Consider the following 110,185-nt stretch of genomic DNA (forward strand, 5'->3'; position numbering starts at 1 on the left):
AGCAGAGCGTTGCACGCATTGATGTCGTCAACTATATCGCCCACGGCATTTCCAAAGTGCCGGGGCATGGCGATCACTCTGAAGGTGAACAAGATATGCAGGACGACGAGGGCGGTGAGTCTTCTTCTTCAGGCAATCCGCTGGACGCTTACGCCAGCAACCTCAACGAACTCGCACGCCAGGGCCGGATCGATCCGCTGGTCGGGCGTGAAACGGAAGTCGAGCGTGTCGCGCAGATTCTCGCGCGCCGTCGCAAGAACAATCCGCTGCTGGTAGGCGAGGCTGGCGTGGGTAAAACCGCGATCGCCGAAGGCCTGGCCAAACGTATTGTCGACAACCAGGTGCCGGACCTGCTGGCCAACAGCGTCGTTTATTCCCTCGATCTGGGCGCTCTGCTCGCGGGCACCAAGTATCGCGGTGACTTCGAGAAGCGCTTCAAGGCGCTGCTCAACGAACTGAAAAAACGTCCGCAGGCGATCCTGTTCATCGACGAAATCCACACCATCATCGGTGCGGGTGCTGCGTCCGGTGGCGTCATGGATGCCTCGAACCTGCTCAAACCGCTGCTGTCGTCTGGCGACATTCGCTGCATCGGCTCGACCACGTTCCAGGAATTCCGTGGCATCTTCGAAAAAGACCGTGCCCTGGCGCGTCGCTTCCAGAAGGTCGATGTCGTCGAGCCGTCGGTGGAAGACACCATCGGTATCCTGCGCGGCCTGAAAGGGCGTTTCGAACAGCACCACAACATCGAATACAGCGATGAGTCGCTGCGCGCCGCTGCGGAACTGGCTTCGCGCTACATCAATGACCGGCACATGCCGGACAAGGCCATCGACGTGATCGACGAGGCGGGCGCCTACCAGCGTCTGCAACCGGTCGAGAAGCGTGTGAAACGCATCGAAGTGCCTGAGGTCGAGGACATCGTTGCGAAAATCGCGCGGATTCCGCCGAAGCACGTCACCAGCTCCGACAAGGAACTGCTGCGTAACCTCGAGCGTGACCTGAAGCTGACGGTGTTCGGTCAGGACGCGGCGATCGATTCGCTGTCGACTGCGATCAAGCTGTCCCGTGCCGGGCTCAAGTCGCCTGACAAGCCTGTCGGTTCGTTCCTGTTCGCAGGACCGACCGGTGTTGGTAAAACCGAAGCCGCGCGTCAATTGGCCAAGGCGTTGGGGATCGAACTGGTGCGCTTCGACATGTCCGAGTACATGGAGCGTCACACCGTATCTCGTCTGATCGGTGCGCCTCCGGGGTATGTCGGTTTCGACCAGGGCGGTCTGTTGACCGAAGCGATCACCAAGCAGCCGCATTGCGTATTGCTGCTCGATGAAATCGAGAAGGCGCATCCGGAAGTCTTCAACCTGCTGCTGCAGGTGATGGACCACGGTACGCTGACCGACAACAACGGGCGCAAGGCGGATTTCCGCAATGTGATCGTGATCATGACCACCAACGCCGGTGCTGAGACGGCGGCACGTGCTTCGATCGGTTTCACCCATCAGGACCACTCGTCTGATGCGATGGAAGTGATCAAGAAGAGCTTTACGCCGGAATTCCGCAACCGTCTGGATACCATCATTCAGTTTGGTCGCCTCAGTCATGAGGTCATCAAAAGTGTGGTGGACAAGTTCCTCACCGAACTTCAGGCGCAGCTGGAAGACAAGCGTGTGCTTCTGGAAGTTACCGATGCGGCGCGCAGCTGGCTGGCGGCCGGTGGTTACGATTCGGCCATGGGCGCTCGTCCGATGGCGCGTCTGATCCAGGACAAGATCAAGCGTCCGCTGGCGGAGGAGATTCTGTTTGGCGAGCTGGCCGAGCATGGTGGTGTGGTTCACATCGACATCAAGGATGGTGAGTTGACGTTTGACTTCGAGACCACTGCAGAAATGGCCTGACGGCTGGTAAGTGAAAAGGCGCCTTCGGGCGCCTTTTTATTGTCTGCGGTTTTTATTTTGTGGGCATATCCGTTGCTTCGGGAGCTGCCGCTGGCGGTTTCGCCCTTACGGCGAGTCACCTTTTCCAAACGCCGAAAAGGTAACCCAAAAGGCTTCAACCCTGACGTACGGCCCTCGCTGTGGCTCGGGTTCCTTCGCTCCGGTATTGATCCGGGGGCATCGCCTACGGTTTGCTTCGCTGCACCTCCTCTCGATGCATGCGGCTGCGCCGCACGGTCGCTGCGCTCCCACCCCCGGATAAATCCCTCCACTCAGCCTTCCGATGGGGCTGGCACGTCAAAAGCGGTACTCGAGCTAACGCTCATCGTTTTGAGTGGAGAGGAGCGGGGCGTGTTCGGCTTTGGTTTTGTGGTGGGTTTACCCCTCACCCCAGCCCTCTCCCTGAGGAGAGGGAGCCGATTTGTGGGCTTTTCAAAACTTGAGTTCGACTCGGTATTGCACGTCGGCGTAGCTCTGCCATACACCTCGATCAGTTCCCTCTCCCTACGGGCGGTCCGACGTTTCGGGAGGGCTAGGGTGAGGGGCTCTTGATCTGGCTCTTGATCTGCTTTTGATCTTTAGTCCCTTCGGCAGGCCGAGCGGAGGTGTCCATCAGGGGGTAGGCGCGCAGCGCCGTGCGGCGAAGCCGCATACATCGAGAGGAGGTGCAGCGAAGCAAACCGTAGGCGATGCCCCCTGATGGACACCGTAGCGAGGGAACACTGAGCCTAAGCGAAGTGCCGTACGCCGGGGCGTAGACTTTTTGGTTACTTTTGAGGCGTTTGTCAAAAGTGACTCGCTGTAAGAGCGAAACCGCCAGGGGCAGCTCCCGAAGCAACGGATATACACCCAAAACTCAAGCACAAACCCAAAACCCAGACAAACAAAAACGCCCGGCAAATGCCGGGCGTCTTGTATTGACTTGATTAGCGAGCGCGGTAAGTAATACGCCCTTTGCTCAAGTCATAGGGCGTCAGCTCGACGCGCACTTTGTCACCGGTAAGAATACGAATGTAGTTCTTGCGCATCTTGCCGGAAATATGCGCGGTTACGACGTGCCCATTTTCCAACTCCACACGAAACATGGTGTTGGGCAGGGTGTCGACGACAGTGCCTTCCATTTCGAAGCTGTCTTCTTTCGACATGCAGTAAAGCCCTCGGTATCCAATGAATGGCCCGGTGCAACTGCGCCAGGCAAAAGCGGCGTGCATTGTGCCCGAAAAATGGGGTTTACGCCAAGGGGTTTAGGGTTTGCGTTTAGTTCAGGACGACCCAGCGCTGATTGATCAGCAGTTCGATAGGCCGATATTGGGTCTTGTAGTTCATCTTTTTGCAGTTTTTGATCCAGTAACCCAGGTACACCGCCTCAAGCCCCAGCCGCTGGGCTTCGGCGATTTGCCAGAGGATTGCGTAACGGCCCAGGCTGCGGCGTTCCTCCGTCGGCTCGTAAAAGGTGTAGACCGCCGACAGGCCGTTGGGCAGCAGATCGGTGACGGCGACGGCCAGTAACCGTCCGTCGAGCCGGAATTCGTAAAAGCGTGAGAAGGGCAGGTCGCGTACCAGAAAAGTCGAGAATTGATCACGGCTCGGCGGGTACATGTCGCCATCCGCGTGGCGCTGTTCGATGTAGCGCTGATAGAGGTCGAAGTACTCTTCGCTGAACGTCGGCTTGACCGGGCGCACCTGCAAATCGATGTTGCGCTTGAAGATGCGTTTCTGCTGACGGTTGGGGTTGAACTGAGCGACAGGAATGCGCGCAGGCACGCAGGCATTGCAGTTCTGGCAATGCGGGCGGTACAGATGGTCGCCGCTGCGACGAAAGCCCATTTCTGACAGGTCTGCGTAGACATGCACATCCATGGGCTGGCTCGGGTCGAGAAACAGGGTCGTCGCCTGTTCCTCGGGCAGATAACTGCAAGAGTGAGGCTGAGTGGCATAAAACTTCAACCGCGCCAACTCGGTCATGATCAACCCTCAAGGGTAAGCTGGTGAATTAAGTGTAAGCCACGCGCGCAAAAGTCGCTCAGCAAACCCAGGTCGCATGATTGGGTTGATCGAGGTGTCGGGCCAGATAGTCGGCGAATGCAGAACGGGAAATTGCCCGGGCGCCAAGGCTTTGCAGATGATCGGTAGGCATCTGGCAGTCAATCAATACGAAACCCGCCTGTTTCAGATGTTGCACCAGCGTCGCAAAACCGTACTTGGACGCGTTGTCCGCGCGGCTGAACATCGACTCGCCGAAGAACAGCTGCCCCATCGCCAGGCCGTACAGGCCGCCGACCAGTTCGCCCTCATCCCAGACTTCCACCGAGTGAGCAAAACCGCGCCGATGCAATTCGATATAGGCGTCCTGCATCGCCTCGGTGATCCAGGTGCCGTCGGCGTATTCCCTGGGAGCGGCGCAGGCGTGGATCACGGCGTCGAAATCCTGATCGAAGGTCACTTGATAACGCTGTTGGCGCATCAATTTGCCGAGGCTGCGCGAGACGTGCAGTTCGTCGGGAAAAAGCACGGTACGCGGATCCGGCGACCACCAGAGAATCGGCTGGCCTTCGGAAAACCATGGAAAGCAGCCGTGACGATAAGCCTGGATCAAACGATCGGCGGACAGGTCGCCACCGGCCGCCAGCAATCCGTTGGGATCGCGCATGGCCTTTTCCAGTGGCGGGAAAGTCAGTGAATTGCGTTGTAACCAAGTCAGCATGGCGTCCAGGCTTGCAGAAGGGGAGGGCGGTGGGCGCTGGGCCCGAGGTAAAGTGTGCCGGGAAATGACGCGAATGTCCTCCACTGAGGTGCTGTGTTTTGACCTCTGCAACTTGAGCATCCGAATGCGGTCGTAATCGGGCGTTGCACCGGTGCGGGCAAGGTTGCCGATGCCAATGTGTTGCACTCAGGGGAAATGAGGCGCGAATGCTTCGCTACGTTCATCAAATACACCTCATAAGCCTTTGTCACAAAAGGTAATGCATGCTCAAATTGAACGCCGGGTGTTGTGCGTTTGGCTATGCTTGAACCTGGGGCCTGGAAGCATGGCATCGAACGCGCAAACCCGTACAATGCCGGGCTGTTACAGAATATTCGCCGCGTGCCGTGTTTATAAAAGGCGGGGCGCAGTGTTAAAAGTAGTCTCCGTTGCGCCCGTCAATTTTTTTACCTGCCTGGATTGGGCAGTTTTTTATCGTCATTCAATAGATGGACGCGCCTCTGGCGCAGGAAAAGAAGCGTTTTGAAGAAATCCACGGAAGCACCAAAAACAGTCGTTCCGCTCTGGCGTCAACAGTTGCACTACCGGCTCAAGGAAGGTGCATTGATTGCCATCGGTGCCTTGTGCCTGTTCCTGATGATGGCGTTGCTGACCTACGGCAAGGATGATCCGGGCTGGAGCCACAACAGCAAGATCGACGACGTGCAGAACTTCGGCGGTCCGGCCGGTTCCTACAGCGCCGACATCCTGTTCATGGTGCTGGGTTATTTCGCCTACATCTTCCCGTTGCTGCTGGCGATCAAGGCGTATCAGATCTTCCGTCAGCGTCACGAGCCGTGGCAGTGGAGCGGCTGGCTGTTCTCCTGGCGCCTGATCGGCCTGGTGTTTCTGGTGTTGTCCGGCGCTGCGCTGGCACACATTCATTTCCATGCCGCCACCGGTCTGCCGGCTGGTGCCGGTGGTGCGCTGGGCGAAAGCCTTGGTGATCTGGCCCGTAATGCCCTGAACATTCAGGGCAGCACGTTGTTGTTCATCGCGCTGTTCCTGTTCGGCCTGACGGTGTTCACCGACCTGTCGTGGTTCAAGGTGATGGACATCACCGGCAAGATCACCCTCGACCTGTTCGAACTGTTCCAGGGCGCGGTCAACCGCTGGTGGTCGGCGCGCACCGAGCGCAAGCAACTGGTCGCGCAACTGCGTGAAGTCGACGATCGCGTGCACGACGTGGTTGCACCGACAGTCACCGACAAGCGCGAGCAGGCCAAGGTCAAGGAGCGTCTGATCGAGCGCGAACAGGCTCTGAGCAAGCACATGTCCGAGCGCGAGAAACAGGTTCCGCCGGTCATCGCCCCGGCTCCGGTCAAGGCGCCGGAGCCAAGCAAGCGCGTGCAGAAAGAGAAGCAGGTGCCGTTGTTCGTCGACAGCGCCGTGGAAGGCACCTTGCCGCCGATCTCGATCCTCGATCCTGCGGAAAAGAAACAACTCAATTATTCGCCCGAATCCCTGGCGGCGGTCGGCCACTTGCTGGAGATCAAGCTCAAGGAGTTCGGCGTCGAAGTCACCGTGGATTCGATTCACCCCGGTCCGGTCATTACCCGTTACGAAATCCAGCCTGCTGCGGGCGTGAAGGTCAGCCGTATCGCCAACCTGGCGAAAGACCTTGCACGTTCGCTGGCCGTGACCAGTGTGCGGGTGGTGGAAGTGATTCCGGGCAAGACCACGGTCGGTATCGAAATTCCTAACGAAGACCGGCAGATCGTGCGCTTCTCCGAAGTGCTGTCGACGCCTGAGTACGACAACTTCAAATCGCCTGTCACCCTGGCTCTGGGCCACGACATCGGCGGCAAGCCGGTCATCACTGACCTGGCGAAGATGCCGCACCTGTTGGTGGCCGGTACCACCGGTTCCGGTAAGTCGGTGGGCGTGAACGCGATGATCCTGTCGATCCTGTTCAAGTCCGGCCCGGACGACGCCAAGCTGATCATGATCGACCCGAAAATGCTCGAGCTGTCGATCTACGAAGGCATTCCGCACCTGCTGTGCCCGGTCGTGACCGACATGAAGGACGCCGCCAACGCCCTGCGCTGGAGCGTGGCCGAGATGGAGCGTCGCTACAAGCTGATGGCGAAGATGGGCGTGCGAAACCTGTCCGGCTTCAACGCCAAGGTCAAGGAAGCCCAGGACGCCGGCGAGCCCCTGAGCGATCCGCTGTACAAACGCGAAAGCATCCACGATGAAGCGCCGCTGCTGCAGAAGCTGCCGACCATCGTCGTGGTCGTGGACGAATTCGCCGACATGATGATGATCGTCGGCAAGAAGGTAGAAGAACTGATCGCCCGTATCGCCCAGAAGGCGCGTGCGGCCGGTATTCACCTGATTCTTGCGACTCAACGACCTTCGGTGGACGTGATCACCGGTCTGATCAAGGCCAACATCCCGACACGGATGGCGTTCCAGGTATCGAGCAAGATCGACTCCCGGACCATCATCGACCAGGGCGGCGCCGAGCAACTGCTCGGCCACGGTGACATGCTCTACATGCCGCCGGGCACCAGCCTGCCGATCCGGGTTCACGGCGCATTTGTGTCCGACGATGAAGTTCACCGGGTGGTGGAAGCCTGGAAACTGCGCGGTGCGCCGGAATACAACGACGACATCCTCAACGGTGTCGAAGAGGCGGGCAGTGGTTTCGAAGGCAGCAGCGGCGGTGGCGACGGCGACGATCCGGAAGCCGACGCGCTGTACGACGAGGCCGTGCAATTCGTGCTGGAAAGCCGTCGTGCCTCCATCTCCGCTGTACAGCGCAAGCTGAAGATCGGTTACAACCGTGCCGCACGCATGATCGAAGCCATGGAAATGGCCGGGGTCGTGACGTCGATGAACACCAACGGTTCCCGCGAAGTCCTGGCCCCTGGCCCGGTACGCGACTGATTCGATACCCTGATCCAAACGCAATGGACGGTGCATGAAGCGCCGTCCACTTTCCCACGAGTATTCAAGAGGACTCCCATGCGTCTAATCCGCATGTTGCTGCCGGTACTGGCTCTGACCACCCTCACGGCTCACGCCGATGACAAGGATGTGGCTCGCCTGACCCAATTGCTCGAAACATCCAAGACCCTGACTGCCAACTTCTCCCAGCTGACCCTCGACGGCAGCGGCACCCAGTTGCAGGAAACCACCGGCGACATGACCCTGCAGCGTCCGGGCCTGTTCTACTGGCACACCAATGCGCCGGCTGAGCAGACCATGGTCTCCGACGGCAAGAAAGTCACCCTGTGGGACCCGGACCTGGAGCAGGCCACTATCAAGAAACTCGATGAGCGTCTGACCCAGACTCCAGCTCTGTTGCTGTCCGGCGACGTTTCGAAGATCAGCCAGAGCTTCGACATCAGCGCGAAAGAGGCGGGCGGCGTGATCGACTTCACCCTGAAGCCGAAAACCAAGGACACCCTGTTCGACAGCCTGCGCCTGTCGTTCCGCAACGGTCTGGTCAATGACATGCAACTGATCGACAGCGTCGGCCAGCGCACCAACATTCTGTTTACCGGTGTGAAGGCCAACGAAGCGGTCCCGGCATCGAAGTTCAAGTTCGACATCCCGAAGGGTGCCGACGTGATCCAGGAATAAACACAGAGGTTTCAACGGTACGTGATGGATCTGTTTCGCAGTGCACCGATTGCCCAGCCACTGGCCGCCCGTTTGCGGGCGACCAATCTGGATGAGTACGTCGGTCAGGAACACGTGCTCGCTCGCGGCAAGCCTTTGCGCGAAGCGCTGGAGCAGGGTGCCCTGCACTCGATGATCTTCTGGGGCCCGCCGGGCGTGGGCAAAACCACCCTGGCGCGGTTGCTGGCGGAAGTCTCGGATGCGCACTTCGAAACGGTCTCGGCCGTCTTGGCCGGGGTCAAGGAGATCCGTCAGGCGGTGGAAATCGCCAAGCAGCAGGCCGGCCAGTACGGCAAGCGCACGATCCTGTTTGTCGATGAGGTTCACCGCTTCAACAAGTCTCAACAGGATGCGTTTCTACCGTACGTTGAGGACGGTACGCTGATCTTCATTGGCGCCACCACTGAAAACCCTTCTTTCGAACTGAACAACGCATTGCTGTCGCGGGCGCGGGTCTACGTACTCAAGAGCCTCGACGAAGCGGCGTTGCGCAAACTGGTGCACCGCGCGCTCACCGAAGAGCGTGGTCTGGGCAAGCGTCATCTGACCCTCAGCGATGAAGGCTTCCAGATGCTGCTGTCCGCCGCCGACGGTGATGGCCGGCGCCTGCTGAACCTGCTGGAAAACGCCTCGGACCTGGCCGAAGACAACAGCGAGATGGGCACCGAGCTGCTGCAAAGCCTGCTCGGCGATACTCGCCGGCGTTTCGACAAGGGCGGCGAAGCGTTCTACGACCAGATTTCCGCGCTGCACAAATCGGTGCGCGGCTCCAATCCGGACGGCGCGCTGTACTGGTTTGCGCGAATGATCGACGGCGGCTGCGATCCGCTGTACCTGGCTCGGCGCGTGGTGCGCATGGCCAGTGAAGACATCGGCAACGCCGACCCGCGCGCACTGAGCCTGTGCCTGGCCGCGTGGGAAGTGCAGGAACGTCTCGGCAGCCCGGAAGGTGAGTTGGCAGTGGCGCAGGCCATCACCTATCTGGCGTGTGCGCCGAAAAGCAACGCGGTGTACATGGGCTTCAAGACCGCACTGCGAGCCGCCGCCGAACACGGCTCGCTGGAGGTGCCGCTGCACCTGCGCAATGCGCCGACCAAATTGATGAAGCAATTGGGCTACGGCGACGAATACCGTTACGCCCACGACGAACCGGACGCCTACGCGGCCGGCGAAGACTATTTCCCGGAAGAACTCGACCCGATTCCGTTCTACCAACCGGTGCCGCGCGGCCTGGAGTTGAAGATCGGCGAAAAGCTCAACCACCTCGCCCAACTTGATCGTTTAAGCCCCCGGCAGCGGAGAAAATAGTGGTTCCATTGATCGTTGCAGTCTCCGTTGGCGGGATTGCCGGCACCTTGTTGCGCTTCGCCACCGGCAATTGGGTCAACGCCAATTGGCCGCGGCACTTCTATACCGCGACGCTGGCCGTTAATATCGTGGGCTGTCTGCTGATTGGCGTGCTGTACGGCCTGTTTTTGATACGCCCGGAAGTACCGATCGAGGTGCGTGCCGGGTTGATGGTCGGCTTCCTCGGGGGGCTGACGACTTTTTCATCCTTTTCACTGGATACGGTGCGCCTGCTGGAAAGCGGGCAAGTGCCGCTGGCCTTGGGCTATGCGGCCATCAGCGTATTCGGCGGGCTGCTCGCGACTTGGGCCGGCCTGTCCCTGACCAAACTTTGATAACGAGAAACCGACATGCTCGATTCCAAACTGTTACGTAGCAACCTTCAGGACGTAGCGGACCGCCTGGCTTCCCGTGGCTTTGCCCTGGATGTCGCGCGCATCGAAGCGCTGGAAGAACAGCGCAAGACCGTCCAGACCCGCACCGAAGCACTGCAGGCTGAGCGTAACGCGCGTTCCAAATCCATCGGTCAGGCCAAGCAGCGCGGCGAAGACATCGCGCCGTTGATGGCGGACGTCGAGCGCATGGCGGGCGAACTGAGCGCCGGTAAAGTCGAGCTGGACGCGATCCAGACCGAACTGGACTCGATCCTGCTGGGCATCCCGAACCTGCCGCACGAATCGGTACCGGTCGGCGAAGACGAGGACGGCAACGTCGAAGTCCGCCGCTGGGGCACGCCGACCGCGTTCGATTTCCCGGTTCAGGATCACGTGGCCCTGGGCGAGAAGTTCGGCTGGCTCGACTTCGAAACTGCCGCCAAGCTGTCCGGCGCACGTTTCGCCCTGCTGCGTGGCCCGATTGCCCGTCTGCACCGCGCACTGGCGCAGTTCATGATCAACCTGCACGTCACCGAGCACGGCTACGAAGAGGCCTACACGCCTTATCTGGTTCAGGCCCCGGCGCTGCAAGGCACCGGTCAACTGCCGAAGTTCGAAGAAGACCTGTTCAAGATCGCTCGCGAAGGTGAAGCCGATCTGTACCTGATCCCGACCGCCGAAGTGTCGCTGACCAACATCGTGGCCGGTGAGATCGTCGATTCGAAGCAGCTGCCGATCAAGTTCGTTGCCCACACTCCGTGCTTCCGCAGCGAAGCCGGCGCGTCGGGTCGTGACACTCGCGGCATGATCCGTCAGCACCAGTTCGACAAGGTCGAGATGGTCCAGATCGTCGAGCCGTCGAAATCGATGGAGGCGCTGGAAAGCCTGACCGCCAACGCCGAGAAAGTCCTGCAACTGCTGGAGCTGCCTTACCGCACCCTGGCGCTGTGCACTGGCGACATGGGCTTCAGCGCGGTCAAGACGTACGACCTGGAAGTGTGGATTCCGAGCCAGGACAAATACCGCGAAATCTCGTCGTGCTCCAACTGCGGCGACTTCCAGGCCCGCCGCATGCAGGCGCGTTTCCGCAACCCGGAAACCGGCAAGCCTGAACTGGTACACACCCTGAACGGTTCCGGCCTGGCGGTCGGTCGTACCCTGGTGGCCGTGCTGGAAAACTACCAGCAGGCCGACGGTTCGATCCGTGTGCCGGACGTGCTGAAGCCATACATGGGTGGCCTTGAGGTCATCGGCTAAATGAAATATCTGCCGCTGTTTCACAACCTGCGCGGCAGTCGTGTGTTGGTTGTCGGTGGGGGGGAGATTGCCTTGCGCAAGTCCCGCCTGCTGGCCGATGCCGGTGCGCTGCTGCGGGTGGTCGCACCTGAAATCGAAGCGCAACTGCGCGAACTGGTTGCCGCCAGCGGTGGCGAATGCCTGCTGCGTGGCTACGCCGAAGCGGATCTGGACGGTTGCGGGCTGATCATTGCCGCCACCGACGACGAAGCGTTGAACGCGCAAGTTTCCGCCGATGCTCATCGGCGCTGCGTGCCGGTCAACGTGGTCGATGCGCCGGCGCTGTGCAGCGTGATCTTCCCGGCAATCGTCGATCGTTCACCGCTGATCATCGCGGTCTCCAGCGGCGGCGATGCGCCGGTGCTGGCCCGGCTGATCCGCGCCAAGATCGAAACCTGGATTCCTTCGACCTACGGCCATCTGGCCGGTCTGGCCGCGCGGTTTCGTGATCAGGTCAAAGGCCTGTTTCCTGATGTGCAGCAGCGTCGCGGTTTTTGGGAAGACGTGTTTCAGGGGCCGATTGCCGACCGGCAGCTGGCAGGACAGGGCGCCGAAGCCGAACGTTTGCTGCAAGCCAAGATTGACGGCGAAGCCATGGTCACGACCGGTGAGGTGTATCTGGTTGGGGCGGGACCTGGTGATCCGGATCTGCTGACCTTCCGCGCCTTGCGTCTGATGCAGCAAGCCGACGTGGTGCTGTACGACCGCTTGGTGGCTCCGGCGATTCTTGAGCTGTGCCGTCGCGATGCCGAGCGGGTCTACGTCGGCAAGCGTCGCGCCGATCACGCCGTGCCGCAGGATCAGATCAACCAGCAACTGGTGGATCTGGCCAAGGCCGGCAAGCGTGTGGTGCGGTTGAAGGGCGGGGATCCGTTCATCTTCGGCCGTGGCGGCGAAGAGATCGAGGAACTGGCGGCCCATGGCATCCCGTTTCAGGTGGTGCCGGGCATCACGGCGGCCAGCGGTTGCGCGGCATATGCCGGGATTCCGCTGACTCATCGCGATTACGCGCAGTCGGTGCGCTTCGTCACCGGGCACTTGAAGGACGGTTCCACCGATCTGCCGTGGGCCGACCTTGTCGCGCCGGCGCAGACGCTGGTGTTCTACATGGGGCTGGTGGGGTTGCCGGTCATCTGCGGGCAGTTGATCAAGCATGGTCGCGCGGCCGATACCCCGGCAGCGCTGATCCAGCAGGGCACCACGGTCAATCAGCGGGTCTTTACCGGCACGCTGGCTGACCTGCCGCGTCTGGTGGCGGAGCATGAAGTGCATGCGCCGACGCTGGTGATCGTCGGCGAAGTGGTGCAACTGCGCGAGAAACTGGCGTGGTTCGAGGGCGCTCAGGGTCAAATCTGACGACTCTGAAGGGATCGTTCCCACGCGGTGGGAACGATCCTGCTTTCAACCTCTGCGCCAAACCCCTTTCCCGCCCAACCGGTCCCGGTCATGGGCAACAGTGAAATCCTGCTTCGGCCCCTTCGGCACAACCCCGGTCGGGTTGATGGTCTTGTGGCTGCCGTAGTAGTGATTCTTGATGTGCTGGAAATCCACGGTCTCGGCAACGCCCGGCCACTGGTACATCTCCCGCAGCCAGTTCGACAGGTTCGGATAATCGCTGATCCGCCGCAGATTGCATTTGAAGTGCCCGTGGTACACCGCGTCGAAACGAATCAGCGTGGTGAACAAGCGCACGTCCGCCTCGGTCAGGTATTCGCCCGTCAGATAACGGTTGGCGTCCAGCACTTGCTCCAGATGATCCAGTTCGGCAAACACATCATCGAAGGCTTCTTCATAGGCATTTTGCGAGGTGGCGAACCCGGCGCGATACACGCCGTTGTTCACGGCAGGGTAGATCCGCTCGTTCAGCGCATCGATTTCGCTGCGTAACGGTGCCGGGTAGAAGTCCAGATCGTTGCCGGTCAAGTCATCGAACGCACTGTTGAACATGCGGATGATCTCCGCCGATTCGTTGCTGACGATGCGCTTGAGCTTCTTGTCCCACAGCACCGGCACGGTGACGCGGCCGGTGTAGTCGGCGGTGTCGGCGGTGTAGCGCTGGTGCATGAAGTCGAAGTGGTCGAGTTTGTCGCCGGTCGAACCGAGGTTCTGATCGAAGGTCCAGCCGTTTTCCAGCATCAGCCAGCTGACGACGGAAACGTCGATCAGGCTTTCCAGGCCCTTGAGCTTGCGCAGAATCAGCGTGCGATGCGCCCACGGACAGGCGAGAGAGACATAAAGGTGGTAACGCCCGGCTTCGGCAGCAAAACCACCTTCACCACTCGGGCCCGGCTCGCCGTTGCGAGTGACCCAGTTGCGGCGCTGCGCCTGTTCGCGCTGGAACGCGCCGTCCTTGCTGCTTTCGTACCACTTGTCCTGCCAGCGGCCGTCGACGAGTAAACCCATGATCAAGACTCCAGAAACCAATATTCGTTGGAGTCGAGTCTATTCCGATGAGTTCGAACAAAAAGCGCAAAGATCGGGCGTTAATGATCGGTTAAATCGATTTGTCCCGCGCGGCCCAGTATTGCTCGGCGGTTTCGAAAGCCTGTTCACGGCTCTGGCCGAGGCCGCGCAGCGCCAACGCCATGGTCGAGATCAGCGCCATTTGCGGATAGCTGTCGACCACATCGCCACGCCAGACGGCCTTCAAATGCTCGATATCCAGCGAACCCGGTTTGACATGACGTTGCGCCGACAACTGCGGCCATTCCTCGTCCCAGCTCTCGCCGCCAGTGGTGCCGTACAGATGGCTGTCGGCATCCGGGTTGATCTCGATTTCGCCGCCGTCGCCCTTGATCACGATCGCCGTGTCGCCGAGCAGACCGCTGGCATCGCGGTGCACCGCTTGATAGCCGGGGTGGAAAATACTCTGCAAACCGCAACGTGCGCCCAATGGATTGAGAATCCGCGCCAGCGAGTGGATCGGCGAGCGCAGGCCGAGGGTGTTGCGCAGATCGATCATCCGTTGCAGCTGCGGCGCCCAGTCCACCAGCGGCATGAATGCCAGGCCACCGTTGTCCAGCGCTGTGCCGACCTGTTGCCAGTTGCGGCACAGCGGAATGTTCAGCTCACCGAGCAATTGTTCGGAGTACAAGCGCCCGGCGGTGTGCGCGCCACCGCCGTGCATGAAAATACGCACGCCGTTCTGTGCCAGGCACTTGGCCGCCAGCAGATACCACGGCAGATGACGTTTCTTGCCGGCATAGGTCGGCCAGTCCAGATCGACGTTCAGTGCCGGCGCCTGTAAGCGTTGGCGCAAGGCTTCGGTGAAACCGGCCATCTCCTCGGCGCTTTCTTCCTTGTGCCGCAGCAGCATCAGGAAGGCGCCGAGCTGGGTTTCCTCGACCGCTTCGTCGAGCACCATGCCCATGGCTTCCCGGGCTTCCTCGCGGGTCAGGTCGCGGGCGCCGCGCTTGCCCTTGCCGAGGATGCGCACGAACTGGGCGAACGGGTGCTCGGCGGGCGTTTCGAGGGTCAGCGCTGGATAGTCGGTCATAGGCAATTCGTCGGTTTGGGCAGGCCCGCCAGTTTCGCGGCGAGTTTGGCAGGGGTGCCTTTGAACAGTCGGTTCAGGTGCAGGCTGTTACCTTTCTCCGCGCCGAGCTTGAGCGCGGTGTACTTGATCAGCGGCCGGGTGGCCGGGGACAACTGGAATTCGGCGTAGAAGCTGCGTAGCAGCTCAAGGACTTCCCAGTGCTCCGGGCTCAGTTCGATGTCTTCGGCAGCGGCGAGGGCGCTGGCGACTTCGGTCGACCAATCGTTGAGGTCGACCAGGAAGCCGTCCTTGTCCAGTTCGATGGCGCGGGCGCCGACGGTCAACGCATTCATAGCCAGCTGTTGACCTTGTCGTGGTGGATCGACAGCTCGACAAAGGCCGGGTAGTCGATGACTTCGGCCCAGTCCGGAATCTGCACGGCACGGGCTTGCGCGTCTTCGGCCAGCACGAACAATTTCACCTTGCGTGATTCCAGCGCACTGAACGGCGCAGTGCCGGGTTGCAGCGCATAAACGGCATCGCCAGACAGCAACAGCGCATCGGCAGAACCGAGCAGTCGCAGGCAACTGGTCAGGCGTTCGTCGCCGAACGGGGAATGGGACAACACATGCAGAGTCGACATCAGAGGGTGATCACCTGGTCGTAACGGTCAATGAGGGCGGTGATTTGCTCAGCGGACAAGGGCTGCGCCTCGTCCAGCGAACGATCGCCGAGGCCGCGAACATTGGCGCTGTCGGCGCAATAGAACAGCTCTTCGACGCCGAACATCGGCAACGCTTGCAGGTTGGCGCTCAGGTCTTTCTGTTGCAGGGCCTTGGCGTTTTGCCCGGCGGCCAGTTGCAACACGCCGTCGTCGAGAAACAGCAGACCGATCGGCAGATCGAAGGCGCCACCGGCCAGCACGATGTCCAGCGCCTCGCGGGCGCCGGGGCCGGACCACGGCGATTGACGGCTGATAATCAGAAGGGATTTGGCCATGTCATGCGCCTCCGAAACAGATCAGGCGGTCGGCGTCCTGCACCGCGTCATGCAACTGGCCGAGGCCGGACAATTCCCACGGTGCGCTGACGGCCACGGCATCACGCTGATAACGCCCGGCTTCCTCGGCATTCAACACGCCACGGCGCAGGGCCGCGGCGATGCACACCACGCCGTCGAGGTTTTGTTCGGTGATAAAGTTTCGCCACTGCTTGGGCAGGTCCAGCTCGTCCTGCGGCGTGACCACGGCGTCAGACGCGTTGTGGACCCCGTCCTGATAGAAAAACAGCCGGACAATCTCATGCCCGCCGGCCAGCGCGGCTTGGGCGAACAGCAGGGCGCGGCGCGAGGAGGGCGCATGGGCGGCGGAAAACAGCGCAATGGCGAACTTCATGACGGACTCGATCAGCAAAACTGCGGCCATGATAAAGCTTTCTCGGCGGGGCGGCGAAGCGGATGTTTCCCGCGCCCGTCTCGATGCGAGCAGGTGTCCTTCAGCGTGGCATGTAGCCCAGTTGCCAGCGCCGCGGAATTTTCAGGGTCAGCAGCCCCAGTACGGCAGCGAACAGACCGCTGACCAACATCGCCTTGAGTCCCAGATGATGTTCCAGCACCGCCCCGAGAATGGCGCCGACCAGCATCCCGCTCCACGGCACCAGTTGCACCCGCCAGCCGCTTCGCCGTTCGCCAAGCACCCACCGGCCCAATCCTCGACCGAATCGGGACAGGGCGCCGGTGACGTACGTCAGCCCGACCGGCAGACCGTTCACTTCTTCCACCGCTGCGTTGAGCATGCCCATCGCAATGATCGCCGCCAGCAGGGCCGGCAGTTGCGTGTCAAAGGGCCAGGCTGCCAAACAGAGCAGGGCGGCGATGGACAACAACAGTGGCAGCGCCCGTCTACCGCCCAAACGGCTGACCACGACCCCGAGGGCATTGCCGACAATGAACGTGGCGACCAGCAGGATCAGCCTTAATGTCAGTGCGCTGTCGCCATCACTGATCGCCACCGCCAGTCGCGTGGTGTTGCCGCTCATGAAGGAAACGAAATCGCCGCTGGCCATGAAGCCGATGGCGTCGGTCATGCCGGCCAGTACCGACAGGCTGGCAACCAGCGCCAGGCCTACACGGCCGCGCCATTTCTGTATATGAAGATGTCCGGGGCTGGCGCGGTGAGTCGAGGTGGAAGGCAGCATCGAGGCAGCGTCCTTGAGCGGGGTTTACGGTTCTATGCCATACAGATCGCAGTACTCCAGCCAGTCCATCCCGGCCATTTCCGCCACTTCGCGATGCACTTCCAGGCGTTGCGCCTGATAGTCCTCAGGCGTCGCGGCGGTGAGTTGCAGCGTCAGTTCCCAGGCGAACAGACCCTGGCTTTCGGCCTCGGCTTCGAAGGCTTCGTGCAGACGTTCTTCGCGGTACTGCGCCTGGGTTTCGCCCTTGGCCTGGGTCAGAAGCGGGTTGAGGTGGTCAAGGGCTTCGCGCAGTTCCGGGCGCGCATCGAGAAACAGTTTCAGGGCCTGTTCGTGTCGCTGGTCAGTAGGCGCCATGGGCTTTCCTTGTAAGGCTGATGACCGTTAATGTGCCGCAGCGGCCGGCATGTGTCGCGCTCTAAATGCAGTAAAGCAGAACGATTTTTGGCGTTGCGGTGATACAGTCCGCTTTTTTCCGAATGAGCGAATGCAATGCGAATGCTGATGGTAGCGCTGGCGGCAACCCTGCTGGCCGGTTGCGCGGGTTCGGCGATGGAAGACGCCCGCACGCAAACCCCTTACAAGACCTTGAATTCGGACAAGCCCGAAAAAGTCGTGGCCCAGTGCGTGCAATTCGCCTGGCAGGACGAAGCGGTGTTCGGCGTGGACGCGGCGGCTTATCTGCAACCGGGCAAGAAGGGCGGTTCCACGGTCTACACGCGCTCGGCGGAGTCGTTTGTCGACTTGACCACGGATGCGTCCGGCACGGTTTTGAATTACTACGCGCAGAAGGATGATTTTGTGGCCCAGCGCCGCTTGGCGGCGCTGGCGACCTGTCTGTAACGGGCGGCTGAATGCGTTGACGCTACGCGACCCTCGCCAGCCTGCGGGCGAGGGTCGCTGAATTCAATCAATCAAACGCTTCTGGAAGAAGTGCCGCTTGTGCCCCAGCGGATAATCCACAATCTCGCCACACTCGGTATACCCCAGTTTTTTGTAGAACCCGGGCGCCTGAAAATCAAAGGTATCGAGCCAGATCCCCACGCAGTCTTTTTCCCGAGCGAATTCCTCGACCATGTTCATCAGCTTCGAGCCGATGCCCTGTCCCCGGCCTTCTTCCGGCACCGCCAGCAACTCGATAAACAGCCACCGATAGAACGTGTGCCCATAAAGGCCACCAAGGATCGCGTCGTTATCGTCGCGCACCAGCAACGCGACCGGTTCGTACAGCGAAGGCCCGGCTTTGGCGATGTTGTGGGCACGCAGGGGCGCCAGGATGGCTGCGCGCTGTTCTTCGGTGGGGTCCTGTGACAGCTCGATCCGCAACGTCATGTTGTCTTCCTTGTAGTAATGAATCGGCAGCCTAGCGCGCCGCAGCCGATTGAAGCAATCGCTTGGAACCGTCGCTGCTGCGCCGGGGTCTAGCCCTTCAGGGCGTCCATCCGGTACGCGTTTGCCTGGGAGATTCCATGAACATTTTCGAAGCCCTGCGTGAAAGCCACGATCGTCAGCGGACCTACGCGAAATCGTTGATCAAGACCAGCGGTGACACCCCGGAAAGGGTAGAGGCCTACAAGCAGCTGAAGGCTGAGCTTCAGGCCCACGAAACCGCCGAAGAGCGCCACTTCTATATTCCGTTGATGGAGATCGACAAGGGTGTCGACCTCAGTCGCCATGCCATTGCCGAACACCATGAAATGGACGAGATGATGGAAGAGCTCGACGAGACCGACATGTCCAGCCCAGCCTGGCTGGCGATGGCAAAAAAGCTCTCGGATAAGGTCCATCACCACTTGCAGGAGGAAGAGCAGAAATTCTTCCAGATGGCCGGCAAGCTGCTCGACGAAAAACAAAAGGAACAGCTCGCCGGGCAGTATGAAAAGGAGTTCAAGGCGCAGCTTCCCTGAGCCGGTGAATGCAGGTTTTTGTAATGACGCGGTGTAGTCTTTTTGCCATGCGACGGGTGAGCGTTGTCGCAATGCACTGTGTTTATATACAGTATTTTCGGCGTTTTTCGAGTTTCGTCGAGGCAGACTGCGACAAAACCGCCGATGGACAAAAAATCCCCCTCCGTTAGCTTGAAGGCCTCTCCTCGGACAGGAGAGTTCTTAAATCAACGGAGTGAAAAACATGAACCAACCACAAGCTCAAACCCAACTGCGACACGGTCGCGTCATTTCCCCTGCAAGCCGCGGCGCGGTGGCCATCGAGCAAGGATTGCTCGGCGGCTGGCAGGTCAATGAAATGGAAGGCGGCAAGAACTTCCCGGCACTCGCGGCCGGTCCGTTCCCGGCGCCCTTCGAAAGCGACAACCCGAGCGTCGTGCCGCCGGCTGACGGCTATATTCTCAGTGGCGGCAAGAACGACGCACGTGACTGCGTGAACTTCACCGCAGAAGAAATGAGCAAGAAACTCGGGCGTCCGTTCTCCTGGCCGCTGCTCAATGTCACCCCTGGCCAGACCCTTGAGGTCAAATGGGAGTACACCGCGCCGCACACCACCCGCGGTTATCGCTGGCTGATCACCAAGGATGGCTGGGACCCGAAACAACGCATCACCCGAGCGCAACTGGAAGCGCAACCCTTCGCCGAGGATTTCTATCCGCAAGTGCCGTACTACAGTCATTCGGCGGAATTGAAAGCCAAGGTCAACCACGCCGTGAAACTTCCGGACAACAAGCAGGGTCATCACGTCATCGTCCTGATGTGGATCGTTGCCAACACCGGCAACGCCTTCTATCAGGCCTTCGATGTGGACTTCAAATAAGCCCGCAACGTCAAACCCACACGTTCTGAAGGATTAGAACATGTCAAACATCGACTTCACCCTAATGAAAAACCAGGCCAGCGACGCGGCGTCGTTGATGCCAAGCCTTGCCGGCAAGAAGATCCTCATGGGCTTCTGGCACAACTGGCCGGCCGGCCCGAGCGACGGTTACCAGCGCGGTCAGTTCGCCAACATCGCCCTGGAAAACGTGCCGAAGGAATACAACGTGGTCGCGGTGGCCTTCATGAAGGGCAGCGGGATACCGACCTTCATGCCGTTCAACGTTTCCGATGCCGAGTTCCGTCGTCAGGTCGGCGTGCTCAACAGTCAGGGACGGGCCGTGCTGATTTCCCTGGGCGGTGCCGATGCGCACATCGAGTTGCGCGCCGGCCAAGAGCAACCGCTGGCCAATGAAATCATCCGTCTGGTGGAAACCTACGGCTTCGATGGTCTGGACATCGATCTTGAACAGAGCGCGATTGATTTCGCTGCCAACAAGACCGTCCTGCCGGCCGCGCTGAAACTGGTCAAGGATCACTACGCCGGCCAGGGCAAGCATTTCATCATCAGCATGGCGCCGGAGTTTCCGTACCTGACCACCTCCGGCAAATACGTCGGTTACCTGCAGGCGCTGGAAGGCTACTACGACTTCATCGCTCCGCAGTTCTACAACCAGGGTGGCGACGGGGTCTGGGTGCCGGAAGCCAATAACGGCAACGGGGCGTGGATCGCCCAGAACAACGACGCGATGAAAGAGGACTTCCTCTATTACCTGACCGAGAGCCTGGTGACCGGCACTCGCGGGTTCACGAAGATCCCGGCGGACAAGTTCGTCATCGGCCTGCCGGCCAACGTCGATGCCGCCGCCACCGGTTACGTGATCGACAAGACCGTGGTCGGCAACGCGATGAAACGCCTGGCGGTCAAAGGGCATCCGATCAAGGGCCTGATGACCTGGTCGGTGAACTGGGACAACGGCACCAGCAAGGATCGCGTGCCGTACAACTGGGAATTCAGTCGGCGTTATGGACCACTGATTCACGGGGCGCCGTCAGCGGCGCAGGGCACTGATGCCGCAACGGTGAACGTCGCTCATCAGTAGTCAGTGAAGGAAAAGCCCGGTAGCGCTGCCGGGCTTTTTTTTCGTCGGCGGTTCGCAGCATTTCACCTACCATGGCCATCTTCCGATGACAAAAAAGGATCAGGCGTCATGTCCAATACAGCCGAGCGGGTCAACATCGTCGATACCCAGGTGTTGTCCCACGACTGGTATCTGCTGAAGAAAATCACCTTCGACTATCACCGTAACAACGGTGACTGGCAGCGTCAGACGCGCGAGGTCTACGACCGTGGCAATGGCGCGGCGATCCTGCTGTTCAACCGCGAGCAACGCACCGTGGTGCTGACCCGGCAGTTCCGCCTGCCGGTGTTCGTCAACGGTCACGACGGTTTGCTGATTGAAGTGGCGGCCGGACTGCTCGAAGGCGCGGCGCCGGAGCAGCGCATACGCGACGAGGCGGAGGAGGAAACCGGTTATCGCGTGCATGACGTGAAGAAGGTGTTCGAGGCTTACATGAGTCCGGGTTCGGTGACCGAGAAGTTGCACTTTTTCATTGCCGAGTACGATGCTTCGTCAAAGGTCAGTGAAGGGGGCGGTCTGGAAGAGGAAACAGAAGAACTTGAAGTGCTGGAGTGGCGTTTCGACGACGCGCTGGCGGCGTTCCAGCGGGGTGAAATCTGCGATGCCAAGACCATCATGCTGTTGCAGTATGCGGCGATGAATAACCTGTTTGGCGGTTAGAACAAGTCACCGGTTTTACCGATGTCTGACCACTGGCCACCTTCCAGGGTCAGCAGACGCTCCTTGGCTTCCAGGCCTCCGGCAAAACCGGTCAGTTTGCCTGAGGCGCCGATGACCCGATGGCACGGCGCAATGATCGAGATCGGATTGCGCCCGTTCGCCGCGCCGACGGCGCGCACCGCACTCGGGTGGCCGATCTGTTCGGCGATCTGGCTGTAGGTGCGGGTTTCGCCAAACGGAATGGTCAGCAGCGCGGCCCAGACCTTTTTCTGGAACTCGGTGCCGGCAAAGTCCAGCTCCAGATCGAACGCGTTTCGCGTTCCTGCAAAATATTCTTCCAGCTGTCGCGCGGTTTTCATCAACACCGGATTGTCCGGTGCTTCGCTCATCGGTCCCAGTCGCACTCGGTTCGGTTTGTCGTTTTCCCAGAGGATGGCGGCCAGACGTGAGCCGTTCGCGACCAGCTTCAACTCGCCGACGGGCGAGGGCAGGGTGATGAACGTATAGGCCATGGGAAAAACTCCGGGACGGGGGTGAAAACTGCGCCCAGCATACTGCCGGATCAGGGAGGCGCAAACCGTAATCGCGACCATACTGGCTGATGCTCTTGAAGCGCTTTCCTACCTTATAAAAAGAAGAGACCGACTCATGAAGTACGAACCTTTTGCCAAATCGCTGATTGCGACCTCATTGGCGCTCAGCTGCCTCATGGCCCACGCCGCCTCGGTTGCCCCGGTCGCCGCCGAAAACGGCATGGTGGTCACCGCCCAGCACCTGGCCACTCACGTGGGTGTCGACGTGTTGAAAAGTGGCGGCAACGCGGTGGATGCGGCGGTCGCCGTGGGCTATGCACTGGCGGTGGTTTACCCGGCGGCGGGCAACCTCGGTGGTGGTGGTTTCATGACCATTCAACTGGCGGACGGGCGCAAGACCTTCCTCGACTTCCGCGAAAAAGCCCCGCTGGCCGCGACGGCCAACATGTACCTCGACAAGGACGGCAACGTCATTCCGGACCTGAGTACCCGTGGCCACCTCGCGGTCGGCGTTCCGGGCACTGTGTCCGGCATGGAGCTGGCGCTGAGCAAGTACGGCACCAAACCGCGCAAGGAAATGATCGCCCCTGCCATCAAACTGGCCGAAGACGGGTTCGAACTGGAGCAGGGCGACGTCGAGCTGCTGGAATACGCCACTGACGTGTTCAAGAAGGACATCAAGGATTCCGGTGCGATCTTCCTGAGCAACGGTGAGCCGATGCAAGTCGGGCAGAAACTGGTGCAGAAGGACCTGGGCAAAACCCTGCGCACCATTTCCGAAAAAGGCGCCGACGGTTTCTATAAAGGCTGGGTGGCCGACGCCATCGTCACGTCCAGTCAGGCCAACAAGGGCATCATCACCCAGGCCGATCTCGACAAGTACAAGACCCGCGAACTGGCCCCGGTGGAGTGCGACTATCGCGGCTATCACGTCGTATCGGCACCGCCGCCAAGCTCCGGCGGGGTGGTGATCTGTCAGATCATGAACATCCTCGAAGGCTATCCGATGAAGGATCTGGGTTTCCATTCGGCCCAGGGCATGCACTACCAGATCGAGGCAATGCGCCATGCGTACGTGGATCGCAACAGCTATCTGGGCGACCCGGATTTCGTGAAAAACCCGATCGAACACCTGCTGGACAAGAATTACGCGACCAAGCTGCGTAACGCGATCCAGCCGCAGAAGGCCGGTGTGTCGGCGGAACTCAAACCCGGCGTCGCGCCCCATGAAGGTAGCAACACCACGCACTATTCGATCGTCGACAAGTGGGGCAACGCTGTATCGGTCACCTACACCCTCAACGACTGGTTCGGCGCGGGCGTGATGGCGAGCAAGACCGGGGTGATCCTCAACGATGAAATGGACGACTTCACCTCCAAGGTCGGCGTGCCGAACATGTACGGCCTGGTGCAGGGCGAAGCCAACGCCATTGCTCCGGGCAAGGCGCCGCTGTCTTCGATGAGCCCGACCATCGTCACCAAGGACGGCAAGGTGGTGATGGTGGTCGGTACGCCGGGTGGCAGTCGCATCATCACCGCGACCCTGCTGACCATGCTCAACGTCATCGACTACGGCATGGGCCTGCAGGAAGCGGTCGATGCGCCGCGCTTCCACCAGCAGTGGATGCCGGAGGAAACCAACCTCGAAGACTTCGCCGCCAGCCCCGACACGAAGAAGATTCTCGAGAGCTGGGGCCACAAGTTTGCGGGCCCGCAGGACGCCAACCACATCGCCGCGATTCTGGTCGGTGCACCGTCGTTGGGTGGCAAACCGGTCGGCAAGAACCGCTTCTACGGCGCCAACGATCCACGGCGCAACACCGGGTTGTCATTGGGTTACTGAGCAGAGTAAAAAGGGGGCGGGCACACGTCCGCCCCTGTCTCAAGGACCGATCAAGGAAGGCTCACCATGACCACCGCATTGCTGATCATCGATGTCCAGCGCGCCCTGTGCACAGGCGAATACGAGTGCCACGACGCAAAACGGGTAATCGACACCATCAACGGCCTCAGCGCCCGCGCTCGCAAGTCGGGCATTCCGGTGGTGCTGATCCAGCACAACGAAAAGGATAGCCCGTTCGCTCACGGTGCCGAAGGCTGGCAGCTGGCTGACGGCCTGGTCACCGCGCCCGGCGATCTGCGCGTCGACAAGACCGCCAACGACTCGTTCTACCAGACCAATCTGCAGAAACTGATCCCCCGGGAAGACTTCGACCGCCTGGTGATCTGTGGCATGCAAACCGATTACTGCGTCAACGCCACCGTGCGCCAGGCCCATCAACTTGGCTACGACGTGGAGCTGGCGGCCGACGCCCATACGACGGTCGACAACGGCAACATGAGCGCCGAAGACATCATCGCCGAACACAACAAGGACTGGGCGCACCTGACCGGTTCCGTGGCGAGGATCGATGTGAAGCCGGCGGCCGGGATCACATTCTGATGCTTGCTTGCACAAGAGCCCGGTTGCCCGCGAGCAACCAGTGAAAAATCCAGAGCATCGATAGCCCGGGCCCGGCATACTGCCGCCGCCTCAGGAATGGAATCTGTCGATGCTCGTTTTCAATCTCCGTCACGCTTTGCTGCTGACGTCTTTCGTATTTGCTACCGCCTCCCACGCTGCCAGTTTTGACTGTGCTGGCGCTTCCAGCCCGGTTGAAAAAGCCGTTTGTGCGGATCCGTATACCTCGAGTCTCGATGAGAAACTCGGGGCGCTCTGGCGGACAACGTTGGCGCAGGTGGCTGACCCGCAAGCGCTCAAGGCCGATCAAAGAGCATGGTTGAAGAACCGCAGCCTTTGTGGCGCTGACCCGGCGTGCTTGGCTCGTGAATATCTGATGCGCCTGACTGAGCTGAAATATGCACCCAGAACGTTCTCATGGGATGCCACCTGGCAGTTGATTCCTCACGGGGTGAACTCGGCATCCGAAGTGATCATCAAGCGTCAGGACGCCACACACGTCCGCTTTGGAATTTCAGCACAGGAGGGCGCCAACTCTGGTGAACTGGAAGGTGTTGCTGTGTTGAACGGTGATGAAGCCCGTTTCGAAGAGGGTAGTTGCACGCTTGTTTTTCGAGCGATCAATGGTGTACTGGACGTCACACAGAATGGCGATGACGTTGATTGCAGTGCCGGTATGGGTGTCTTTTACTCAGGTCGTTATGTGGCGGCTGACAAACCACTTTCGATGAATTACAACCTGTTGAGCCTTGGACTTGCTCGTACGCAGCAAGAGGATCAGGCGATGCATAAACTGCTCAACGGTGATTATCAGACGCTGGTGGACCGTACGAGTACCATGACCGTCGGCGACCCGGCGGTTGACGTGCCTGATGCAGAGGTCATCGAGATGTGGGTGCGCGGACTGGGCAATATGAACGCGGCCATTCTGATGCGTGCGGCCAGTCACCGTTTCTGGGTGCTGATGTTGGTATCTGATAAAGAGGGCCGCACGCGAGCCCGTTACTACGCCAATGTACCGGAATGGAAAAAGCGCCTGCCTGCTCAGTTCCAGGCATGGTACGAGCGGATGGAAGGCGACCGCGCACTGCCGCTGGATTTCATGCCCTGACGCTTCAAGTCGTAAACAGCACGCCGCGGATTTCCTCCGCCCGCGGCGCCGCCACCCCCTCCAATACCAACCGTGTAATCGTCTCCGCCGCCACCGCATAATCCTCATCCTGCGGCACCTCCCGTCCGGTGATACGCCCCATCTGCCAGCCAATGTTGGTGTAGGTGCGCGTCGCCGACCAGATGAACAGCATCAGATGCTCGGGATCCACCGGCGCCAGCAGCCCGCGGTCGATCCAGCTGCGCAGGCACTCGACATTGCGCCGGGCTTCGCCGTGCAGCAGGTCGCGGCATTCGTCGGGCAACTGGCGGCCGCCGAGCAGCAACTCACCACTGAAAACCTTGGCGATTTCCGGATGCTCGCGGGCGATGCGGATGCGGGCGGCAACGTAGGCGCGCAGGCCAATCAGTGGGTCGTCGCTTTCGCGCAGCACCGCCGAGGCTTCCAGCAACGGTTCGACGAAGCCGAGCAGCACTTTGCCGTAGAGGTTTTCCTTGCTCTGGAAGTAGTAATAAAGATTGGCCTTGGGCACACCGGCGCGGGCGGCGATGTCGCGGGTCTGGGTCGCGTCGAAGCCGTTGGCGGCGAATTCTTCACTGGCGGCGGCCAGGATCAGTTGCTGGTTGCGTTCGCGGATGCTGCTCATGGACGGCATGGAGGGTCTGGCCATTTCGGCTTCGCAATATACAAAACTATATAGCGATTAGACCAGCGAACTCGCTCCTCAGCGCTATGCTGGTTTCAATTTCAGTGACATCAGGAAAATCACAATGACCCTTCAGGCATTGCGCGCCACGACGATTCACCTCGAAGCGGTGGCGAAGCTGTTCGACGCCTATCGCGGTTTTTACGGCCAGTCTTCGAATCTCGAGCAATCCCGGGCCTTTATCGCCGAACGCATGGCCGGCAATGAATCGGCGATTTTTCTGGTTGAGGACGAAAGCGGTGAGGCGCTTGGATTCGTCCAGCTATACCCGACGTTTTCTTCGATAGACGCCCATCGCACCTGGCTGCTCAGCGATCTGTTCACTACGCCAGCCGCCCGGGGCCGTGGAGTGGGGCGATTATTGATGAACACCGCCCGCGACTTTTCCATCGAAACCGGCGCCAAGGGCCTGGTGCTGGAAACCGCCACCGACAATTTCACAGCCCAGGGTTTGTACGAATCACTCGGTTGGATACGTGACACTGGCTATTACACCTACCTGCTGGACTTGCGGCAGGGGTGATCCGGTCTCAGCCGACCTGAGCCAGCAACCGCTCGATCTGCGCCAGCTCCCAGGTGCTGAGCAGGCTGACCGGGTCGGTGCCGAAACGCTGAGTCGTGTCGAGTCGCCACACCCGATCTTCCGGGCAGCGGCATTGCAGGCAGTGGTGCAGGCGCTGACCGTCAAAGTCGAGCAACAGCTGCCAGCCGTCGATCTCGACCGAGATCTGGCCGGGCCCGGATTCCTGCGCAATACGCTGTAGCGCGCAAACCTCCAACGCCGCATCGCGCAAGCGCTGGCAGACTTCGCGAGTGGATAGCGGTGACATGTTCAAACCCGTTGATCGATGAAGCGCGCAAGCATAGAGCGCCAACCCGTTCCTGTCAGCGATTGCTAGCCCACGCCGGTGCATTTGCGTAACATCCGCAACCCTCTTTTTCCGCGGCGCTCTTTTGCGCCAATGCATGCGGCCGCGCCTGTCGGCCGCTCTGTCAGGTAAGCCATGAAACCGATTCGTCTGCGCGCCGATGTCCTGGCCGGACTCACCACCTCGTTTGCCCTGTTGCCCGAATGCATTGCGTTTGCGCTGGTGGCCCACCTCAATCCGCTGATGGGCCTGTACGGCGCCTTCATCATTTGCACGCTGACCGCGCTGTTCGGTGGCCGGCCGGGCATGGTGTCCGGAGCGGCCGGTTCGATGGCGGTGGTGATCGTCGCGTTGGTGGTGCAACACGGTGTGCAATATCTGTTAGCGACGGTGTTGCTCGGTGGCTTGATCATGATGGCGTTCGGGCTGCTGCGGCTGGGCAAACTGGTGCGCATGGTGCCGCACCCGGTGATGCTCGGGTTCGTCAACGGTCTGGCGATCATCATCGCGCTGGCGCAACTGGAGCATTTCAAGAGCGGTGAACAGTGGCTCAGCGGCACGCCGTTGTACCTGATGACCGGGCTGGTGCTGCTGACCATGGCCATCGTCTACATCCTGCCGCGCCTGACCCGCGCCGTGCCGCCGGCACTGGTGGCGATCCTCGGCGTCGGTTTGCTGGTTTACCTGCTCGGCCTGCCGACCCGCACCCTCGGCGACATGGCGCACATCGCCGGCGGCTTGCCGACCTTCGCGCTGCCGGACATCCCGTGGACGCTGGACACCCTGCGCATCATCGCGCCCTACGCGATTCTGATGGCGCTGGTCGGCCTGCTGGAAACCCTGCTGACCCTCAACCTCACCGACGAAATCACCGAAACCCGTGGCTATCCGGATCGCGAATGCGTGGCGTTGGGTGCGGCAAACGTAGTCTCCGGTGCCTTCGGCGGCATGGGCGGTTGCGCGATGATCGGTCAGACCGTGATCAACCTCAGTTCCGGCGGGCGCGGGCGTTTGTCCGGGGTGGTGGCCGGGGTTTTGATTCTGCTGTTCATTCTGTTTCTGTCGCCGCTGATCGAGCGGATTCCGCTGGCGGCGCTGGTGGGCGTGATGTTCGTGGTGTCGCAGCAGACGTTTGCCTGGGCCTCGTTGCGGGTGCTGAACAAAGTGCCGCTCAACGATGTGCTGGTGATCATCGCGGTAACCACCATCACGGTGTTCACCGATCTGGCCACGGCAGTGCTGTGCGGGATCATTATCGCGGCGCTGAATTTTGCCTGGCAGCAAGCGCGCGAGCTGTACGCCGATGAACATCTGGAAGCGGACGGCAGCAAACTGTATCGCCTGCACGGTACGCTGTTCTTTGCCTCGACCACGCCGTTCCTCAATCAGTTCGACCCGGCCAGTGACCCGCAACGGGTGACGCTGGATTGCCGGCACCTGAGCTTTGTCGATTACTCGGCCATCGCCGCGCTGAAAACCCTGCGCGAACGCTATGCCAAGGCGGGCAAGCAGTTGCAGGTGTTTCACCTGTCCGAGCGCTGCAAGAAGTTGCTGAAACGCGCCGGGGTCGATCACGACTGAGATCGACCCCGGTCACTGGTCAGGCATCGATGGCGGGGAAGTCGATATCGGTCAGCGCCACGTTGTTCAGGTAGTTGGTGAGGGTTTGCGCGGCGACGACGGCGATCACTTCGATGATCTTCTTGTCGTCGATGCCGGCAGCGCGGGCGGCGGCAATCTGCTCATCGTTCAGATGACCACGGGTTTCGGTCAGTTGATGGGCGAGGGTGGCAAAAGCATTCAACCGACCGTGACGCGCTTCGATGATTTCTTCTGCTGCCAGCCCGGCCTTGCTGGCGAACAGGGTGTGCGCCGCCAGGCAATAGTCGCAACCGTTGACTTGCGAGGTGGCCAGATACACCGCCTCTTTTTCCTTGGCGCTCAGTGAGGTCTTGCCCAGAGTGGCGGAGATTTGCACGTAGGCATCCAGCGCGACAGGTGCGACGGCGAGGGTCTTGAACAGGTTGGGCAGGAAGCCGATTTTTTTCTGCACGCCTTCGAGTGTCGGGCGAGTGGCGTCGGTGGCGGTTTCGAGGCTGAGAGGGGCGATGCGGCTCATGGTGATTCTCCGAAATTCCGGTGCGAAGTGCGCCGGGGATGGAGTGAATGCTACGGAGCGCGGCTGGTACTTTGGGTGCAAATCGTCGAGGATATGCGACAGATCGTCCAAACCTGTCCTTGCGAGAATCAGTCATGGATCGCCTTTCCACGCTGCTCAGCCACTTCGGCGTCAATGCCGGCACCTTTCACAGCGGCACGTTCTGCGGGGTGAGCGCCTACGGCGGCGATCAGGTGTGCGGGCATGTGCACCTGTTGCAGGCGGGGGAGCTGTTGCTCAAACCCGGGAGTGATCCTGAAATTTCGCTCAACGAACCGACCCTGATCTTTTTCCCCCGTCCCATGGCCCATCGCTTGTTCGCCGATGAAGGCATGGGCACGCAACTGGTGTGCGCTTCGCTGACCTTCGACGGCGGTGCGGGCAATGCTTTGGCGGAAGCGCTGCCGGATTATCTGGTGCTGAAACTCGCCGACCTCCCGGAAATGGCCAACACCCTGGAGTGGCTGTTCAAAGAAGCTTTCGACGGACACTGCGGGCGCGAAGCGGTGATGGACCGATTGTTCGAATTGCTGGTGATTCTGTTGTTGCGCCATTTAATCAGCAGTCGCAACCAGCAGCCGGGCATGATGGCCGGGCTGGCCGATCCGAAGATTTCCCGAGCCTTGAACCTGATGCACGACCAGCCGGCCAAGGCCTGGAGCGTCGCCGAGCTGGCGAGTGCCGCCAATCTGTCCCGCGCCGGTTTCGCCGAACACTTCCGGCGGGTGGTGGGGCAGACGCCGGTGGATTATCTGGTGAGCTGGCGGATCAGCCTCGCGCAGAAACGCCTGCGTGAGGGACGGCCGATTGCGTTGATCGCCGAAGAGGTCGGTTATGAAAGTCCGTCGGCGCTGGCCCGGGCGTTTCGGCGCAAGACCGGACTCAGCCCGCGAGAATGGAAATCCGGCGCGAGCTGAAAACTATTTGGCGAATTTCTTCGCCCCGGCCACGCACAGGATCACCCCCAGCGTCACCACCAGCATGCTCACGCTGACATGTTCATGCAGCAAGGTCGCGGCCAGTGCCAGGCCGAAAAACGGCTGCAGCAATTGCAGCTGCCCGACCGCCGCAATCCCGCCCTGAGCCAGCCCGCGATACCAGAACACAAAACCGATCAGCATGCTGAACAGCGAAACGTACGCGAGGCAAACCCACGCCGACACGCTGATACCGCTGAACGAGGCGGGCGCCAGCCATACGCTCAGCACGGCCATCACCGGCAACGACAGTACCAGCGCCCAACAGATCACCTGCCAGCCGCCGAGGGTGCGCGACAGTTTTGCGCCTTCGGCGTAACCGAGGCCGCAGGCGAGGATCGCTGCCAGCATCAGCAGATCACCGGTGGGCGAGGCGGTCAGGCCTTGTGAGATAGCAAAACCGACCACCAGCGAACTGCCCAGCACCGAAAAAATCCAGAACACCGGACGCGGCCGCTCACCGCCGCGCAGCACGCCGAAAATCGCCGTCGCCAGCGGCAGCAGTCCTACAAACACAATGGAATGCGCCGACGTCACGTATTGCAGCGCCAGGGCCGTTAACAACGGGAAACCCACAACCACGCCCAGCGCGACGATCAGCAACGACAACCACTGATCCCGCGCCGGACGCCGTTCGCGAAACAGCCACAACAGGCACAACGCCAGGGCGCCGGCGATGGTCGCGCGGATGACGGTGAGAAACACCGGGTCGAATTCCAGCACCGCCAGCCGCGTGGCAGGCAGCGAGCCGCTGAAGATCACGACGCCGATAAAGCCATTGATCCAGCCGCTGGTTTTTTCCAGGGCCGGGGTGCCGAGTTGGGTGGTTCGTTCCATACGCATTGCGCTCAGTGGTGGGTTGCGTTGAAACAATCCTAGGGACGAGAATCAGCACAATCAAAGAATTGTCATGGATACAGCCCGACATGCCGCGCTCCCGTTACAAGACCCTCGTCGACACCTATGCCGCCGACATTCGCTCCGGTCGCCTTTTGCCCGGCACTCGCTTACCGACTCACCGGCAACTGGCAGCGAACGAAGGGCTGGCGCTGGTCACCGCCTCGCGCGTATACGCCGAGCTTGAGGCCATGGGCCTGGTCAGCGGCGAAGCCGGGCGCGGCACGTTTGTGCGGGAAACGTCGTTGTTGCCGGGGCAGGGCATCGACCAGAAAGACGTCGCGGTCGGCATGATCGATCTGAACTTCAACTACCCGTCATTGCCGGGGCAGGCCGAGCTGCTGCGCACCGCGTTGCGGCAACTGGCGCTGTCCGGCGACCTCGAAGCGCTGCTGCGCTATCAGCCCCACGCCGGTCGCCAGCATGAACGGGCCTCGGTGGCGCGGCACCTGCAAACACGGGGTTTGAGTGTCGACGCCGAGCAGGTGTTGATCGTCAACGGCGCCCAGCAAGGGTTGGCGGTAACGCTGATGGCGCTGCTCAAACCCGGTGATGTGATCGCCGCCGACGCCTTGACCTACTCCGGATTCAAAGTACTGGCCGAAGCGCTGCACCTGGAAGTGGTGGCGATTCCCGTCAATGAGCAGGGCCCCGATCTGGCGGCCCTCGACAAACTCTGCCGCCAACGACCGGTGCGTGCCGTGTACAGCATGCCGACCCTGCACAATCCATTGGGCTGGGTAATGCCTCTGGCACAGCGCGAGGATTTGATCGCGATTGCCCGCCGGCATGATCTGACGATCATCGAAGACGCGGCCTACGCCTTTCTGGTCGATAACCCGCCGCCCCCGTTGGCCGATCTCGCGCCGGAACGCACGGTCTACGTGTCGGGCCTGTCGAAAAACATCGCCACCGGCCTGCGTGTCGGCTTCATTGCCGCGCCGGTCGAGCAGGTGGCGGCGCTGGAGCGGATCATCCGCGCCACCACCTGGAACACCCCCGGCGTGATGACCGCCATCGCCTGCGGCTGGCTCGACGACGGCACCGTCACCTTCCTCGAAGCACAAAAGCGCAGCGACGCCCAAGCCCGGCAAGCACTGGCTGCTCAGATCCTCGAAGGTCTCCCGACCGTCAGCCATCCCTCTTCGTATTTCCTTTGGTTGCCGCTGCCGGAAGATGTGCGGGCCGACCACATCGTGGTCGAGTTGATGCACGAGCAGGTTTCCGTCACCACCGCAGAACCCTTCACCGTGTCCACCCATGTGCCGCACGCGATTCGCCTGGCGCTGGGATCGGTGGACATGCTTGTCCTGCGTCAAGCCTTGCTCAAAGTTCGTCAGGTCGTGGGCGCCTACCTGTAGCGCAACTTGCCGCGCACGATTACCCTTGGCGCCGCCGAAGATCTGGAATTCCCCGATGAAAAACGCTGCATTAACGCTCGCCCTGATCCTCAACGCAGGCCTGCTCAGCACGCCAGCACTGGCTGCCGGTGACGCCGAGGCCGGCGCCAAAATCTTCCCGCGCCTGTGCGGCGGCTGCCACCAGGTCGGCGAATCCGCCCGCCCGGGTTTCGGCCCGGAACTCAACGGCATCATCGGCCGCCCGGCGGGGACGTCGGCGAATTACGTGTATTCCGACGCGATGAAAAACTCCGGCCTGGCCTGGGATCGGGAAACGCTGACGAAGTATCTGAAGGATCCGAAGGGCGTGGTGCCGGGGACGCGGATGATCTTTTGGGGGCTGAGTGATGAAGAGAAGATCGATAATTTGTTGGCGTATCTTCAGACCTTTTCTCAGCAATGAAGCGTCTGTGCGGGAGCTGCGCAATGCAGTTCCCGTTCACTGTGAAGAACTGCCAGCAGCGATTGCCCGGTTGATGACACGGTTCTGGACCCGGTTGAAGACCAACACCTGATTCAATCGCGGGTCAGCCGAGTCCGTTAACTTCGGTGAGTGACGTCTGGCAGGCTACGCGATTACGACCCTCGGCTTTCGCCTGATACAACTGTTGATCAGCACGTTTGAGCAGTGCTGTCGGAGCGTTGTCGGCCGGGTCGGCCAGGCCGACACCGATGCTGACCGTCACCGCGCCGACCGCTGGAAAGGTCGCTGCGGCAATCGCTGATCGAATCTTTTCGGCGACGATATCGGGCGTATCGGGCTTGGCGATTTCCGGCAGCAGCACCGCAAATTCTTCGCCTCCGTAACGGGCGACAAAATCCGTGCTCCGGATGCTGATCTGGATCAGCTGCGCCAGTTGCTGCAGTACGTCGTCGCCGGCCGCATGGCCGTGAGTGTCGTTGATGTGCTTGAAGTGATCGGCATCAATCAGAAGCAAAGCAAACGGCCGCCCGGTACGACGAAACAACAGGCTGTATTCTGTGAGTTTTTCGTCGAAGCGGCGGCGGTTGTAGACACCGGTCAAGCCATCGTGAGTAGCGAGGTTCAGCAGCTCGGCGTTGGCCAGGGTCAGGGCCGCCGTGCGTTGGGCGACGGTGGCTTCGAGCGATGCGTTGGTCTCCTGCAGCTCACGTTCCTTGGCGAGCAGCGACTGAGTCATGGCATCGATCGACTGGCCGAGCTGGGCAATTTCCCGCACGGGATGCTGGAGAGGGAAGTGGGCTCCCGGTTGGTTGTTCTGCACTTTTTGGGCAGAACGCGCGAGTTGCTCAATGGGACGACTCAGGTACAGCGCCAGGTAATACGCCACGAGTCCGAATGCCACGGCGGCGAAAACCCCCAGCAACAGCAATTTATAAAACAGCAGTCGCGCCGGTTGCAGCGCAGTGTCCAGTGGTTGACGCACGGCAATCGACCACGACAGCGCAGTGCCTGTAGGCGTCGGCACAGTCACCTCGCTGGTCAGGTAGCCGTTGCCGACGACCCAGCCTGGTGACTTCGGATCCTTGGCCAGCATTTGTTGGCCAACCAGCGCTTCCGGGTACAGCACCTTGCCGTCGTGATCGATGATCAGCGCTTCTATATCCGGCTCCGCGCCCTTGTGCGACATCGCTGCCGATTCGACGATGTGCGTGACCCAGCTCCAGTGCGCATGGGCGCCGAGCACACCGATCACCTGGCCATCGGCGTTGCGGATGGGCGCGGCGAAGTCGATGAAGCGCAGTGGCTCGCCGTTGGGCAGACCCGGCAACAGTTTCGCCAACAAAACGGCTTCGTGCGGATCGCCGGTGTATTCCCCGCGCAGACCGGCCTGAAACCATGGGCGCTGTAGCACGACCTGACCTACCAGCAAACCGTTGACTGCCTGATGCACACGCCCCTGAGCATCGGTCACCCCCATCCACGCATATTCGGAGCGGGCTTCGGTGCGCAGCTGCATCGATTTGAGAATTGCCGGATTGTCCAGATCGCCGCGTTCCAGATGCGGCGCCCGGCTGAGCAGATAGACCTCCAGTTGCCGCTCGCGCAACTGCTCGCCCAGCAGTGTCGCCGCCGACCGCGCGGTACTCAGCAGCGCATTGCCGCTGGCGCGTTTCATTTGCTCAGTGGCGATATCACCGACGTAAAAGCCCACGCTCAATAGCGTCAGCAGAGACAAACCGGCAAACCAAAGGGTCAGGTGGCTGCGCAGACTGGCTTTGAGCATGGAGAAATGTCTGTTTTTATTGAAGTGGCGCCATGGTATGCGACATCGCGGACGGGCTGCCAGCAAGGCGTTTAATGAAAATCTGCCGAGGCTGATGTCAATGAGCTACTGCGTTCGGTAAAGTGTGCCCCGCCCGAGAGACGGATCCCGGGCGTTTTCCCATGGAGTCTTGAAGTGAAATACCTCAGCAAAGTCGTCGCCGCCGCCCTGATCGGTGCGGTTCTGGCAGGTTGCACCGGCACCCCGATGAACACCAGACAATACGACAGCAGCCAATACACCGTGATTGGCCACAGCGAAGCCACTGCCACCGGCCTGATGCTGTTCGGCGTGATCCCGATCCGGCAGAACAGCCGTTTCGTCCGTGCGCAAGAGGCCGCCATCCAGGCCAAGGGCGGCGATGCCATGATCAACACTCAGATTCAGGAAAACTGGTTCTGGGCATGGGTCCTGAGCGGCTACACCACCAAGGTCTCCGGTGACGTGGTCAAACTGAAAACCGTGCAATAAGCACCGGTTGGACGTGAAAAAGCCCGGCTGATCAGGCCGGGCTTTTTGTGAGCGTTACGATGTGAACACGCTCTTGTCATGAGAAAAAAGGGAATAGGGCAGGTATGGAAGCGCAAGAGTTATATTCTTTTTTACGTGATCCTCGGTTGCTCAAGTTAATTGAGTTGAACAAGATTACCGACGATATGTTTGAAGTTTTGAAGCTGTATGAAAATCAGAACTCCCGAATGTTGGAGTGGTGCATGACTCCGAATGAGGGGCATTCGCAGGGTGATGCGGTGATTAAAGATTTTCTTGAAGCTGCTCATGCCGCCAGTGATGATTGCATTCGGGATAATAAGAAGTTCTTTGCAAAGTGGACGCCCGGAAAGATACGCACAACCAGTTTTGGTGCTGCTTTTTTAACTCGTGAACTTCATATAAAGACGAACGGTGGGGCCGATAGTGGCAGGCTTGACCTGTTTCTTTTGGATCCGCTAAATAAGATATTGATAACCATTGAAAATAAAGTTAAATCTTCTTTGACCTCGGTACAGCTTGATAAATACGTGCAGGCTGTGAAGGGGGAGTTAGGAAAAAATAAAACATTTGCTGGCTATGATTTTGCTTTCGTCGTGTTGGATAAAGATCTGGATGCATATTCTGAAGCACACTTGGCTAGTCTAGGCAATCGGTGGGCACTCTTAGATTATCAATGGCTGGAAGCTTCTGCCAATAGGGCTAGGTTTCAGGTGGATCGGGGAAATGCATCGGCGCAGTTGTTGGCATCTTATTGTCAAAGTGTAACGAAGTGGGAAAGCCCGGTAAATACGGAGATTTCGGAACTGTCTTCAGATATTGTATTGGCTCATCCTAGTGTTATCGGTGCATTAAGGGAGTTGAAAGGACATTCCATTACACGTTGGGTAGCAAATTCCTTAGATGGAGTGCTTGGTGAACTAATCTTGTTTCGTGCGCAAAATAGAACGGTTTGTGAACGATTACTCAATATTCGTGGCGTAGCCAGTATGCTGCCAAGCATCATCAAAGCTATCCCTTCGCTGACGCCGGATTGTATCGAAGAGGGTAGTTACTGGATTTGTCTTATGCCGCCAAAATTTCAGTCGGTAATGAGCGGTGGAAGCTGGGCGGTTTTTCTTGAACTCTACCGCGTGACAAAAGCTTCTACAAAGTCTGCGCCGGTATTTAATGTGCGTTTGGTCTGGCGTCGGAGCGAGTTTGATAGTTCAAAATGTAGTGAGTTGGAACTGCGAACAATCTTTGATAAGGATTTTCCTGGTTTGAAGAAGTTTGCTTCTTCAGACACACGGAGAGTTTTGATTGCTAAGCATGTATCCTCTGTTGAGTCGATAAAGCACCTCGTGAGGTCGATAGAGATTTTAGAGAAGGGTATTGATCAATATCGTATGTGAGTCATAGGCACAGCCGTTGTAGCGAAACATAAAGCCCGGCTGATCAGGCCGGGCTTTATGTTTGTACAGCGGTGGAACACTTGACTCATGCGACGCGGCGTTCGATCAGACGATCAGCGCCACCTTCAGCCACGCGACGTTCGATCAAACGATCAGCGCCACCTTCAGCCACGCGACGTTCGATCAAACGATCAGCACCACCTTCAGCCACACGACGTTCGATTAAACGATCCGAACCGCCTTCGGCGATCATGGTGTGGGCGGGTTTGGCTGCAAAAGCGTTGACTGCAAGAACCGAGAAAGCGATGCCGAGAAGGATTTGGCGTTTCATGATCGTGTGCTCCAGGGGTGTTGTTTGTTTGGTATGGAGCCGATGTTACGCCGCGGATTTTTTATGAGAACTTCATTGAACTGATGGTGACTATCGACGCCAGCAATGAATGCCGTTATCGCGGCATGTGTCTGATTTCATTGGCCAGCTCGTAGGCTTGCTCACGGAGTTCGGCAAATTTTACATTCAGTTCGCCATAGCCGCGCTTCCAGGCAAATGCACCGTTGATGCTGGTTTGTCCGAGCACGACATCATTGAAGGACCCCATCCCGCCATAGGCCGAGAGCAGCCACGTGATTCCGGAATAATCGGAGTCCAGCAATCGTGCGCGAGCTTTTCGCATCCACGCGCTCCAGTGCGCTTCTCCGTCGCTTTCCAAAACACTGATTAGCTCATTCAGTACCTTGATCAGCGTTTCGGTTTTCGGGCCCATGTTCAATGAGTGCTCCTTTTGATGAGGCGTAGATACTCAACCAGTGACGGCTTCAAGACGCCGAAGAGTGAGCGTTGCGCAAAGAGCGATCAAACAAGCTGACGCTTCACGTCCAGCGCGATCGAGGCAAAGCCTTTACCTTTGCCCGGATTAGATGTCGAAGTATTTTGCATCGATGAGACGTCCTCCCAGCGATCCACGGACTCAATGTGTTCATGGGAGGCGTCCGTATCGATTTCAAATGCGATGAAACATTCGTTTTGATCCAGCAAAAGTCCGAACAGGCGAGGCATGCCGGGAAAGTCGATTTCCAGTTCCAGCACGATGGACGAAGACCAATCGATGCCTTGGGATTCTCCGTACCGAGTCAGGGCGACAGGCACACCCCGTTTGCGCCATTCACTGACGCAAAGCATCAAACGATGCGCAACGACTGCGTTTTGCTCCTGCACGTTGAGCTGTTTTTTCTTCAGTAGTCGTTCAATGTCCATGGGAAACCTGAAATTCGCAGCGTCGGACTGGGAGCTTACCCAGCAAACGCAAAAAACGCGCGCAAAGAAAAGCCCGGCTGATCAGGCCGGGCTTTTCTATATGCGCAGCTTACTTATGCAACACGACGTTCGATCAAACGATCAGCGCCACCTTCAGCCACACGGCGTTCGATCAAACGATCAGCGCCACCTTCAGCCACACGGCGTTCGATCAAACGATCAGCGCCACCTTCAGCCACACGGCGTTCGATCAAACGATCAGCGCCACCTTCAGCCACACGGCGTTCGATCAAACGATCAGCGCCACCTTCAGCCACACGGCGTTCGATCAAACGATCAGCGCCACCTTCAGCCACACGGCGTTCGATCAGACGATCCGAACCACCTTCAGCCACGCGACGTTCGATCAGACGATCAGCGCCACCTTCAGCAACACGGCGTTCGATCAAACGATCCGAACCACCCTCGGCCAAGCGACTTTCAATCAACCGATCCGAACCGCCTTCGGCGATCATGGTGTGGGCGGGTTTGGCTGCAAAAGCGTTGACTGCAAGAACCGAGAAAGCGATGCCGAGAAGGATTTGGCGTTTCATGATCGTGTGCTCCGGGGTGTTGTTTGTTTGGTATGGAGCCGATGTTACGCCGCGGATTTTTTTAGAGAACTTCATTGAGTCGATGGTGACTATCGACGCCAGCAATGAATGCCAGGACCCTTGTTCTAGGGCACCAGCGGCCGAATGCACAGCTCTCCGGTGGCGCGGGTCAGGGCCAGATCATGCAGCGCATCACGGGTCAGGCCGGTACGCGCCTTGGCCAGCCACGCCGGGCAGTTCGGATCGTGACGGTAGGGTGTGAAGTCGGCGTATTGCTGCAGCAGACGGGTTTGCAACTCGTCCAGACGCGGGCGAATCTGCTTGCCCAGATCCGGTCGCGGCGTGTCCGGCGCGGCACCGGCCGCTTGCCATTGTGCGAGCAAACCGTACTGCACCAGTTTGTTGGCCTCCATCTGCGCGGCAATCAATTGCGCGACGTCTTCCGGATCGAGCTTGCGTTCGGCAGCCAGCTTGCGGGCGTTGTCGATCACCTGCGCCTCACGGGGACTGTCCTGGATCGGCTTGCCGCTGTCCCATTTGGTCAGGGCGACGAGGTCGCCGATGTTCAGGCGTTCGTTCAGGGTGTTCACCAATCCTTGCACCACTTCGGGCGAGCGCGCGGGGCCGGCGTGGACGCTCGTCGCCAGAGCGGTCAATAAGGTGCAACTCAGCAGAAACGGGGAACGGCGCATGGGAGGGATTCACTTCCTGTCGTGATGGAGAGGCTTTGCAGATTGGTCGGGGTGCAGATTACGAAGTTTTAATGCAAACGGGTACGACCTGAACCGCATTGCATACCTTAGACTCTGTCATCAGCTCCCACCCGAGACGGACCCTCAATGCAAACCCCCGCTCAATCCCCCCTCTGGAAAACCTACCTGCTGTTCCTGGCCCCGATGGTGCTGTCGAACTTCCTGCAATCGATGTCGGGCACGGTCAACAGCATCTACATCGGCCAGATGCTCGGCACGCAGGCGCTGGCGGCGGTGTCCGGGATGTTTCCGATCATCTTTTTCTTCATTGCGCTGGTCATCGGTCTGGGCGCCGGGGCAGGGGTGCTGATCGGTCAGGCGTGGGGGGCGCGTGAGTCGCATATGGTCAAGGCGATTGCCGGTGCGACGTTGTTGCTGGGGGTGTTGATCGGGCTGGTGGCGGCGGTGCTGGGCAGTGTGTTTGCGCGTGAGGCATTGCAGGGTTTGGGCACGCCGGCGGATGTGCTGGATGATGCGGTGGCCTATGCCCGGGTGATGATGTGGACCTTGCCGGTTGTGCTGGTGTACGTGTTGTTCACCCAGTTGTTGCGCGGGGTGAGTGACACGCTGTCGCCGATGCTGGCGCTGTTGCTGTCGACCGTGGTCGGGCTCGCGCTGACCCCGGCGTTCATTCGCGGCTGGTTCGGCTTGCCGCAACTGGGGATTCAAAGCGCGGCGTTCGCCGGTCTGGCCGGTACGCTGGCGGCGATGGCGTGGCTGTCATGGAGCCTGATCCGCAAGGGCCATCCGCTGGCGCCGGATCGCGAGTTCTTCGCGGCGCTGCGACTGGACGGCGCGATTCTCGGCAAGGTGTTGCGCATCGGTCTGCCGACCGGGGTGCAGATGATCGTGCTGTCGCTGTCGGAGCTGGTGATTCTGGCGCTGGTCAACCAGCACGGCTCGCAGGCGACGGCGGCCTATGGCGCGGTGACGCAGATCGTCAACTACGTGCAGTTTCCGGCGCTGTCGATTGCGATCACCGCGTCGATCCTCGGCGCTCAGGCGATCGGTGCCGGACGGCTGGAGCGGATGGGGCCGATCCTGCGCACCGGGTTGTGGATCAATGTGTGCCTGACGGGTGGTTTGATCCTGGCGGGTTACCTGTTGTCGCACTGGTTGCTCGGGCTGTTCCTGACCGAAGACTCGACCCGGGAGATGGCCGAGCATCTGTTGCACATCATGTTGTGGAGCCTGTTGATCTTCGGTTTCCAGGCGATCATCGGCGGCATCATGCGCGCCAGCGGTACGGTGCTGGTGCCGGTGGGCGTGGCGATCATCTGTGTGCTCGGCGTGCAGTTGCCGGCGGCCTACTGGCTGGACGGGCAGTTCGGTTTGCAGGGCGTGTGGATGGCGTTCCCGATCGCGTATCTGGGGATGCTGGTGTTGCAGACGCTGTATTACACACGGGTCTGGAAGCATCAGAAGATCGAGCGGCTGGTGTGACGAAGCGTTTAGTGTCGACATTGGCGGGGCTGGCGCAAGTGACGGATGTTTGCTTAAGTCATTCGAGCCCCATCGGGCACCGGAGCATTGCATGTCGATTCGATTGTTGTTGGCGGCCGCGTCTTGCCTGACCTTCATCCCTGCTGCGAATGCGGTGGAGTACACCCGGGTCAACACCACCGCCAGCCAGATCAGTTTCACTTACAGCCAGATGGGCTCGCAGATGTACGGCACCTTCGGCAAGTTCGACGCGATGCTGGATTTCGACAGCGACAACCTGGCCAGCGCCCGCACCACGCTGCACATCGACCTCACCAGCATCGACGCCGGCAGTGAAGATGCCAACACCGAGTTAGTGAAACCGGCGTGGTTCGACACCAATAAATTCCCGGTGGCGGTGTTCGAATCGACCCGCTTCAGCCCGGCCGGCGACAACCGTTATCTGGTCGACGGCCACCTCACCCTCAAAGGCATCACCCGTGAGGTGCAGGTGCCGGTGCAACTCAAACCCGACAGCAGCATCGGCATTTTCGACGGCGAACTGGTACTCAAGCGCGACGAGTTCGGCCTTGGCGCGGGGGAGTGGGCGGACACCGTGGTGTCGAAGGACATCGACATCAAGTTCAAGGTCGTTGCCCCCGCGCAGTGAAGGGCCTCAATACGCCCGCCAATGTCCCGGCATCCAGCGCCATTGGTTGCCGGCCCAGCGGTAATGCCCGGCGACCCAGTGATAACCCGGCGCAGGCATGACCGGAACCACTTCGACGATCGGTGGTGGCCGATGCGGGCGAACCGGTTCGACGACACAGCCCGACAGGGTAATCGCCACCAGCGCGGCAGCGAGCAAGCATTTCATTGTTTTCGCGCAACGCAGAACGTTCATGGCAGCTCCTCAAGGCGTGCGTCGGAAAATGAACGCAGCTGAAAAATTGGACGCCAAATCGGCGAAAGATCCGTTCTCGGGCAGATGAAATTTTTGTCAGGCTTGCACAGGGTATTATGTCGCGGTTCGCCGGTCGCTCAACCTACCCGGCAACTTGTGTTTTACCGCCGGAGTTCCCCCGCCATGCCCCGCATCACCCACTACAAATCCCCATGCCCCGAAGGCGTCAACAGTCAGATCCTGCAGATGGTGGTCGACAACCTGACCGACATCAGTGCCATCGGTCTCGGCCCGAGCAACCTGCTGTACAACGTCTATCAGTACGCGGTCGGCTACGAGGTGCATCTGTATCTGGAGGCGTTGAACGGCGAGAAGGGCACCGAGGTGGAACTGCTGGTGGCCACCGATGACGATGACCCCGAGCAGGTGATCGGCTTCCTGTTGTACCTGCCGGTGCAGGGTGATTGGGAGGCGTGCAACGTGGCCTATCTGGCAGTGCGCGAGGGGCATCGACGTCAGGGCGTAGCCCGTTCGCTGATCGCGGACATGGTGGCGCGTTACCCCCATGCCGAGCTGACCTGCAGCGTCGGCAAGGTGCCGTATTTCGAGGCGCTGGGCTTTGAAGTACTGGGCCAACTGGAGACGCAGGTGCTGATGAGCACCCGGCACTACCGCAGCAACGGGCTGCGCGGTTTTATCGACACGACGCCGATCTACCGTTCGCTGGAAGTGCAGCAGATCCACACCTACTTGCTGCAAAAGCACGGCAAGCGCGCAATGCTCGATGCCGAGAAACAGCGCGACCGGCATCTGGATCAGGTCACCCGCCGCACCGAAGAATTTGTTCGTCAGCGCCTGACCGTTCACTGATCCCTTCTCTTTGAAACGACGAAAGCCCTTGTTGCGATCAGCGCAGCAAGGGCTTTTTTTTGTGCCGGTGATTTCAGGACAGTTTCACGTTCATGGTGATGCGCGCCGTGAACACTTTCCTGCCTTCGGCGTCGTGGACATCCACCGGTACGATCTTGTCGCCTTCGGTCTGCCAGTCCAGTCCTTCGCCGTTGGCCACGGCGGTCACGTCGGTCTTGGCCTTGGCCAGGTATTCGACGGTCATGCCTTTTGGAATCCAGCGCGCGCCGGCGGGAATCGACACGTCGGTCATCATCCCGGCCGCCAATTCGGCAGCGTTGCACAGGGCGATGGCGTGCACGGTACCGAGGTGGTTGGTGATCTCGCGGCGAAACGGCACTTGCACCTGCGCCGAACCTGCCCGCAACTCGGTCACCAGCGGATTGATGGTGCTGAAGTACGGCGCGACCTGGCAGGCCATCTGGCTGAACGCCTGGGAGCCGACGCTGTTGAACATGCTGAGAAACTGACTCATGGATGAAGCCTCGCAGTAAATGGATTTACAGAATCATGTTCCGTTACAGAATATTGTTCTGTAACGGAACGGTATTCTGTCCGCGGGAAATCTGTCAACCTGTGCGTGTTTCGATCATCGGCACGGATGTGCCCTTTACCCGGATTTTCAAGGCTCATGGACACCGCAGATCTACTCGAACGCAGCTACCCCGGCCGCCGCGCCGAACTCAAGCGCGACATCTTTCGCAAGGCCCTGCGCCTCTTCAACGAGCAGGGCATCGAGGCCACTACCATCGAAATGATCCGTGCCGAGTGCGACACCAGTGTCGGGGCGATCTACCACCATTTCGGCAACAAGGAAGGGCTGGTGGCCGCGCTGTTCTTCACCGCGCTGGAGGATCAGGCGCGCCTGCGCGACGCCTATCTGGCTGACGCGACGACCACCGAAGAGGGCGTGCAGGCGTTGGTCTACAGCTATGTGGATTGGGTCGAGAACCAACCGGAATGGGCGCGGTTCCAGTATCACGCGCGTTATGCCGTGACCCGGGGGCCGCACAAGGATGAACTGGCCGAGCGCAACAAGACCCGCAATCTGGGCCTGCGTACCTGGCTGGCCGAGTCCGGGCGCGTGGCTGAGCTCAATGAATGCCCGGCGGAACTGCTGCCATCGCTGATCGTCGGTCAGGCCGACAGCTATTGCCGCGCGTGGTTGTCCGGGCGAGTGCAGGGCAGTCCGAAGGCTTATCGCGAATTGCTGGCCCAGGCCACGTGGCGTTCGATCCGCCGCGAACCCGAACGCTGATTTTCAGAGACAAAAAAAGAGCCTCAAGACTCTTTGATGGGGAGGAAGTAGAGCCCGCGAGGCTCAAGATGCGCATGAAGCCAGGTGCGGGCTTGATTGGGGTTCAGAGCACCCGCACCTACGCAACGGCTTGGCGGACCAAGCGACTGCGTAGTTCCATCGTAGGAAGGTGGGCTGATGCGCTCAAGTACCGTCAGTCACCTGCCTGGGTAGCGCGTGCGGCGGCTCTTTCGACCATCGCAATGATGGTTGCCAACAGCTCGTCACGGGCCTGTTCGGCGCTGATTTCGCTGGTGGCCGCCGCTTGTGACAAGGCTTCGGCGGCGCCGAGCATGGCACGTAATCCTGCCTGACCGATCTCTGCGCCGTCAGCGAAAGGCGAGAGCACGCTGCGGCACTTCTCCAGAAAGATCGCCTCGTATTCGCGCTTGATCCTCTCCAAATCCGGCGTGCTCGCCAAGGCGGCAATCACTCCCGGAATCTCGTTGCCCTGGGTCAGCACGCAATCGACATACGCCGTGGCAATCACCGTCGCAGTGCCGCTCAAGGTCGCTTCGGCATTGGCCAGTGCTGCGTCCATCACCGCCGTCTGGCGTCGGTCGAAATCCTGATACAGCGCTGCGAGCAGACCGGCGCGGGTGGTGAAATGGTCGTAGACCACCGGTTTGGTCACGCCGGCCTTTTCCGCCAGATAGCCGAGGGTCAGGGCATCGGTGCCTTCTTCGCGAATCAGTTGCCAGGCCATGTCGAGCAACTGGCGCTGGCGGTCTTCCCGTGACAGGCGTCGACGGGGTTGTGCGGGTTCTGGGATTTCAGTGGTTGACATCGCTTATATACCAAACGTAACTTACTGAAGGTAACTTACTAGTAGTAGCTTACCAATCGTAGCTTTTCGCAAGGGTAAGCCCTTGGTCAGCAATCACCAACTGGAGATTTCCCCCATGCACGCATTGATTGTTGTAGATCACGATGATCCACGTTCGCTGACCCACGCGTTGGCGCAGCAGATTGCCAAAGGCCTTTCGGAAAGCGATCCATCCAACACCTTCGAAATCGCCGACCTGCACGCCGAAGAATTTGATCCGCGCTTTGGCGTGGCCGACTGGGCGGTGCATCACCGCGAATCCGCGCCACCGCAAGACGTACTGGCCGAGCAGGCACGCATCGACCGCGCCGATGCACTGGTGCTGGTCTATCCGGTGTTCTGGTGGTCGATGCCGGCGCTGCTCAAGGGCTGGATCGACCGGGTGTTCAGCAATGGCTGGGCGTACGATTTCGACGGCGACAAGACGCTGAAAAAACTCGGACGATTGCGCGTACACCTGCTCGGACTCGGCGGAGCGGATGTGCGCACTTACGAGCGCCACGGCTACGGCGCGGCGATGAAGACGCAGATCGATCACGGCATTTTCGACTACTGCGGGGCGACAGTGGCGGGCTCGGCGTTGTTGCTGGAGTCCGAGTCGAGCGATCCGGCGATGCAGTTGCAGGCAGCGCGCGAACTCGGACTTGGGTTGTTCCGCTGAGTGTCAGCGAGCACCCGGCCAGCCGGCTTTTTCCAGGGCGGCCAGCAGGGTGGCGGCATCCAGCCCCGGCACCGAATGCCCGTTGCCTTCGGTGCTCTCGCTGGCCAACAAGGCGTTGATGATCGCTTCTTCCACCGCCTCGGTTGCCGCCAGAAACAGCTCGCTGATGTGGTCGTTGTTGACCATCCGCAAGCCGTTGCAGGTCGACGCACCTTTGCCTTCGTAAGCGGCGGGCGGGATATGACCGTTGCCGGTGGCGAAGGCAATGAAGATGTCGCCGCTGTGATCCTCATTGCCGCCACCGGTGCGCGCCAGACCGAGGCTCGCCCGTTGCGCCAGTCGCGTGCATTGATGCGGCAACAGCGGTGCATCGGTGGCGAGGGCCACTACGATCGAGCCCATGCCCGGATGCGGCAACGAAGCGCGCAGGAACGGCGAATCCACCTGTTCCATATATCGCCCGACCGGGTAGCCGTCGACTCGCAACTCGCTGCGAATCCCGTGGTTGGCCTGGACGATGGCACCCACTGTCCAGCCACCCTGAGCCTTGCTCAAGCGGCGTGATGCGGTGCCGATCCCGCCCTTGAATTCATGACAGATCATGCCGCTGCCACCGCCCACCGCGCCTTCCTGCACCGGGCCGTCAACGGCATTGCTCATCGCTTCGGCCACATGCTTGGGCTTCACATGAAAGCCGTTGATGTCGTTGAGCAAGCCATCGAAGGTTTCCAGCACCACCGGCATGTTCCAGTAGAGACGACCGTCATCCGGTTGCTGCGCGCGATCCAGTTCGATCAAGGCATCGCGCACCACGCCGAGGCTGTGAGTGTTGGTGAAGGCGATCGGACTGGTCAGCAGGCCGGCTTCGCGAATCCACTCCAGTCCTGTGGCGTCACCGTTGCCGTTGAGTACGTGGACGCCGGCGAAACACGGTTGTGCGTTGGTCGAACCGGCGCGTGGTTCGATCAGGGTAACGCCACTGCAAATGTCACGACCGCTGGCGCTGCGGCCGCGCACGTTGCTGTGGCCGACCCGTACGCCGGGTACGTCGGTGATGGCGTTGAGCGGGCCGGGTTGCATTTGACCGATGCGGATATGGAGATCGCGGGCACGTGGTTTCATTGATGTTCTCTCTGTTGAAGGCAGTGATTCGAAGGGCTGTTACTGCCCGTTTTTGACCTTGCTCCACACCCGCGTACGCACCCGTTCGGTGGCTTTGGGCAAGGGTTCGAGGGTGTACAACGTGGCCATCGCCGTGGCTGACGGGTACACCGCAGGGTTGTCGCGGGTGGTCTGGGCAACCAGCGCCGTGGCGGCGCGATTGCCGTTGGGGTAGGACAGGTGATCGCTGACCGGCGCAATCACATCGGGCCGCAGCAGGTAGTCGATGAACGCGAGACCCTGAGCCGGATGCGGTGCGTCCTTGAGCAAGACCAGTGTGTCGAACCACACCGGCGCACCTTCCTTCGGCAGGCTGTACTGAATCTTCACGCCGTTGCCGGCCTGCTCGGCGGTGGTCCTGGCTTCGAGCATCGCGCCGGACCAGCCGACCGCCACGCAGATGTTGCCGTTGGACAGATCACTGATGAATTTCGAGGAGTTGAAGTAGGCAATGTGCGGGCGCAGTTTCAGCAGCAGCGCTTCGGCTTTCTGATAGTCCTCGGCGTTGGTGCTGTTCGGCGGCAGGCCGAGATAATGCAGCGCGACCGGGAGCATTTCCGACGGCGAATCGAGCATCGCCACACCGCATTCGCCGAGCTTGGCCAGGTTCTCTTCCTTGAACACCAGGTCCCACGAATCCACCGGGGCCTTGTCGCCCAGCACGGCGCGCACCTTGTCGACGTTGTAGCCGATGCCGTTGGTGCCCCACAGATAAGGTACGGCGTACTGGTTGCCGGGGTCGTTATTGGCCAGTTTGTTCAGCAGGTCGTTGTCGAGGTTCTTCCAGCCGGGCAGTTGGTCGCGGGGCAGCGGGGCGAGGGCGCCGGCCTTGATCAGGGTCGGCAGGCTGAAATTGCTCGCCACCACCACGTCGTAGCCGCTGCGGCTGGTCATCAGTTTGCCTTCCAGGACTTCGGCGCTGTCGAAGGTGTCGTAGACCGGTTCGATACCGCTGTCACGCTTGAAATCATGCAGGGTGTTCGGGCCGATGTAGTCGTACCAGTTATAGACATGCACGCTCGGCGCATCGGCTGCCTGCGCACTCAGCGCCGCGGACAAACTGCCCATCAGACCCAGGTTGATATACCCACGATGACCACGCATGATGCGGCACTCCTGGCCTGTTGGCAGGCCGGTGATGAACAGGAGTGGTCAGCCTATCGGGCGGGCCGCGCCGCACCCATTCCCATCATGGGTTACTCAAAAGGGGTAGAGCGTGGACGCGTTGCTGCAGGAATTGCCGGTGCATCAGAGCCTGTCGCGGGTGTTCGCCACGGTCGGTCAGGACGGTTTCTGGCGCGCGCTGGTCGATACGCTGCGGTCGCTGGTGCCGCTGGACAATGCGCTGGTGGCGGTGATGCAGACGGGGCGCCCGCCGCAATTGCTGATCGACTTCGACAGTCAGGGCCGCGCCGACGAGCAGGAAGAACTGGCCGGTTACTGTGCCGGCATGTACCTGCTCGATCCGTTCTATCAGGCCGCCTGCGCCGGGATCGCCGATGGTTTGCACAGCCTCGCGTCGGTTGCGCCGGACCAGTTTCTGCACAGCGAGTACTACCAGAGTTACTTCCGCTCGGTGGTCGGCGCAGATGAGCTGCAATTTCTGGTCAACCTCGACGACGGCGTGCTCGGATTGTCGATGGGCCGTTCGACGGCGTTCAGTTTGCAGGAGCAGGGGCGCCTGCTCTGCGTGCGGGATTGGGTGCTGTCAGCGATGCGTCGGCAGGTGCAGTTGATGCCGCCGCAAGGTGCGGCGGTCGAGGCGCCGGTCGGCGATATTGCGGCGCTGCTCGACCGCTTCGACGCCCGTCTGACCGCGCGCGAGATCGATACGGCGCGTCTGATTCTCCAGGGCTTTTCCAGCAAGGCCATCGCCCAGCACATGAACATTTCGCCGGAGACCGTGAAGGTGCACCGGCGCAATCTCTATCACAAGCTCAACGTCACCGGGCATGGCGAGTTGTTTGCGCTGGTGTTGCGGCCGCGCTGAGCGGGTCAGCCGATCTGCTTGAACAGCAGCGCCTTCAGACCGCTTTCAGGGTCGATATCCGGAAACTCCGGCGGGTTTTCCAGCCGTTGTTCGAAGCGCAGGCTCGGCGCTTCCTGGGTCACGCCATCGATCAGGAAGTCCGAACCGAACGAAGGGTCGTTCATGCAGGCCAGCACCGTGCCCTGCGCCGTCAGCAATTCCGGCAGACGACGCAGCACGCGCTGGTAATCCTTGGTCAGCAGAAAACTGCCTTTCTGGAACGACGGCGGGTCGATGATCACCAGATCATAAGGGCCGCTGTTGATTACCTTGCCCCAGGATTTGAACAGGTCGTGGCCGAGGAAACTCACCTTGCTCAGGTCATGCCCGTTCAGCCGGTGATTGTCGCGGCCCCGGCTCAACGCGGCGCGGGACATGTCGAGGTTGACCACATGGCTGGCGCCGCCCTCGATGGCCGCCACCGAAAAGCCGCAGGTGTAGGCGAACAGGTTCAGTACCCGTTTGCCCGCCGCCTGTTCGCGCACCCAGTTGCGGCCGTAGCGCATGTCGAGGAACAGCCCGGTGTTTTGTTTGCGTCCCAGATCCACCCGATATTTGAGTTCGCCCTCGACGATGGTCATTTCGTCGATTTCTTCACCGAGCAGCCATTCGGCGGTGCTTTGCGGCAGGTAACGGTGCTGGATCAGCAAAGTGTGGGCGCCGGACTGCTGCCATGGCGCCGAACCGGTGATTTCAAGCAACAGACGCTTGAGGTCTTCCAGCTGCGAAGCCTCGGGCTCCTTGAACAGCGACACCAGCACCACGCCTTGCAGCCAGTCCACGGTGACTTGCTCCAGCCCCGGCCAGCAACGCCCGCGCCCATGGAACAGGCGCCGGGTTTCGGCCGGGGCCGACGTCAGCGCGTTGAGCAAGTGGGTATGGAGAACGGCGAGGGCTTGAGGGTTCATCAATCAGGATCGGCCAGCAAAAGGGCGCGCATTTTAACCGCAATTACGCGGCGGCGACTGCCCTTTGACCCAGTGTTATCGAAAAGACCTGTATCAAAAATGAATTTCTGTAGAAGGTGCTGCTCATACCTGATAAGCAGCGGATTCAAGCCGCTAAATCGTTCATGCAATTCAGGGAGTGCCAGTTCATGTGTCCAATTTCCACGTCGAGCGCGCACCTTCCTGGCGGATTGATTCTGGTAGTCGAGGACGATCCGTTGATTCTGGAGTTTCTGTGCGAAATTCTTCAGGAGGAAGGTTTCAAGGTCGAACCGCAGACCAGTGCCGATGCGGCCTCGCAATACCTGGAAGAGCACGCGCCCGAAGTCGCGCTGCTGCTCACCGACATCACCATGCCCGGCACCCTCAACGGGGCGGACCTGGCCAATCTGGTCGGCGAGCGCTGGCCGGACAAACCGGTGATGGTCATGTCCGGTTATGAAACGCCGGAAACCTCGGGCGTGAAGCATCCGGTGGCGTTCATCAAGAAGCCGTGGGCCATCGGCCAGTTGCTCGACTGTGTTGACGGTGCGTTCAAGTCGAAGGCGCCGCGTCTGCACTGAAGCGTCCCGCAAGTGCTACATTGCCGGGCATCGTTGCCCGGCCCCTTGCGAGGAAGTGATCTTTTGTCTGCTCACGATGCTGTTTTCAACCGCGCGTTCGGCGCGTTCCTGTTCGACATGGACGGCACCGTCCTCAACTCCATCGCCGCCGCCGAGCGGATCTGGTCCGCCTGGGCCGTGCGCCACGGGGTGAACGTCGAAACGTTCCTGCCGACCATCCACGGCGTGCGCGCCATCGACACCATCACGCGTTTGAACCTGCCGGGCGTGGACGCCGAAGCGCAAGCGGCGTTCATCACCGAGGCGGAAATCGAAGACGTCGAAGGCATCGTCGAGATCCCCGGCGCGGCAGCGTTTCTCAAATCGTTGCCGGCGGATCGCTGGGCCATGGTGACCTCGGCGCCACGGGATCTGGCATTGCGGCGGATGGCGGCGGCGGGTATTCCGGAGCCTGCGGTGATGATCACCGCTGAAGACGTGACCGCCGGCAAACCGGATCCGGCCGGTTATCGACTGGCCGCCAAACGCTTGGGCCTGGAACCGGCGGACTGCCTGATTTTCGAAGACGCCACCGTCGGTATTCAGGCCGCTGAGGCCGCCGGTGCGCCGTTGATGATCATCACCACGACTCACCAGCATCCTCTGGAAACCGTACACGCGACCATCGCCAGTTACCGCGACATTGCGCTGAGCATCGACAGCGACGGCCAGTTGCGCCTGCAACGTCAATAAACTCCGGGCACCAAGCGCCAGCTGCGGGCGCAATAGGCGTCGTATTCGGCACCGAACTGCGTGCGCAGCAGGGCCTCTTCGGAGTGGATGCGGGCGATCAGCGGGATCAGCGTCAGCGCCGCGAGCAACAGGCCGACCACCGAGCGAAACGCCAGCGCCCAACCGATCGCATTGATCACCAGCCCCAGATAACTGGGGTTGCGCAGATGCCGGTAGATGCCTTCGGTGACCAACCGGTGCCCCGGCTGAATCGCCACCAACCCGCTGAACCGATGGCCCAACACAAACACCGGCCACAAGCGCAACCCGCCACCGACGATAAACAGCAACGCGCCCAGCCAACGGGTACCTTCGCGGCCGATGGTCCAGAAACCGATGCGGTCGCAGTAAGCCGGCAGAAAGGCACTGACCAGTCCGATCACGGCAAACGCCGGAATCACCCAGCGATTGGCCCGGTCCTCGCGTTCGCCGGTACTCAGGTTCACTTCCGTAAAGAGCGAAGCCACCACCATGGCCAGCGTGGCCAGTGCCACCACGACCAAAGCGCCGTGAGAAAAGAACACCGCCACGCCACCGATGCCCCACATCGCCAGGCCCAGATAGGCGAGGGTGGCGAGCACTGCGACCACGGTCATTTGCGCAGACATTTTCATAGGCACCTCACGGCTGTTCCGTTCAGTGTAGATCCCGGCACGATCCCCGGCGTTTAGCTGGTGGCAGGGGCGTGGACTAAACTTCAGGCAGAGACGTTCCGATCATCCGAGCCGCCGCTTCGGGAGTCCGCCATGCTGCACATCCGCACGCCGCTGATCCTCCATCCGACCCTGTCGACCGCTTCCCGGCGCATCTGGCTGAAGCTGGAAAACCTGCAACCGTGCGGCTCGTTCAAGCTGCGTGGCATGGGCTTGTTGTGCAGTCAGGCAGCGGCGCAGGGCAAGCGCAAGGTCGTGTGTCCGTCCGGCGGCAATGCCGGACTGGCCACGGCGGTGGCCGCCGTCAGCCTGGGCCTGCAAGCCTGCATCGTGGTGCCGCACACCACACCGGAAGCGACCCGCGCGCGTATTCGCCGCACCGGCGCGGAGGTTATCGTCCACGGCAAAGTCTGGGACGAGGCCAACCAGCGAGCGCGGGAACTGGCCAGCGCGGCAGACACCGAATACGTGCCGGCCTTCGACCACCCGGTACTGTGGGAAGGGCACAGCACGATGGTCGACGAAATCCTCGACGACTGCCCGCAGGTCGATACTGTGGTCACGTCGGTCGGCGGCGGTGGTTTGCTGGCGGGAATTCTCACCGGGCTGCTACGGCATGATCGCCGAGACTGCCGCATCATCACCTGCGAAACTACAGGCGCTGCCTCGTTCGCTGCGGCCGTCAAGGCTGGTCATCCGGTGCGCCTGAGCCGCATCGACACCGTCGCCACCTCCCTCGGAGCTGCTCAGGTGGCGGCTTGGCCGGTAGAGCATATCGGCGAGTTCGATCATGAATGTCTGGTGCTGTCGGATGACGACGCGATCATGGGCGTGGTGCGTTATGCCAGTGATCTGCGGCAATTGGTGGAACCGGCGTGCGGAGTTTCGCTGGCGGTGGCGTATCTCGACCATCCGACGCTGGCGGGGGCGCATGATGTGGTGGTCATAGTTTGTGGCGGGGTGAGTATCAGTGCGCAGCTGGTGGCGGGGTGGGCGCGGTTGGGGGCTTGAATGTCTGCGGATCTAGCGTCGACCGCCTGGCCCTCACCCCAGCCCTCTCCCGGAGGGAGAGGGGGCCGACCGAGGTGTCTCGAGGGATACATCGACCTGAAATAACGAGTCGATTATGGATTCCTAACATTGACCTGAGGTACAGATTCGTTTATGGATTCAAAACATTTCGCTCACGTCGGCGGATCTCTCCAATATCCCCCAATCGGCTCCCTCTCCCTCCGGGAGAGGGCTGGGGTGAGGGCGCTTTTCGGATTAGGATCGCGATCTCAAACTCTCCGCAACCCGCACAATCTGCTCCAACACATCCCCCATCTGCCGAATCACCTCCAGATTGCTGAACCGCACCACCTCAATCCCCAGCCGCTGAAGATAAACCGTCCGCCGACGGTCATGAGTTAATCCCGCCTCCTCAAAATGCTGCCCCCCATCCAGCTCCACCGCCAGCTTCAATTCCACACAATAGAAATCCAGCACAAATGGCGGAACCGGCACCTGCCGGCGAAATTTCAGCCCCGCCACCTGCCGCGCCCGCAGCTTCTGCCAGAGCAGTTGTTCGCAGTCGGTCTGGGAGGTGCGCAAGTGGCGGGCGAACTGGCGTTGGGCGAAAGTAGGGCGATTTTGCATGCTTCACGTCCTTGTGAAGGGGATGGAGATTTCACTGTAGACCCGACCAATAGTCAGCACCACCGCCATTCCCGCGAGAGAGGTCTATCCTAGGCGGAGCCCTTTTTCGTGCCTACGGTGACCCGCGATGATCAATCTGGCCACGGCCCATCTGCTCACGGACTACAAGACCTGGGCCAATCAGCGTCTGTTCGACAGCCTGCAAGCGCTGCCGGCGGGGGAGACGACGAGGGAGCGCAAGACGGTTTTCAAGAACATGATCGGTACGCTGAACCACATCTACGTGGTCGACCGGATCTGGCAAGCGCACCTCGAAGGGCGCGAGCACGGTTTCACGACGTCCCATGATCTGGTGCACGCCGATCTCGGCGAGTTGCGTCAGGCCCAGCAGGAAGTCGACGGCTGGTATCGCACCTGGAGCGCGCAGCAGACCGAAGCCTCGCTGAACCGCCCGATCGATTTCAAATTCGTGTCCGGCGATGGCGGCACCATGAATGCCGGGGCGATCCTGATGCACGTGATCAACCACAACAACTACCACCGTGGCTGGGTGGTGCAGATGTATTTCGAGATCCCGCAGATGCCGCCGATGACCGACCTGCCGGTGTACCTGCGCGAGGTCGATCCGGGGTTCAAGCCGATCAGTGCGCCTGTGGCGGAAGAGGCGCCGACATGTGATGGGCAATCAGCGAGCGCAGCCAGCGTTCCGCCGGATCGTTGTCGTTGACCCCGTTCCAGACCATCGACAGCTCCGACGGCACGATGTCGAACGGCGGGTCGTCGGCACGCAACACGCTGCTGCCTTCGACCAATGCGCAGGCGGCGAAGTCCGGCACGGTGGCGAGCATGTCGGTGCCGGCCAGAATCGCCCGCAGCGGAGCGAATTGCGGCACCGCCAGCACCACGCGCCGGGCGCGGTTGATTCGCGCCAGATCGTTGTCGATAGCGCCGCCCAGATCCCCGGAAAACGACACCAGCGCATGGGGTCGTTCGCAGTATTCGTCGAGGGTCAGTGCGCCGGGACGATCATCGCCGCGCAGGATCTTGCAGCGCAGGTCCCGCAGCTTTTTGCGTTTGGCATTGGCCGGCAATTCGGTGGTGTAACTGACGCCGACGGAAATTTCCCCGGACGCCAGCATCGACGACATCAGCAGGAAATTCACCCGGCGGATCACCACCACCACGTCCGGTGCTTCTTCGCGCAATTGCTTGAGCAGCGGCGGCAGCAGGCCGAACTCGGCGTCGTCCGACAGACCGATGCGAAACACGTCGCGGCTGCTCAGCGGGTCGAAATCCTTGGCCCGGCTGACCGCCCCGGAGATGGTGTCCATCGCCGGCTGCAATTCCTTGAGAATCGCCAGCGCCCGCTGGGTTGGTTCCAGCACGCGGCCATTGCGCACCAGCAACGGGTCGTCGAACAGGTCGCGCAGTTTCGCCAGTGAAGCACTGACGGCGGGCTGGCCGAGGAACAGCTTTTCCCCGGCGCGGGTCAGGTTCTTTTCGAACATCAGGGTTTCGAAAATCACCAACAGGTTCATGTCCACGCGACGCAGGTCATTGCGGTTCATGCCGGAAGACTCGCTGGTTTTTTGAGTCTTCTCAGTAAAGCAGCAAAGTCTCGCGCTGTCGGGTCACTGGGCGGGATCGACCCCGGTCAAAACCTTGCGAAACGTTTCCACCAGCGGCCGCAGGTTGATCCGGTGCCACGCCGCCCACAACGGCGTGGTGAACGCCAGCCACGGCACTTCCCGCAGCACCACGCCCGGCGGTGCGTTATGGCTCAGGCCTTTCTGGATCATCGCGATCCCCAGCCCCGAAGCGACCAGCCCCAACGCGGTAAACGGCTCGGTGGCCTGCATCCGTACATCCGGGGTGAAACCTGCGCGGATGCAGGCGCTGACGAACTCATCGTCAGCGCCTTGGCGTGGCTGCACGCCGATCCATTCCTGATCGGCCAGATCCGCCGGGGTCAGCGATGGCAACTGGTTCAGCGGGTGATGTTCGGGCAGCGCCAGCAGCATCGGGTCGTCCAGTACCTGAAAGTCCAGCAGATCCGGGTCGTCGATCGTCGGCGGTTCACTGACCAGCGCGATATCGAGGCTACGCTGACGCAGGCCTTCCAGTTGCTCGGCAGAACTCAGGTTGTACAGCGCGACATGCACGTTCGGCCGGTCGACCCGCAGAACGCGCAAGGCATTGGGCAAGACCCCGGCGTGCATCGCGTTCTCGATGTAGCCGATGCACAGGCCGCCTTCTTCGCCACGGCCCAGGCGTTTGCCGAGGGATTCCAGGCGGTTGGCGTGGGTCAGCAGGGCGCGGGTTTCGGCGAGAAAGGTCTGGCCGTCGCGGGTCAGGCGAATGCGCTGTTGGCTGCGTTCGAACAGGGTCAGGCCCAGACGTTCTTCGAGCTGGGCTATCTGCCGGCTCAGGGGCGACTGGGAAATGTGCAGGCGCTCGGCGGCGCGGCCGACGTGTTCTTCCTCGGCGACGGCGACGAAGTAGCGCAATTGGCGGATGTCGATCATGTCAGACCTTCAGGGACTCAAGTGCTGCGGATTATGTCTTGGACGGTCTGAGTGGCGCAATCTAGGATCTGCTCAACGGTCAACACCGACCACGAACTACGAGGACAGCATCATGAGCTTGAAAGACAAACTTCCCGGCCAACTCGGCTTCGGCACCGCGCCGCTGGGCAACATGTTCCGCGCCATTCCTGAGGAAGAAGCCCAGGCCACCGTGCACGCGGCGTGGGATGCCGACGTGCGTTACTTCGACACCGCGCCGTTCTACGGCTCGGGCCTGTCGGAAATCCGCCTCGGCGAAGCACTGTCCCGCTACAAGCGCGACGACTATGTGCTCAGCACCAAGGTTGGCCGGGTGATTCTCGATGAAGTCGAAGACGCTGCCGCCCGGGATCTGGGCGAGAAAAGCGGGGTGTTCGAACACGGTCGCCCGAACAAGATCGTCAACGACTACAGCGCCGACGCCACGCTGCGTTCGATCGAAGACAGCCTCAAGCGTCTGAAAACCGATCGCCTCGACATCGTCTGGGTCCACGACATCGCTCAGGATTTCTACGGTGATCAATGGCTCGAGTACTTCAATCAGGCCCGCACCGGCGCCTTCAAAGTCCTGACCCGCCTGCGTGAAGAAGGCGTGATCAAGGGCTGGGGCCTGGGCGTGAACAAGGTCGAGCCGTGCGAGTTGACGCTGGACCTGACCGAGGCGCAGCCTGACGGCTTCCTGCTGGCCGGCCGCTACACCTTGCTCGATCACGACCGCGCCCTGCAGCGTTTGATGGATTCGGCCCGGGCGCAGAACGTTGAAATCGTTGTCGGAGGTCCATACAGCTCGGGGATCCTGGCCGGCGGTGCGCACTTCGAATACCAGAAGGCCAGTCCTGAAATCGTTGCCAAGGTCGAGCAGATCAAACGCATCGCCGCGACACACGGCGTCGATGTCAAAGCGGCTGCACTACAATTCTCGCTGGCCAATCCGGCCGTGGCGGCCGTGATTCCCGGCGCGAGCAAACCGGGGCGCATCGCTGAAGATGTAGCGGCGCTGTCGGCGGTCATTCCGGCCGGTTTCTGGCAGGCCATGCGTGAAGCGAAACTGGTGTCCGAACGTGCACCATTACCCATCGACGAGGTGAAAGCATGAAGATCGATCTGAGCGGAAAACTGGCGATTGTCAGCGGCAGCACGGCGGGCATCGGTTTGGGCATCAGCCAGTCGCTGGCCGAGGCGGGCGCCACGGTGGTGGTGATCGGTCGCGACGCGGCCAAGGTCGAACAGGCGCTGGCGAGCATTCGCGACAAGGTGCCGGGCGCGCAACTGCGCGGTCTGACGGCGGATCTGGGCACGGCCGAAGGCGCGCAGAAACTGTTCGCCGCCGAACCGAAAGCCGACATCCTGGTGAACAATCTCGGCATCTACAACGCCGTGGATTTCTTCGACGCGCCGGACGATGAGTGGACGCGCTTTTATGAAATCAACGTGATCTCCGGCGTGCGCCTGTCGCGGCATTACGTGCCGGCGATGGTCGAGCAGGGCTGGGGCCGGGTGATCTTCCTGTCTTCGGAATCCGGCGTGGCCACCCCGGCCGACATGATCAACTACGGCGTGACCAAAAGCGCCAACCTTGCGGTGTCCCATGGCCTGGCCAAACGCCTGGCGGGCACCGGGGTTACGGTCAATGCGATCCTGCCGGGGCCGACCTTCACCGACGGTGTCGAGGAAATGCTCAAGGATGCCGCCGCCGAGTCTGGCCGCAGCCTGCGGGACGAAGCCGACGCCTTTGTGCGCCGGGCCCGTCCGAGCTCGATCATCCAGCGCGTGGCGGATGTCGAAGAGGTCGCGCACCTGGTCACCTACATCGCTTCACCGCTGTCTTCGGCCACCACCGGCGCCGCTTTGCGGGTCGACGGCGGCGTGGTCGACAGCCTGACTATCTGAATTCATCGAGAGAGACTTTTTATTTATGGCAACAGCATCAGCAACGATCGACATCCCGGCTTCGGCCGATCAGGTCTGGCAATTGATTGGCGGCTTCAACACCTTGCCGGACTGGCTGCCGTTCATTCCCAACAGCGAACTGAGCGAAGGCGGGCGTGTGCGCACCCTGCAAACCGCTGACGGTGGCGTGGTGGTCGAGCGTCTGGAAACGTTCGATAACGCGGGCAAAACCTACAGCTATTCGATTCTGCAGGCACCGTTTCCGGCCACCGATTATCTGGCGACGATTCGTGTTGAGGCCCAAGGGCAGGGCGCGAAGGTGACGTGGTCGGGACGCTTCACGGCCAAGGGCGTGAGCGATGAGGAAGTGGTGGCGCTGTTTAGCGGCATCTATCAGGGCGGGCTTGAGGCACTGCGCGCCAACTACCCCGCCTGAGTTTGTTCACTGATCGTTCCCACGTCGAGGCGTCGAACCGTCCGCGTGGGAATGCAGCCCGGGACGCTCCGCGTCCCTTCCAGAGCTGGAACGCGGAGCGTCCCTTGAGGCATTCCCACGCAGAGCGTGGGAACGATCTATCTCAAGACTGTGAAATCAGGCTCTGCCGACAATCCAGCACCAGCTTCGCCCCGCCCAGATCACTGCGTCCCACCTCAAGACTGAACCCATGCAGGTTGACGATCGCCGCGACGATCGACAGTCCCAGACCAAAGCCGTTCTGCAATTGCCCGCCCTCGGCGCGGTAGAACCGCTGGAACACCGCCTCCCGTTCCGACTCGGGAATGCCGGGGCCGGAGTCATGCACTTCGATCCGCGTATGCCCCGCATCATTGACCCCGCGCAACACCACCGTGCCACCGGCCGGGGTGAACTTGATCGAGTTGCTCAACAGGTTCGCCAGCGCTTCAAACAGCAACGCCCGATCGCCGTTCAGCATCGGCAGAGTTTCCGGCATGTTCAGCTCGAAGTGCAGCTCGTCGTCTTCGGCCAGCGGCAGATAGAACTCGTGCAGTTCCTGCAGCAACAACACCGGATCAAGCTCGACAAAACCCGAGCGCCGCTGACGATCCTCCAGTTCGGAAATCCTCAATAAACCGCGAAACCGCGCCATCAGCGTATCGGCCTCGGCCAGCACCAGATCCAGTTGCGCCGCTTCCGACGAGCCTTCGCCGGCCTGCTGCTGCATGCGATACAACTGCGCGCGCAAGCGGGTCAGCGGGGTGCGCAGGTCATGGGCGATGTTGTCGCACACGCCTTTGACTTCGTTCATCAAGCGCTCGATGCGATCGAGCATGGCATTGACGATGGCGGCGAGCATGTCCAGCTCATCTCGGCGATTGGACAGTGGCAAACGGTGGGTCAGATCGCCGGCGACAATCGACTGGGCGCTGGCCTGGATCGCCCGGATCCGTCGCAGTGGCCGACGACGCAGCAAATGCCAGCCGATGATCCCCGGCACAATCGTCAGCGACACGCCCCAGAGCAGCGCATGCAGAATGATCTTCGTCACCGCGAACAGCGAGCCGTTGTCACGCAGCAGCACCAGCCAGCGACCGTCGCGGGTCGGGGTGGCTACCGCGTCGCAGCTGTCGGCGGGCAGGGTCGGGTCGTCGGAGTCGGCGCATTCGCTGAGCATGTGGATCTTGCCGTCCAGCGGCAGGCCCTCGGGGATCCTCTGCAACGCGCCACCCAGGTAACGGTGCTGAGCGTCGAACAGACCGTAGGCGTCGATGCCACGAATGTCGAAGGTCATGCTGGCGGCGAGCGCGTCTTCCAGCTGATCGCCGCGAAAATGCGAAAACAGATGCTGACGTTGCATCAGCGAATGCTTGGCCAAATTGTCGAGATAACCGGAAACCTCGAAGTACATGACCCCCATGAGGATCGCGCTCCAGGCCACGAACAACGAACTGTACAGCGCCAGCAAGCGGCTGCTGGAGGAGCGCCAACCGTCAGACGGGTTCGGCAATGACATAACCCGAGCCTCGCACCGTGCGGATCAGCGGGACATTGCCCGGCGGGTCGATCTTCTTGCGCAGGCGGCCGATGTGCACGTCGATCAGGTTGGTGCCGGGGTCGAAGTGATAGCCCCAGACCTCTTCGAAAATCATCATCCGCGACAGAATCTGGCCGCTGTTGCGCATCAGGAATTCCAGCAATTTGTACTCGGTCGGCAGCAGCGTCAGCACCTGTTCGGCGCGGCGGGCTTCGTGGCTGATCAGATCGAGTTGCAGATCCGCCACCTGCAACGTGGTCGGCTGGGCGCCATTGCTGTTCTGGCGACGCAGCAATACTTCGACCCGGGCGGCCATTTCATCGGTGGCGAACGGTTTGGTCAGGTAGTCATCGCCGCCGGCGCGCAAGCCGCGCACGCGCTCGTCGACATCGGAGAGGGCGCTGATCATCAGGATCGGCGTGGCCACGCCCATGGTGCGCAGGGTGGTGACGATGGCCAGGCCATCAAGCTCCGGCAGCATGCGGTCGAGGGTGATCAGGTCGTAGTTGCCGCTGACGGCGCGGTCCAGGCCTTCACGGCCGTTGTCGACCCAGTCCACGTCGAGGCCGTGGCTGCTCAGTTCGGCGACAATTTCCCGGGCGGTCACGGCGTCGTCTTCGATGGTGAGGATGCGAGTCATGGTGGGCCTGCTGGTCTGTTCAAACGCAATGGCAGCATTTTGCCAAGATTTTGCGCCGGCGCTTTAAATTAACTTTCATGTTTTAGCGGATACAAACGCCACGGCCGGGCTTTTGTGCCAATGCATAAAACCCGCTGTTATCGACCCGTTGTTGCAATTTGCATGGTCTTAGGAAGTTCAGACTTTTTAAGCTATTGAATTCAAACGATTTATTTAATGTGGGCGACTGGCACGGTCACTGCAATTCCTCTGATGACGAGTTGTAACACCATTTTTCATGCCTGGAGCACTACAACAATGAATAGATCCTCTGATGGGTTTTATCCTGCCTACGAAGGAGAGTCGAGCAACGTCTCGGGGGTGTCCTGGGGCGCGATCTTCGCAGGGGCTGCCGCTGCGGCGGCACTGTCGCTGATTCTCGTGCTGCTGGGCTTCGGTCTGGGCTTCTCCGCCGTTTCACCGTGGGCCGGGGAGGGCGTCAGCGCCAAGGGCCTGGGCATTTCCACCATTATCTGGCTGGCGGCCACGCAAATCATCGCTTCGGGGCTCGGCGGCTACATTGCTGGTCGCTTGCGAGTGAAGTGGGCCAACATGCACGGTGACGAGGTGTATTTCCGCGACACCGCCCATGGCTTCCTTTCCTGGTGTGTCGCGACGCTGGTCACCGCAACGCTGGTGGTCGGCTCGGTCAGCAGCATCGTCAGCGGTGGCGTGCAGGCCGGTGCGAGTGTTGTCGGCGGCGCTGCCGGTGCCATGACGCAAGCGGCCGGCACAGCGGCCGGCAAAACCGATAGTGACCAGTACGGCTACTTCGTCGACAGCCTGTTCCGCGACGATCGTCCCGCCGCCGTCAGCGATGACGCCGCCCGTGGCACCGTAACCCGGATCTTCGCCCAAAGCCTGGCCAACGGTCAGCTCAGCGCCGAAGACCGTACCTACCTCGCACAACTGGTCGCTCAGCGTACCAACCTGACCCAGGCCGACGCCGAACGTCGGGTCGATGAAATCTACGCCCGTACCCAGAAAGCCATCGCCGACGCCAAGCTGAAAGCGCAACAAGCCGCCGACACCGCCGCCAAAGTCGCTGCCTGGACCACGCTGTGGATGTTCATCGCACTGTTGGCCGGTGCGTTCTTCGCCAGCCTCTCGGCCACCTTCGGCGGTCGTCGCCGGGATGCGGTCGAGTACGTCGAAGTCGAAACCTACACCACGACCACGCTGCCGCCAGTCCGTTAATCAAGGAGAACCACCATGCGCTCACTACTGCTGTTTTTCCTCGGTGTTCCAATCCCGATCATCATCCTGATCGCCCTGTTCGTGCACTGATTCCTTGAGGCACATGCCTTGGCCGCTTCCACCTTCGGGTTGAAGCGGCTTTTTGCTTTCTGCGCGGGGCCGAAGGCGCAGAACCGACCAGTCATTTCCATGGCCTGGATCAATATTCGTCGGCGCAATATCCCCTACCGTGAAATTTCCAGGCCCTTGCCGCTGGATCGACTACATTGCTTGCGCGCACTTTGCTGCGCGAGCGGAACCAACCTGCCGGCCCGATAGAGAGATAACACCCGACGTGCCGGCGAGGTGTAGTGCAGCAAGGAGCTGTTTCAACCTCACCTGAACCTTTCACGGATGATCATTGCAATGCACTGCCTAGAAAGAACCTTCGATATCCAGCCTTTGGCGCAGGCGGATATGACTGTCCACATCAACGGCCAGCCGGTCACCGCCGCCATCGGCGAGACCGTGCTCAGCGTCATTCAGTCCCTCGGCGTGCGCCAGGTCGCGCGCAACGATCACAACCAGATCAGCGGTGCCTATTGCGGCATGGGCGTGTGCCAGTGCTGCCTGGTGAAAATCAACGGCCGGCACAAGCGCCGCGCCTGCCAGACCGTGGTGCGCGAGGGCATGTTGATCGAAACCCAGGTCAACCGTATTCACGGGCAGGAGGTGGTATGAGCCTGCATCCGGTGATCGTCGGCGGTGGCCCGGCGGGAATGGCCGCGGCCATCGAACTGGCCCTGCACGGGGTGCGCTGCACTTTGCTTGAAGAGGCTTCGCGCCTGGGTGGCGTGGTCTATCGCGGGCCGCTGCGGGACGGCGTGCAGCTGGATTACCTGGGGCCGCGCTATTCCGAGGCGTTGGGCAAACTGCACGGTGATTTTCAGGAGCAGTCCGGGCTGATCGACGTGCGCCTCAACCACCGCGTGGTCGGCGCCGAAGGCACGCGCTCGCTGGTGGTGCTGGACGGCGACGAGCGACTGCACGAAATCGAATACCCGCAGTTGCTGCTGGCCGCCGGTTGCCATGAACGCAGCGTGCCGTTTCCAGGCTGGACGCTGCCCGGCGTGATCATGCTCGGCGGCCTGCAATTGCAGATCAAAAGCGGCGTGGTCAAACCGCAGGGGCCGGTGGTGATCGCCGGTACCGGGCCGCTGTTGCCGCTGGTGGCGACTCAGTTGCATGCGTCGGGTGTGAGCGTGGCCGGGGTCTACGAGGCCTGCGCGTTCGGCAAGATCGCCAAGGAAAGTCTGGCACTGCTGAACAAGCCGCAACTGTTCCTCGATGGCTTGAGCATGCTCGCTTATCTGAAACTGCATGGCATCCCGATGAACTACGGCTGGGGCGTGGTCGAAGCGCACGGCGAAGGCGAACTGAAAAGCGTCAGCGTGGCGCCGTACTCGGCAACGTGGGAGCCGGACATGAGTCGCGTCGAACGCTTCGAGGCGAAGACACTCGCGGTCGGCTACGGCTTCATTCCGCGCACGCAACTGAGTCAGCAAATGGGCCTGGATCACGGCTTCAGCGACGACGGTTACCTGCGCGCCAACGCCAACATCTGGCAGCAAAGCAGCGAGCCCCACGTGCATCTGGCCGGTGACATGGGCGGGATTCGCGGCGGTGAAGCGGCGATGCTGGCCGGCAAGATCGCGGCGACCTCGATCCTGCTGCAACGCGGTGTGCTCGAAGAGGAACTGGCGCGCGTCCGTCGCGACCGTTATCTGGGCAAACTCAAAGCCATCGTGCGCTTCCGCGCGGCGGTGGATCGCTACACCGAACGCGGCGTCGGGCAGACCGCATTGCCGGCTGCCGACACGGTGATCTGCCGCTGCGAACACGCGACCCGCGCCGACATCGACCGCGCGCTGGAGCAGGGCGTGCAAGACATCGCCAGCCTGAAAATGCGCACCCGCGTAAGCATGGGCGACTGTCAGGGGCGGATGTGCGTCGGCTATTGCAGCGACCGCTTGCGTCAGTCCACCGGGCGCAAGGATGTCGGCTGGCTGCGGCCGCGCTTCCCCATCGATCCGATTCCTTTTTCCGCGTTCCAGTCCCTCGGCACGGAGGCCGTTTCCCATGAGTAAGTTCTATGACGTGGTCATCGCCGGCGGCGGTGTGATCGGCGCGTCCATCGCCTACCAATTGTCCAAGCGCAAAGGCCTCAAGGTTGCGCTGATCGACGCCAAGCGCCCGGGCAACGCGACCCGCGCTTCGGCCGGTGGTTTGTGGGCGATTGGCGAGTCGGTGGGATTGGGTTGCGGGGTGATTTTCTTCCGCATGATGTCGGCCAACCGCAAGCGCGAAACCCAGGGCGCGGCGGTGGCGGTTGACTCCAGCACACCGCACATCCTGCCGCCGTCGTTTTTCGATTTCGCCTTGCAGTCCAACGCGCTGTACCCGGCGCTGCACCGCGAGCTGCGTGACAATCACGGGATGGATTTCAAGTTCGAAAAGACCGGGCTCAAATTCGTGATCTATGACGATGAAGACCGGTTGTACGCCGAGCACATCGTCGGCTGCATTCCGCACCTGGCCGATCAGGTGCGCTGGCTGGATCAGGCGGCATTGCGCGAGTCAGAGCCGAGCGTCAGCCATGAAGCGCGCGGGGCGCTGGAGTTTCTCTGCGACCACCAGGTCAGCCCGTTCCGCCTGGCCGACGCCTACACCGAAGGTGCCCGGCAGAATGGCGTGGACATGTACGTCAACACCAACATAACCGGCGTGCTGCATCACGGCTCGCGGGTGACTGGCGTACAGACGGCCGAAGCCGGGGTGTTTCACTGCAAGACCCTGATCAACGCCGCTGGCGCTTGGGCGGCGGATTTGAGCGAGTGGGCCACGGGCATTCGCATTCCGGTGAAACCGGTGAAAGGCCAGATCCTGCTGACCGAGCGCCTGCCGAAAATCCTCAACGGTTGCCTGACCACCAGCGATTGCTACATGGCGCAGAAGGACAACGGCGAAATCCTGATCGGCAGCACCACCGAGGATAAGGGCTTCGACGTCACCACCACCTGGCCGGAAATCGCCGGGCTGGTGCAGGGCGCGGTGCGTTGTTTGCCGGAACTGGCGGACATCAACCTCAAACGCACCTGGGCCGGGTTGCGGCCGGGCTCGCCGGACGAATTGCCGATTCTCGGGCCGATGGCCGGGGTGGAGGGGTATCTCAACGCCTGCGGGCATTTCCGCACCGGGGTGCTGACGTCGGCGATCACCGGGGTGTTGCTGGACAAACTGGTCAACGATGAACCGCTGCCGCTGGACATCACGCCGTTTCTGGCGGACCGGTTTGAAGTGGCGCCGGCCAAAGAAGAGAGGGAGCTGGAGATAGCCTGAGCCTGCTGGCTGTGATCGTTCCCACGTCGAACCGTCCGCGTGGGAATGCAGCCCGGGACGCTCCGCGTCCCTTCCAGAGCTGGAACGCGGAGCGTCCCTTGAGGCATTCCCACGCAGAGCGTGGGAACGATCATCAACTCTGAAAACGTCAGGACTTGCCCGATTGCTCTTCCAGTTGATCCGACTCGAACAACCGGGCCAGTTCCGCCCGCGCTTCCTGCGCGGTCTGCAGCACTTTGGCCGCGTCGTCGTACACCGCGTGTTGAGCCTCGAGTACCTGTTCGTCATGGTGCTTGAAGCGCTTGATCCGCGCATCGGCCTGGGCCTGGGTCAAGCCAAGGCCAACCAGGGTGCGGCGGCTCATTTCCAGGCTTGAGTAATAGGTCTCCCGGATCGGATCGGCCCCGACATCCACCAGCCGATGCACATGCTGCCGGTTACGCGCCCGGGCGATGATCTTCATGTCTGGATAGAGCTTGCGCACGATCTCAGCGGTCTTGATGTTGGTTTCCGGATCATCCGTGGCAATCACGAAGTACTCCGCTTCACCGACCTTGGCCGCGCTGAGGATTTCCGGCCGCATCGGGTCACCGTAGAACACCGGCACACCACCAAAACTGCGCGACAGTTCGATGGTTTCCACCGAGGTGTCCAGCGCGACGAACTTGATGTTCTGCGCCCGCAGGATCCGCGCCACGATCTGACCCATCCGGCCCATGCCGGCAATCACCACCCGTGGGGTTTCGGTTTCGATCTGGCGGAATTTCTCGGGGACTTCCACCGGTTGCACTTTCGGGCTGACCAGCCGTGCGCAAATCAACAGCAACAGCGGCGTGACCGCCATCGACAGGGTGATGGTCAGCACCAGCAGATCGTACAGTTGCGGTTCGAACAGCCCCTGATCGAGACCGATCTTGAACACCACAAACGCAAACTCACCGCCTGCCGCCAGCACGATGCCGAGGCGAATTGCGCTGACCTTGTTCAATCCACCCGCCAGACGCCCGACCACAAACAGCAGCGGCAACTTCAGGGCGATCAGCAGCAGCGTCAGCCCAAGCACCGTGATCGGCGCGCTGAGCAGCAGACTGAGGTTGGCGCCCATGCCGACGCTGATGAAAAACAACCCGAGCAGCAGGCCCTTGAACGGCTCGATCTGCGCTTCCAGCTCATGGCGATATTCCGAATCCGCCAACAGCAACCCGGCAAGAAACGCGCCCAACGCCATCGACACACCAACCATGTCCATCAGCCACGCGGTGCCGATCACCACCAGCAACGCGGTGGCGGTGGAGACTTCCGGCAGACCGGTTTTCGCCACGATGCGGAACACCGGACGCAGCAGATAACGTCCGCCGATCACCACCACGGCAATACCGCCAAGCACCTGCAAACTGTGGCGCACGTCGTCGGCGGTGCTGGTGTGGTGATCGACCCCCGCGAGCATCGGCACCAGCGCGATCAGCGGGATCGCGGCGATGTCCTGGAACAGCAGAATCGCAAACGCCAGCCGACCGTGGGGGCTGGTCAGTTCCTTTCGCTCAGCGAGGCTTTGCAACCCGAACGCGGTGGACGACAGCGCCAGACCCAGGCCCAAGACAATCGCGCTGTTCAACGGCTGACCGAACACCGACAACGCCAGCACCCCGATCACCGAGCCGGTCAGCAGCACCTGCGCCAGACCCACGCCGAATACCGATTTGCGCATCACCCATAAACGTCGCGGCGACAACTCCAGACCGATGATGAACAACAGCAACACCACGCCCAGTTCCGAGATATGGCTGACGCTTTGCGGATTGCCGATCAGGCCCAGCACCGACGGGCCGATGATCACCCCGGCGAACAGATAACCGAGCACCGCGCCCAGTTGCAGACGCTTGGCCAGGGGAACGGTGAGCACGGCGGCGAAGAGAAAGACGACGGCGGCTTGTAACAGATTGCCTTCATGGGGCATGAGCGGAACTCCAGTAACGCGGTACGGCGGGGGGCGACAAGGATAAAGGTTGCAACGATTCAAGATCCACCGCAGATCCTGATGGGGGAGCGGGCTTGCTCGCGAAGGCGGTGTGTCATTCCGCAGATCAGTTGCCTGACACGGCCTCTTCGCGAGCAAGCCCGCTCCCACAAGGGAGACCGAGATGATCCCAGACTATGGGAACACTCCAGGGCAGCACATGCTTGAGCAGATGTGCTTCTGTAATAATTTGCATCAATTGGTTACATTTATAACCTCAACGAATCAATTCTTTCGAGTCTTTCATGGCCATCAACTTCGACCTCAACGACCTGCAAGCCTTTCGTGCCGTGGTCGAGCAGGGCAGTTTCCGCAAGGCTGCCGACACCGTGCGCCTGTCGCAACCGGCCCTGAGCCGGCGCATCGAAAAGCTCGAAGACGCCCTCGGCGTGAAGCTGTTCGAGCGCACCACACGCAAGGTCAGCCTGACTCAGGCCGGACGCGGTTTCATGCCCAGCGTCGAACGCTTGCTCGACGATCTGGACGTCGCGTTGCTCGGCATCAGTGAAGTCGCCTCGAATCGGCAGGGCCACGTAACCGTCGCTTGCGTGCCGTCGGCGGCGTACTACTTCATGCCGAGCGTGGTCGCCCGTTATCACCAGCAGTTTCCGCGAATCAAAGTCAAAGTCCTCGATTCCAGCGCCCACGACGTGCTGAGCGCGGTGGTCAATGGCGAGGCGGATTTCGGTCTGAGCTTCATGGGCACCCAGGAGGCGGGCGTGGATTTCGAGCCGCTGGTACAGGAAAGCTATGTGGTTGCCTGTCGCCGCGATCATCCGCTGGCCGGGCGCAGCAGCGTGACCTGGGACGAGTTCTACCGGCAGGATTACATCTCGCTCGACAAGACCTCGGGCAACCGTTTTCTGCTGGATCAGGCGCTGGCCAAAGTGGTGCCGCAGCGCCCGAGCATCTGCGATACGAGGCATGTGACGACCATGATCGGTCTGGTGGAAGCGGGATTGGGTGTGGCGGCGGTGCCGCTGATGGCGATGCCGGCGGCGGATCATCCGATCCTGACGCGGGTGCCGCTGACCGATCCGCAAGTGATGCGCAGTGTCGGCATCATCAAACGCCGGGGTCGAACGCTGACCCCGGCGGCATTGGAACTGGAGCGGCTGGTGGTGGAAATGAAAGTCCAGCCGCCGACGGTCAGCGCTTGACCGAATCCAGACCGGTGGCCTGCACGTCAGGCTGGGCGGCGGGTGCGGCCAGATAAGCGAGCAACGCCTTGGCTTCCTGCGGATGCTGCGCACCTACCGGAATCCCTGCTGCAAATCGTGTTACCGACTGCACCGATTCAGGAATCTTCGCCACAAAACTCACCCCCGGCACCGGCAGCAATTCGCTGACCTGCTGGAAGCCCAGTTGATAGTCGCCAGTGGCGACCACCGAGCCCACCGGGATTTTCGGGATCATCTTCGCCTTCGGTTTCAGCTGATCTTCAATGCCGAGTTTCTTGAACAACTGCTGCTCGATGTACACGCCGCTGGCGCTGTCGGAGTAGGCCACCGATTTTGCATCCAGCAGGGTCTTCTTCAGGGCGTCGACGTTGCTGATGTCCGGTTTCGGCGCGCCTTCGCGCACCACCAGGCCGATCCGCGAATCCGCCAGCTCCACACGCGAAGCCGGGTCGACCTTGCCTTGCTTGATCAGATCATCGAGGGCGTAGCCGACCATGATCACCACGTCGGCCTTTTCACCACGGGCGAGGCGATTGGGGATTGCCTCCGGCGCCTTGCCCATCGACGGGCCGAGTTGGGTGTCCAGCGTGTTGCCGGTGGCGGCGGCGAATTTCGGCCCGAGGATCTTGTAGGCGGCGGTGAAACCGCCGGAAGTCATGACCCGCAGTTCTTCGGCCTGGGCCGCAACGTTGAACGCAAGACCGGCGAGCAGGGCGGTAACGGTAAACAGTTTTTTCATGGTGATGTTCTCAGGCAGTAACAGGTTGCAGACGACCGCCGGCCCGGCGATACAGATAAAGCGTCGCGCACAATGCGCAGAGCGCGCCGATGCTCATCCAGTAACCCGGTGCGGCTTTGTCGCCGGTGTACTGGATCAGGAAGGTCGACATCGCTGGAGTGAATCCGCCGAACACGGCAGTGGCGAGGCTGTAAGCCAGGGAGAAACCGGCCACCCGCACTTCCACCGGCATGATTTCGGTCAGCGCCGGAATCATTGCGCCGTTGTACAGGCCGTAGATAAACGACAGCCACAACAGCGACAGCAGCATGTGGCTGAAGCTCGGCGCCTGCACCAGATACGACAGCGCCGGATAAGTGGTGGCCAGCGCCAGCAGCGCCATGGCGATCAGCACCGGACGGCGGCCGACGCGATCGGACAACGCGCCGCCAATCGGCAGCCAGAAGAAGTTGGAAACACCCACCAGCAGCGTCACCAGCAACGCATCCGATGTGCTCAGGTGCAGCACGGTTTTACCGAAGGTCGGTGCGTACACGGTGATCAAGTAGAACGCGGTGGTGGTCAAGGCAACCATCAACATCCCGCCCAGCACCACGCCCCAGTTCTGGCCGAGGGTGCGGAACACTTCCTTCATGCTCGGACGGTGTTTACGGGCGGCGAACTCCTCGGTTTCCGCTAGATTGCGTCGCAGAAAGAAGATGAACGGCACGATCATGCAGCCGACGAAAAACGGAATACGCCAGCCCCAATCGGCGACCGCTTCCGGCGCCATCCATTGGTTCAAGCCGTAACCGAGCGCGGCGGCGACGACGATGGCCACCTGCTGACTGGCCGACTGCCAGGCGGTGAAAAAGCCTTTGCGACCGGGCGTGGCGATTTCGGAGAGATACACCGAAACCCCGCCCAGTTCCGCACCGGCGGAGAAGCCTTGCAACAGCCTTCCGATCAACACCAGCGCCGGGGCGAACAGACCGATGGTTTCGTATCCGGGCACCAGCACAATCAAGATCGTGCCGCTGGCCATGATCGACAGGGTGACGATCAGACCTTTGCGCCGACCGACGTCATCGATGTACGCGCCGAGCACGATGGCCCCCAGCGGACGCATCAAAAAGCCTGCGCCGAACACTGCGAAAGTCATCATCAGGGACGCGAACTCACTGCTCGCCGGAAAGAACACCGCCGCGATCTGCGTGGCGTAGAAACCGAACAGAAAGAAGTCGAACTGTTCGAGGAAGTTACCCGAGGTCACCCGGAAAATGGCGCCGGCCCGCGAGCCGCCGTGTGGGATTGAGGCTGTCATAGAAAAGTACTCCACCGCTTTTATGACGTGCGCGACGGGGAGGCGGCGCACGGTTCTTATTGGGGCGGATAGTGGCGCGCAGGGATCGATTTGTTAATTGCATTGTTGGCATGGATTGATGCGCTATGCAGATCAATGGCGTGCTATGGCAGCTGTTTTGGCGTCGCTGCCTGTACGGTTCTGGCTACCATCGAGTCTTGCGCTGGTGCGGCGATGTTCACAAAAGTCCCGTCCCAGTCAGGGTCTATCCTGCGAATGCGTTCACGCAGATCCGGATGGCCCGAGAGCAGAAGAGAGCTGGAAGTGTCAGGGCCGAAAAACAGGTGGCTGAACTCGGCGGTACGGGCGGCCTTGAGGGTCGAGCCCATTTTGTATCCGCCGATTTTCTTCAGTGCCCCGGCAATACTGTCGGGGTTGCGGGTGTATTGCACGGCGGTCGCATCGGCCAGGAATTCGCGTTGCCGGCTGACTGCAGCCTTGATCAGGTTGCCGAAGAACGTCCCGGAGAATCCGACAATGCACAGCGCAGTGCCAAACATGCTGACCAGAATGGTCGGTTGCTTACGATTGGCAGATGAATGTGGTGTGTCCTCAAGACCGCGCAAGAGATGGTTTCCGGCCAACCCGATCACCATGATCCCGTGAACGATCGCGACCAGTTGGGTGTTCAGGCGCATGTCGCCGTTATAGATGTGGCTGAATTCGTGGGCGATCACGCCTTGCAGTTCATCGCGTGACAACAGGCTTATCGCACCTTGAGTGACGCCGATCACTGCATCCTGAGGGGTGAAACCGGCGGCAAATGCATTGATGCCCTGATCCGGCAAGAGATACACGCAAGGAACGGCGGTGCCAGAGGCCAAGGCCATTTCCTCCACTACGTTGACCAGGCGGCGCTCTTCCAGAGTTCGCGCGTCATGGTTGATCAGACGACCACCCAAACGGCGCGCGACCACTTTTCCGCCCCCTGTCAATTCGACGTATTTGAACAGTCCGCCGAGCAACACAACACCCGTTACCAGCGCTGCAATGATCGCGAAAAACTGCCAGTTTTCCGCCAGATCCTCGAGCGTTTTGCCGTACGAGATCGGCAGAATCAGGAGCATGAAGGACACAAGAATCAAGCCGAGTACGGCGAGAAACATCAGGATCACGAGCTGCACCGAGCGACGTTTGGCCCGGCACTGTTGTTCAAAGAAATTCATCTAGCCATCCGTGGACGTGGAGTCTGAATCAATCCGCCGTTGCCGCCATCTGATCAGGCACCGGTTTGCCCGCTGCGGCAGCCGTCGTAAAACTCCCGTCCCACTGCGGATCGATCCGACGAATCCGCACGCTCAGATCAGGGTGGGTCGCAAACATCCGGCTCAGCCAACCTGATCCGCCTGTGCTGAAGAACAAATGACTGAATTCGGCGGCACGGGGGGAGTTGATGACGGAACCTTGTTTATGGGCTCCGATTTTTTTCAGGGCACCGACAATGCTTTGCGGATTGCGCGTGTATTGCACCGCGCTGGCATCGGCGAGGAATTCACGCTGGCGACTGACAGCCGCCTTGATCAAATTGCCATAGAGATTTCCGATAAATCCGGCCACGCACAGTGCGAAACCGAGCGCAAAAACCACCAGCATCAACCGCACGTCGCGTTTGTCGCGTTTGAGCAGGCTGGCCAGTATGTAAGTGCCAGCCAGCCCCAACACCAACAGGCCGTGCACCACTGCCACCAGTTGCGTGTTGAGGCGCATGTCACCGTTGAAAATGTGGCTGAATTCGTGGGCGATCACCCCTTGCAGTTCTTCCCGGGTCAGCAGCGCCACCGCGCCACGGGTCACACCAATGGCCGCGTCCTCCGGTGTAAATCCGGCCGCGAAGGCGTTGATGCTTTCGTCGGGTAACAGATACACCGCCGGCATGCAGGTGCCGGAGGCAATCGCCATTTCTTCGACGACGTTCATCAACCGCTGCTCGTCCTGGGTACGCACATTGCCATTGAGCAGGCGGCCACCCAGTTTCTCCGCGACGACCTTGCCGCCTGCCCGCAGTTGCCGATATTTTAGCAGACCGCCAATCACCACGATGCTGCTGATGAACGATGCGATAACGGCCATTGCCAGAAACGCATCCGCCAGCGTGCCAGTCCCGCTCAGGTAATCCTCGAAACCATTGAAGACGAAGGGCAGGCTGGTCATCCCGATCAGCATGACAATCGCCAGAATCATCATGCACACCAGCCGTTGCGTCTGGTTTCGGGCCTGGGTTTGTCGTTCGAAAAAGTTCATCGAGCCATCCATGGAGAGAAGAAGTCAGAAAGAAACGTTGGGCGCGGTCTTGATGGCCAGCGTATCGGCAAACTTCAACGAAACCGCATCCTCGCGATGGCCAAAACTGGCCGCCAGCAGCACCGCCGGAAAGCTCTGCTTGAGCGTGTTGTAGGCCATCACCGCATCGTTGAACGCCTGCCGCGCGAAACTCACCTTGTTTTCGGTGCTGCTCAGCTCTTCGCTCAGTTGTTGCATGTTCTGCGAGGCCTTGAGTTCCGGATAAGCCTCCAGCGTCAGGTTCAAGCGACCCACCGCGCTGCTGAGTGCGCTGTCCGCCCGCCCCAATTGCGCGATGTTCTGGGCGCTGCCCGGTTTCGCCTGTGCAGCCTCAAATCCGGCCACGGCGGCATTGCGTGCGGCGATCACCGCTTCAAGGGTTTCGCGCTCATGGGCCAGATAACCCTTGGCAATGCTGACCAGATTGGGGATCAGGTCATAGCGGCGTTTGAGCTGCACTTCGACCTGGGCAAATGCGTTCTTGATCTCGTTGCGCCGGGCAACAAGCTTGTTGAAAAGATTGACAGCGTAGAGCCCCAGCAGCGCAAGCAATACCAGATTGACGATGAGGTAGATCTTCACGGTGATGTCCTTATTCACTCGGCAGGGGCGCGCGATCTTATCGCAAATGGATGCCGTTGACTGTATTCGCCCGGTGGCGGACGAGCCCGGATCGCGTTCCGGGGCGCGACTACAATCTCCGGTTCAGCTTCATCAAAAAACAAGGAATGATTCCAGAGCCGCGCAGTCGGAGTTCAGGTATCACATATCTCAGGAGGTTCACCGATGAACAACAAGACCCTAATCGCCAGCCTGGCCCTCGTCGCCGGCATCGCCGGGATCAGCCCTCTCGTTCAAGCGGCGCAAACCTCGAACGACACCGTCGAACAATCACCGACCGGCAACCGCGAACTGAACGTCAACGACCGCGCCCCGGATATCTACCAGCGCAGCGAAAAAGCCATCAAAAACTGGAAACAGAAAGGCCTCAAGCAGCCGGAACCGCAGGCGCAGTGGGTGCAGATCAATGACAAGTACGTGATGGTGATGATTACCAACGGGACGATTGTGGCGATTCAGCCGGTGGAGCGTTAGCTTGTACCTTCAGGTGCGTATTACTGAACACCGAAATTTTGCCGACTTCTTCATAGGAGGAAGGAGTCGTTTGGAGTAAGCGCGAAAGATAGAGTTGGCGATGATGTACGGGATAGTGGCAAAATGACTCCTTATCAATTTCTTGTGCATTGTCATGACCATCAATTTTGGATTTTCAGTAAAAAACTATAAGTGTTTCAAAGCGCGTGGAGCAAGTTTCTATACGATCAAATATATTAATTTGCTTGTGGGTAAAAATAATGTTGGAAAATCTACCTTTCTTGAAATTCTAGATGCGCTTTGTAATCCCGCTGGTTTGGAAAATACTCCATTTTCGGAAGTCGAGCTGCATGAAATGATTGATGATGAGGTTTTGGGAGATGCCGAACTCGATGAGCCTCATTTTGTGCTATTTGATGATGATTTTGACGACCCTTCAACAGAACCAGTACCAGCACCAGCACCAGCACCAAACGATCATGAGCACCTTCGAGGTGCTATAGCGACTTACTTGGAGTCTGCAACTCAGATTAGATACGTCGGCATCAATTGCAATGTTTCTGAAAGTGAAGAGAGTGGTCTTCGGGAAAGATACTCTAATAATATGTTTCGAAATAAAATTGATGGGGGCTATATTGAGACTGATCAAATATTGTTCAAGACGCACGTGAGGCTTCGTGCCGATCGAGATATTGTTCCTGAGTATGGCGAAGAGAATCCAGAGTTTACAAGTAATGGGGTGGGGGCTACGCAGATAGTGCATGCGTTATCTCACTTTTCAGGGCATGACAGAGATATAATTACAAAAAAATTGCTGGTGGCTTTGAATTCCATATTTGGTCCGGATACTCATTTTGTCGAAATAACGACCAAGTACCACAAAGGCAAGGATGTCTGGGAAATTTATCTTTCTGAACAGGACGCAAAGCTTTACCCGCTTTCTCAATCGGGTAGCGGATTGAAAACTATAATTCTGGTGTTGTTGAATCTTTTGGTTCGGCCCGAATTTGAAAAGCTTCCTGTGAGTAATTACATATTTTCATTTGAGGAACTGGAGAATAATCTGCATCCAAGTCTTCAGCGTAAACTCTTTCAGTATCTTGAGGATTTTGCAAAAAAAAATGAATGTCATATGTTTATCACGACGCATTCCAATATTGCTATTGATGCTTTTAGTCAGTCTCCGGATGCGCAAATAAATCATATACAGAAAGAAGGTGATGAGGTTGTAGGTGCTTTGATAAATAGTAATTTGCACAGTTATGGTGTGCTTGAAGATCTTGGGCATAAGGCTAGCGATCTTTTGCAGGCGAATGGACTTATATGGGTAGAGGGGCCGTCGGATCGAATATATATCAAAAAATTTATAGAGATCTGGGGAGATGGTGAACTCAAGGAAGGTGTGCATTTCCAATTTGCATTATTTGGCGGTAGTCTGCTCGCGCATATGGATATGTCGATGCCACAGCATGAAGTCAGTGACGCCTTAAGTGTTTTAAGAATAAACAGAAATGCGGTGCTAGTCTGCGATGGTGATTGTCTTTTTGAAGGTGCACCATTGAAGAAGCGAGTCGTCAGGGCAAAAGCTGCTCTAGAGGCCTCAGGTGGTTATGCTTGGGTGACAGAATGCAAGGAAATAGAGAATCTTATTCCGAAAGAAGCATTTCAGTCTGTTAATTCATTAGAGGGGATTGATGATATATTGCCCCATGAAAAAATTAATGATTATTTGACAAGGCATGACGCTACGAGAGCTGCAAACTATACAGATAAGGTGGTGAAGTCCGGTTTGTACGCAAGTTTTTTTACACGTGAAAATTTGACCTTTCGTCCTGAGATTGATGAGCATATGACAAAAATATGCGCTCGAATTCGTCAGTGGAATTTTATGTAGCTATCGATTGGGCTTTGACTACACCGATTGATGTTTTGGCATTTCCATTCCCAACCGATACTGATTGTTCCCACTGCGTTTGGCCTCATACATCGCCAGATCCGCAATGTGCAGCAAGCGGTCCATGGTCGGTGCGTGGTCGGGGAAGACGGCGACGCCGAGGCTGGTGCCGATGTGGCGTTGGTCGTTGCCGATGGGGATTGGCGGGGACAGTTCGATGAAGATTTTCTGGCAGATGCTGCGAGCTTCGTCCTGCAGGTTCAGGCCGGGGGCGAGGCCTTGCAGAATGACCACGAATTCGTCGCCGCCGATCCGCGCAACGGTGTCACTGACCCGCAGGATGCGTTTCAGGCGCGCAGCGGTGGTGATAAGAACGCGGTCGCCGGCGGCGTGACCGTAGCGGTCGTTGATCCCCTTGAAGCCGTTGAGATCGATGAACACCAGTGCCACCCGCGTTTCGGTCATGCGGGCATGTTCGAGTGCTTCCGATAGCCGTTCTTCCAGCACCAGGCGGTTGGGCAGGCCGGTCAACGGGTCGAAATGAGCGAGGTGCTTGAGGTAGCTGGCCGAGGCCTTTTCTTCGGTGATGTCGCGCACCACGCCCATCATCTTGATCACCGCGTCGTGATCGTTGCGCACCACATTGCCGGTTTCCCGCAGCCAGCGGATTGTGCCGTCGGGCCAGACCACGCGGTATTCCTCATCGTGGTTTTCGCCAGTCTCCAGGCATCGCAATTCCCCCGCGCGCACCCTGGCGCGGTCATCGGGGTGTACGCAGGAACAGAACAGCGCGTAGGAGGGTGTCACTTCGCCGATCTTGAAGCCGAACATGCCGAATATTGCGTCGGACCAATAGAGTCGATCCGTGTTGACTTCCCAATCCCAAGTGCCGATCCGCGCAAAATACTGGCTGCGCTTGAAGCGGTCGGCGTCGCCATCCTGACGGATGTTCTGGCCCTCGGCGGCGCGGGTGAGCAGTTCGCGATACTCGGCGAGTTGCTGACGAAGCTCGCGCACTCGGCGGATCAGAACGGCGATCACGACCAACAGCACAACGACAATGGCGAAGCTGATCCAGAGTTGAGTCATTCAAGCGTCGCTGTCATGGCGTATCGATCAGGATTGGTAGCGGGTGGCCATCATCCATCACGGCCGACGTAGGGTCAAACGGTTGCCAATGGCCGGTATTTCTGGGAAAACGGCGGCCAGCGGAACAATAGAGCGAATGTTATGAATGATGAACTGCAGATAATCGATCTTCAGCCCGGCGACGGAAAAGCCGCCGTCAAAGGCGCGTTGATCACCACCCAATACACCGGTTGGCTGGAAGACGGCACCGAATTCGATTCGTCCTGGAGCCGGGGCAAGCCGTTTCAGTGCGTGATCGGCACGGGCCGGGTCATCAAGGGTTGGGATCAAGGGATCATGGGCATGCAGGTGGGTGGCAAGCGCAAGCTGCTGGTGCCTGCGAATCTGGGTTACGGCGAGCGGACGATGGGCAAGATTCCGCCGAATTCGAATCTGGTGTTCGAGATTGAGTTGCTTGAGGTTTTGACGCGGGAGGATTGAATCCGGCGTGCAGAATTGATGATCGTATTCAGGGATTAGCACATGGACGTGTGGCACATGATTTCTCAGATTGCCGAGTGGTTGGGCGAGAAACACTCGTCGCACGGGCGCTGGTCTTACGGGTATATGGCTGTGCTCAACGCTGCTGTGGGGGTTGGCACTTGGGTTGTGGCCAGGGAACTGATGGCAAAGCGCAAAGTGCTCAAGGATCGTGTGACGACGACGCTTGCGTCTGGAAGCCTTACAGCGACTTCCTTCGCAGAAGAAGACGGGCAACAGGTCAGATTCACCGGCGTTCTGCTGGAGGAAGAGGGGATTTATACCGTGACCCTGACTCGACAAGATGTTCAAGGCTCCGTTGTTTCTTCGAGCGACGGACTGCACTCGCTGGAGGAGGTCGAGGCTTACTTGAGGGGGCATACGCCTTTCATTCTGTCTGACTTTCGGCGGTGATTGCGTCTGCACACAAAACCCGTTGTGATGAGGGAAAACCCTGATCACAACGTCCTGCAAGGGCTTTAAATCAGGTAAATGCCTCAATATCGTCAAGCGTGTCTGCGATCACGCCTTCCAGCGAGGGGAATCTTGTCTTTACCTCCTCCAGCGCTGCAAAGGCAATGTCTTTGTCCAGCTCGCAGTGTCTTCGAGCAACGTGGCCGAGAGCGGTAATGGCAGAGGTGAGAACCGACTCATTGCTGCTGGCGAAATACTTCAGGCAGGTTTGCTGAGCCCAGATTCTGTCTGATTCGTTCAAGCCAATAGAAATCAATCCAGCGACAACATTCCTTTCCACGCCGCTTTTAAGAATCCTCACTGCTTCATCGTGGTTCACTGTTGGTTATTGATAGAAAAGACTCAACTATTCCCGAACCCCGATAAAAAGATCTAGTTCAGTTGGTAGGTGTTCATTAAGGACTGACGCAATTTGCCGGACCTGACCGTCATTCAGTAACCATTCTCCGGCCTCGCTTTCTTCCAGGCTTTCCCAACCCAGCAACGCTAAAACCGCAGCTTCTGCCTCAGGCTTCACCGTCAGTTCAAACTTCAAAGAGTCGTCCTCTTCATCACCTTTCAAAAAGCCACTTATCCATAAAAACATTAAAAGCCTCCTGTATTACTTCGGGGTAGATCTCTCGGGATCTGCGGGATCTATTTGTTCACCGGTTTCGTGGTTGAATTCACCAAGGTGTTTGCCTTGTTTGTTGTAAAGCTCAATAGCGCCAGTCTTGCTATCCCATTCATATATTCGCCCCTTCCGGTCCTTCCAGCGGCTTCGCTTGCCTCCTCCACCCTGAACGCTGCTTTTTGATTTGACTGGTTGGGCATCCGGGAATGCGGGCAGTGTGCGCGGGGGCCTGTGGTATTTGATATCACCGCCCAGTGCTGGCCTGGAGAGCACAACATACAGAGGCTGCACCCCGGAGTCAGCCGGAAACACAAGGATGAAATCCTCGTACTCCGGCGGATAGATCGGGTTGACGATGATTTTGTCTGCTTGCTCAGTCGGCGGATAAATCCAGATAGTCGGTGTTTGCGGGGCACTTTCCAGCGGCGGGATGACCGAAGTGCTGGATGGGTCGACGGCTGGCGTCCAGGTCAATGTGATGCCATTGCCAAAGTCAGCCACTTGTCGAGAGCCTTGAGCAACGAATTGCACGACCGGAATCATTTCCCAGTCAGGGCGCTTCTGAGTGTTGTACCCGTACCCTTTGAGACGGCCATCGGCCTGTTGCTCTACGTGCAGCCGGATACGTGTTCGGCCCTCCTTCAGTGATCTGAGCTGTTCTTCGGTATAGAGCGAACTGTCCCCCAGATTCGATGGCCACAGAAGTGCAACCATTCCCGCCAATGCACCTCCTGCAACGCCGCCCGTGACTGCACCAACACTGAAAGTGGAGCTTGCGCCGGCGCCAGCAAAAGCGGGACTGCCCAACACAAGCGTGCCCAGTGCGGACGGCAAATTGGCACCGCTGATTTTTTTGAGGGGAATGTTTCCCGACGCATCTCTTTCGCGCCCCCCAAGCAGTGAGAACGCTCCAAAGTCGGCAAGCCTTTCGACAGGAATAAACCCTGCCGGGCTTTCATGGTTGATGACGCCATCGGGGAGGTTGCAGCTTTTGGCGAATACACAACCTACGGCGCTGAGTTGACTCTGTCGTGGCGTCTGCCGAACAAAACGATCTTCATAGGCTTGTTGTCTGGCCAGCATATCGTCGTATTTCTTTTGTCTGGCATCCTGCGCAGCAAGTTCGGTAGCAGTCATGAAGCGGGTAGTGATGTGGTGCCCGTCACCTGACGGCGGATTTTGAATCCGGGGGAGGAGTGTTTTTCGAGGCATGAGCGTCCTTGTTTCATCTTTTCAAAGCGTGGAGGACGCTATCTGAATGAGAGTTTGAAAGATGTAGGACGCTTCTGAAGCTCAGATGGTTGTTACAAAAAAGCACTCTCGATAATGCCCATGGGACACCAGTCTTGTGATTGTAAAAGCCAAACCCGCTGCCTCCTTTTACGGAGCCAGCGGGTTTTTTCTTGCCTTTTACCTGAGGCGTTACGCAGCTATAGCCATCTCATCCAGCGTCGCGGCAACCGTGCTGGTCAGGCTCGGAAATCTGCGTTTGACGCTGTGGAGTGCCGGCATGACGCGGTTCCGGTCCAGTTTGCCGTGATCGCGGGCGAGTTGGACAAGGGCCTCGAGGGCGGCGGTGACGATGGATTTTCTTTCGCTTTCGAGCAGGAGCAGACAGGCCTTTTCGGCCCATTGGCTGTCTTTCTCGTTGAGGCCGATGGAGATCAGGGCGGCGACGACGTGTGCATCGGATTTGCTTTCCATGAGGTGTTCCTCAGGTCGTGGCATCGAGAGTGTCCAGCGCCCGGTTCACGGCGAGCTCGCCACACATCACCACTTGGGCGATGCCCAGCACGGTGCTGCGGTAGGGCGGGTCCAGCAGCGCGGCGAAGTCGCTGAGCATCACGCTGGCCGAAGCCATCGACTCGCAGGCGTGGGCCAGCAGGGCATGCTGATCGATGTGGGGGGCGATGAGGAACATGCGGCCGGGGCAGTGCTGTTTCGGGGCGGTGGGTTTCAGGTAATGGTCGAGGGCGCGCTCGGCGGCTTCGTGGAGTTTTTTTGAATCGGTTGTGGAGTAGGGAGAGGTTGGGTCGGATTCGGACTGGATGTCTGTTTCCGGAGGATTGGGTGTTGGCTTGATCATTTGCTTAGAACCTTTCAATTGAGGCTTACACCGTCATTTGCGACTAAACAAATTGGGTGGCAGCTATGCGCAGGTTAGTCGACCGGTGGTTCTAAGCTTTCCCGGCGCACCCGAAGGTGCCCTGCGCACAGCTACCATTAAGTACAGGCGTAGAAATGCCTGACAGAAATGACTCTATGCAGCTTAAAACCCACCGAGCGACTAAACCCGTTCACTGACCATTCAGTGATGCGAATCAAGTTACGGGCAGGCTCCAAACCGCACAAGCCGGCGGATTCTGGCGTAGTTGTAGGCAAAGGCGCAAGGCAATGTAGCCTCCCGGATGGGGGCAAAATGATGCGTCATTTTTCAGTCCGCCATCGCGAGCAAGCTCGCTCCCACAGGGTTCTGTGTCGGCTTATCAGGTGTGCCGGCTCGCGCATTTCTGCTTTGTGATACTGGATATTTAATAAGCCACTTCGAGCTTGATTTATATCGGTTTCGATATAGCCTGCATGGCACATCCAGCACAAGGAATCAGGCTAAACCATGACGGATCATCAAAATCCACCCCAGCGTTTCTCAAGCGTCTGGGATGCACTGGAAGACACGCCGCAGGAAGCGGCCAACATGCGCCTGCGGGCCAAGCTGATGCGCACGTTGTGCGAAACGATTCGTGCCTGGGAGCTTCCGCAGAAGGAGGCGGCCAAGCGTCTAGGCATCACCCAGCCGCGCCTCAACGACGTACTCAACGGCAAAATCGACAAGTTCTCTCTGGATGCGCTGGTCAACCTGTCGGCTGCAGCGCAACTGGACGTAGACCTCTGCTTCTCGTCGTCCTCGCCACTGCAATGGGCCTGACAGACGAGGGTTCTCAACGATCCTGCCTCTGAAACACCTTCCAGAGGCGGTTGCCGACTGACGCTCCGCCTCAATCCTTTCACGTCAAAAATTCAAGCTGCGACGGATGGTCGAAAACAGGCCTTGCCCCTCTCGATCGGAACAGCGACTATGCTCGCCATATAGGGGTAGGAGGTATAGGTATGTCGCACACGCACGAACACAAAGGCGAATTGCTCAACCGGGTCCGGCGTATTGCCGGGCAGGTTCAGGCGGTTGAACGGGCGCTGGAGTCCGAGGCCGATTGTGCCAAGACGTTGCACCTGATGGCGGCGATTCGCGGCGCGGTCAATGGCTTGATGGAGCAGTTCATCGAGGCCCACGCCCGCGAGCATGTCGCCCGTCCCGACCTTAGCGACGAAGCCCGCGCCCAGGGCGTGGAAGAGTTGCTGCTGGCCATCCGCCGATATTCCAAGTGAGCGCCGACATCATGACCCTCAAGGTTGATGACTTTTCCCACAACCACCAGTTTCTCGGTGCTTCGCACGATGAAAACGCCCGCCGCACCCTGTGGGTGGTGGTGCTGACTTTCGTGATGATGATCGGCGAAATTGCCGCCGGTTATCTCACCGGTTCCATGGCATTGCTGGCCGACGGTTTCCACATGGCGACCCACGCCGGCGCCTTGGGCATCGCGGCGGCGGCCTATGGTTTTGCCCGGCGTAACGCCAACAACCGACGCTACAGTTTCGGCACCGGCAAGGTCGGCGATCTGGCGGGTTTTGCCTCGGCGATGGTGTTGGGGCTGGTGTCGCTGGGGATTGCCGGGGAATCGGTTTTCCGTCTGTTCCAGCCAACCAGTGTGGCGTTCGGCGAAGCAACCTTGATTGCCGTGGTCGGCCTGGGCGTCAACCTGCTCAGCGCTTTTCTGCTGGCCGGTCACCACAGCCATCACGACCACGGCCATAGTCACGACCACAGCCACGATCATGGCCATCACCACCATCACGACAACAACCTGCGTTCAGCCTACGTGCACGTATTGGCGGACGCGTTGACGTCGGTGCTGGCGATTGCCGCGCTGCTGGCCGGGCGCTATCTGGGCTGGGTGTGGATGGACCCGGTGATGGGCATCGTCGGTTCCATCGTCATCGCCAAATGGGCCTGGAACCTGATGCGCGACAGCGCCGCCGTGTTGCTCGACACCACCGATGAACCCGTGGCCGAGGAGATCCGCGAACTGCTGGAAACCTCCGATGATGTGCGCATCAGCGATTTGCACGTCTGGCAGGTCGGCCCGCAGGCGCGGGCGGCGATTGTCAGTGTGGTCGCGGTGGCGGGCGTGACTGCCGACGCGATCCGTGAGCGCTTGGCGCCGGTGCATGAACTTTCGCACCTGACCATCGAATTGCGCAACGCTTAAGGCTGCACCTCGCTGAACATCGGAATTCTCCCATTCAGCGAAGGCCGGTAGTGCCATGCGAATCGCCCCGGATCGATGTCGCGGGCGAGGATTTCAGTGAGTGTGGCGCTGGCGATCGTCATTGCCAGCATCTGTCCGGGACATTGATGCCGACCGCTGCCGAACGTGAAGCTGCGGCGATTCGGGCGATCCGGCATAAAGCGATCCGGGTTTTCATTGAGTGCCGGATCGCGATTGGCCGAGGCCAGCAGCACCAGAATCACGTCACCTGCTTCCAGCCGCACGCCGTCGATTTCACAGCTGTTCGCCACAAATCGACGGGTGTTCTGTACCGAAGGATCGAAGCGCTGGACTTCAGCCAGCAACGAATCCACTGACGCCGCGCGTAATTCAGGCTGACGCTGCAACGCCACCAGCGCATTACCGATAAGCCCGGCGGTGGCTTCGAATGTCTGCGAACAGAGGCCGATCAGGTTGGCGAGCAGCACATCCTCCTCGCCGACAAAACGCTGTTGGATGTCGGCGAGAAACGGATTCGGATCCGCCAGCAATTCAATAAAGTAACCGCGCAATTGCTCCGCCGCCCGATGGGCTGCGGCCAGTTGCAGGTCATTGCTCAGTGGCGACAGACACGCCGCGAAATCCGCCGTCAGTTCACTGATGACCCGCGCCTGCGCCGGGGTGAATCCAAGCAACGATGCAACCACGCACACCGGGCCGCGAAACATGGCTTTATAGAGGCCGTCGGAATCATTGGTGATCAACCGCGCGGACACCAGAGCGCTGACTCCTTCCCGATCAAAGAGCCCCAGCGGAGGCTCAATGGCCGAACGCGGGCAACGCTGAGCTTCACCGTCATTCATACGCATCAAGAGGCCAAACACCTTGCCCGCCATGCCATCGGCGATGGCTTTGGGCACCGGCTCCTGCACCGGACGCACCCTGCAATCCGGATGCGCCAACACCGCGCACACCGCGCGGGCGCTACTGGCAATCCACAGTTTCAGTCCGTGATGAAAAGTCAGCCCGCCCGCTGCGCGCAGTTCGGCGTAGTAGGGGTAGGGATCGGCGTGAGTCGCCGCGATGATCGGGTCCATGGATCGCAACCTTGTCGGTGGGGAAAGTGTTGCTACTATCTCCAGTCCTTGAGGGCGATGATTCGTCCGGGAGCGAAATATGCACGCAGAACATCAAGACATCGGCGTCTCGCAAGTGGCTGCCGCCATCGCGGAGCCGGCGCGGACCAAAATGCTGTGCTCGCTGATGGACGGCCACGCCCGCACCGCCACCGAGCTGGCGACCCTCGCCGACGTCAGCGCCTCGACCGCCAGCGCTCACCTGGCCAAGCTCAAGGACCTGGCGCTGGTGCGCCTGCACGTGCAGGGCCGCCACCGTTATTACAGCCTCGCCGACAAGCGCGTGGCCCAGGCGCTGGAAGCGCTGATGGTGATCGGTCAGAACCCCGCACCGACCTTCAAACCGCACACGCCGGATCGCCTGCAATTCGCCCGCACCTGCTACGACCACATGGCTGGGACGCTGGCGGTGTTGTTGCATGACCGGTTACTGGAGGGTGGTTGGCTGGTGGAAACCGACGAGCAGGTTTATCGCCTCAGTGAAAGCGGGGAGGCGTTTTTTGAAGGGCTGGGCATTGAGGTCAAGGATCTGCCGACGATGCGCCGCCGCTTTGCCTGCCCGTGCCTGGACTGGAGCATGCGTCGGCCACATCTGGGCGGTTCGCTCGGGGCGGCGTTGTTGCAGGCTGCGTTGAAGCGCAAATGGGTGACGCAGGATCTGGACAGTCGGGCGCTGACGTTGACGGTGCAGGGGCGCCGAGAATTGTCATCGCGCTGGGGGCTGGTTTTGCCCGAAGCCGGGCGGGATTCGTCAGGTCGCCAGTTGGCTGATTCCACGCCCGGATCGGTGCATGCGCGTTAGCTCAAGGTGTATCCGCTGTCGACCACCCAGTCCTGACCGATGACGCCGCGTGCGCCATTGCCCAGCTGGAACAGAATGACGTCGGCCACTGCCGCAGGTTCCAGGAATTGTCCGCCCAATAGTCGTTTGTTGACGCCTTGGGCCACGTCGCCGAGCGCTTCGTCACTCAGGCCCAGCGTTGACCAGATCGGCGTTGCGGTCGGGCCGGGGGAGACACAATTGATGCGCACACCGTGGGGTGCCAGCTCGACCGCGAGGGTTCGGGCGTGGGCGATCAATGCTGCTTTTGATGCGATATAGGCGGCCAGTCCCGCGAAACTGATTCCGGCCAGAAAAGTACCGATGAACACCACTGACGCCTTGTCTGCAAGGTGCGGGCGCAGGGCGGCCAAGGTGTTAAGGGCGCCGGCGCCGTTCACTGCCCATTGGCGATCGAACGCCGAACTGTCGAGCCCGTCGGCGAGTTCTGCGATACCGGCATTGGGCACCACGAAACTCACCGGGCCCAGACTCGCAGCTTGCTCGGCCAAGGAGGCAAGGTCAGAGGCTTGAGTGACATCGCCGGGTTGCCAGACCAGTTGCTGCGTATACCGCTCAAGCAGTTCGGCCAGTGCGCCGAGTTTTCGCGACATGGCCAATACGCGCGCGCCTTGATCCAGCAGACGCTCGGTCGCGGCCAGGCCTATGCCTGAACTGGCACCGGTGACGACGGCAAGCTTGCCCTGAAAAACATGATCCATGTTCGACTCCCGTTTTGGTCTTCAGCCAAATGGCTACGGGGAGTCAGTCAATTTTCGGGCCATGCCGGACAGCCTTTGATATCAAGGGCTGCGTAGGGTTGATAGTCATTATGACGCTTGTGGGGTCGAGTCAATCTGACTGCTGCTGAGTCAAATTGACCTGACTGCTGCGGTGCGACATTCCGACGAAGAGCGGCATTGCACCTTGTGTGAGCCAATCGCTGTCTATACTGTATATGCGAACAGTATCGAGTCCGTGCCATGCAAATCATCGACAAGCTCAGCATCCTCGCCGACGCCGCCAAGTACGACGCTTCTTGTGCGAGCAGTGGCGCGCCCAAGCGCAGTTCCGAGGGCAAGAGCGGGCTGGGTTCGACCGATGGCATGGGCATCTGCCACAGCTACACGCCGGACGGGCGTTGCGTGTCGCTGCTCAAGATTCTGCTGACCAACTTTTGTCTCTACGACTGCCAATACTGCGTCAACCGGCGCTCCAGTGACGTGCCGCGTGCGCGTTTCACGCCCGAGGAAGTGGTGACGCTGACCCTGGATTTCTACCGGCGCAATTGCGTCAGCGGGTTGTTTCTCAGCTCGGGGATCATTCGTTCGGCGGACTACACCATGGAGCAACTGGTGCGCGTCGCCAAGCTGCTGCGCGAAGAGCATGAGTTCCGTGGCTACATTCATCTCAAGACCATCCCTGATGCGGATCCTGCGTTGATCGAAGAGGCCGGGCGTTATGCTGACCGTTTGAGCGTCAACATCGAATTGCCCACCGATGCCAGCCTGCAAACTCTCGCGCCGGAGAAGCACATCGGCTCGATCAAGCAGGCGATGAACACCATCTACACCGGTGTGCAGACCGTGCTCAACGAACCCCGCGCTCCGAAGTTCGCCCCGGCCGGGCAGAGCACGCAGATGATCGTCGGTGCCGATGACACCGACGACAGCACCATCCTGCACAGCGCGCAGGCGCTTTACGGCAACTTCCGTCTGCGCCGGGTCTATTACTCGGCCTTCAGCCCGATTCCCGACAGCCCGAAAAGCGTGCCGCTGGCCGCACCGCCGCTGATGCGCGAGCACCGCTTGTATCAGGCGGATTTTCTGTTGCGCGGTTATGGCTATACCGCCGGTGAGTTGCTTCAGGGGCCGGGCAATCTGGCGTTGGACATCAACCCGAAACTGGCTTGGGCGCTGCAGAATCGCGAGGTGTTTCCGCTGGACCTCAATCGCGCCGAACCGGCGTTGATTTCACGCATTCCCGGCATCGGCTTGCGCACCACCGAACGTCTGGTGGAACTGCGTCGGCAGCGGCGCATTCGCTACGAAGACGTGGCGCGCATGCGCTGTGTGCTGGCCAAGGCCAAGCCGTTCATCATCACCAGCGATTACCACCCTCAGCAGGCGGAAGTCACCAGCCAGATGCTTTATCAGCAATTGCGCGACCGACCAATGCCGCAACAGATGGGGCTGTGGGGATGATCAACCTCGACTGCGACGACCTGTTCGACACCTGGCGCCAACAGGCGCGCTGGCTGCTCAGCCATGAAATCGATCCGAGTCTGGTGAGCTGGGCGTCGGAAGGGGTAAGTGATCTGTTTGCCAGTGACGTGTCAGTGCCCGAAGGGCAGGGGCCGTTTCAGGCACGGATTCCGCGTGCGTTGCTCGACACCCTGGAACAAGCATCTCGTTACCGGGGCGATCAACGCTGGAGTCTGCTGTATGAAGTGCTGTGGCGAGTCAGCCACGGTGACCGCACGGCAATGATGGCCGGCGACAAGCTGGGCAGCGAGTTGCAGCGGCGGATCAAGCAGGTGCAGCGCGAAGCCCATCATCTGCATGCGTTCGTGCGTTTCATCGAGCGCCCGCCAGAGCTGCCGGGCCCGCAATACGTCGCATGGCACGAACCGGCCCACGACATTCTGCACAGCGCCAGCGAACACTTTATCGGGCGCATGGGCCGGCATCGCTGGCTGATCGCCACGCCCCGCGACGGGGTTTATTACGATGGTGCACAACTGATCCATGAACGTCAGTGTCCGCTGGAGTGGCAGCAACTGGCGCAGAACGTCGACGATCCCCACGGTGACTTGTGGCTGACGTACTACAGCCACATCTTCAACCCGGCGCGTTTGAACGAGAAAGTCATGCAGGGGCATCTGCCGACGCGGTTCTGGAAGAACCTGCCGGAAGGAGAGCTGATTCCCGGATTGATTACCCAGGCGCGAATGGGCAAGCAGCAGAACGGACAGGCGAGCGGGATTGCCGGTCGCGCGGGCAAGCGGATTGCCATGAAGGCCAGCGAGCGAGGCGAATGAAAAAGCCCCCATCGATCACTCGATGGGGGCTTTTGTGCATCTGGCCGTCAGGTCAAACCTTGACGATCCAGCCTGCTGGCGCTTCGACGTCGCCAGTCTGTACGCCGGTCAGCTCTTTGTAGAGCTTCTGGGTCACAGGGCCGACTTCGGTTTCGCTGTGGAACACGTGCAGGTGGTCGTTGTAGCTGATGCCGCCGATTGGGGTGATCACCGCCGCAGTACCGCAGGCACCGGCTTCCTTGAAGTCCGACAGCTTGTCGATGAACACGTCGCCTTCGACCACTTCCAGGCCCAGACGGGACTTGGCCAGTTCGATCAGCGACAGACGGGTGATACCCGGCAGTACCGAGGGCGAGTTCGGGGTCACGAACTTGTTGTCGTGGGTGATCCCGAAGAAGTTGGCCGAACCGACTTCCTCGATCTTCTTGTGGGTCAGCGGATCCAGGTAGATGGCGTCAGCGAAGTGCGCTTTTTTGGCCTGGGAGCCCGGCATCAGGCTGGCGGCGTAGTTGCCACCGACCTTGGCGGCACCGGTGCCTTGTGGCGCGGCGCGGTCGAAGGTGGAGATCTGGAAGTTGTGCGGGGTCAGGCCGCCCTTGAAGTAGGCACCGACCGGGATCGCGAACACCGAGAAGATGAACTCCGGTGCGGTACGCACGCCGATGTTGTCACCCACGCCGATCACGAACGGGCGCAGGTACAGCGCGCCGCCGGTGCCGTAAGGCGGGATGAAGCGCTCGTTGGCGCGAACCACTTCCTTGCACGCTTCGATGAACTGCTCGGTGGACACATGCGGCATCAGCAGGCGGGCGCAGCTGCGCTGCATGCGCGCGGCGTTCTGGTCCGGACGGAACAGGTTGATCGAGCCGTCCTTGCAACGATAGGCCTTCAGGCCTTCGAAGCATTGCTGGCCATAGTGAAGGGCAGTGGAGCCTTCGCTGATGTGCAGCACGTTGTCTTCGGTCAGGGTGCCTTTGTCCCACTCGCCATTGCGAAAGTACGACAGATAGCGTTTGTCGGTCTTGATGTAGTCAAAACCCAGCTTGTCCCAGTTGATGCTTTCGTTACCCATGACACCCTCTATCACTGAACAACCGCCGAAGCGGTTCAAGGCTTCTGACGTTTTTTTGGATGGGCACAACAATACTTCATTCTTGAGCGGTTTCGCAGCCCGAAATCTCTGCCTTTGATCGTTCCCACGCGGAGCGTGGGAACGATCTGCGACCGAGCGTTACAGGTGCAACGCGTGGCCGAGGGCACGCAACGCCGCTTCCTGCACCGCTTCGCCCAGGGTCGGGTGCGCATGGATGGTGCCGCCGATGTCTTCCAGTCGCGCGCCCATTTCCAGGCTTTGCGCGAACGCAGTCGACAATTCCGATACCCCGACACCCACCGCCTGCCAGCCGACAATCACATGATTGTCCCGACGGGCGACCACCCGCACGAAGCCGGTTTTCGATTCCAGCGTCATCGCCCGGCCATTGGCCGCGAACGGGAAGTTCGACACGATGCAGTCAAGTCCCGCCGCCTTGGCCTCGTCCGGGGTCTTGCCGACGACCACCAGCTCCGGGTCGGTGAAGCACACGGCAGCAATGGCGGTCGAGTTGAATTCGCGGGTCTTGCCGCTGATCAGCTCGGCAACCATCTCGCCCTGAGCCATGGCGCGGTGGGCCAGCATCGGCTCGCCGCTCAGGTCGCCGATGGCGTAGACGTTGCGCATGCTGGTCTGGCAGCGGCTGTCGATCTTGATCGCCGAGCCGTTCATGTCCAGGTTCAACGCTTCAAGGTTCCAGCCCTGGGTATTGGGTTTGCGACCAACGGCCACCAGCACCTGATCGGTTTCCAGGTTCAGGGTGTCGCCGTTCGGATCGCGCACCTGCAACGTGCCGTCGAAGCCCAGCACGCTGTGCTTGAGGTACAGCTTCACGCCCAGTTGCTTCAGCGCGTCGTGCACTGGTTGGGTCAGTTCGGCGTCGTAGGCCGGCAGGATCCGATCCTGCGCCTCGACCACACTGACCTCGGCGCCGAGCTTGCGATAGGCAATCCCCAATTCCAGACCGATGTAACCACCGCCCACCACGATCAGGCGTTTCGGCACCGACTTCGGCGCCAGCGCCTCGGTGGACGATATGATCGGCCCGCCAATCGGCAGGATCGGCAGATTGACGCTTTTCGAACCGGTGGCTAGCACCAGGTGTTCGCACTGGATGCGGGTGTCGCCGACTTCCACGGTCTTGCCGTCGATGACCTTGGCCCAGCCATTGATGACCTGAACCTTGTTCTTCTTTAGCAACGCGGCGACGCCGGTGGTCAGGCGATCAACGATGCCGTCCTTCCATTCGACGCTCTTGGTGATGTCGAGGGTCGGCGCCGAAACGCTGATGCCCAGTGCCGAATGCTGGTTGTGATGCTGAGTCTGGTGAAACTGTTCGGCCACATGAATCAGTGCTTTTGACGGAATGCAGCCGATGTTCAGGCAGGTGCCGCCCAGCGATTCGCCCTCGACCAGAATGGTCGGAATGCCCAGTTGCCCGGCGCGAATGGCCGTCACGTAACCGCCGGGGCCGCCGCCGATGATCAGCAGCGTGGTGTTCAGAGTTTGCATGCCATCACTCCACAAACAGGGTCGCGGGTTGTTCGAGCAAGCCACGAATGGCCTGGATGAAGAGCGCCGCGTCCATGCCGTCGACCACGCGGTGATCGAAGGAGCTGGAGAGGTTCATCATCTTGCGGATCACCACTTGGCCTTTGACGACCATCGGGCGTTCGACGATTTTGTTGACGCCGACGATCGCCACTTCCGGCAGATTCAGCACCGGGGTGCTGACGATGCCGCCGAGGGCGCCGAGGCTAGTCAGGGTGATGGTCGAGCCGGAGAGTTCATCGCGGCTGGCTTTGCCGTTGCGGGCGGCGGTGGCGAGGCGGGAGATTTCCGCCGCGCTGTCCCAGAGGCTGCGCGCTTCGGCGTGACGCACCACCGGCACCATCAGGCCGACATCGCTTTGGGTAGCGACGCCGACATGCACCGCGCCGAGGCGGGTGATGACCTGGGCTTCGTCGTCGTAACGGGCGTTCATTTGCGGGAAGTCGCGCAGGGCGACGACCAGTGCGCGCACGAGGAACGGCAGCAAGGTCAGCTTGCCACGACTCGCGCCGTGTTTTTCGTTTAGGTGGGCACGCAGCTCTTCAATCGCGGTGACGTCGATTTCCTCGACATAACTGAAGTGCGCGGCACGCTGAGTGGCGTCCTGCATGCGCTGGGCAATCTTGCGGCGCATGCCGATAACCTGAATCTGCTCTTCATCGTTGCGCTGGGTGTACGCGGCGGCGACCGGCGCCGAAGCTTTCGACTGACCTTGCGCCAGATAGGCGTCGAGGTCTTCGTGCAACACGCGACCGGCCGGGCCGGAACCGCGCACCAGACGCAATTGAATGCCCAGGTCCAGCGCATGCTTGCGCACGGCCGGCGAGGCCAGCGGACGCTCATCGGCTTGGCGAGCAACCATCGGACCCTGGCAAACGGCAGCTGCCGGACGTGGTGCGGCGGGAGCAGGTTTGCTTTCAACGACAGCTTCAACTTTGGTTGCGACTGGAGTTTCTTTCGCCGCCACAGGTGCCGGTTTGTCCGACTCCTTCAGATTGCCTGCGCCTTCAACCTCGATGCTGATCAGAATACTGCCGACCGCCATCACTTCACCCGGCTGACCGCCCAGCGCAATCACCTTGCCGTGGACTGGCGACGGAATGTCGACCATTGCCTTGTCGGTCATCACATCCGCCAGCACCTGATCTTCAACGACCAGATCGCCGACCTTGACGTGCCACTGCGACAGTTCTACTTCTGCGATGCCTTCGCCGATGTCCGGCATCTTGATAACGTGCGTGCCCATTCAGACCTCCATGACCCGTTTCAGCGCCGCGCCCACTCGGGACGGCCCAGGGAAATACGCCCACTCCTGCGCGTGCGGGTAGGGGGTGTCCCAACCGGTGACGCGTTCGATCGGCGCTTCCAGGTGGTGGAAGCAATGCTCTTGCACCAGCGACACCAGTTCGGCGCCGAAACCGCAGGTGCGGGTGGCTTCGTGAACCACCACGCAACGGCCGGTTTTCTTCACGGATTTGACGATGGTTTCCAGGTCCAGCGGCCACAGGCTGCGCAGGTCGATGACTTCAGCGTCAACGCCGGATTCTTCGGCCGCAACTTGCGATACGTAAACGGTGGTGCCGTAGGTCAGTACGGTCACGTCCTTGCCCGGACGGGTGATGGCGGCAACGTCCAGCGGCACGGTGTAGTAACCGTCCGGCACCTGAGCTTGCGGGTGTTTCGACCACGGGGTTACCGGGCGGTCGTGATGGCCGTCGAACGGGCCGTTGTACAGGCGTTTCGGCTCGAGGAAGATCACCGGATCATCGTTTTCGATGGAGGCGATCAGCAGGCCTTTGGCGTCATACGGGTTGGAAGGCATGACCGTGCGCAGACCGCAGACCTGAGTGAACATCGCCTCGATGCTCTGGCTGTGGGTCTGGCCGCCGTAGATGCCGCCGCCGCAGGGCATGCGCAGGGTCATCGGGGCGGTGAACTCGCCGGCCGAGCGATAACGCAGACGGGCGGCTTCGGAAATAATCTGGTCGGACGCCGGGTACACGTAGTCGGCGAACTGAATCTCGGCGACCGGACGCAAACCATAAGCGCCCATGCCAACGGCGACACCGACGATGCCGCTCTCGGAAATCGGCGCATCGAACACCCGCGAGGTGCCGTACTTGGTCTGCAGGCCTTCGGTGCAACGGAATACGCCGCCGAAGTAGCCGACGTCCTGGCCGAACACCACAACGTTGTCGTCACGCTCAAGCATCACATCCATGGCCGAGCGCAGGGCTTGGATCATGGTCATGGTGGTCGTGGTCATGGCGGTTTCCAACTGAATATTGTTGTTGTGATCGTTCATGTCAGATCCCCAACTGCTGACGCTGGCGCTTCAAGTGCTCAGGCATCTCTTTGTAGACGTCTTCGAACATGGTCGCGGCGCTTGGAATCTGGCCGCCGGCGAGGGTGCCGTACTGTTCGGCCTGTTTCTGTGCAGCGATCACTTCGGCTTCAAGCTCGGCGCTTACGGCGGCGTGCTCTTCTTCCGACCAGTGGCCGACCTTGATCAGGTGCTGTTTCAGGCGGGCGATCGGGTCGCCCAGCGGGAAGTGGCTCCAGTCGTCGGCAGGACGGTATTTGGACGGATCGTCGGAAGTCGAGTGTGGGCCGGCGCGGTAGGTGACCCATTCGATCATGGTCGGGCCGAGGTTGCGGCGAGCGCGTTCTGCAGCCCAGGCGGAGGCGGCGTAGACCGCGTAGAAATCGTTGCCATCGACCCGCAGGGAAGCGATGCCGCAACCGACGCCGCGTCCGGCGAAGGTGGTGGCTTCACCACCGGCGATGGCCTGGAAGGTCGAGATCGCCCACTGGTTGTTGACCACATTGAGGATCACCGGCGCACGATAAACGTGGGCGAAGGTGAGGGCGGTGTGGAAGTCCGATTCGGCGGTGGCACCATCGCCGATCCAGGCGGAGGCGATTTTGGTGTCGCCCTTGATCGCCGAGGCCATGCCCCAGCCCACGCCTTGAATGAACTGAGTGGCGAGGTTGCCGGAAATGGTGAAGAAGCCTGCGTCCTTGACCGAGTACATGATCGGCAGTTGACGGCCCTTGAGCGGATCGCGCTCGTTGGACAGCAGTTGGCAGATCAGGTCGACCAGCGGTACGTCGCGAGCCATCAGAATGCTTTGCTGGCGGTAGGTCGGGAAGCACATGTCGTCGATGTTCAAGGCCAGGGCCTGGGCGCTGCCGATGGCTTCTTCGCCAAGGCTCTGCATGTAGAACGACATTTTTTTCTGACGCTGGGCGACCACCATGCGGTTGTCGTAGATCCGGGTCTTGAGCATGGCGCGCATGCCTTTGCGCAGGATCTCGACCGGCACGTTTTCAGCCCACGGGCCGAGAGCGTTGCCCTGGTCGTCGAGCACGCGGATCAGGCCACGAGCCAGGTCGGCAGTGTCGGCCGGTTCAACGTCGATGGAAGGTTTACGCACCGTGCCCGCATCGGTCAGATGCAGGTAGGAGAAATCGGTTTTGCAGCCTGGGCGGCCCGAGGGTTCAGGGACGTGCAGACGCAGCGGTTCATACGCTTGGGTCATGGCTTCTACGCTCGATCTTGTGAATTTCTTGTAGTGAGCTGGCAGTCATTCTTCGATAAAAGAAATCTTGTCCTACAACAATCATAGGCCCGGGCAAGAAGAATATTTCTCTCTGTTTCGTTGCGCTGAAGATCATTTGCAGATAGAAATTCTGCATAAACATAAAAAACAGGTGGTTTTGTCTCATGCGCAAACTGGACCGTACCGACATCGGCATTCTCAACAGCCTTCAGGAGAACGCGCGCATCACCAACGCCGACCTGGCCCGTTCGGTCAATCTGTCGCCGACGCCGTGCTTCAACCGGGTCAAGGCAATGGAAGAGCTGGGGCTGATCCGCGAGCAGGTGACCCTGCTGGATGCCGACCTGCTGGGGCTGCACGTCAACGTGTTCATCCACGTCAGTCTCGAGAAACAGGTAGAGGAAGCGCTGCAGCATTTCGAAGAGGCGATTTCCGACCGCCCCGAAGTCATGGAGTGCTACCTGATGGCCGGCGACCCGGATTATCTGATCCGCGTGCTGGTGCCGACCATTCAGGCGCTTGAACGCTTCATGATGGACTTTCTGACCAAAGTCCCCGGTGTGGCGAACATCCGGTCAAGCTTTGCCCTCAAGCAGGTGCGCTACAAAACGGCACTGCCATTACCGGCCAATGGCCTGATCCTCGGGAGCTGAGTGCTCAGCCCTGATCAGAGATCGGCATAGCCGTAATCCAGACTTGCCGTGTTCAAGGTCTGTTCCACCCTGAAAGGCTGAAGCCAGGGCGCAGGTTCATTGTCCGGATTGAACATCAGCGTTGAACCGAGCATCCCGTGTGGTGCGTTCTCGGGAAATGCGATCACCGGCTCGGTCGGGTGTTTGCGCTTCCAGCGCTCCCAGAGAAAGTCGAGATAACAGTGGTGCAAGAAGAACAACGGATCGTTGGGAGAGGAGGCTTCGCCCATGTTGCCTCCAACCCAGGCATGCACATCGTTGTGCATCATTTCCGTCAGATTTTCCCATCCGGTCGGTTCGAGCCAGTAGGGCGTTCTGTTCAATAAGGTTTCGACATCCAGCGCAGAGGGGAGCGGTGAGGGGCCTGCTCCGAAGTTGCGCCGCAAGCCAGGATCTCCTGTCTCACCATCCCAGACCTTTATGCCGAATAAACGACGCTCGAGGGCAAACGGGCCAATGGTTACCCGCTGGTTTTGCGTCGGGTCGCCGTCTCTGCCCATGAAATCGTCAGTAAAGGGGTCATCCGCACCATTCATGCTCCAGTTCCAGTACGGCAGCGTGATGGTCGGGTTGTCTGCGGCGGCTTGCAGTTCAAGCTCGAACTGGCGAATCAGGACGCGATGCCAGGGAAAAAATAAAGGGGTTCCATGGGGGTTGGGGAAGATCGGGTTACCTCGTCCCATGGAATTCTTGTGGATCTGTACAAAGTCATCGTAGCGACTCTGCTGGCCCGGGCGCAGCACGCTGGGCGTCTGGTTTTTCAGTATCAGAATGGCATTTACGAAGGCGTGCTTCTGTTCCGGCGTCAGGTCGCGATGGTTACGGCGAATATCCATATTGCCAAATCTCCATGGGTTGATTACCCCATGAAGTCTGCCTGTCGGCCGAGATTACGCCCAGTTCATGGGATCCGACGTGACAGGTACGAATCCCCTTGTTTCCGGTTACTTCAATGATTTTTTCTTACACGGAGTTGATCGGAATCTTCAGGTAGACAACGCCATTGCCTTCCGCCGGCGGCAAATTTCCTGCGCGCACATTCACCTGAATCGCCGGCAGCAACAGCGTCGGCATGCCCAACCCTGCATCGCGCTTGGTGCGCATCTCGACAAACGCGGCTTCGTTGACGCCGTCATGCACGTGGATATTACTTTTGCGCTGTTCACCCACGGTGGTCTGGCACTGCGAGTCGCGACCTTGCGGCGGGTAGTCGTGGCAGACGTAGAGCTTCACGCTGGCGGGGAAGGCCAGCAGCTTGTGAATCGAATTGAACAGCTGATGCGCGTTACCGCCGGGGAAGTCGCAACGGGCGGTGCCGACGTCGGGCATGAACAGCGTGTCGCCTACCAGGATCTGCTCGCCTTCGATCAGGTAAGCCATGTCCGCCGGGGTGTGGCCGGGAACGTGCAGGGCGGTGGCCTTGAGATTGCCGATCCGGAACGACTCGTTCGGCGCGAACAGGTGATCGAACTGCGAGCCGTCGACGCGAAATTCCGGTTCCAGGTTGAACAGCGCCTTGAACACGTTCTGCACTTTGCTGATCGATTCGCCAATCGCGATTTTCCCGCCCAGTTCCCGGCGCAGGTACGGCGCGGCGGACAAGTGATCGGCGTGGGCGTGGGTTTCCAGCAGCCACTGCACTTGGAGGTTATGGGCGTGCACGAAGGCGATGATCTTGTCCGCCTGAGCCGTGCAGGTGCGGCCGGCGGCGCCGTCGTAATCAAGCACCGGATCGACGATTGCGCACTGCCCGCCGTCGGCCTCGTAGACCACGTAGCTGTAGGTCGAAGAGGCGGGGTCGAGGAAAGCTTCAATCAGCGCGGGCATGTACGCGGTCCTGTGCAGGAAGGTGAAAAGTCAGGTTGCAACACTTTATGTAAACACATAATGTCCGCAGCTTAAGTGACGTTGAAGGCATCCTGCAAATGCAATCCAGTCTGACCGAATGTGAAGTCGCCCAGCTGAGGGCCTCGGCCTCCAAGGCCTGTTCGCTGCTCAAGGCCCTGGCCAACGAGGATCGGCTGCTGATCCTGTGCCAGCTGACCCAGGGCGAGCGCAACGTCGGCGAGCTGGAGAAAATGACCGGCGTGCGTCAGCCGACCCTGTCCCAGCAACTGGGCATCCTGCGCGATGAAGGGCTGGTCGCGACCCGTCGTGAAGGCAAGTACATTTTTTACGGTCTCGCCAGTCACGAAGTGATCCAGGTGATGAAAACCCTTTCCGGACTCTACTGCGGAGCCGTGCTCAAAAGCTGGGCGCAATAGACCCGGCTATCCTTGCGTGCAGCCATAAGGAACAAACAATGAACGATCAACACTGGGGCCCATCCATCAGTGCGGACATCGTGGTCATCGGCGGCGGCACTGCCGGCATCGGTTTTGTCGCGAGCCTGCTCAAGCGCGATCCCGGCCTGAAAATCACGGTGATCGAGCCGAGCACCCTGCATTACTACCAGCCGGCGTGGACGCTGGTCGGCGGTGGCGCCTTTGATGCCAAAGACACCGCCCGACCGATGAACAAGGTGATGCCGCGTCAGGCCACCTGGATTCAGGCAGCCGTGACCGGCATCGACCCCGACCAGCGCCGTCTCACCCTCAACGATCAACGCACGGTCATTTATCAGAACCTGATCGTCTGCCCCGGCCTGCGCCTGGCGTGGGAGAAGATCGAAGGCTTGCAGGACAGCCTCGGCCAGCACGGCGTCACCTCCAACTACAGCTATCAGCACGCGCAATACACCTGGGATCAGGTGCAGAAACTGAGCGGCGGCAAAGCGCTGTTCACCCAGCCGCCGATTCCGATCAAGTGTGCCGGCGCGCCGCAAAAGGCGCTGTACTTGTCCTGCGATCACTGGCTCAAGCGCAACGTGCTGAGCAAGGTCGAGGTCGAGTTCAATCTGGCCGGAGCTGCGTTATTCGGTGTGCCGACCTTTGTGCCGCCGCTGATGAAGTACATCGACAAATACAACGCGCGGCTGGCGTTCAATTCGAATCTGGTGAAGGTCGACGGCCCGGCGAAAACCGCCTGGTTCGACGTCAAGGATGCGGAGGGTAACGTCACCCGCCAGGCCAAGACTTTCGATCTGCTGCACGTCGTTCCGCCGCAGGTTTCACCGGACTTCATCGCGCAAAGTCCGCTGGCCGATGCCGCCGGCTGGTGCGAGGTCAACCCGCACACCCTGCAACACCCGCGCTATCCCGAAGTGTTTGCCTTGGGCGATATCTGCGGCACCACCAATGCGAAAACCGCCGCGGCAGTGCGCAAGCAAGTTGTGGTGGTGGCGGAAAACCTGCTGGCGGTGCGCAAAGAACTGGCGCTGCCGTTGAAGTACGACGGCTACGGTTCCTGCCCGCTGACGGTGGAGAAGGGCAAGGTGATCCTCGCCGAGTTCGGCTATGGCGGAAAACTGCTGCCAACCTTTCCCCTCGACCCGACCGTGCCGCGCCGCTCCGCGTGGTGGCTGAAGGCGACGTTGCTGCCGTGGTTCTACTGGAACGGCATGCTCAAGGGCCGCGAATGGCTGACAAGCCTGTCCAGGATCGACTGAGAACACTCTATGTTGCTGGCAAGCCTGTTTGGCGTGGTGATGGGATTGATCCTCGGTATGACCGGGGCCGGCGGCGGGATTCTCGCCGTGCCGGCGCTGGTGCTCGGGCTGGGCTGGACGATGACGCAGGCGGCGCCGGTGGCGTTGTTTGCGGTGGGTAGCGCAGCGGCGGTCGGCGCGATCGATGGTTTGCGCCATGGTCTGGTGCGTTATCGCGCGGCGCTACTGATCGCGGCGCTCGGCGCGGTGTTTTCGCCGGTGGGCATCTACTTCGCCCATCAGTTGCCGGAAAAGGTCCTGATGATCCTGTTCAGCCTGCTGATGGTGATGGTGGCGTGGCGCATGCTGCGCCGCGAACGCCAGCAGCAGGGACCCAGCGATCATGGCCACGCCAGTTGGGGCCAGAAGAACTGCATGCTCAATGAGCAGACCGGCCGTTTCGACTGGACCGCCAAATGCACCGCGACCCTCGCGGCACTGGGCGCGGTCACCGGCGTGGTGTCCGGGTTGCTGGGGGTTGGCGGCGGGTTTCTGATCGTGCCGGCGTTCAAGCAACTGACCGATGTGCAGATGCGCGGGATCGTCGCCACGTCCTTGATGGTCATCAGCCTGATTTCCGCCATCGGCGTGATCGGCGCGTTCCATGCCGGGGTGCGGATCGATCATCTTGGCGCGTCGTTCATCGTGGCCAGCATCGTCGGCATGATCATCGGCCGCAAACTCTGCGCGCGGGTGCCGGCGAGGACGTTGCAGGTGGGGTTTGCCAGCGTATGTCTGGTGGTCGCCGCTTACATGTTGCTGTGTGCGTGAGACAAAACCTGTGGCGAGAACCAGGCGCCCTCGCCACAGCGTTAGCGTTACAACACCAGATGCGGTAACCACAGCGACAGCGCTGGAACGTAGGTCACCAGCATCAGCACCAGGAACAGCACGGCGTAGAACGGCAGCAGCGCCTTCACCGTACTTTCGATACTGACCTTGCCCACCGCCGAACCCACGAACAGCACGGCGCCCACCGGTGGCGTTATCAGGCCGATACCGAGGTTGACCAGCATGATCATGCCGAACTGCACCGGGTCGACGCCGATACCGAGGATCACCGGCATCAGGATCGGCGTGAGGATCAGGATCAGCGGCGCCATGTCCATCACGGTGCCGAGCAACAGCAGCATGACGTTGATGCACATCAGGATCATGTAGCGGTTGTCGGACAGGGTCAGGAACAGCGTGGTGATCTTCGCCGGGATCTGCATCAGGGTCATGATGTAGCCGAAGCTGGCGGCGAAGCCGATCAGGATCATCACGATGGAAATGGTGCGCACCGTGCGATGCATCAGTTTCGGCAGCTCACTCCATTTGTAGTCGCGGTAGATGAACATGGTGACGAAAAACGACCACAGCACGGCGATGGCCGCCGACTCGGTGGCCGTGAAGATCCCCGACAGAATCCCGCCGAGAATGATCACCATCGCCATCAGCCCCCACAGCGCTTCGCCGCAGATCTTCAAGGCTTCGCGCATCGGGATCACTTCGCCTTTGGGATAGTCGCGTTTGCGCGCGAAAATCAGGCACAGCACCATCAGGCACGCGCTCATCAGCAGGCCCGGCACGACACCCGCCATGAACAGCGAAGCGATGGACACGGTGCCGCCAGCCGCCAGCGAGTAGAGCACCGAGTTGTGACTCGGCGGGGTCAGCAAGGCCTGTACCGAACCACTGACGGTCACCGCCGTGGAGAAGTCCCGGGGATAGCCCTTGCGCTCCATTTCCGGGATCAGTACCGAACCCACCGACGCGGTATCGGCCACCGACGAGCCGGAAATCGCACCGAAAAAGGTCGAGGCCATGATGTTGACCAGCGACAGGCCGCCCCGCACGAACCCCACCAGCACCCCGGCGAACGCCACCAGCCGTCGCGACATGCCGCCCTCGGCCATGATCGCGCCCGCCAGCACGAAGAACGGAATCGCCAGCAGCGAGAATTTGTTCACCCCGCCCGCCACCTGAATCATCAAGGCCTGGAACGGGATGTCGATCCACCACGCGCCGATCAGCGCCGACAACCCGAGCGCATAGGCAACCGGCATGCCGATCAGGATCAGTGCGATAAAACTGCCCAGCAGAATCAATGCGTCCATCAGGCAGCCCCTTCGTTTTCTTCAACCAGGTCGAACCGCACCACGCGGCGATTGCTTTGATCGCCGAGCAACAGTTTTTCCAGCACGAAAATCAGCGTCAGCGCACCACCCACGGGGATCGGCATGTAGGTGATGCCGACCCGCAATGTCGGCAGGGCGCTCATGAACTGGTTCCATGTCGACAGGCACAGCTTGGTGCCCCAGATGGTCATGAACAGGCAGATGGTGCCCATGAGCACTTGCGAAACGATGCTCATGGTTCGGCGCATCTTCGGTTGCAGGCGGTCGGTGACCATCGCCACCGCCATGTGCGCACCGGCGCGATAGCTGGCGGCGGCACCGATGAAGGTGAAGACCATCATCAGCAGGATGGCGGTGGGCTCCGGCCAGCTTGAGCCGGTGCCGAGGACGTAACGGGCGAACACGCCCCAGGGAATGATCAGGGAAATGGTCAGCACCGACAGACCGGCGACCCAGATGCAGGCCATGTAAATCCGGTCATTGATGCGCAGCAGCAAATTCTTCATCGGGTTCCACCGTAACCGGGCAGGCGTGAGCGTCGAGCGACGCCAGCGCTGCCGGGCCTTGTATTGAGGGCAGGGAGGTTACTGAACGGCTTCGATGCGTTTGATCAGGTCGACGTAGGGCGCGCCGTATTTTTCGCGGATCGAAGCGGTGGCCTCGTAGAAGGGTTTCTTGTCGACGGTGATGAACTCGACGCCGGCGGCCTTGAGTTTCTCTTCACTGCTGGCCGACTTGGCATCCCACAAGGTGCGCTCTTGGGCCTGCGCAGCCTTGGCGGCTTTCTTCACCAGGGTCTGCTGATCGGGGCTGAGTTTTTCCCAGGTGATTTTCGACATCACGATGGGCTCGGGCAGGATCAGGTGCCCGGTCAGGCTGTAGAACTTGGCGTTCTGGTAGTGGTTGTGTTCAAGCAGGGTCGGTGGGTTGTTTTCCGCGCCGTCGATGACGCCGGTCTGCAGGGCACTGAAGATTTCGCCGGTGTCCATGGCGATCCCGTTGCCACCCATGGCGTTGATGGTTTCGATGAACATCGGGTTGCCCTGCACACGGATTTTCATGCCCTTGAGGTCTTCAAGGCTGCGCACCGGTTTCTTGGTGTAGATATTGCGCGTGCCGCCGTCCATCCACGCCAGAGCGACGAGGTTGAATTCGGATTGAGTGATCTTGTCGAGGATTTCGTCACCGATTTCACCGTCGATGATCTTGCGCATGTGCGCCTGATCACGGAACACGAACGGCATGTTGAACACGTTCACGTCCGGCACCACCGGACCGACGATACCGAGGCTGACGCGGGCCATCTGGATGGCGCCGACCTGAGCCTGTTCGACCACTTCCTTTTCCGAGCCGAGCACGCCGCCAGGAAACATTTTGAAGGTCAGCTTGCCGTCACTTTCGGCAACCAGGGTCTTGCCCAACTGTTCTTCAGCGACCACGGTCGGATAACCGACGGGATGGATGTCGGCGAATTTGATTTCCAGCGCATGGGCGGCGCTGCCGAAGGTGAGCGCGAGGGGGAGAGCGGCGGCGAGCAACGTGCGTTTGAAGTCCATGAGGGGTTCTCCAGTCTTGTTATTTTTGTGTTCAAGGCACAGCAATGCAGCAAGGGCGGGTTACAGCAGATCGTCGAACATTGGCTCCGGCAGGCCTTTGACGCCGGGGTTGAGGGCGAACACGCCGCCGGCCAGGGACTGCGGATCCTGGTCCTCGCCGGGGCGAATCGAAGTCACGAACAAGGTGTCCATCCGGCTGCCGCCGAAGGCGCACATGGTGGGTTTTTTCACCGGTACCTGCAGCGAGCGGTCAAGGCGACCGTCGGGGGTAAAACGATGGATCAGGCCGACGTCGTTGGCGCAGATCCAGTAGCAGCCATCGGCATCCACGGCTGCGCCGTCGGGGCGGCCATAAAAATGGTTCATGTCCACGAACACCCTGCGGTTGGAGGGTGTGCCTGTCTCGGTGTCGTAATCGAAAGCCCAGATCAGTTGCACGTTCGGGTGCGAGTCCGACAGGTACATGGTTTTGCCGTCCGGGCTGAAGCCCAGACCGTTGGGCACGATGAAGCCAGCAAGCTGTGCCTCGATCACGCCTGTTTGCCCGGCACCGTAACGATAGAGCCGGCCCTCGGGCAGATTCAGGCCCATGTTCAGCACCATGCTGCCGGCCCAGAACCGGCCCTGACGGTCGCAGCGACCGTCGTTCAGACGCATGTCCTGACGGCTGTGTCCGACGCTCGCCAGTTGCTCGCTGTCGAGGCTGCCATCGCTGTGCGGTTGCAAGTGAAAGAACCCGCTCTCCATACCGGCCATCCAGCCGCCCTTGCTGTGGCGGGCGAGGCAGGCAAGCATTTCGGGAGTCTTCCAGGCATGGACGTGGCCAGTGTCGGCGCTCCAGCGTTGCAGACCACCGTTGGGGATATCGACCCAGTACAAGGCGTTTTCCTGTGGCACCCAGACCGGGCTTTCACCGACCGCGTTGCGGGCGTCGACGATCAATTCGGCTTGCATACTCATTCCCTTGGTTTGTGCTTTTGGAGACGGACAAGCGCAGCGATCAATCGCCGAACGGGCCGGCCGCAACGAAGGCGCCGCCCTGATAGATCCGCGCCGGGTCATCGCTGGCGGGCATCGGCTGCGCCTCGACCTTGTCGCGAAACACTTCGGACGTGTCTTTGGCCTCGAAACCGAGGTGGCTGGCGAAGCGGTTGTCCCACCACACGTCCTTGTTGGCGGACATGCCATAAACCACGGTGTGGCCGACGTTGGGGGTGTACAGCGAACGTTCGAGCAGTTGAGTGAGGTCGTCGAAGCTCAGCCAGGTGTGCATCATTCGGCGGTTCTGTGGTTCGGGAAACGACGAGCCGATGCGGATGCTGACGGTTTCGATGCCATAGCGATCGAAGTAGAAACTGGCCATGTCTTCGCCGTAGGACTTGGACAGACCGTAGTAGCCGTCGGGGCGACGAGCAGAGCTGGCGTCGAGGTGTTCGTCCTGTTTGTAGAAGCCGATGACATGGTTGGAGCTGGCGAAGATCACCCGCTTCACACCGTGTCGGCGTGCCGCTTCATAGATATGGAATACGCCGCAGATGTTGGCGCCGAGGATTTCTTCGAAGGGGCGCTCCACCGAGACACCGCCGAAGTGCAGGATCGCATCCACGCCTTCGACCAGCTGATGCACGGCAGCTTTGTCGGCGAGGTCGCAGAGCACGATTTCTTCGCGGTCATCGATGGCCGGGGCGAGGGCAGCGATGTCCGACAGGCGCAGTACGTTGGCGTAGGGGCGCAGACGTTCGCGCAAGACTTTGCCCAGGCCACCGGCGGCGCCGGTCAGCAGCAGGCGATTGAACGGAGTTGGGGCGGTGGAGGTGGACGTCATGGCAATCCCTTACACGTTGTTATTAGGTTTGTTGTAGGTTGTCGTATGACTGCGCTGAAGTATCGGTAGGGTTTCCGGAACTTGTCAACGCGACTTTCGGTGTAAGTGACGGAAGGCCGATTCACCCTCCGTTCACCCCATGCCAGGGTTTACAACAACGAAATCGGGTAACTGATGAAGATCCGGTTTTCATCGAATTCATTGGTGCTGAAGTCCCGGCGAATCGTCGCGTTGCGCCATTTGACGTTGAGGTTTTTCAGCGGACCGCTCTGCACGGTGTAGGCCAGCTCCGACTCGCGCCCCCATTCCTTGCCGTCGGTGATGGTGCCGGTGTGCACGTTGTCACCGCTGATGTAGCGGTTCATCAGCGTCAGCCCTGGGACGCCGAGGACCACGAAGTTGTAGTCGTGGCGGATCTGCCAGGAACGCTCCTGCGCGTTGTCGTAACTGGCGTTGTAGCTGTCGTTGGCCAGGGTGCCGCCGCTGGTGCCGTTGACGCGCATCCAGGCATCGTCGCCGCTGAGCTTTTGCAAGCCGATGTAGAACGTGTTGCCGCCGTACCGGGCCGAGAGCATGGCGAATGCGGTTTTGTTGTCGAGGTCGCCGGCCTGGGCGCTGCCGTCTTCCTTGCCGGTGAAGAATCCGAGGTTGGCGCCCAGTGTCCAGTCGCCCAGCGGCTGGCTGTGGCTGAGGTTGAAGTACTGCTGCTGGTAGATGTCGCTGAGTTCGGCGTACCACACACCGACAAGGGTGCGTTTGTCGTTGAAGGTGTATTCGCCGCCACCGAAGTTGAAACGGTCGGAGGTGAAGGCGCCGCGGCCGTTCATCGACATGTCTTCCATGCTCGCGTCGTTACGCGGGCTGTTGCCATGGAACTGGCCACCGTAAAGGGTCAGGCCATTGATTTCGGTAGAGGTGATCTGGCCGCCGCGAAACGTCTGGGGCAGGGAGCGACCATCGTCCGAGCGCAGGATGGGCAACACCGGCATCCATTCACCCACCTTCAATTCGGTCTTCGACACCTTGGCCTTGAGCGCTACACCCAGACGCCCGAAATTGTCCGCCGGGCGCCCGTCATCGTGGATCGGCAGCAGCTGCGTACCGCCCGTGCCTTTGCCGCCATCGAGCTTCTGCGAGTACAGCCCCAGTACGTCCAGGCCGAAGCCGACAGTGCCTTGGGTGAAACCGGATTTGGCGTCGAGGATGAAGTTCTGCGTCCATTCTTCAGCCTTGCCCTGCGGATAGTTCGGGTTGACGAAGTTGCGATTGAAGTAGGCGTTGCGCAGGTTCAGGGTGGCTTTGCTGTCTTCGATGAAGCCTTCGGCGTCGGCGCCCATCGGCAAGGCGAGGGCGAGACTGCTGCAGCCGATCAGGCTCAAGGTGGAATGCGGGCGGGGGATAGAAAAACGGGACGTGCGGACGGAATTGCAGACGAATGTGCTCACTGTGACGCTCCCTGTTTCATTTGTTGTTTTTATTATTTGTCATACGTCGTCGTACAACATGGTTGCGGATATTTGCGAGGTTTTCCGGAAAAGTCAACAGGGCGTCGTACGATGACTTCCCGTGAGCGAGCAGCCCTCCAAATGCTGTGAGGAAGGCTGCTTCGGGCCGCCTTTATTGGTTGTAGAGCGCCTCCGTGTTATCGATCAGTGGATTTTTTTCGGTCAGCACGATTTGTGCGATCTGATCCTTGCGCATGAAACTCACCTTCGGATGCGACTGGGCGTACCGGATAAAACGCTCCATGGCCTCGACCATCGCGGGCGTGCCGCCAATACGGTCGTGCAGGCTCACCGACATCATCCGCCGCTTGCTCGCGCCTTCGGCGTAGAGGCGATCAAATTCCAGCACCAGTTGCTGATAGAACTGCTCGGCGGAGTAGTGACGGCCCTCGATCAGCACGATGTCGTTGTTGCGCAGGGTGTACGGCACCACGGCGAATTTGCGCCCACGGACCATGGTCACGAACGGCTCGTCGCGGCTGACGTCGTCGATGTGATAGGTGAAGTTCAGATCCTGCAGCACCTTCAGCGTATTGGGGCTGCGGCGCAGCCAGTTGGCGTTGTAGCCGACTGAACGCTGGCCGGTGATTTTCTCCACCGCTGCGACACCGTCTCCGATGAACTGTTTTTCCTGGGCGTAGTTCATGTTGTACGAATCGGCCCAGCGCATGCCGTGGGCCGCCAGTTCATGACCGCGCTCGGCAATCGCCTTGGCCAGTTCCGGGTGCTTGAGCGCCGCTTCGCCGACCACGTGGGAGGTCACTTTGATGCCGGTGCGATCCCACAGATCGAGCATGCGCCACAGGCCTTCCTTGTAGCCGTAATCAAACCAGGTCTGTGCCGGCAGGTCCGGGTAGCCTTTTGGCAGCGGTGTGCCGGAGAACGGGCTTTCAGCGCCTTCGGGCTGGCCGCCGGTTTCGAATTGCATCGACACCGAAATCACCAGTTGCGAGCCGTCCGGCCACGGGCGTTCCTGGGCAAAGGCGAGGGCGGGCAGCAACAGCGTGGCGGCCAGCAGGTTTTTCAGCAGACGCGGGGAGCGTTGCCAGCGGGGAGTGGTCATATCGGGCACCTTGCAGGTTGAGAAGTGAAGCAAGGTTGGCATTCGCCAAGCCCGGGAAAAATCCGCTGCGGGCGAGATGACTTTTAAACAAAATTTACGAATTGCGATGCACGAATTTCTGGTGGGAGCGAGCAGGCTCGCTCCCACAGGGATATGTGTTTGGCTGCAGTTTTGCGGCAAACTCAAGCCATCACCGTATAAGGCCAATCAATGAACCAATACGCCCCGCGCAACTGGCAGCCGCACGAGAAGCCCAGTCTGCCCGGTTCCCCCTCGACGCCGCTGCATTCCAACCCCAAGCGCCTGGCTTATGCGCTGGTGGGCGTGCTTGTGGCGGTGACCGGTGGGCTGGGTAATGCGCTGGTGGTCGCCAACCTGCCTTACCTGCAAGGCGCGCTCGGGGCGACCACGGCGGAGATGGCCTGGCTACCGGCGGCGTACGTGATGACCAACGTGTCGATGAACCTGCTGCTGGTGAAGTTTCGCCAGCAGTTCGGCTTGCGCGCGTTCACCGAGGTGTTTCTGGTGCTGTATGCGCTGGTGACCTTCGGCCATCTGTTCGTCAATGACCTGAATTCGGCGATCGCCGTGCGTGCGGCCCACGGCATGGTCGGCGCGGCGTTGAGCTCGCTGGGCCTGTATTACATGGTGCAGGCGTTCCCGGCCAAATGGCGGATGAAAGCGCTGGTGCTGGGCCTCGGCACTTCACAGCTGGCCTTGCCGCTGGCGCGACTGTTTTCCGAAGACCTGCTGCAGATCGCCGAATGGCGCGGCCTGTACCTGTTTGAGTTGGGCATGGCGTTGCTGTCGCTGGGCTGCGTCCTGATGCTCAAACTTCCGCCGGGTGACCGGTTCAAGACCTTCGAACCGCTCGACTTCCTGACCTTCGCGATCCTCGCCAGCGGCGTCGCGCTGTTGTGCGCGGTGTTGTCCTTGGGGCGGATCGACTGGTGGCTGGAAGCCGACTGGATCGGTATCGCCCTGGCCGCGTCGATTGCGCTGATTCTCGCGGGGCTGGCCATCGAACATAACCGCAGCAACCCGATGCTGATGACCCGCTGGCTCGGCAGCGGGGTGATGATCCGCCTGGCGCTGGCGGTGATCCTGATTCGCATGGTGACCTCGGAGCAATCCACCGGCGCCGTGGGCTTCATGCAGAACCTGAACATGAGCAGCCAGCAGCTTCATAGCCTGTATGTGGTGATGCTGATCGGAAGCGTCGCCGGGCTGCTGACCAGTGCGCTGACCATCGACCCGAAACACCTGCTGATGCCGCTGATCATTTCGCTGGCGTTGATGGCCACCGGCTCGATCATGGACAGCTCATCGAATAACCTGACCCGCCCCGGCAACCTGTATTTCAGCCAGTTCCTGCTGGCGTTCGGCAGTACCTTTTTCCTCGGCCCGACCATGGTGCTGGGCACGCGCAACGTGCTGACCAACCCGCGCAACCTCGTGAGTTTTTCGGTGTTGTTCGGGATCTGCAACAACCTCGGCGGTCTGATCGGCGCGGCGTTGCTGGGGACGTTCCAGATCGTGCGCGAGAAGTTTCATTCCAGCCACATCGTCGAGCAACTGGTGATGTCTGATCCCCGCGTCGCCGCCCGGGTGCAGAGCGGCGGGTCGGCGGTCGGCTCCGTGATTGCCGACCCGAGTCTGCGCAATCTGCAGGGCATTCGCAGCCTGGCCAACGCCGCCACCCGCGAAGCCAACGTACTGGCCTATAACGATGTGTTCATGCTGATCGCGGTGATCGCGATCCTGACCATGATCTGGATTTCCATCCGTGCGCTGTGGCTGATCAGCACCACCAAAGCCGTCGCCCCGACACCTTCCGTACCTTCCAGCGGTGCCACTTCTTCATGACCGAACCGACTACCACGACCACCAATGCCATCGCCGCCACCCCTGAAGGTGTGGCGCCGCCGTCATCACCGAACACCGAGCCGCGCTCGTTGCGGGTGCGGATCATCTCATCGCTGGGGTTTGCCGCGATTGCCATCGTCGGCGTGCTGATCGTGCTTTACGCCTGGCAGCTACCGCCGTTCAGCAGCGCAGTTGAGACCACCGAAAACGCCTTGGTGCGCGGGCAGGTGACGATCATCGGTCCGCAGCTTAGCGGTTATGTGTTTGAAGTGCCGGTGCAGGATTTCCAGTTTGTGAAGGAAGGGGATTTGCTGGTGCGTCTTGATGATCGTATCTATCAGCAACGTCTCGACCAGTCGCTGGCACAACTGGCGGTGCAGAAAGCTTCACTGGCCAACGTGGTGCAGCAGCGCAACAGCGCCGAGGCGACGATCAAGTTACGTCAGGCGGTGGTGGCCGACAGCGAAGCGCAGCTACGCAAAAGCGAGGCGGATCTGCGACGCAACAAAGCGCTGGTCAATGACGGCTCCGTGTCCAAGCGCGAGATGGACGTGGCGCTGGCCGCCAACGCCCAAAGCATTGCGGCGGTGGCGCAGGCCAAGGCCAATCTGGAAATCGCCCGGCAGGATCTGCAAACGGTGATCGTCAATCGCGGCTCTCTGGAAGCGGCGGTGGCCAGCGCCGAGGCGGCGGTGCAGCTGGCGCGGATCGACTTGTCCAACACTCGGATCATTGCTCCACGTGACGGTCAGTTGGGGCAGATTGGCGTGCGCCTCGGCGCCTACGTCAACTCCGGGGCGCAGTTGATGGCGCTGGTGCCGAACCAGAAATGGGTGATCGCCAACCTCAAGGAAACCCAGATGGACAATGTGCGCGTCGGGCAACCGGCGAGCTTCACCGTCGATGCCTTGAACCACCGCAAATTCACCGGCCACGTGCAGCACATCTCGCCGGGCACCGGTTCCGAATTCGCGTTGTTGCAGGCCGACAACGCCACCGGCAACTTCGTGAAAATCGCCCAGCGGGTGCCGGTGCGCATCACCATCGATCCAGATCAGCAGGAGAGCGAGCGTTTGCGGCCGGGGATGTCGGTGGTGGTCAGCATTGATACGGCGGCGGGCGACACCCAGAAACACTGACCTCAGGCGGCGATCATTGGCGGCAGGGTGCCGAGCACGGACACCGCCGCCACGGCGCCGATCCCCAGCAGCCATTCGAGCATGACGCTGTGCTTGAGGGTGTCGAGCCGTTGTTCACAATCGTTGATCCGCACGCGATTGAACAGCGCCAGTGCAAGCATGCCGGACACCAGCAGCGCCTTGATCAGCAGTATCAGGGCGAATCCCGAGAACAGCGGTGTCGGCCACCATTGGCCGGTGAGCACGCGCACGTTGATCAGCCCGGTGATCAGCAGGCCGGCGACCAGTGCGTAACCGAGTCCGCTGAAACGCTGCAAGATTTCGCGCATGTCTTTGTCAGGTTGGCGCAGGATCATCACCAGCATCAGCAGCCCGCCGAGCCAGGCGCCGACACACGTCAGGTGAATGACTTGATTGAGGATCAGCATTTGCCCGCTGAAGCCATCGAGCATCGCCCCGTGTCCGACCGGTGCCAGCGTCATCAGCAGCAGCGCGCTCAGGCCCAGCCGCAATGGCCGGTTCGAACGCCACGGCGTAAACAGCAACGCCAGCAACAGCGCATTGATCAACAGATGCCAGCGCCAGACCTGACCGAAAAACGTATGACCGAGAACCAGCTCGACGGTGGCCGGATCAAAAGCGGCAGCCGCCGAACCGGCCATGCTTGCAGTAATCAACAACGCCCAGATGACGCCGCTGAGCAGGGCAATCGCCACCAGCCAGCGAGCCAGTCGCGCCAACTGCCGATCCAGTGCCGGCGCTTCACCCTTGAGCAGCAGCGGCCGGAACAGCCAGGCCCCGAACAGCATCAACACCACGATGAAATGCAGGAACCGGCACAGCACCAGCGCTTCACTCATGAATTACTGGCCAACCTTGAACTGATAGGCGCCTTCGCTTTTGTGCGTGTCGACCGACACCGCATGCCATTCGACCTTGTATTCGCCAGCGGTCAGTGGTGCTTCGGGGGTGACGATCAGGATTTTCTTGTCGCCTTCGGTGGTCAGCGGTTTGACCGCCACCGGCTTGCCGTCGTGGGTCACGGTAACTTTGGTGAAGCTGGCTTCGACGCCTTCGGAAAACACCAGACGCAGATCCGCCGGTGCGGCGACGGTGCTGTCGGCGGCCGGGGTCTGGCTTTTCAGATGGGCGTGGGCGAAGGCCTGGGAAGTGACGA

The 110,185-nt window shown here is 60.3% G+C and carries 119 protein-coding genes and 2 pseudogenes (2 of these 121 cut by a window edge); 56 read left to right on the top strand and 65 right to left on the bottom strand.

The window, feature by feature from the left end:
* Positions 1–1,895, top strand: the 3' portion of a protein-coding gene (gene clpA, locus CAF74_RS08160; protein WP_007951436.1) for an ATP-dependent Clp protease ATP-binding subunit ClpA. The gene continues 376 nt to the left of window position 1, outside the view; only the last 1,895 of its 2,271 coding nucleotides appear in the window; the start codon falls outside the window, past its left edge; it ends in the stop codon at positions 1,893–1,895.
* Positions 1,896–2,860: 965 nt separating this feature from the next.
* Here the strand turns inward: clpA and infA are convergent.
* From infA to aat, 3 genes are all read right to left on the bottom strand, one after another.
* Positions 2,861–3,079 (bottom strand): translation initiation factor IF-1, encoded by a 219-nt coding sequence (infA, locus tag CAF74_RS08165; protein ID WP_002553999.1) that lies wholly within the window; start codon positions 3,077–3,079, stop codon positions 2,861–2,863.
* Between the two features lie 112 nt (positions 3,080–3,191).
* Positions 3,192–3,899: an arginyltransferase gene (locus tag CAF74_RS08170; RefSeq protein ID WP_085745988.1), complete on the bottom strand. Its 708-nt coding sequence runs from the start codon at positions 3,897–3,899 to the stop codon at positions 3,192–3,194.
* Positions 3,900–3,957: 58 nt separating this feature from the next.
* Entirely contained in the window at positions 3,958–4,638 is a 681-nt protein-coding gene (gene aat / locus CAF74_RS08175; RefSeq protein ID WP_085745989.1) for a leucyl/phenylalanyl-tRNA--protein transferase, read from the bottom strand.
* A gap of 522 nt (positions 4,639–5,160) precedes the next feature.
* On the opposite strand from aat, the gene CAF74_RS08180 reads away from it, so the two are divergent.
* From CAF74_RS08180 to cysG, 6 genes are all read left to right on the top strand, one after another.
* Positions 5,161–7,569, top strand: a complete 2,409-nt coding sequence (locus tag CAF74_RS08180) for a DNA translocase FtsK (protein WP_045121862.1) — start codon at positions 5,161–5,163, stop codon at positions 7,567–7,569.
* Between the two features lie 78 nt (positions 7,570–7,647).
* A complete protein-coding gene (gene lolA / locus CAF74_RS08185) occupies positions 7,648–8,268 on the top strand; it encodes an outer membrane lipoprotein chaperone LolA (protein WP_007958184.1) in 621 nt (206 codons plus the stop codon).
* A gap of 24 nt (positions 8,269–8,292) precedes the next feature.
* A complete protein-coding gene (locus tag CAF74_RS08190) occupies positions 8,293–9,615 on the top strand; it encodes a replication-associated recombination protein A (RefSeq protein WP_007958186.1) in 1,323 nt (440 codons plus the stop codon).
* Positions 9,615–9,989: a fluoride efflux transporter CrcB gene (crcB, locus tag CAF74_RS08195; protein WP_007958188.1), complete on the top strand. Its 375-nt coding sequence runs from the start codon at positions 9,615–9,617 to the stop codon at positions 9,987–9,989. The genes CAF74_RS08190 and crcB overlap by 1 nt, the downstream gene beginning before the upstream one ends.
* A 15-nt stretch (positions 9,990–10,004) precedes the next feature.
* Positions 10,005–11,285, top strand: a complete 1,281-nt coding sequence (serS, locus tag CAF74_RS08200; RefSeq protein WP_074688938.1) for a serine--tRNA ligase — start codon at positions 10,005–10,007, stop codon at positions 11,283–11,285.
* Complete coding sequence (gene cysG, locus CAF74_RS08205; RefSeq protein WP_085745990.1) at positions 11,286–12,680, top strand: siroheme synthase CysG; 1,395 nt, start codon at positions 11,286–11,288, stop codon at positions 12,678–12,680. It begins immediately after the preceding gene.
* 45 nt (positions 12,681–12,725) lie between these two features.
* Here cysG and CAF74_RS08210 read toward each other — a convergent pair whose 3' ends face one another.
* From CAF74_RS08210 to CAF74_RS08245, 8 genes are all read right to left on the bottom strand, one after another.
* The gene (locus tag CAF74_RS08210) at positions 12,726–13,727 is read right to left on the bottom strand and encodes a glutathione S-transferase family protein (protein ID WP_085745991.1); all 1,002 of its coding nucleotides are present in this window, start codon (positions 13,725–13,727) and stop codon (positions 12,726–12,728) included.
* A gap of 91 nt (positions 13,728–13,818) precedes the next feature.
* The gene (locus CAF74_RS08215; RefSeq protein WP_085745992.1) at positions 13,819–14,820 is read right to left on the bottom strand and encodes a glycosyl transferase family protein; all 1,002 of its coding nucleotides are present in this window, start codon (positions 14,818–14,820) and stop codon (positions 13,819–13,821) included.
* The gene (locus CAF74_RS08220; RefSeq protein WP_064597718.1) at positions 14,817–15,152 is read right to left on the bottom strand and encodes a TusE/DsrC/DsvC family sulfur relay protein; all 336 of its coding nucleotides are present in this window, start codon (positions 15,150–15,152) and stop codon (positions 14,817–14,819) included. Before CAF74_RS08220 ends, CAF74_RS08215 begins: the two co-directional genes overlap by 4 nt.
* Positions 15,149–15,442 carry a sulfurtransferase complex subunit TusB gene (gene tusB, locus CAF74_RS08225; protein WP_085745993.1) on the bottom strand — a complete coding sequence of 98 codons (294 nt, stop codon included), beginning with the start codon at positions 15,440–15,442 and terminating at the stop codon, positions 15,149–15,151. Before tusB ends, CAF74_RS08220 begins: the two co-directional genes overlap by 4 nt.
* Positions 15,442–15,798: a sulfurtransferase complex subunit TusC gene (gene tusC, locus CAF74_RS08230; RefSeq protein ID WP_085745994.1), complete on the bottom strand. Its 357-nt coding sequence runs from the start codon at positions 15,796–15,798 to the stop codon at positions 15,442–15,444. The genes tusB and tusC overlap by 1 nt, the downstream gene beginning before the upstream one ends.
* 1 nt (position 15,799) lies before the next feature.
* Complete coding sequence (gene tusD, locus CAF74_RS08235) at positions 15,800–16,192, bottom strand: sulfurtransferase complex subunit TusD (protein ID WP_041475586.1); 393 nt, start codon at positions 16,190–16,192, stop codon at positions 15,800–15,802.
* Between the two features lie 100 nt (positions 16,193–16,292).
* Positions 16,293–16,994 (bottom strand): YoaK family protein, encoded by a 702-nt coding sequence (locus CAF74_RS08240; protein ID WP_007958213.1) that lies wholly within the window; start codon positions 16,992–16,994, stop codon positions 16,293–16,295.
* A 24-nt stretch (positions 16,995–17,018) separates the two neighbouring features.
* Positions 17,019–17,348, bottom strand: a complete 330-nt coding sequence (locus tag CAF74_RS08245) for a DUF6388 family protein (RefSeq protein ID WP_085745995.1) — start codon at positions 17,346–17,348, stop codon at positions 17,019–17,021.
* Between the two features lie 135 nt (positions 17,349–17,483).
* Between CAF74_RS08245 and CAF74_RS08250 the strand changes: the two genes are divergently transcribed.
* Positions 17,484–17,834 (top strand): hypothetical protein, encoded by a 351-nt coding sequence (locus CAF74_RS08250; RefSeq protein ID WP_085745996.1) that lies wholly within the window; start codon positions 17,484–17,486, stop codon positions 17,832–17,834.
* 63 nt (positions 17,835–17,897) lie between these two features.
* Here the strand turns inward: CAF74_RS08250 and CAF74_RS08255 are convergent, their stop codons facing one another.
* Entirely contained in the window at positions 17,898–18,323 is a 426-nt protein-coding gene (locus CAF74_RS08255; protein WP_011334932.1) for an N-acetyltransferase, read from the bottom strand.
* 137 nt (positions 18,324–18,460) lie between these two features.
* Between CAF74_RS08255 and CAF74_RS08260 the strand changes: the two genes are divergently transcribed.
* The 4 genes and pseudogenes from CAF74_RS08260 (at position 18,461) to CAF74_RS08275 (ending at position 21,558) form a co-directional block, all read left to right on the top strand.
* On the top strand, positions 18,461–18,898 hold the full coding sequence (locus CAF74_RS08260; protein ID WP_085745997.1) for a hemerythrin domain-containing protein: 438 nt from the start codon (positions 18,461–18,463) through the stop codon (positions 18,896–18,898).
* A gap of 223 nt (positions 18,899–19,121) precedes the next feature.
* On the top strand, positions 19,122–19,757 hold the full coding sequence (locus CAF74_RS08265) for a lytic polysaccharide monooxygenase auxiliary activity family 9 protein (RefSeq protein ID WP_085745998.1): 636 nt from the start codon (positions 19,122–19,124) through the stop codon (positions 19,755–19,757).
* Between the two features lie 40 nt (positions 19,758–19,797).
* Positions 19,798–20,823: pseudogene (locus CAF74_RS08270) on the top strand (chitinase); the annotation flags it as partial.
* A gap of 144 nt (positions 20,824–20,967) precedes the next feature.
* Positions 20,968–21,558 (top strand): NUDIX domain-containing protein, encoded by a 591-nt coding sequence (locus CAF74_RS08275; protein WP_064380653.1) that lies wholly within the window; start codon positions 20,968–20,970, stop codon positions 21,556–21,558.
* On the opposite strand, the gene CAF74_RS08280 is transcribed toward CAF74_RS08275, so the two are convergent.
* On the bottom strand, positions 21,555–22,070 hold the full coding sequence (locus tag CAF74_RS08280) for a methylated-DNA--[protein]-cysteine S-methyltransferase (protein ID WP_011334927.1): 516 nt from the start codon (positions 22,068–22,070) through the stop codon (positions 21,555–21,557). The two genes, CAF74_RS08275 and CAF74_RS08280, sit on opposite strands and share 4 nt — an antisense overlap.
* A gap of 136 nt (positions 22,071–22,206) precedes the next feature.
* Between CAF74_RS08280 and ggt the strand changes: the two genes are divergently transcribed.
* The 3 genes from ggt (at position 22,207) to CAF74_RS08295 (ending at position 25,663) form a co-directional block, all read left to right on the top strand.
* On the top strand, positions 22,207–23,934 hold the full coding sequence (ggt, locus tag CAF74_RS08285; protein ID WP_085746000.1) for a gamma-glutamyltransferase: 1,728 nt from the start codon (positions 22,207–22,209) through the stop codon (positions 23,932–23,934).
* Positions 23,935–24,000: 66 nt separating this feature from the next.
* A complete protein-coding gene (locus CAF74_RS08290) occupies positions 24,001–24,534 on the top strand; it encodes a cysteine hydrolase family protein (protein ID WP_085746001.1) in 534 nt (177 codons plus the stop codon).
* A gap of 109 nt (positions 24,535–24,643) precedes the next feature.
* Complete coding sequence (locus CAF74_RS08295; protein WP_085746002.1) at positions 24,644–25,663, top strand: lysozyme inhibitor LprI family protein; 1,020 nt, start codon at positions 24,644–24,646, stop codon at positions 25,661–25,663.
* Between the two features lie 4 nt (positions 25,664–25,667).
* On the opposite strand, the gene CAF74_RS08300 is transcribed toward CAF74_RS08295, so the two are convergent.
* The gene (locus tag CAF74_RS08300; RefSeq protein ID WP_085746266.1) at positions 25,668–26,309 is read right to left on the bottom strand and encodes a TetR/AcrR family transcriptional regulator; all 642 of its coding nucleotides are present in this window, start codon (positions 26,307–26,309) and stop codon (positions 25,668–25,670) included.
* Positions 26,310–26,433: 124 nt separating this feature from the next.
* Here CAF74_RS08300 and CAF74_RS08305 point away from each other — a divergent pair, with 124 nt between their 5' ends.
* On the top strand, positions 26,434–26,892 hold the full coding sequence (locus CAF74_RS08305; protein WP_085746003.1) for a GNAT family N-acetyltransferase: 459 nt from the start codon (positions 26,434–26,436) through the stop codon (positions 26,890–26,892).
* Positions 26,893–26,899: 7 nt separating this feature from the next.
* Here CAF74_RS08305 and CAF74_RS08310 read toward each other — a convergent pair whose 3' ends face one another.
* Complete coding sequence (locus tag CAF74_RS08310; RefSeq protein ID WP_085746267.1) at positions 26,900–27,199, bottom strand: hypothetical protein; 300 nt, start codon at positions 27,197–27,199, stop codon at positions 26,900–26,902.
* A 174-nt stretch (positions 27,200–27,373) separates the two neighbouring features.
* On the opposite strand from CAF74_RS08310, the gene CAF74_RS08315 reads away from it, so the two are divergent.
* Positions 27,374–28,819, top strand: coding sequence for a SulP family inorganic anion transporter (locus CAF74_RS08315; RefSeq protein ID WP_085613247.1), 1,446 nt, complete (start codon positions 27,374–27,376; stop codon positions 28,817–28,819).
* Positions 28,820–28,838: 19 nt separating this feature from the next.
* On the opposite strand, the gene CAF74_RS08320 is transcribed toward CAF74_RS08315, so the two are convergent.
* On the bottom strand, positions 28,839–29,357 hold the full coding sequence (locus CAF74_RS08320; protein ID WP_085746004.1) for a carboxymuconolactone decarboxylase family protein: 519 nt from the start codon (positions 29,355–29,357) through the stop codon (positions 28,839–28,841).
* Between the two features lie 134 nt (positions 29,358–29,491).
* On the opposite strand from CAF74_RS08320, the gene CAF74_RS08325 reads away from it, so the two are divergent.
* Positions 29,492–30,313, top strand: a complete 822-nt coding sequence (locus tag CAF74_RS08325) for an AraC family transcriptional regulator (RefSeq protein WP_085746005.1) — start codon at positions 29,492–29,494, stop codon at positions 30,311–30,313.
* A gap of 3 nt (positions 30,314–30,316) precedes the next feature.
* Here CAF74_RS08325 and CAF74_RS08330 read toward each other — a convergent pair whose 3' ends face one another.
* On the bottom strand, positions 30,317–31,210 hold the full coding sequence (locus tag CAF74_RS08330; RefSeq protein WP_085746006.1) for a DMT family transporter: 894 nt from the start codon (positions 31,208–31,210) through the stop codon (positions 30,317–30,319).
* 89 nt (positions 31,211–31,299) lie between these two features.
* Between CAF74_RS08330 and CAF74_RS08335 the strand changes: the two genes are divergently transcribed.
* Positions 31,300–32,631 (top strand): PLP-dependent aminotransferase family protein, encoded by a 1,332-nt coding sequence (locus CAF74_RS08335; protein ID WP_085746007.1) that lies wholly within the window; start codon positions 31,300–31,302, stop codon positions 32,629–32,631.
* Positions 32,632–32,686: 55 nt separating this feature from the next.
* Positions 32,687–33,073 (top strand): c-type cytochrome, encoded by a 387-nt coding sequence (locus CAF74_RS08340; protein WP_085746008.1) that lies wholly within the window; start codon positions 32,687–32,689, stop codon positions 33,071–33,073.
* Between the two features lie 124 nt (positions 33,074–33,197).
* Here CAF74_RS08340 and CAF74_RS08345 read toward each other — a convergent pair whose 3' ends face one another.
* Positions 33,198–34,877 (bottom strand): diguanylate cyclase, encoded by a 1,680-nt coding sequence (locus CAF74_RS08345; RefSeq protein ID WP_085746009.1) that lies wholly within the window; start codon positions 34,875–34,877, stop codon positions 33,198–33,200.
* Positions 34,878–35,051: 174 nt separating this feature from the next.
* On the opposite strand from CAF74_RS08345, the gene CAF74_RS08350 reads away from it, so the two are divergent.
* Both CAF74_RS08350 and CAF74_RS08355 read left to right on the top strand, forming a co-directional pair.
* Positions 35,052–35,387: a hypothetical protein gene (locus CAF74_RS08350; protein WP_085746010.1), complete on the top strand. Its 336-nt coding sequence runs from the start codon at positions 35,052–35,054 to the stop codon at positions 35,385–35,387.
* Between the two features lie 104 nt (positions 35,388–35,491).
* A complete protein-coding gene (locus CAF74_RS08355) occupies positions 35,492–36,799 on the top strand; it encodes a PD-(D/E)XK nuclease family protein (RefSeq protein WP_085746011.1) in 1,308 nt (435 codons plus the stop codon).
* A gap of 88 nt (positions 36,800–36,887) precedes the next feature.
* Here CAF74_RS08355 and CAF74_RS08360 read toward each other — a convergent pair.
* The 5 genes and pseudogenes from CAF74_RS08360 to CAF74_RS08380 form a co-directional block, all read right to left on the bottom strand.
* Positions 36,888–37,130, bottom strand: a pseudogene (locus CAF74_RS08360) (hypothetical protein); the annotation flags it as partial.
* Between the two features lie 115 nt (positions 37,131–37,245).
* On the bottom strand, positions 37,246–37,563 hold the full coding sequence (locus CAF74_RS08365; RefSeq protein ID WP_085746013.1) for a hypothetical protein: 318 nt from the start codon (positions 37,561–37,563) through the stop codon (positions 37,246–37,248).
* An 89-nt stretch (positions 37,564–37,652) separates the two neighbouring features.
* Positions 37,653–38,054 carry a hypothetical protein gene (locus CAF74_RS08370; RefSeq protein WP_085746014.1) on the bottom strand — a complete coding sequence of 134 codons (402 nt, stop codon included), beginning with the start codon at positions 38,052–38,054 and terminating at the stop codon, positions 37,653–37,655.
* Between the two features lie 113 nt (positions 38,055–38,167).
* Positions 38,168–38,647, bottom strand: a complete 480-nt coding sequence (locus CAF74_RS08375; RefSeq protein ID WP_085746015.1) for a phage infection protein — start codon at positions 38,645–38,647, stop codon at positions 38,168–38,170.
* A gap of 125 nt (positions 38,648–38,772) precedes the next feature.
* A complete protein-coding gene (locus tag CAF74_RS08380; RefSeq protein ID WP_085746016.1) occupies positions 38,773–39,339 on the bottom strand; it encodes a chorismate mutase in 567 nt (188 codons plus the stop codon).
* A 147-nt stretch (positions 39,340–39,486) separates the two neighbouring features.
* On the opposite strand from CAF74_RS08380, the gene CAF74_RS08385 reads away from it, so the two are divergent.
* Positions 39,487–40,842, top strand: a complete 1,356-nt coding sequence (locus tag CAF74_RS08385) for an MATE family efflux transporter (protein ID WP_085746017.1) — start codon at positions 39,487–39,489, stop codon at positions 40,840–40,842.
* Between the two features lie 91 nt (positions 40,843–40,933).
* Complete coding sequence (locus CAF74_RS08390) at positions 40,934–41,491, top strand: YceI family protein (protein WP_085746018.1); 558 nt, start codon at positions 40,934–40,936, stop codon at positions 41,489–41,491.
* A 6-nt stretch (positions 41,492–41,497) separates the two neighbouring features.
* On the opposite strand, the gene CAF74_RS08395 is transcribed toward CAF74_RS08390, so the two are convergent.
* Positions 41,498–41,725, bottom strand: coding sequence for a YXWGXW repeat-containing protein (locus CAF74_RS08395; protein WP_085746019.1), 228 nt, complete (start codon positions 41,723–41,725; stop codon positions 41,498–41,500).
* A gap of 183 nt (positions 41,726–41,908) precedes the next feature.
* Between CAF74_RS08395 and CAF74_RS08400 the strand changes: the two genes are divergently transcribed.
* Entirely contained in the window at positions 41,909–42,595 is a 687-nt protein-coding gene (locus CAF74_RS08400; protein WP_085746020.1) for a GNAT family N-acetyltransferase, read from the top strand.
* Between the two features lie 73 nt (positions 42,596–42,668).
* On the opposite strand, the gene CAF74_RS08405 is transcribed toward CAF74_RS08400, so the two are convergent.
* Positions 42,669–43,109 carry a hotdog fold domain-containing protein gene (locus CAF74_RS08405; protein WP_085746021.1) on the bottom strand — a complete coding sequence of 147 codons (441 nt, stop codon included), beginning with the start codon at positions 43,107–43,109 and terminating at the stop codon, positions 42,669–42,671.
* Positions 43,110–43,265: 156 nt separating this feature from the next.
* Between CAF74_RS08405 and CAF74_RS08410 the strand changes: the two genes are divergently transcribed.
* Positions 43,266–43,892, top strand: coding sequence for a TetR/AcrR family transcriptional regulator (locus CAF74_RS08410; RefSeq protein ID WP_085746022.1), 627 nt, complete (start codon positions 43,266–43,268; stop codon positions 43,890–43,892).
* A 193-nt stretch (positions 43,893–44,085) separates the two neighbouring features.
* Here CAF74_RS08410 and CAF74_RS08415 read toward each other — a convergent pair whose 3' ends face one another.
* Positions 44,086–44,718, bottom strand: coding sequence for a TetR/AcrR family transcriptional regulator (locus CAF74_RS08415; protein WP_085746023.1), 633 nt, complete (start codon positions 44,716–44,718; stop codon positions 44,086–44,088).
* Between the two features lie 115 nt (positions 44,719–44,833).
* On the opposite strand from CAF74_RS08415, the gene CAF74_RS08420 reads away from it, so the two are divergent.
* Positions 44,834–45,418 carry an NAD(P)H-dependent oxidoreductase gene (locus tag CAF74_RS08420; RefSeq protein WP_085746024.1) on the top strand — a complete coding sequence of 195 codons (585 nt, stop codon included), beginning with the start codon at positions 44,834–44,836 and terminating at the stop codon, positions 45,416–45,418.
* Positions 45,419–45,421: 3 nt separating this feature from the next.
* Here the strand turns inward: CAF74_RS08420 and CAF74_RS08425 are convergent, their stop codons facing one another.
* Positions 45,422–46,540: a P1 family peptidase gene (locus CAF74_RS08425; RefSeq protein ID WP_085746025.1), complete on the bottom strand. Its 1,119-nt coding sequence runs from the start codon at positions 46,538–46,540 to the stop codon at positions 45,422–45,424.
* Between the two features lie 39 nt (positions 46,541–46,579).
* Positions 46,580–47,683 carry a polyamine ABC transporter substrate-binding protein gene (locus CAF74_RS08430; RefSeq protein ID WP_085746026.1) on the bottom strand — a complete coding sequence of 368 codons (1,104 nt, stop codon included), beginning with the start codon at positions 47,681–47,683 and terminating at the stop codon, positions 46,580–46,582.
* A gap of 112 nt (positions 47,684–47,795) precedes the next feature.
* Here CAF74_RS08430 and CAF74_RS08435 point away from each other — a divergent pair, with 112 nt between their 5' ends.
* A complete protein-coding gene (locus tag CAF74_RS08435) occupies positions 47,796–48,569 on the top strand; it encodes a helix-turn-helix transcriptional regulator (RefSeq protein WP_085746027.1) in 774 nt (257 codons plus the stop codon).
* A gap of 5 nt (positions 48,570–48,574) precedes the next feature.
* On the opposite strand, the gene CAF74_RS08440 is transcribed toward CAF74_RS08435, so the two are convergent.
* A complete protein-coding gene (locus CAF74_RS08440) occupies positions 48,575–49,516 on the bottom strand; it encodes a class I SAM-dependent methyltransferase (protein WP_085746028.1) in 942 nt (313 codons plus the stop codon).
* 188 nt (positions 49,517–49,704) lie between these two features.
* On the opposite strand from CAF74_RS08440, the gene CAF74_RS08445 reads away from it, so the two are divergent.
* Both CAF74_RS08445 and CAF74_RS08450 read left to right on the top strand, forming a co-directional pair.
* Positions 49,705–50,118 carry a response regulator gene (locus tag CAF74_RS08445; RefSeq protein ID WP_085746029.1) on the top strand — a complete coding sequence of 138 codons (414 nt, stop codon included), beginning with the start codon at positions 49,705–49,707 and terminating at the stop codon, positions 50,116–50,118.
* A gap of 63 nt (positions 50,119–50,181) precedes the next feature.
* Positions 50,182–50,850 (top strand): HAD family hydrolase, encoded by a 669-nt coding sequence (locus CAF74_RS08450; protein ID WP_085746030.1) that lies wholly within the window; start codon positions 50,182–50,184, stop codon positions 50,848–50,850.
* Here CAF74_RS08450 and CAF74_RS08455 read toward each other — a convergent pair.
* Complete coding sequence (locus CAF74_RS08455) at positions 50,844–51,503, bottom strand: isoprenylcysteine carboxylmethyltransferase family protein (RefSeq protein ID WP_085654273.1); 660 nt, start codon at positions 51,501–51,503, stop codon at positions 50,844–50,846. The two genes, CAF74_RS08450 and CAF74_RS08455, sit on opposite strands and share 7 nt — an antisense overlap.
* Before the next feature lie 132 nt (positions 51,504–51,635).
* Between CAF74_RS08455 and CAF74_RS08460 the strand changes: the two genes are divergently transcribed.
* On the top strand, positions 51,636–52,553 hold the full coding sequence (locus tag CAF74_RS08460) for a pyridoxal-phosphate dependent enzyme (protein ID WP_085746031.1): 918 nt from the start codon (positions 51,636–51,638) through the stop codon (positions 52,551–52,553).
* A 255-nt stretch (positions 52,554–52,808) separates the two neighbouring features.
* Here CAF74_RS08460 and CAF74_RS08465 read toward each other — a convergent pair whose 3' ends face one another.
* Positions 52,809–53,180: an endonuclease domain-containing protein gene (locus CAF74_RS08465; protein ID WP_085746032.1), complete on the bottom strand. Its 372-nt coding sequence runs from the start codon at positions 53,178–53,180 to the stop codon at positions 52,809–52,811.
* A 127-nt stretch (positions 53,181–53,307) separates the two neighbouring features.
* Between CAF74_RS08465 and CAF74_RS08470 the strand changes: the two genes are divergently transcribed.
* Entirely contained in the window at positions 53,308–53,907 is a 600-nt protein-coding gene (locus tag CAF74_RS08470; RefSeq protein ID WP_085746033.1) for a DinB family protein, read from the top strand.
* Here CAF74_RS08470 and CAF74_RS08475 read toward each other — a convergent pair.
* Complete coding sequence (locus CAF74_RS08475) at positions 53,822–54,748, bottom strand: LysR substrate-binding domain-containing protein (protein ID WP_085602635.1); 927 nt, start codon at positions 54,746–54,748, stop codon at positions 53,822–53,824. The two genes, CAF74_RS08470 and CAF74_RS08475, sit on opposite strands and share 86 nt — an antisense overlap.
* Before the next feature lie 63 nt (positions 54,749–54,811).
* Positions 54,812–55,705: a LysR substrate-binding domain-containing protein gene (locus CAF74_RS08480; protein ID WP_085746034.1), complete on the bottom strand. Its 894-nt coding sequence runs from the start codon at positions 55,703–55,705 to the stop codon at positions 54,812–54,814.
* Positions 55,706–55,817: 112 nt separating this feature from the next.
* On the opposite strand from CAF74_RS08480, the gene CAF74_RS08485 reads away from it, so the two are divergent.
* From CAF74_RS08485 to CAF74_RS08495, 3 genes are read left to right on the top strand one after another with little or no spacing between them, the layout of a single operon-like run.
* Positions 55,818–56,840, top strand: coding sequence for an aldo/keto reductase (locus CAF74_RS08485; protein ID WP_085746035.1), 1,023 nt, complete (start codon positions 55,818–55,820; stop codon positions 56,838–56,840).
* Positions 56,837–57,634 carry an SDR family NAD(P)-dependent oxidoreductase gene (locus CAF74_RS08490; RefSeq protein ID WP_007952959.1) on the top strand — a complete coding sequence of 266 codons (798 nt, stop codon included), beginning with the start codon at positions 56,837–56,839 and terminating at the stop codon, positions 57,632–57,634. Before CAF74_RS08485 ends, CAF74_RS08490 begins: the two co-directional genes overlap by 4 nt.
* 25 nt (positions 57,635–57,659) lie before the next feature.
* Entirely contained in the window at positions 57,660–58,070 is a 411-nt protein-coding gene (locus tag CAF74_RS08495) for an SRPBCC family protein (protein ID WP_064597619.1), read from the top strand.
* Positions 58,071–58,212: 142 nt separating this feature from the next.
* On the opposite strand, the gene CAF74_RS08500 is transcribed toward CAF74_RS08495, so the two are convergent.
* Together CAF74_RS08500 and CAF74_RS08505 are read right to left on the bottom strand one after the other, a co-directional pair.
* Entirely contained in the window at positions 58,213–59,607 is a 1,395-nt protein-coding gene (locus CAF74_RS08500) for a HAMP domain-containing sensor histidine kinase (RefSeq protein WP_085746036.1), read from the bottom strand.
* On the bottom strand, positions 59,585–60,268 hold the full coding sequence (locus tag CAF74_RS08505; RefSeq protein ID WP_007952956.1) for a response regulator transcription factor: 684 nt from the start codon (positions 60,266–60,268) through the stop codon (positions 59,585–59,587). The genes CAF74_RS08500 and CAF74_RS08505 overlap by 23 nt, the downstream gene beginning before the upstream one ends.
* Before the next feature lie 297 nt (positions 60,269–60,565).
* On the opposite strand from CAF74_RS08505, the gene CAF74_RS08510 reads away from it, so the two are divergent.
* From CAF74_RS08510 to hcnC, 4 genes are all read left to right on the top strand, one after another.
* Positions 60,566–61,504 carry a hypothetical protein gene (locus CAF74_RS08510; RefSeq protein ID WP_085746037.1) on the top strand — a complete coding sequence of 313 codons (939 nt, stop codon included), beginning with the start codon at positions 60,566–60,568 and terminating at the stop codon, positions 61,502–61,504.
* Between the two features lie 405 nt (positions 61,505–61,909).
* Entirely contained in the window at positions 61,910–62,224 is a 315-nt protein-coding gene (gene hcnA, locus CAF74_RS08520) for a cyanide-forming glycine dehydrogenase subunit HcnA (protein ID WP_085746268.1), read from the top strand.
* Positions 62,221–63,630 carry a cyanide-forming glycine dehydrogenase subunit HcnB gene (gene hcnB, locus CAF74_RS08525; protein WP_085746038.1) on the top strand — a complete coding sequence of 470 codons (1,410 nt, stop codon included), beginning with the start codon at positions 62,221–62,223 and terminating at the stop codon, positions 63,628–63,630. The genes hcnA and hcnB overlap by 4 nt, the downstream gene beginning before the upstream one ends.
* Complete coding sequence (gene hcnC, locus CAF74_RS08530) at positions 63,623–64,882, top strand: cyanide-forming glycine dehydrogenase subunit HcnC (RefSeq protein ID WP_085746039.1); 1,260 nt, start codon at positions 63,623–63,625, stop codon at positions 64,880–64,882. The genes hcnB and hcnC overlap by 8 nt, the downstream gene beginning before the upstream one ends.
* A gap of 148 nt (positions 64,883–65,030) precedes the next feature.
* Here hcnC and CAF74_RS08535 read toward each other — a convergent pair whose 3' ends face one another.
* On the bottom strand, positions 65,031–66,839 hold the full coding sequence (locus CAF74_RS08535) for a monovalent cation:proton antiporter-2 (CPA2) family protein (protein ID WP_085746040.1): 1,809 nt from the start codon (positions 66,837–66,839) through the stop codon (positions 65,031–65,033).
* Positions 66,840–67,144: 305 nt separating this feature from the next.
* Here CAF74_RS08535 and CAF74_RS08540 point away from each other — a divergent pair, with 305 nt between their 5' ends.
* Positions 67,145–68,059, top strand: a complete 915-nt coding sequence (locus tag CAF74_RS08540; protein WP_085746041.1) for a LysR family transcriptional regulator — start codon at positions 67,145–67,147, stop codon at positions 68,057–68,059.
* Here the strand turns inward: CAF74_RS08540 and CAF74_RS08545 are convergent.
* The 5 genes from CAF74_RS08545 to CAF74_RS08565 form a co-directional block, all read right to left on the bottom strand.
* Positions 68,049–68,819: a substrate-binding domain-containing protein gene (locus tag CAF74_RS08545; protein ID WP_085746042.1), complete on the bottom strand. Its 771-nt coding sequence runs from the start codon at positions 68,817–68,819 to the stop codon at positions 68,049–68,051. The two genes, CAF74_RS08540 and CAF74_RS08545, sit on opposite strands and share 11 nt — an antisense overlap.
* Before the next feature lie 10 nt (positions 68,820–68,829).
* The gene (locus CAF74_RS08550) at positions 68,830–70,122 is read right to left on the bottom strand and encodes an MFS transporter (protein WP_085746043.1); all 1,293 of its coding nucleotides are present in this window, start codon (positions 70,120–70,122) and stop codon (positions 68,830–68,832) included.
* 143 nt (positions 70,123–70,265) lie between these two features.
* A complete protein-coding gene (locus tag CAF74_RS08555; RefSeq protein WP_085746044.1) occupies positions 70,266–71,327 on the bottom strand; it encodes a M48 family metallopeptidase in 1,062 nt (353 codons plus the stop codon).
* A 28-nt stretch (positions 71,328–71,355) separates the two neighbouring features.
* Positions 71,356–72,402 (bottom strand): M48 family metallopeptidase, encoded by a 1,047-nt coding sequence (locus tag CAF74_RS08560; RefSeq protein WP_085746045.1) that lies wholly within the window; start codon positions 72,400–72,402, stop codon positions 71,356–71,358.
* A gap of 24 nt (positions 72,403–72,426) precedes the next feature.
* Positions 72,427–73,023, bottom strand: a complete 597-nt coding sequence (locus CAF74_RS08565; protein WP_085746046.1) for a LemA family protein — start codon at positions 73,021–73,023, stop codon at positions 72,427–72,429.
* Positions 73,024–73,227: 204 nt separating this feature from the next.
* On the opposite strand from CAF74_RS08565, the gene CAF74_RS08570 reads away from it, so the two are divergent.
* Positions 73,228–73,536: an RcnB family protein gene (locus CAF74_RS08570; protein WP_064597595.1), complete on the top strand. Its 309-nt coding sequence runs from the start codon at positions 73,228–73,230 to the stop codon at positions 73,534–73,536.
* A 154-nt stretch (positions 73,537–73,690) separates the two neighbouring features.
* A complete protein-coding gene (locus tag CAF74_RS08575; protein WP_085746047.1) occupies positions 73,691–75,430 on the top strand; it encodes an ATP-dependent endonuclease in 1,740 nt (579 codons plus the stop codon).
* 18 nt (positions 75,431–75,448) lie between these two features.
* Here CAF74_RS08575 and CAF74_RS08580 read toward each other — a convergent pair whose 3' ends face one another.
* On the bottom strand, positions 75,449–76,519 hold the full coding sequence (locus CAF74_RS08580) for a sensor domain-containing diguanylate cyclase (RefSeq protein ID WP_085746048.1): 1,071 nt from the start codon (positions 76,517–76,519) through the stop codon (positions 75,449–75,451).
* 141 nt (positions 76,520–76,660) lie between these two features.
* Here CAF74_RS08580 and CAF74_RS08585 point away from each other — a divergent pair, with 141 nt between their 5' ends.
* On the top strand, positions 76,661–76,999 hold the full coding sequence (locus CAF74_RS08585; protein WP_085746049.1) for an FKBP-type peptidyl-prolyl cis-trans isomerase: 339 nt from the start codon (positions 76,661–76,663) through the stop codon (positions 76,997–76,999).
* A gap of 42 nt (positions 77,000–77,041) precedes the next feature.
* Complete coding sequence (locus CAF74_RS08590) at positions 77,042–77,452, top strand: hypothetical protein (RefSeq protein WP_085746050.1); 411 nt, start codon at positions 77,042–77,044, stop codon at positions 77,450–77,452.
* Between the two features lie 70 nt (positions 77,453–77,522).
* Here the strand turns inward: CAF74_RS08590 and CAF74_RS08595 are convergent, their stop codons facing one another.
* The 5 genes from CAF74_RS08595 to CAF74_RS08615 all read right to left on the bottom strand — a co-directional run bounded on the left by CAF74_RS08595 (position 77,523) and on the right by CAF74_RS08615 (position 80,211).
* Positions 77,523–77,831 (bottom strand): hypothetical protein, encoded by a 309-nt coding sequence (locus CAF74_RS08595; protein WP_176240480.1) that lies wholly within the window; start codon positions 77,829–77,831, stop codon positions 77,523–77,525.
* Between the two features lie 27 nt (positions 77,832–77,858).
* Complete coding sequence (locus tag CAF74_RS08600; RefSeq protein ID WP_011334842.1) at positions 77,859–78,098, bottom strand: pyocin S6 family toxin immunity protein; 240 nt, start codon at positions 78,096–78,098, stop codon at positions 77,859–77,861.
* Positions 78,099–78,113: 15 nt separating this feature from the next.
* On the bottom strand, positions 78,114–79,337 hold the full coding sequence (locus CAF74_RS08605) for a colicin E3/pyocin S6 family cytotoxin (RefSeq protein WP_085746051.1): 1,224 nt from the start codon (positions 79,335–79,337) through the stop codon (positions 78,114–78,116).
* Positions 79,338–79,547: 210 nt separating this feature from the next.
* A complete protein-coding gene (locus CAF74_RS08610) occupies positions 79,548–79,829 on the bottom strand; it encodes a hypothetical protein (RefSeq protein WP_085746052.1) in 282 nt (93 codons plus the stop codon).
* Between the two features lie 10 nt (positions 79,830–79,839).
* Positions 79,840–80,211 (bottom strand): DUF6124 family protein, encoded by a 372-nt coding sequence (locus CAF74_RS08615; protein ID WP_085746053.1) that lies wholly within the window; start codon positions 80,209–80,211, stop codon positions 79,840–79,842.
* 528 nt (positions 80,212–80,739) lie between these two features.
* On the opposite strand from CAF74_RS08615, the gene CAF74_RS08620 reads away from it, so the two are divergent.
* From CAF74_RS08620 to dmeF, 3 genes are all read left to right on the top strand, one after another.
* A complete protein-coding gene (locus CAF74_RS08620; RefSeq protein ID WP_085746054.1) occupies positions 80,740–81,051 on the top strand; it encodes a helix-turn-helix domain-containing protein in 312 nt (103 codons plus the stop codon).
* Positions 81,052–81,233: 182 nt separating this feature from the next.
* Positions 81,234–81,509 (top strand): metal/formaldehyde-sensitive transcriptional repressor, encoded by a 276-nt coding sequence (locus CAF74_RS08625; RefSeq protein ID WP_085746055.1) that lies wholly within the window; start codon positions 81,234–81,236, stop codon positions 81,507–81,509.
* Between the two features lie 11 nt (positions 81,510–81,520).
* Positions 81,521–82,453: a CDF family Co(II)/Ni(II) efflux transporter DmeF gene (gene dmeF / locus CAF74_RS08630; RefSeq protein WP_041475578.1), complete on the top strand. Its 933-nt coding sequence runs from the start codon at positions 81,521–81,523 to the stop codon at positions 82,451–82,453.
* On the opposite strand, the gene CAF74_RS08635 is transcribed toward dmeF, so the two are convergent.
* Complete coding sequence (locus CAF74_RS08635; RefSeq protein WP_085746056.1) at positions 82,450–83,550, bottom strand: cytochrome P450; 1,101 nt, start codon at positions 83,548–83,550, stop codon at positions 82,450–82,452. The two genes, dmeF and CAF74_RS08635, sit on opposite strands and share 4 nt — an antisense overlap.
* 79 nt (positions 83,551–83,629) lie before the next feature.
* Here CAF74_RS08635 and CAF74_RS08640 point away from each other — a divergent pair, with 79 nt between their 5' ends.
* Positions 83,630–84,391 carry a helix-turn-helix transcriptional regulator gene (locus tag CAF74_RS08640; protein ID WP_085746057.1) on the top strand — a complete coding sequence of 254 codons (762 nt, stop codon included), beginning with the start codon at positions 83,630–83,632 and terminating at the stop codon, positions 84,389–84,391.
* Here the strand turns inward: CAF74_RS08640 and CAF74_RS08645 are convergent.
* On the bottom strand, positions 84,388–85,131 hold the full coding sequence (locus tag CAF74_RS08645) for an SDR family NAD(P)-dependent oxidoreductase (protein ID WP_085746058.1): 744 nt from the start codon (positions 85,129–85,131) through the stop codon (positions 84,388–84,390). The genes CAF74_RS08640 and CAF74_RS08645 overlap by 4 nt on opposite strands.
* A 261-nt stretch (positions 85,132–85,392) precedes the next feature.
* On the opposite strand from CAF74_RS08645, the gene CAF74_RS08650 reads away from it, so the two are divergent.
* Entirely contained in the window at positions 85,393–86,613 is a 1,221-nt protein-coding gene (locus CAF74_RS08650) for a putative DNA modification/repair radical SAM protein (protein ID WP_085746059.1), read from the top strand.
* Positions 86,610–87,449, top strand: a complete 840-nt coding sequence (locus tag CAF74_RS08655) for a TIGR03915 family putative DNA repair protein (RefSeq protein WP_085746060.1) — start codon at positions 86,610–86,612, stop codon at positions 87,447–87,449. Before CAF74_RS08650 ends, CAF74_RS08655 begins: the two co-directional genes overlap by 4 nt.
* A 52-nt stretch (positions 87,450–87,501) precedes the next feature.
* Here CAF74_RS08655 and CAF74_RS08660 read toward each other — a convergent pair whose 3' ends face one another.
* From CAF74_RS08660 to CAF74_RS08680, 5 genes are all read right to left on the bottom strand, one after another.
* Positions 87,502–88,521, bottom strand: coding sequence for a branched-chain amino acid aminotransferase (locus tag CAF74_RS08660; RefSeq protein WP_011334831.1), 1,020 nt, complete (start codon positions 88,519–88,521; stop codon positions 87,502–87,504).
* Between the two features lie 159 nt (positions 88,522–88,680).
* The gene (lpdA, locus tag CAF74_RS08665) at positions 88,681–90,054 is read right to left on the bottom strand and encodes a dihydrolipoyl dehydrogenase (RefSeq protein ID WP_085746061.1); all 1,374 of its coding nucleotides are present in this window, start codon (positions 90,052–90,054) and stop codon (positions 88,681–88,683) included.
* A 4-nt stretch (positions 90,055–90,058) separates the two neighbouring features.
* Positions 90,059–91,339, bottom strand: a complete 1,281-nt coding sequence (locus CAF74_RS08670; RefSeq protein WP_085746062.1) for a dihydrolipoamide acetyltransferase family protein — start codon at positions 91,337–91,339, stop codon at positions 90,059–90,061.
* Positions 91,340–92,398 carry an alpha-ketoacid dehydrogenase subunit beta gene (locus CAF74_RS08675; RefSeq protein WP_003224000.1) on the bottom strand — a complete coding sequence of 353 codons (1,059 nt, stop codon included), beginning with the start codon at positions 92,396–92,398 and terminating at the stop codon, positions 91,340–91,342.
* A gap of 1 nt (position 92,399) precedes the next feature.
* Entirely contained in the window at positions 92,400–93,635 is a 1,236-nt protein-coding gene (locus CAF74_RS08680) for a 3-methyl-2-oxobutanoate dehydrogenase (2-methylpropanoyl-transferring) subunit alpha (protein WP_007952906.1), read from the bottom strand.
* Between the two features lie 185 nt (positions 93,636–93,820).
* On the opposite strand from CAF74_RS08680, the gene bkdR reads away from it, so the two are divergent.
* A complete protein-coding gene (gene bkdR / locus CAF74_RS08685; protein ID WP_085602691.1) occupies positions 93,821–94,309 on the top strand; it encodes a Bkd operon transcriptional regulator BkdR in 489 nt (162 codons plus the stop codon).
* Between the two features lie 14 nt (positions 94,310–94,323).
* On the opposite strand, the gene CAF74_RS08690 is transcribed toward bkdR, so the two are convergent.
* Positions 94,324–95,184, bottom strand: coding sequence for a tyrosinase family protein (locus CAF74_RS08690; RefSeq protein WP_085746063.1), 861 nt, complete (start codon positions 95,182–95,184; stop codon positions 94,324–94,326).
* 127 nt (positions 95,185–95,311) lie between these two features.
* A complete protein-coding gene (locus tag CAF74_RS08695) occupies positions 95,312–96,175 on the bottom strand; it encodes an MBL fold metallo-hydrolase (protein ID WP_085746064.1) in 864 nt (287 codons plus the stop codon).
* A gap of 98 nt (positions 96,176–96,273) precedes the next feature.
* Between CAF74_RS08695 and CAF74_RS08700 the strand changes: the two genes are divergently transcribed.
* Genes CAF74_RS08700 through CAF74_RS08710 form a run of 3 tightly spaced genes read left to right on the top strand, consistent with a single transcriptional unit; the run spans position 96,274 to position 98,705 of the window.
* A complete protein-coding gene (locus CAF74_RS08700) occupies positions 96,274–96,612 on the top strand; it encodes a helix-turn-helix transcriptional regulator (RefSeq protein ID WP_007952897.1) in 339 nt (112 codons plus the stop codon).
* 38 nt (positions 96,613–96,650) lie between these two features.
* Positions 96,651–97,895: an FAD/NAD(P)-binding oxidoreductase gene (locus CAF74_RS08705; RefSeq protein WP_085746065.1), complete on the top strand. Its 1,245-nt coding sequence runs from the start codon at positions 96,651–96,653 to the stop codon at positions 97,893–97,895.
* 9 nt (positions 97,896–97,904) lie between these two features.
* A complete protein-coding gene (locus tag CAF74_RS08710) occupies positions 97,905–98,705 on the top strand; it encodes a sulfite exporter TauE/SafE family protein (protein WP_085746066.1) in 801 nt (266 codons plus the stop codon).
* A 47-nt stretch (positions 98,706–98,752) separates the two neighbouring features.
* Here the strand turns inward: CAF74_RS08710 and CAF74_RS08715 are convergent, their stop codons facing one another.
* From CAF74_RS08715 to CAF74_RS08745, 7 genes are all read right to left on the bottom strand, one after another.
* Entirely contained in the window at positions 98,753–100,033 is a 1,281-nt protein-coding gene (locus tag CAF74_RS08715; RefSeq protein ID WP_085746067.1) for a TRAP transporter large permease, read from the bottom strand.
* Positions 100,033–100,560 carry a TRAP transporter small permease gene (locus CAF74_RS08720; RefSeq protein ID WP_085746068.1) on the bottom strand — a complete coding sequence of 176 codons (528 nt, stop codon included), beginning with the start codon at positions 100,558–100,560 and terminating at the stop codon, positions 100,033–100,035. The genes CAF74_RS08715 and CAF74_RS08720 overlap by 1 nt, the downstream gene beginning before the upstream one ends.
* Before the next feature lie 78 nt (positions 100,561–100,638).
* On the bottom strand, positions 100,639–101,610 hold the full coding sequence (locus CAF74_RS08725) for a TRAP transporter substrate-binding protein (RefSeq protein WP_085746069.1): 972 nt from the start codon (positions 101,608–101,610) through the stop codon (positions 100,639–100,641).
* A 60-nt stretch (positions 101,611–101,670) separates the two neighbouring features.
* Complete coding sequence (locus CAF74_RS08730; RefSeq protein WP_085746070.1) at positions 101,671–102,564, bottom strand: SMP-30/gluconolactonase/LRE family protein; 894 nt, start codon at positions 102,562–102,564, stop codon at positions 101,671–101,673.
* 46 nt (positions 102,565–102,610) lie between these two features.
* Complete coding sequence (locus CAF74_RS08735) at positions 102,611–103,435, bottom strand: NAD(P)-dependent oxidoreductase (RefSeq protein ID WP_085746071.1); 825 nt, start codon at positions 103,433–103,435, stop codon at positions 102,611–102,613.
* A gap of 149 nt (positions 103,436–103,584) precedes the next feature.
* Positions 103,585–104,880 (bottom strand): OprD family porin, encoded by a 1,296-nt coding sequence (locus CAF74_RS08740; protein ID WP_085746072.1) that lies wholly within the window; start codon positions 104,878–104,880, stop codon positions 103,585–103,587.
* 172 nt (positions 104,881–105,052) lie between these two features.
* Positions 105,053–106,003 carry a polysaccharide deacetylase family protein gene (locus CAF74_RS08745; protein ID WP_085746073.1) on the bottom strand — a complete coding sequence of 317 codons (951 nt, stop codon included), beginning with the start codon at positions 106,001–106,003 and terminating at the stop codon, positions 105,053–105,055.
* A gap of 210 nt (positions 106,004–106,213) precedes the next feature.
* Here CAF74_RS08745 and CAF74_RS08750 point away from each other — a divergent pair, with 210 nt between their 5' ends.
* Together CAF74_RS08750 and CAF74_RS08755 are read left to right on the top strand one after the other, a co-directional pair.
* Positions 106,214–107,869 carry an MFS transporter gene (locus CAF74_RS08750; RefSeq protein ID WP_085746074.1) on the top strand — a complete coding sequence of 552 codons (1,656 nt, stop codon included), beginning with the start codon at positions 106,214–106,216 and terminating at the stop codon, positions 107,867–107,869.
* Positions 107,866–109,008, top strand: coding sequence for an HlyD family secretion protein (locus CAF74_RS08755; RefSeq protein WP_039767224.1), 1,143 nt, complete (start codon positions 107,866–107,868; stop codon positions 109,006–109,008). The genes CAF74_RS08750 and CAF74_RS08755 overlap by 4 nt, the downstream gene beginning before the upstream one ends.
* A 2-nt stretch (positions 109,009–109,010) precedes the next feature.
* Here the strand turns inward: CAF74_RS08755 and copD are convergent, their stop codons facing one another.
* Both copD and copC read right to left on the bottom strand, forming a co-directional pair.
* Complete coding sequence (copD, locus tag CAF74_RS08760) at positions 109,011–109,868, bottom strand: copper homeostasis membrane protein CopD (protein WP_085746075.1); 858 nt, start codon at positions 109,866–109,868, stop codon at positions 109,011–109,013.
* A 3-nt stretch (positions 109,869–109,871) separates the two neighbouring features.
* Positions 109,872–110,185, bottom strand: partial view of a copper homeostasis periplasmic binding protein CopC gene (gene copC, locus CAF74_RS08765; RefSeq protein ID WP_085746076.1) — the 3' portion only. It continues 49 nt past the right edge of the window; the window shows 314 of its 363 coding nt (coding positions 50–363); the start codon falls outside the window, past its right edge; it ends in the stop codon at positions 109,872–109,874.

Origin of the sequence: Pseudomonas sp. R45(2017), assembly GCF_002112305.1 — a bacterium.
Taxonomy (GTDB): domain Bacteria; phylum Pseudomonadota; class Gammaproteobacteria; order Pseudomonadales; family Pseudomonadaceae; genus Aquipseudomonas; species Aquipseudomonas paraglycinae.

Bases quoted from the DNA above. Each gene is read 5' to 3' on its own strand.
- infA (WP_002553999.1), bottom strand. From the start codon at position 3,079: ATGTCGAAAGAAGACAGCTTCGAAATGGAAGGCACTGTCGTCGACACC.
- CAF74_RS08170 (WP_085745988.1), bottom strand. From the start codon at position 3,899: ATGACCGAGTTGGCGCGGTTGAAGTTTTATGCCACTCAGCCTCACTCT.
- aat (WP_085745989.1), bottom strand. From the start codon at position 4,638: ATGCTGACTTGGTTACAACGCAATTCACTGACTTTCCCGCCACTGGAA.
- lolA (WP_007958184.1), top strand. From the start codon at position 7,648: ATGCGTCTAATCCGCATGTTGCTGCCGGTACTGGCTCTGACCACCCTC.
- CAF74_RS08190 (WP_007958186.1), top strand. From the start codon at position 8,293: ATGGATCTGTTTCGCAGTGCACCGATTGCCCAGCCACTGGCCGCCCGT.
- serS (WP_074688938.1), top strand. From the start codon at position 10,005: ATGCTCGATTCCAAACTGTTACGTAGCAACCTTCAGGACGTAGCGGAC.
- cysG (WP_085745990.1), top strand. From the start codon at position 11,286: ATGAAATATCTGCCGCTGTTTCACAACCTGCGCGGCAGTCGTGTGTTG.
- CAF74_RS08210 (WP_085745991.1), bottom strand. From the start codon at position 13,727: ATGGGTTTACTCGTCGACGGCCGCTGGCAGGACAAGTGGTACGAAAGC.
- CAF74_RS08215 (WP_085745992.1), bottom strand. From the start codon at position 14,820: ATGACCGACTATCCAGCGCTGACCCTCGAAACGCCCGCCGAGCACCCG.
- CAF74_RS08220 (WP_064597718.1), bottom strand. From the start codon at position 15,152: ATGAATGCGTTGACCGTCGGCGCCCGCGCCATCGAACTGGACAAGGAC.
- tusB (WP_085745993.1), bottom strand. From the start codon at position 15,442: ATGTCGACTCTGCATGTGTTGTCCCATTCCCCGTTCGGCGACGAACGC.
- tusC (WP_085745994.1), bottom strand. From the start codon at position 15,798: ATGGCCAAATCCCTTCTGATTATCAGCCGTCAATCGCCGTGGTCCGGC.
- tusD (WP_041475586.1), bottom strand. From the start codon at position 16,192: ATGAAGTTCGCCATTGCGCTGTTTTCCGCCGCCCATGCGCCCTCCTCG.
- CAF74_RS08240 (WP_007958213.1), bottom strand. From the start codon at position 16,994: ATGCTGCCTTCCACCTCGACTCACCGCGCCAGCCCCGGACATCTTCAT.
- CAF74_RS08245 (WP_085745995.1), bottom strand. From the start codon at position 17,348: ATGGCGCCTACTGACCAGCGACACGAACAGGCCCTGAAACTGTTTCTC.
- CAF74_RS08250 (WP_085745996.1), top strand. From the start codon at position 17,484: ATGCGAATGCTGATGGTAGCGCTGGCGGCAACCCTGCTGGCCGGTTGC.
- CAF74_RS08255 (WP_011334932.1), bottom strand. From the start codon at position 18,323: ATGACGTTGCGGATCGAGCTGTCACAGGACCCCACCGAAGAACAGCGC.
- CAF74_RS08260 (WP_085745997.1), top strand. From the start codon at position 18,461: ATGAACATTTTCGAAGCCCTGCGTGAAAGCCACGATCGTCAGCGGACC.
- CAF74_RS08265 (WP_085745998.1), top strand. From the start codon at position 19,122: ATGAACCAACCACAAGCTCAAACCCAACTGCGACACGGTCGCGTCATT.
- CAF74_RS08275 (WP_064380653.1), top strand. From the start codon at position 20,968: ATGTCCAATACAGCCGAGCGGGTCAACATCGTCGATACCCAGGTGTTG.
- CAF74_RS08280 (WP_011334927.1), bottom strand. From the start codon at position 22,070: ATGGCCTATACGTTCATCACCCTGCCCTCGCCCGTCGGCGAGTTGAAG.
- ggt (WP_085746000.1), top strand. From the start codon at position 22,207: ATGAAGTACGAACCTTTTGCCAAATCGCTGATTGCGACCTCATTGGCG.
- CAF74_RS08290 (WP_085746001.1), top strand. From the start codon at position 24,001: ATGACCACCGCATTGCTGATCATCGATGTCCAGCGCGCCCTGTGCACA.
- CAF74_RS08295 (WP_085746002.1), top strand. From the start codon at position 24,644: ATGCTCGTTTTCAATCTCCGTCACGCTTTGCTGCTGACGTCTTTCGTA.
- CAF74_RS08300 (WP_085746266.1), bottom strand. From the start codon at position 26,309: ATGAGCAGCATCCGCGAACGCAACCAGCAACTGATCCTGGCCGCCGCC.
- CAF74_RS08305 (WP_085746003.1), top strand. From the start codon at position 26,434: ATGACCCTTCAGGCATTGCGCGCCACGACGATTCACCTCGAAGCGGTG.
- CAF74_RS08310 (WP_085746267.1), bottom strand. From the start codon at position 27,199: ATGTCACCGCTATCCACTCGCGAAGTCTGCCAGCGCTTGCGCGATGCG.
- CAF74_RS08315 (WP_085613247.1), top strand. From the start codon at position 27,374: ATGAAACCGATTCGTCTGCGCGCCGATGTCCTGGCCGGACTCACCACC.
- CAF74_RS08320 (WP_085746004.1), bottom strand. From the start codon at position 29,357: ATGAGCCGCATCGCCCCTCTCAGCCTCGAAACCGCCACCGACGCCACT.
- CAF74_RS08325 (WP_085746005.1), top strand. From the start codon at position 29,492: ATGGATCGCCTTTCCACGCTGCTCAGCCACTTCGGCGTCAATGCCGGC.
- CAF74_RS08330 (WP_085746006.1), bottom strand. From the start codon at position 31,210: ATGGAACGAACCACCCAACTCGGCACCCCGGCCCTGGAAAAAACCAGC.
- CAF74_RS08335 (WP_085746007.1), top strand. From the start codon at position 31,300: ATGCCGCGCTCCCGTTACAAGACCCTCGTCGACACCTATGCCGCCGAC.
- CAF74_RS08340 (WP_085746008.1), top strand. From the start codon at position 32,687: ATGAAAAACGCTGCATTAACGCTCGCCCTGATCCTCAACGCAGGCCTG.
- CAF74_RS08345 (WP_085746009.1), bottom strand. From the start codon at position 34,877: ATGCTCAAAGCCAGTCTGCGCAGCCACCTGACCCTTTGGTTTGCCGGT.
- CAF74_RS08355 (WP_085746011.1), top strand. From the start codon at position 35,492: ATGGAAGCGCAAGAGTTATATTCTTTTTTACGTGATCCTCGGTTGCTC.
- CAF74_RS08365 (WP_085746013.1), bottom strand. From the start codon at position 37,563: ATGGGCCCGAAAACCGAAACGCTGATCAAGGTACTGAATGAGCTAATC.
- CAF74_RS08370 (WP_085746014.1), bottom strand. From the start codon at position 38,054: ATGGACATTGAACGACTACTGAAGAAAAAACAGCTCAACGTGCAGGAG.
- CAF74_RS08375 (WP_085746015.1), bottom strand. From the start codon at position 38,647: ATGAAACGCCAAATCCTTCTCGGCATCGCTTTCTCGGTTCTTGCAGTC.
- CAF74_RS08380 (WP_085746016.1), bottom strand. From the start codon at position 39,339: ATGCGCCGTTCCCCGTTTCTGCTGAGTTGCACCTTATTGACCGCTCTG.
- CAF74_RS08385 (WP_085746017.1), top strand. From the start codon at position 39,487: ATGCAAACCCCCGCTCAATCCCCCCTCTGGAAAACCTACCTGCTGTTC.
- CAF74_RS08390 (WP_085746018.1), top strand. From the start codon at position 40,934: ATGTCGATTCGATTGTTGTTGGCGGCCGCGTCTTGCCTGACCTTCATC.
- CAF74_RS08395 (WP_085746019.1), bottom strand. From the start codon at position 41,725: ATGAACGTTCTGCGTTGCGCGAAAACAATGAAATGCTTGCTCGCTGCC.
- CAF74_RS08400 (WP_085746020.1), top strand. From the start codon at position 41,909: ATGCCCCGCATCACCCACTACAAATCCCCATGCCCCGAAGGCGTCAAC.
- CAF74_RS08405 (WP_085746021.1), bottom strand. From the start codon at position 43,109: ATGAGTCAGTTTCTCAGCATGTTCAACAGCGTCGGCTCCCAGGCGTTC.
- CAF74_RS08410 (WP_085746022.1), top strand. From the start codon at position 43,266: ATGGACACCGCAGATCTACTCGAACGCAGCTACCCCGGCCGCCGCGCC.
- CAF74_RS08415 (WP_085746023.1), bottom strand. From the start codon at position 44,718: ATGTCAACCACTGAAATCCCAGAACCCGCACAACCCCGTCGACGCCTG.
- CAF74_RS08420 (WP_085746024.1), top strand. From the start codon at position 44,834: ATGCACGCATTGATTGTTGTAGATCACGATGATCCACGTTCGCTGACC.
- CAF74_RS08425 (WP_085746025.1), bottom strand. From the start codon at position 46,540: ATGAAACCACGTGCCCGCGATCTCCATATCCGCATCGGTCAAATGCAA.
- CAF74_RS08430 (WP_085746026.1), bottom strand. From the start codon at position 47,683: ATGCGTGGTCATCGTGGGTATATCAACCTGGGTCTGATGGGCAGTTTG.
- CAF74_RS08440 (WP_085746028.1), bottom strand. From the start codon at position 49,516: ATGAACCCTCAAGCCCTCGCCGTTCTCCATACCCACTTGCTCAACGCG.
- CAF74_RS08445 (WP_085746029.1), top strand. From the start codon at position 49,705: ATGTGTCCAATTTCCACGTCGAGCGCGCACCTTCCTGGCGGATTGATT.
- CAF74_RS08455 (WP_085654273.1), bottom strand. From the start codon at position 51,503: ATGAAAATGTCTGCGCAAATGACCGTGGTCGCAGTGCTCGCCACCCTC.
- CAF74_RS08460 (WP_085746031.1), top strand. From the start codon at position 51,636: ATGCTGCACATCCGCACGCCGCTGATCCTCCATCCGACCCTGTCGACC.
- CAF74_RS08465 (WP_085746032.1), bottom strand. From the start codon at position 53,180: ATGCAAAATCGCCCTACTTTCGCCCAACGCCAGTTCGCCCGCCACTTG.
- CAF74_RS08470 (WP_085746033.1), top strand. From the start codon at position 53,308: ATGATCAATCTGGCCACGGCCCATCTGCTCACGGACTACAAGACCTGG.
- CAF74_RS08475 (WP_085602635.1), bottom strand. From the start codon at position 54,748: ATGAACCGCAATGACCTGCGTCGCGTGGACATGAACCTGTTGGTGATT.
- CAF74_RS08480 (WP_085746034.1), bottom strand. From the start codon at position 55,705: ATGATCGACATCCGCCAATTGCGCTACTTCGTCGCCGTCGCCGAGGAA.
- CAF74_RS08485 (WP_085746035.1), top strand. From the start codon at position 55,818: ATGAGCTTGAAAGACAAACTTCCCGGCCAACTCGGCTTCGGCACCGCG.
- CAF74_RS08490 (WP_007952959.1), top strand. From the start codon at position 56,837: ATGAAGATCGATCTGAGCGGAAAACTGGCGATTGTCAGCGGCAGCACG.
- CAF74_RS08495 (WP_064597619.1), top strand. From the start codon at position 57,660: ATGGCAACAGCATCAGCAACGATCGACATCCCGGCTTCGGCCGATCAG.
- CAF74_RS08500 (WP_085746036.1), bottom strand. From the start codon at position 59,607: ATGTCATTGCCGAACCCGTCTGACGGTTGGCGCTCCTCCAGCAGCCGC.
- CAF74_RS08505 (WP_007952956.1), bottom strand. From the start codon at position 60,268: ATGACTCGCATCCTCACCATCGAAGACGACGCCGTGACCGCCCGGGAA.
- CAF74_RS08510 (WP_085746037.1), top strand. From the start codon at position 60,566: ATGAATAGATCCTCTGATGGGTTTTATCCTGCCTACGAAGGAGAGTCG.
- hcnA (WP_085746268.1), top strand. From the start codon at position 61,910: ATGCACTGCCTAGAAAGAACCTTCGATATCCAGCCTTTGGCGCAGGCG.
- hcnB (WP_085746038.1), top strand. From the start codon at position 62,221: ATGAGCCTGCATCCGGTGATCGTCGGCGGTGGCCCGGCGGGAATGGCC.
- hcnC (WP_085746039.1), top strand. From the start codon at position 63,623: ATGAGTAAGTTCTATGACGTGGTCATCGCCGGCGGCGGTGTGATCGGC.
- CAF74_RS08535 (WP_085746040.1), bottom strand. From the start codon at position 66,839: ATGCCCCATGAAGGCAATCTGTTACAAGCCGCCGTCGTCTTTCTCTTC.
- CAF74_RS08540 (WP_085746041.1), top strand. From the start codon at position 67,145: ATGGCCATCAACTTCGACCTCAACGACCTGCAAGCCTTTCGTGCCGTG.
- CAF74_RS08545 (WP_085746042.1), bottom strand. From the start codon at position 68,819: ATGAAAAAACTGTTTACCGTTACCGCCCTGCTCGCCGGTCTTGCGTTC.
- CAF74_RS08550 (WP_085746043.1), bottom strand. From the start codon at position 70,122: ATGACAGCCTCAATCCCACACGGCGGCTCGCGGGCCGGCGCCATTTTC.
- CAF74_RS08555 (WP_085746044.1), bottom strand. From the start codon at position 71,327: ATGAATTTCTTTGAACAACAGTGCCGGGCCAAACGTCGCTCGGTGCAG.
- CAF74_RS08560 (WP_085746045.1), bottom strand. From the start codon at position 72,402: ATGAACTTTTTCGAACGACAAACCCAGGCCCGAAACCAGACGCAACGG.
- CAF74_RS08570 (WP_064597595.1), top strand. From the start codon at position 73,228: ATGAACAACAAGACCCTAATCGCCAGCCTGGCCCTCGTCGCCGGCATC.
- CAF74_RS08575 (WP_085746047.1), top strand. From the start codon at position 73,691: ATGACCATCAATTTTGGATTTTCAGTAAAAAACTATAAGTGTTTCAAA.
- CAF74_RS08580 (WP_085746048.1), bottom strand. From the start codon at position 76,519: ATGACTCAACTCTGGATCAGCTTCGCCATTGTCGTTGTGCTGTTGGTC.
- CAF74_RS08585 (WP_085746049.1), top strand. From the start codon at position 76,661: ATGAATGATGAACTGCAGATAATCGATCTTCAGCCCGGCGACGGAAAA.
- CAF74_RS08590 (WP_085746050.1), top strand. From the start codon at position 77,042: ATGGACGTGTGGCACATGATTTCTCAGATTGCCGAGTGGTTGGGCGAG.
- CAF74_RS08600 (WP_011334842.1), bottom strand. From the start codon at position 78,098: ATGTTTTTATGGATAAGTGGCTTTTTGAAAGGTGATGAAGAGGACGAC.
- CAF74_RS08605 (WP_085746051.1), bottom strand. From the start codon at position 79,337: ATGCCTCGAAAAACACTCCTCCCCCGGATTCAAAATCCGCCGTCAGGT.
- CAF74_RS08610 (WP_085746052.1), bottom strand. From the start codon at position 79,829: ATGGAAAGCAAATCCGATGCACACGTCGTCGCCGCCCTGATCTCCATC.
- CAF74_RS08615 (WP_085746053.1), bottom strand. From the start codon at position 80,211: ATGATCAAGCCAACACCCAATCCTCCGGAAACAGACATCCAGTCCGAA.
- CAF74_RS08620 (WP_085746054.1), top strand. From the start codon at position 80,740: ATGACGGATCATCAAAATCCACCCCAGCGTTTCTCAAGCGTCTGGGAT.
- CAF74_RS08625 (WP_085746055.1), top strand. From the start codon at position 81,234: ATGTCGCACACGCACGAACACAAAGGCGAATTGCTCAACCGGGTCCGG.
- dmeF (WP_041475578.1), top strand. From the start codon at position 81,521: ATGACCCTCAAGGTTGATGACTTTTCCCACAACCACCAGTTTCTCGGT.
- CAF74_RS08635 (WP_085746056.1), bottom strand. From the start codon at position 83,550: ATGGACCCGATCATCGCGGCGACTCACGCCGATCCCTACCCCTACTAC.
- CAF74_RS08640 (WP_085746057.1), top strand. From the start codon at position 83,630: ATGCACGCAGAACATCAAGACATCGGCGTCTCGCAAGTGGCTGCCGCC.
- CAF74_RS08645 (WP_085746058.1), bottom strand. From the start codon at position 85,131: ATGGATCATGTTTTTCAGGGCAAGCTTGCCGTCGTCACCGGTGCCAGT.
- CAF74_RS08650 (WP_085746059.1), top strand. From the start codon at position 85,393: ATGCAAATCATCGACAAGCTCAGCATCCTCGCCGACGCCGCCAAGTAC.
- CAF74_RS08655 (WP_085746060.1), top strand. From the start codon at position 86,610: ATGATCAACCTCGACTGCGACGACCTGTTCGACACCTGGCGCCAACAG.
- CAF74_RS08660 (WP_011334831.1), bottom strand. From the start codon at position 88,521: ATGGGTAACGAAAGCATCAACTGGGACAAGCTGGGTTTTGACTACATC.
- lpdA (WP_085746061.1), bottom strand. From the start codon at position 90,054: ATGCAAACTCTGAACACCACGCTGCTGATCATCGGCGGCGGCCCCGGC.
- CAF74_RS08670 (WP_085746062.1), bottom strand. From the start codon at position 91,339: ATGGGCACGCACGTTATCAAGATGCCGGACATCGGCGAAGGCATCGCA.
- CAF74_RS08675 (WP_003224000.1), bottom strand. From the start codon at position 92,398: ATGAACGATCACAACAACAATATTCAGTTGGAAACCGCCATGACCACG.
- CAF74_RS08680 (WP_007952906.1), bottom strand. From the start codon at position 93,635: ATGACCCAAGCGTATGAACCGCTGCGTCTGCACGTCCCTGAACCCTCG.
- bkdR (WP_085602691.1), top strand. From the start codon at position 93,821: ATGCGCAAACTGGACCGTACCGACATCGGCATTCTCAACAGCCTTCAG.
- CAF74_RS08690 (WP_085746063.1), bottom strand. From the start codon at position 95,184: ATGGATATTCGCCGTAACCATCGCGACCTGACGCCGGAACAGAAGCAC.
- CAF74_RS08695 (WP_085746064.1), bottom strand. From the start codon at position 96,175: ATGCCCGCGCTGATTGAAGCTTTCCTCGACCCCGCCTCTTCGACCTAC.
- CAF74_RS08700 (WP_007952897.1), top strand. From the start codon at position 96,274: ATGCAATCCAGTCTGACCGAATGTGAAGTCGCCCAGCTGAGGGCCTCG.
- CAF74_RS08705 (WP_085746065.1), top strand. From the start codon at position 96,651: ATGAACGATCAACACTGGGGCCCATCCATCAGTGCGGACATCGTGGTC.
- CAF74_RS08710 (WP_085746066.1), top strand. From the start codon at position 97,905: ATGTTGCTGGCAAGCCTGTTTGGCGTGGTGATGGGATTGATCCTCGGT.
- CAF74_RS08715 (WP_085746067.1), bottom strand. From the start codon at position 100,033: ATGGACGCATTGATTCTGCTGGGCAGTTTTATCGCACTGATCCTGATC.
- CAF74_RS08720 (WP_085746068.1), bottom strand. From the start codon at position 100,560: ATGAAGAATTTGCTGCTGCGCATCAATGACCGGATTTACATGGCCTGC.
- CAF74_RS08725 (WP_085746069.1), bottom strand. From the start codon at position 101,610: ATGGACTTCAAACGCACGTTGCTCGCCGCCGCTCTCCCCCTCGCGCTC.
- CAF74_RS08730 (WP_085746070.1), bottom strand. From the start codon at position 102,564: ATGCAAGCCGAATTGATCGTCGACGCCCGCAACGCGGTCGGTGAAAGC.
- CAF74_RS08735 (WP_085746071.1), bottom strand. From the start codon at position 103,435: ATGACGTCCACCTCCACCGCCCCAACTCCGTTCAATCGCCTGCTGCTG.
- CAF74_RS08745 (WP_085746073.1), bottom strand. From the start codon at position 106,003: ATGACCACTCCCCGCTGGCAACGCTCCCCGCGTCTGCTGAAAAACCTG.
- CAF74_RS08750 (WP_085746074.1), top strand. From the start codon at position 106,214: ATGAACCAATACGCCCCGCGCAACTGGCAGCCGCACGAGAAGCCCAGT.
- CAF74_RS08755 (WP_039767224.1), top strand. From the start codon at position 107,866: ATGACCGAACCGACTACCACGACCACCAATGCCATCGCCGCCACCCCT.
- copD (WP_085746075.1), bottom strand. From the start codon at position 109,868: ATGAGTGAAGCGCTGGTGCTGTGCCGGTTCCTGCATTTCATCGTGGTG.